Consider the following 113979-nt stretch of genomic DNA (forward strand, 5'->3'; position numbering starts at 1 on the left):
CCCCGGTGTGTCAGGCGTCGCGACGGGCCGGCTGGGGCGCCGGGTAGGCCGGGTCGAGTTCCTCGACGGCCCGCAGTGCTCCGCCGAGCGTCTTCACCAGCAGCTCGCGCATGGTGTCGCGGGACAGCTCGGGGCGGTCGATCCAGTCCAGGGTCGCGCCCTCGACACTGCACACCCAGGAGAGCAGGCCCATCCGGGCGAGCGGGGCGATGTCGCTGCGGCCGTAGGCCCCGTCGGCGATGGTGGCGATGATCGCCTCGCGGACGCCGTCCCGGATGGCGTGGACCTCGGCGTCGAAGCCGACGCCGCCGCTGACGATGGTGCGGTAGGCGGCCTGGTGGTGCTCGGCGTAGCGCAGATAGCCGTCGATGGTGCGGTGGACCCGGTCCACGGCGGGCAACTCGAGACCGTTCGCCGCGAAGGTGACCAGGTCGGCGACGGAGTCCTGGATGATCGCCAGGTAATAGCCGCGCTTGGACTGGAAGTAGTAGTAGATCAGCCCCTTGGCGACATGCGCCTGGCGGGCGATGTCGTCCATGGACAGCGCGTCGTAGGACGTGTCGGCGAACAACTTCCGCCCGATGGCGATGAGTTCGGCGCGACGGGCCATCGAGCGCTCGGTGCCGCGCATCCGGGGACGGACGGCGGCACGCTGATGCGGCATATTCAATGTCGACCCTGTTCCAGGCGGTCGGCGGGACCACCGCAGTATGTCAGAACATGCCGCACACGTGAGCGGGTCGATGCGGAGCGGGCCGGGCCCGGAGGTCAGAGCAGGCCGAGCCGGGTCACGAACATGGCGACGACCGCCACGAGGACCCACCCCATGACGTGCTCGAGGATCTTCGGGCCGTCCTCGCGGGGGCCGCCGGTGCGCGCGCGGGTGGCGGTGGCCAGGTGCGTGGTCATATCCATTTGTCCACCTTGCCACCCGCGACGGCGTCCGCGGCGATGAGCTTGCTCACACGGTCAGTGCACACCCACCGCCGCGAGCGCCATGCGCTGGCTCGGGCTCGGGTGGGCCGGGAAGTAGAGGTAACAGACTCCCCCGGTGCCGGAGACGACCTTGCCCGAGGCGTTGTACCGCTTGGTCCTGAGCCAGATGTTCTCGAACTCCCGGCGCAGATAGACCCGTCGTACCGCCTCGTCGCTCGGCGAGGCCGGGTCGTTGGCGATCACGTCGCCGTCCGCGGTGAAGCCGATCACGGTCATCAGGTGGCCCGAGGTGCCGTAGCCGGCGCCGGTCAGCTCGGTCTTCAGGAACGACTGGGACGTTATGGCCGGGATGCCGGCGGCGATCAGGGTCTCCAGGTCGGTGAGCGAGGCGAGCCGCGTGACCACGCCCTGCAGGCCATCGAACGTGGCCGCGTACGCGGCGTTGAACGGCCAGTTTCCGCAACCCTCGTACTGGGCGTCGTAGGTGAAGCGGGCGGCGTGGTCCACCTGCGGGTCGGCGTACGTCGGGTCGACCCAGGACAGCTGCTCGGGGGTGAGCCGGCCGCCCCAGTACTCGATGATCATCTGCGAGGAGGTGGGGCTGCACCATGCCTCGCCGCCGCCGTCGTACTGCGGGTACTGGCCCTTGTGGATCTCCTGCGAGTAGCGCGGGACGGCCAGTTCCTGGGCGAGGCCGGGGGTGGAGGCGGGGACGGTGAAGCGGTCGGGGATGTCGGACCCCATGGCGCCCAGCCGCCATACGGTCGGCGTCAGATGCGTCCCCGGCCTGCGGTAGAGGGTGAGGCGCAGCCGGTACGACGTCAGGCGCAGGCCGGTGCTCGCGTCGTCGATGGCGAACGTGTCGGTCCAGATGCTGCTCTTGCCGTCGGCCTGGCCGTCCACCGAGGTCCGCTTGATGTCCTGGTCACCGGCCGCCCAGCGGCCCATCACGTACCACGGGGTCTCGGTGCCGTCGGAGTACGTGCCCTGGAGTTCCACCTGGAGCCAGGTGCCCTCGGGGGTGTGGGCGTTCCAGGAGGAGACGACCTCGGTGGCGGGGACGGTGAGCCGGTGGACCGGGGAGGTCCAGGTGGCGTACTCCCAGGTGGCGGTCGTGCCGGTGTGCGGGTCGGTGTAGTCGGTGCGATCGGCCGGGGCGCCGATGAGGACGCCGGGGCGGGCTCCGGCGACGGCCCGGACACCCTGGGCCGCGCCGAGGCGCCACTCGCGGTAGGTGGTCCAGGAGTGGTAGTCGATCGGGCGGGCCGGCGCCTTGCCGGGGTCGTCCGCGGCGGTGGCTCGCTGCGCGGCGGCAGCGGGGACCGTTCCACCGGCCACCGCCACGGCGACGGCTGCGGTGAGGACGGCTCTGCGGGACGGCTGTTGGGCTCTGCTCATGGGCGCGATTACCCCCGGGTGTCCGATGATCCGGTGCGGTGTGTGCGCCAACTATGGAGCAGGAGGCATGCCGCTGCCAGCACTTCTGCACATGCGGCGCCATCAATATTGGTCTCGTCCACTGGAACGGCAGAGCGGAGCCCGCTCGAGACGCCGAGCGGGGAACCGCGCGGCGGCCCGCAGCCGCACAGCTCCCCGCAGCCACCCGGACCGGACGCCTCCTGCCGTGGTGCTCGGCGTCAGACGAGATCCATCGCGGCGACCTCGTCGGGCCGGCCGTAGCTGATCGGTCCCTGGAAGCGGCGGCGGGCGGTGGCGAACCACCACACCGTCGCGACGAGCAGGACGACGGCGAGCGCGATCGGCGCGTAGTTGAAGGTGTCGACGGTGATCGGCGAGGCCTGCGGCAGCATGAACAGCACGCTGCTGAGCACGATCCAGATCACCGCGAGCCAGCCGACCGGCCGGCCCCAGCGGCCCAGGTGCCACGGCCCGGGCTGGAACTCGCCGCCGAGCCGCAGCCGCAGGAAGATCGGCACGGCGTAGGCGAGGAAGAGGCCGACCACGTTGACGCTGACGATCGCGGTGAACGCGGTGTGCGACCACCAGCCGGGCACGACCAGGGCGACCGAGCAGGCCACCGCGAGCCACACCGCCTTCACGGGCGTACGCGTGCGCGGCGAGACCGAGTGCCACCAGCGGGAGCCGGGCATGGCGCCGTCCCGGGAGAAGGCGAAGATCTGCCGGGTGTTGCTGGTGAGGTTGGCGAGACCGCAGAAGAGCATCGCGCCGATGACGCTGAGCAGCATGACCTTGGCGGTGCCGAGACCGAGGCCGTCGATGAGAATCTGGACGGGCGGCGCATCCGAACCGGCCACCTTGGCGTAGTCGCCGATGCTGTAGACGAGCGCGAGCATCAGGATCAGACCGGTGATCGCCGAATAGCCGATGGAGCGGGTGATCCCCTTGGGCGCGTTGATCGTCGCGTGGACCGTTTCCTCGGACATGTGGAAGCTGCCGTCGAACCCGGTGAACGTCCAGCTGGTGACCAGCAGGCCGAGCATGCCGCCGTAAAGTCCGCTCGTGAAGCCGGTGTTGTTCTCGAAATGCGTCACGAAGGACGCCGGCTGGTGGTGATCGGGCATCACTATGAGTGCGCCCACGATCACCACGAGTCCGATCAGCAGCCACCACACGGAAATGCGGTTCAGTACGGCGACGAGTTGCACGGTGTAGGTGTTGGCGAGGCCTTGCACGACGATGATCAGGGCCGTGATCAGCACCGTCTGGTGCGTGGTCGGCTGGTAGGAGGGCCACTGCAGGTGGATGAAGGCCTGGATGAAGGTGGCGGCCGCATAACCGGTGGCGGCGGTGCCGCCGATCTGGCCCACGAAGTTCAGCCAGCCGGTGAACCAGGACCAGGCGCCCTTGTGGCGCTTTGCAAGTTTACCGGCGGAGAAATACAGGGCACCGCTCGTCGGATAGGCCGAGGCGACTTCCGCCATGGCCGCACCGATGAGGAGCACCATGACGCAGACCCCGATCCAGCCGAACACGAGAATGCGCGGGCCGCCCGCGTTCATCCCGAATCCGAAGGACGAGAAAATGCCCGAGAGGATATTGATGATGGTGAAGGAGATCGCGAAATTGTCGAACGCCTGGAAGCGGCGGGTGAGTTTCCGCGGATAACCCATCGCGTGCAGGGTCGCGTCGTCGTCGAGCACGACCGCGTCCTCACCCGCGCGGGCCTTCGCCCGTGGCGTCGATGTCCGTTCCGACACAGTTCGGCCTTTCTCTCGATGGGGTGAAACTCGATGGGGTGAGATGGGGGTGAGATGAGGATGAAAGGGACGAGCAGGGGTCAGTCGGGCCGTGGCACGGGCAGGCCGCAGGCGCGCCGGGCCCGGGAGAGCTGCTCGGCGGGGTCGCCGAAGGCGCTCCAGGGCATGCGTGAGGCGTACGGGCCCATCGCCGTGAACACCGCCCGGGCCTCGAACTCGCGCTGGGCCATGACCAGGGCGTGCGCGAGGTAGGCCAGGTCGAGCACCGGGGTGAAGCGGTAACGGGCCACCGCGGGCAGCCAGTTCCGGTAGATCGCCAGCGCCGTGGCGCGCCACTGCGGCTCTTCCCAGACGCGGTCGGCGAGCAGCTGGGTGGGGTTGTAGCTCTCCACCAGAGCCACCAGCGGCAGTAGCCGGAGGGCGGCGTCGGCGGGCGCCCGCTGGCTGAGGAAAGCGGCCACGTCCCAGGCCGCGTTGACCGAACCGCCGTGCCGCGTGAAGAAGAACGACAGAAAGCGGTGGTGACCCTCGCGGTGCCAGGGGTCCAGCGACAGGATGTGCGCGAACAGCCGCCAGGGCCCGGCCGGGGCGGTGAGCAGGCCGCGCGGCGCCGGGTCGCTCGGCCGGTGCAGCCGGGCCATGGCCAGCTTGGCGACCCAGGGCGTGGGGTCCTCGGGGGCCATGGCGGCGGCGCGGTCGCAGGCGGTCAGCGCGATCCGCTCCAGCGCCTCGGCGCGCTCGTCGCGGGCGTCGGCGGCCCGCAGGGCGCGCTGCACGGCGACCCGGGCCCACATCAGCGTCGCCTCGGGCGTCGGTTCCTCGGCGAGCCAGCGCTCGACCAGATCGGTGCCGGCCGCCTCCGAGGCGAGGACCAGCGAGCGATGGGCGCGCAGGGCGTGGTCGGTACGCGTCTCGGCGAGGGCCTCGCACGCGTATCGATAACGTCCGGCACGCACATCGACGCATACGCTCGCCAGGACACGGTCGTCGGCCGCCGGATGCCACACATAGTGCCCTTCGAATAACTCCGCGACCATGTCCCCCTGCCAGTCCCCGTGCGGCGCACAGCGGTTGCGCTGGAGGCACCCTACTCAGCGACGGGCACACCCGGAACGCCTAATTCGACATATCGGTCAGGGGATTCGCGAATGTTTATCGGGGCCATTGACTGGCTGCCAGCCGATGATTCAAAACGCGACCACTACTACACTGTTTCCGGAAAACCGCCCACACCGACCACAACCGGGGGAACCATCATTCGCGACCTCGCCACCCGGCTGCGCGGGCTCGCCCCCTCCCTGGGGCCGGTCCGGCTGATCGGCGTCGACGGACACGCCGGCTCGGGAAAGTCCACGTTCTCCGGGCACTTGGCCGCCGCGCTCGGCGGGGCTCCGGTGCTGCACCTCGACGACATCGCCAGCCACGAGCAGCTCTTCGAGTGGACCGACCGGCTGATGGCCCAGGTGATCCACCCGCTCGCCCGGGGCGAGAACGCGTCCTACACGCCCTACGACTGGCGCGCCCGCGGCTTCGGCGCGCCGCGCCCGCTGCCGGCCGCGCCCGTGGTCCTCGTCGAAGGGGTCGGTGCCGGCCGCCGGGCACTGCGGCCGCATCTGGCCATGCTGCTGTGGATGGAGCTGCCCCGGGAGGAGTCCTGGACGCGCGGCCGACTGCGGGACGGGGCGGAGCAGCGGGAGTTCTGGGAGGGCTGGGTCGAGGCGGAGCGCGCGCACTTCGCCGCGGACCCAACGCGCCCCCATGCCGACCTCCTGGTACTGCAGAAACCCGAGGGGTACGAGGTACTGCCGGGTCCTGAGACGACCCGTGGACCGGACCAAGGCGTGACCCAGAGTGACGGAGCGTCCGCGTTGTGGTGAACGTGTGAAGACCCTTGCGGGGGAACTTCTCCCAGTGCCTCAACTCCGCTTGACCGGGGGGCCGTACAGGTCTTACGTTCTCAATGAGCGGTCATTCGGGACCGCCCCCAGACGCGAAGCCCCCGGTTGTTCCCCCGTGACCGGGGGCTTCGTTCTGCCCGCGCCGCTCTTTCCGGGCGCCCGGCGCACCGATCCGCTCACCCTCGGTCACCGATCCGTGTGCGCCCCGTCCGCCCCCACCTCGCCAAACGTCCCGTGCGGCACCCTTCGGCGCGCGGTCATGGCGCGGGTACGATGCCCTCGGTGCGACCTTCGAGGCTGATCGCGCACCTGTAACTCCGGTCCGCGGCACGGCGGTTCGACCGCGGCGGCCGTCGGGCGACTGCCCGGTGGTGAACCACGGGGACACGGTCTGTGGGGGGACGGGATGGACTTCGGCACGCAGGGCCCCGAGGCCCCGGCCGACCTGGCCTGGCTGCGGGGTGTGGACGCCTACACGATGGGCGCCTATCCGCAGGCGGAGGAGGAGTTCCGCACCGCGGTGCGGATGGACCCCGGGATGGCCGACGGCTGGCTCGGCCTGCACGCGCTCCGGGTCGACACGACGACCGCGCTGCTCAGGATGTTCCGGCACCGCGACCGCTTCGGCGAACAGCGCGCCCGGCACCGCCGGACCCTCAACTCCTGGTACTGGCTGGGCTGGTGGGTGCAGCCGGTGCTGGAGAGCCCGCGTGATCTGCTGCTCGCGCACGCCTCGCACTGGCTGGACGGCCGGCACGTGCCCGAGCTGGACCGGGCCCTGGCCGGGCTGCCCCCGGTCGACACCGACCCGCAGGTCCGCTTCCTGCACGCCTGCCGCGCCTACCTGGTCAAGGACTGGGAGCAGCTGGTACGGCACACCGACCCGCTGCTGGACGACGCCATGCTCGGCATCGAGGCGGGCCTGTTCGGCGGCATGGCCAGGGTACGGCTGGAAATGTACGGGCAGGCCGAACCCCTGCTGTCGGCGGCGCTGATGCGCTGCCGCAGCGAGCAGCCGCAGCGCAAGGAGCTGCGCTACTGGCTGGCGCGGGCGCACGAGGGCACGGGCCGTTCCGCCGCCGCGCTCCCCCTCTACCGGGCCGTGCACCGCGTCGACCCGGCCTTCATGGACACCTCGGCACGGCTCGCGGCGATCGCCGAGGGCGACGGGTACGACGACACCGCCGACCTGGCCGCGATCACGCTGACCGGTGCCGGGCAGGACAGCGTGGACGGGCCCGACGGATTCGATCCGCTGTTCGGCACCGAGGGCCGTGATCTGCGGCTGCCGGAGCCGGATCTGCCGACGGGGCCCCTGCCCTCGGTGAGCGATCCGGGGGTGCGGGTGAAGACCGGTGTCTCCTCCCCCGTTCCGGCCGGGCCGACCGATCCCGCTCTCCTTGAGGAGGCGCTCGCCGAGCTCGAGCGCATGGTGGGGCTGGACCCGGTGAAACGCCAGGTCAAGGCGTTGTCCGCGCAGTTGAACATGGCCCGGCTGCGGGCCGGGCAGGGGCTGCCGGTGCAGCCGCCGAAGCGGCACTTCGTCTTCTCGGGGCCGTCGGGGACGGGGAAGACCACGGTGGCCCGGATCCTGGGCCGGGTCTTCTACGCCCTGGGCCTGCTCGGCGGGGACCACCTGGTGGAGGCCCAGCGGGCCGATCTGGTCGGCGAGTACCTCGGGCAGACGGCCGTGAAGGCCAACGAGCTGATCGACTCCGCGATCGGCGGGGTGCTGTTCGTGGACGAGGCGTACTCGCTGTCCAACTCCGGGTACGGCAAGGGGGACGCGTACGGCGACGAGGCCCTGCAGGTGCTGCTGAAGCGGGCCGAGGACAACCGGGACCACCTGGTGGTGATCCTCGCCGGCTATCCGGAGGGCATGGACCGGCTGCTGGCCGCGAACCCCGGACTGTCCTCCCGGTTCACCACCCGCGTCGACTTCCCCTCCTACCGGCCGCAGGAACTCACCGAGATCGGGAAGGTGCTGGCCGCGGAGAACGGGGACCAGTGGGACGAGGAAGCGCTGGAGGAACTGCGCTCGATCGCCGGGCACGTGGTCGAGCAGGGGTGGATCGACGAGCTCGGCAACGGACGGTTCCTGCGCACGCTGTACGAGAAGAGCTGCGCGTACCGGGATCTTCGGCTGTCGACGTACGCGGGGTCGCTGTCGCGGGAGGACTTGGCCACGCTTCGGTTGGCCGACTTGATGCAGGCGTACGGGGAAGTGCTCTCGGGGCGGGGGCCGCAGGATCCGTCGGGTATGTGACGCGCCCCGAAGAGGCGCGGGGAACCGCGCGACCAGCCACACCGCACAGGCAGCCGCGCTGCTCCCCGCACCACCCGGGCTAGGAGGCGAGCACCTGCTCGGGCTCCCCGCTCATCCGTGGCTCCGGCATCTCCCGGTGGGCCGGGTCACGGACCTCGCCGACCAGGAGTTCCAGGACGTCCTCCAGAGCGACGAGCCCCAGCACCCTGCCGGAGGCGTCCGCGACCTGGGCCAGGTGCGTGGCCGCCCGTCGCATGACCGTGAGGGCGTCGTCGAGCGGCAGCTCGGCCCGCAGGGTGGTCATGGGACGCCAGACGTGCTGGGGGACGGCGCGGTCGGAGTGCTCCAGATCGAGGACGTCCTTGACGTGGACATAACCCATGAAGGAGCCCTTGTCCGTCGCCGAGACGGGGAAGCGGGAGTAACCCGTGCGGGCCGTCAGCTCGACGATCTCGCCCGGGGTGACCGACGGGTTGACCGTGACCAGCGACTCGCGGCGCAGCAGGACGTCGGTCACCGGGCGGGAGCCCAGTTCCAGGGCGTCCTCCAGGCGTTCCCTCTCCTCGGGGTCGAGCAGGCCGGCCTGGCCGGAGTCCTCCAGCAGGCGGTTGAGCTGCTCGCTGGTGACGACGGCCTCGACCTCGTCCTTGGGCTCGACCCGGAAGAGCCGCAGGATGCCCTGGGCGCAGGCGCCGAGGGTCACGGTGATCGGCTTGCACAGGCGGGCGAAGTAGACCAGGCCGGGGCTCAGCCACAGCGCCGCCTTCTCGGGGGCCGCCATCGCCAGGTTCTTCGGCACCATCTCGCCGATGACCAGGTGGAAGAAGACCACCGCGGCCAGCGCGATGACATAGCCCAGCGGGTGGACCATGCCGTCGGGGAGGTGGACCGCCGCGAACACCGGCTCCAGCAGATGCGCCACCGTCGGCTCGGCCACCGCGCCCAGCGTCAGCGAGCAGACGGTGATGCCGAACTGGGCCGCCGCCATCATCTGGGGCAGGCGTTCGAGACCGTAGAGCACCTGGCGGGCCCGGGCGGTGCCGAGCGGTTCGATCTGGCTGCGGCGCACGGAGACGAGCGCGAACTCGGCACCGACGAAGAAGCCGTTGGCGAGCACGAGCAGCGCGGCGAAGACCAGTTGGAGGACGCTCATCGGACGGCCTCCATCACGTTCACCGCGGGGGCCGTCCTGACCAGCCGGACCCGTTCGGCGCGGTAGTGGCCGACCTGGCGGACCGAGAGGCGCCAGCCGGGCAGTTCGGCCCGGTCACCGGGGACCGGGATACGGCCGAGCAGGTCGGCGACGAGTCCGGCGACCGTCTCGTACGGCCCCTCGGGCACGTCGAGGCCTATGCGCTGGAGGATGTCGACGCGGCAGCTGCCGTCGGCGTCCCAGGCGGGCCGTCCGTCCTCCGGCGGGGCGGGGGCCAGCTCGGGGATGTCCTTGGCGTCGTGCTCGTCGCGGACCTCTCCGACGAGTTCCTCGACGATGTCCTCCAGGGTGACCACGCCCGCCGTGCCGCCGTACTCGTCGACGACGACCGCGATGGGCTGCTCGGAGCGGAGCCGGGCCAGCAGGGGCTGGACCGGCAGGGTCTCCGGGACCAGCAGCGCCCTGCGGGCGATGCGTGCCACCGGGGTGCGCAACCGGTCGTGCACCGGGACGGCGAGGGCGTCCTTCAGATGGGCCATGCCGACGATCTCGTCGATCTTCTCCCGGTAGACGGGGAAGCGGGACAGACCGGTGGCCCGGGTGAGGTTGACGACGTCCTCGGCGGTTGCCGTGTCCTGGAGGGCGCTGACCTTCACGCGGGGGGTCATGACGTGCTGCGCGGTCAGCTCGCCCAGGGCCAGGGTGCGGACGAACAGGTCGGCCGTGTCCTGTTCCAGGGCGCCGGCCTGCGCGGAGTGCCGCGCCAGGGAGACGAGCTCGCCCGGGGTGCGGGCGGAGGCCAGCTCCTCGGCGGGTTCGACGCCGAGGGCCCGCACCAGCCGGTTGGCGACGGTGTTGAGCGCGGCGATCACCGGCCGGAACAGGCGGGCGAAGCGGTGCTGCGGGCCGGCCACGAACCGGGCGACCTGCAGCGGCTTGGACACCGCCCAGTTCTTGGGCACGAGCTCGCCGATCACCATCTGGATCGCGGAGGCCAGCAGCATGCCGACGACCACGGCGACACCGGAGACGGCGCCCTCCGGGACACCGACGGCGGCGAACGGGCCGTGCAGCAGCCGGGCCAGGGCCGGCTCGGCGAGCATGCCGACGACCAGGGAGGTGATGGTGATGCCGAGCTGGGTGCCGGAGAGCTGGAAGGACAGCTCCTTGAGCGACTCGGCCACCCTACGGGCGCGTCGGTCGCCCTCGGCGGCCGCCCGCTCGGCGTCCGTCGCCTCGACGGTCACCAGGCCGAACTCGGCCGCGACGAAGAATCCGTTGGCGAGGATCAGCAGGAAAGCCGCTCCGAGGAGCAGCAGGGAGACGGTCACGCTGCCACCGCCTTCCCGGTATGTCGGGTCGGGGCGGCGCAGGTACTACAGGACGATCCGTCCATCGCTGGAGGGAGTCACTCCTCGGGTAGCAGGAACCCCTGTGCACCGGGTGGTGCGCCAGGGGCGGGGCCGCAGCGAAACGGCCTCCGTCACCAGATTAATCAAGACATGGGCCACTCGGGCAGGGTGAAGGCCCCCGAGTCAGCCCCGATCCGCCCCCGAGTCAGCCCTGATCTTCCACCGGGTGGGCCGTGGAGCGGGCGTCGGCGAGGGCCCGCAGCGCCTGCGCGTCGGCGATGGCGCGCTGCTTGGCCAGGCCCGGCTGGATGCCGAGCGCGGGCAGGCTGGTGCCGTCGCTGAGGTTGAGGAACACCCAGGGATCCCCCGGACGGAGGTTCACCTGGACGATCTCCGCCCACTCCAGGCGCCGCCTGCTGGCGATGTTGACCACGGTGACACCGGACTCGTCGGCGACGACCTTCACCCGGGAGATCTGGGCCAGCACCCAGAAGATCAGCGCCCCGGTGATGAAGAAGCTCGCCCGCTCCCCCGGGCCGAGCTGCTCCAGCAGCATCGAGATCCCGGAGATGGTGAGGAAGATCACGACACCGGCGGTGAGCAGGATCGCCCGGGTGTGGCCCGGCCGGAACGTGACGGGAAGGGTGGGCAGGTCGGACATCGGTCGGCGTACCCCTTACAGGCGGCAGGCGTGGATGGCCGTGGTGAGGATGGCGCGCGCGCCGATGGCGTACAGGTCGTCCATGATCCGCTGCGCCTCCTTGGCGGGGACCATGGCGCGGACCGCGACCCAGCCCTCGTTGTGCAGCGGGGAGACGGTCGGGGACTCCAGGCCGGGGGTGAGCGCGACGGCCTTCTCCAGCTGCTCGACGCGGCAGTCGTAGTCCATCATCACGTAGGTCCGCGCTACCAGGACGCCCTGGAGGCGGCGCAGGAACTGCTGGACCTTCGGCTCCTCGCCGTCGGTGCCGGTGCGGCGGATGACGATCGCCTCGGACTTCATGATCGGCTCGCCGAAGACCTCCAGGCCGGCGTTGCGCAGGCTGGTGCCGGTCTCCACGACGTCGGCGATGACCTCGGCGACGCCCAGCTCGATCGCGGTCTCCACGGCGCCGTCGAGGTGGACGACGGAGGCGTCGACGCCGCTGTCCTCCAGGTGCCCCGCGACGATGCCCTCGTAGGAGGTGGCGACCGTCTTGCCCTTGAGGTCCTCGACGCCGTTCGCGGTGCCCGGCCTGGCGGCGAAGCGGAAGGTGGAGCGGGCGAAGCCGAGCGGCAGGATCTCCTCGGCATCGGCGCCGGAGTCGATCAGCAGGTCACGGCCGGTGATGCCCACGTCGAGGCGGCCGGAGGCCACGTAGATCGCGATGTCGCGGGGGCGGAGGTAGAAGAACTCGACCTCGTTCACCGGGTCGACGATCCGCAGCTCCTTGGACTCGCGGCGCTGCTGGTAGCCGGCCTCATGCAGCATCTCCGCCGCAGGGCCGGACAGTGAACCCTTGTTGGGGACGGCGATGCGCAGCATGAGGTCGGCTTCCTTTGCGTGAAGGGGTTTTCTGCGGCTTGTGCAGCAGGTGGCTTACAGGTGGGCGTAGACGTCGTCCAGGGAGATCCCGCGGGCGACCATCATCACCTGGATGTGGTACAGCAGCTGGGAGATCTCCTCGGCGGCCGCCTCCTTGCCCTCGTACTCGGCGGCCATCCAGACCTCGGCGGCCTCTTCGACGACCTTCTTGCCGATGGCATGGACGCCCTTGCCGACCAGCTCTGCGGTGCGGGAGGTGGCGGGGTCGCCGTGGGCGGCCTTCTGCTGGAGCTCGGTGAAGAGCTCCTCGAACGTCTTCTTGGACATGGTGGTCCTTACCCTACGCGCTCCGGCCGGTGCCTCAGTGCCAGGGTTCGGATACTGAGCGGAGCGTGGCGGCGGTCGCGACCGCCGCGGTCACCGCCTCGTGGCCCTTGTCCTCGTTCGAGCCCTCCAGGCCGGCCCGGTCCAGGGCCTGCTCCTCGGTGTCGCAGGTGAGCACGCCGAAGCCGACGGGCACTCCGGTCTCCACACTGACCTGGGTGAGGCCCTGGGTGACGCCCTGGCACACGTAGTCGAAGTGCGGCGTGCCGCCGCGGATGACGACGCCGAGGGCGACCACGGCGTCGTAGCCGCGCCCGGCCAGCACCTTGGCGGCGACCGGGAGTTCGAAGCTGCCGGGGACCCGGATCAGCGTCGGCTCGTCGATCCCCAGTTCGTGCAGGGCGCGCAGGGCGCCGTTCACCAGACCGTCCATCACCTTCACGTGCCACTGCGCCGCGATGACGGCGACCCTGAGGTCGCTCGCGTTGCGTACGGACAGTTCCGGTGCACCCTTGCCGCTCACGTGTCTCCTAAGTGCTTCTTGCTTACTGGTTGCCACAGCCGGACGCGACCGCGGCCGCGGAAGCGGTCACGGCGGGCGTGTCCAGCCAGGGCAGGTCGTGTCCCATGCGGTCGCGCTTGGTGCGCAGGTAGTGCAGGTTGTGCTCGCCCGCCTGGATGGGCATCGACACGCGGCCGGTGACCCGCAGGCCGTGGCGCAGCAGCGCGTCCGTCTTGTCCGGGTTGTTGGTCATCAGCCGGACGCTGTGCACGCCGAGGTCGGCGAGGATCTGCGCGCCGGCGCCGTAGTCGCGGGCGTCGGCGGGCAGGCCGAGTTCGAGGTTGGCGTCCAGGGTGTCGCGGCCGCGCTCCTGCAGCTCGTACGCCCGGAGCTTGGACAGCAGACCGATGCCGCGCCCCTCGTGGCCGCGCAGGTAGACGACCACGCCCCGGCCCTCGTCCTGGATGCGCTGCAGGGCGGTGTCCAGCTGGGGGCCGCAGTCGCAGCGCAGGGAGCCGAAGACGTCGCCGGTGAGGCATTCGGAGTGGACGCGGACCAGGACGTCCTCGCCGTCGCCGAGGTCGCCGTGGACGAGGGCGACGTGTTCGACGCCGTCGACGGTGGAGCGGTAGCCGTAGGCGGTGAAGGTGCCGTGCTTGGTGGGCAGGCGGGTCTCGGCCTCGCGGCGGACGGTGGGCTCGCTGCCGCGGCGGTAGGCGATCAGGTCCTCGATGGAGATGATCGTCAGGCCGTGCTTGCGGGCGAACGGGATCAGCTCGGGCAGGCGGAGCATGCGGCCGTCCTCGCCGGCGATCTCCACGATGGCGCCGGCCGGGCGCAGACCCGCGAGCCGGGCGAGGTCGACGGCGGCCTCGGTGTGGCCGTTGCGGGTGAGGACGCCGCCGGGCTTGGCGCGCAGCGGGAAGACATGGCCGGGCCGGACGAAGTCCGTCGGCTCGGCCGTGCCGCTCGCGAGGAGCTGGAGCGTCGTGGCGCGGTCGGAGGCCGAGATGCCGGTGCTCACACCGTGAGCGGCCGAGGCGTCCACGGAGATGGTGAACGCGGTCTTCATCGACTCGGTGTTGTCCTGGACCATCTGCGGCAGCCGCAGGCGGTCCAGTTCCTCGCCCTCCATGGGGGCGCAGATGAGTCCCCGGCACTCGCTCATCATGAAGGCGACGATCTCGGGGGTCGCCTTCTCGGCGGCGATGACGAGGTCGCCCTCGTTCTCCCGGTCCTCGTCGTCCACGACCACGACCGGGCGGCCGGCCGCGATGTCGGCGATGGCCTGCTCGACGGGGTCGAGCCCGAAGCTCTCGATGGCGTCCGTGTCGTACAGGGGCGGTGCCGAGGTCATGCCGGGGCTCCTTCCAGGACGGGCTGCGAGCTCCTGCGGGAGCGCAGCCACCAGTCGCGCATGCCCCACAGGACGAGTGCGCCGTAGATGACGTAGACGAAACCGGAGAAGGCGTAGCCGTTGGCGAAGTTGAGGGGTACCCCGACGAGGTCGACCAGCAGCCAGGCGATCCAGAACTCGACCATGCCCTTGGCCTGGGCGTACATGGCGACGACGGTGCCGACGAAAATGTAGGCGTCGGGCCAGGGGTCCCAGGACAGCGACGGGTAGGCCGTGAAGAGCAGGGCCACGGCGACCGTGCCGGCGGCGGCCGCGCCGAGCATCGCCGCGCGCTCGCGCCAGCTGGCGAACCGGGGGGCGATGTGCCCGTCCTCGGCCCGGCCCTGGTTGCGCCGCCACTGCCACCAGCCGTACAGAGCGACGGCCATGACGACGGTCTGCTTGCCGGCGCTGCCGGTCAGATGGCCGTAGAAGGCGGCGAAGAGGACGAGGCCGGAGAGGAACTGCACGGGCCAGGTCCACAGGGAGCGGCGCCAGCCGAGGGCGAGGGTGATCAGGCCGAGGATGTTGCCGACCATGTCCGACCAGATGATGCGCTGGCCGAAGAGGGTGAAGGCCTCGGAGTTCAGCCAGTTCACTTGGCGGCTCCCTGGGCACGGTCGCCGAGGAGCCGCTCGACGTACTTGGCGACGACGTCGACCTCCAGGTTGACCGGGTCGCCGGGCTGCTTCAGGCCGAGGGTGGTCAGGGCGAGGGTGGTCGGGATGAGGCTGACGGTGAAGTGGTCGGGGCCGGCGTCCACGACCGTGAGGCTGATGCCGTCGACGGTGATGGAGCCCTTCTCCACGACGTAGCGGGAGAGGTCCGCCGGGAGGGAGATCTTCACGATCTCCCAGTTCTCCGAGGGCTTGCGCTCCAGCACCTCGCCGGTGCCGTCGACGTGACCCTGCACGATGTGCCCGCCGAGGCGCGCGCCCACGGCCATGGGGCGTTCGAGGTTGACGCGCGAGCCGACGCCGAGCGCGCCGAGGCTGGAACGGTTCAGGGTCTCGGCCATGACGTCGGCGGTGAACTCGTCGCCCTCGTGCTCCACGACGGTGAGACAGACCCCGTTCACGGCGATGGAGTCGCCGTGCTGCGCGCCCTCGGTCACGACGGGGCCACGGAGCCGGAAGCGGGAGGCGTCGCCGAGGTTCTCGACGGCGGTGACCTCACCCAGCTCTTCGACGATTCCGGTGAACACTTCCCGGGTCCTCCTGCCTCTTCGGGCACGGACTCCGGGGCCTGTCGATGACGACAGAATGTACGGGTGAGCACACCGGGCGACGCCGAAAGAGGCCCGTCCGTACGCGGACAAGCCCCAGATACGGCGGCGCGCACGGATACACGTGCCCGCCCGCCGCGCACTGCCTCCCATCCGGACTTTAACCGTCGGTCCAGGAATTTCACCTGGTCAACCGGCCGCTGGAAGCGACCGGGTCGCGGACTGTAACCGCCGGTTCGGACTTTCACCGACCCCGGAGTGCGCTGCTTCTGGTACAGGGCCAGTGTGCCACGCCGGGCGGCGCTCCAGACAGACGGAGGGTGTGGGCTCCCTCACAGCATGTGTCTCCGGCCTTGCGTGCCACGGCCGGCTCGCGCAACTGCCGGACGTGCAGGGCGCTTTGGTCTTGGTCCAGACCTATTGACCACACTGGTCTAGTCCTCTTATCGTGCGGGCGGGTCCGGTGGCGGTGACGACGGCCCTTGCCCGCCGCCGGACCGCCAGGACCTCCGGACGCCGCCGGGGGGTCTGGCAGGCTGAGGCGCATGACGCCTTCGCCGCTCTCCGACGAGTTCGAATCCCACCGGTCGCGGCTGTTCGGTCTGGCCTACCGCCTCCTGGGCTCCGCCCACGAGGCGGAGGACGCGGTGCAGGACGCGTATCTGCGGTTCAGCGGCGCCGACCGGGCGGCGATCGAGCACCCGGGGGCATGGCTCGCCAAGGCCGTCACCAACCTCTGTCTGACCCGGCTGACCTCGGCCCGGGCGCGGCGCGAGGAGTACCCCGGGACCTGGCTGCCCGAGCCGGTGGCCACCTCCGACGGGACGCTCGGCCCGCTGGAGTCGGCGGAGCGGCGCGAGCAGGTCTCCATGGCCCTGCTGGTCCTGCTGGAGCGGCTGACGCCGACCGAGCGGGCCGTGTACGTGCTGCGCGAGGCGTTCGGTTACGCCCACCGGGAGATCGCGGACGTCCTGGCCCTGAGCGAGTCCAACTGCCGCCAGCTGTACCGGCGGGCGGCGGCCCGGGTCGCCGTGCCGGAAGGCCGCTTCGAGCCGGCGCCGGAGCGGCAGGAGGAACTGCTCATGTCCTTCCTCACGGCGGCCCGCGAAGGTGACCTCGCCGGTCTCGAGAAGATGCTCGCGGCGGACGTCACCTACTGGGGCGACGGCGGCGGCAAGGTGTCCGCGGTCAGGCGGCCGGTCGAGGGACGCGAGAAGGTCGTGCGCTTCCTGGTGGGCGGGGCCGAGCGGTTCGCGGGCGGCCTGGACATCGTGGTGGCGGAGGTCAACGGCGCGAGCGCGCTGGTCGCGTGGGCGGGCGACGTACTGGCCGCGGTGGCGTCCTTCGAGCTGCGGGACGGCCTGATCACCCAGGTGCGCACCGTGACGAACCCGGACAAGCTCTCCTACGTGCAGCGGCAGCTGAAGCGGTCGTAACGGGGCCGGTCCGGGGCCTGTCACATTTCCGGGGGGCTGCCTGGTCTGAAGCGGGAGAGGGCGCTCCGACCGGGGCACCCGAGTGCGGAGGGACGGGAACAGCATGACGATCCTGGTGACCGGCGGGACCGGCACGCTCGGCCGGTGCGTGACGGAGCGGCTGCGGACGGAGGGGCAGGAGGTGCGGGTGCTCAGCCGGCACACGCAGCCGTACGCCGTCGATCTGCGCGTGGGCGGCAGTGCGCTCGACGCGGCGCTGGAAGGCGTGGACACCGTGGTGCACTGCGCGACCACCCAGCGGGGCGGGGACGAGGCCTCCGCCGATCATCTGATCGCGGCGGCGCGGCGGGCGGGGGTGGGCCATCTGGTCTACATCTCGATCGTCGGCATCGACCGGGTCCCGCTCGGCTACTACAAGACCAAGCTGGCCGTGGAACGCCGGATCGAGGCGTCGGGCCTCGGCTGGACCATCCTGCGCACGACCCAGTTCCACGACCTGCTGGCCACGCTCCTCGGCGGACTGGCCAAGCCGCCCGTCATGCTGGTCCCGGCCGGGGTCCCGGACCAGCCGGTGGAGGTGACGGAAGTCGCGGACCGCCTGGCCGAGCTGGCACTCGCCGCGCCGGCCGGACGGGTGGCGGAGATGGGCGGCCCCGAAGTGCGGTCCCTGGACTCGCTGGCCCGCGCCTATCTCCGCGCGACCGGGCGGCGCCGGGCGGTGGCACGGGTGCCGCTGTTCGGCCGGGCCTATCGCGCCTGCCGGGAGGGCGGACTGGTGACGCCGGAACAGGCGGTGGGGAAGACGACGTTCGAGGAGTATCTGGGGCGGCGCTTCGGCGGCTGACACGGCGGCCCGGGGCAAAGACGAAGGGGACGCGCAGGCGTTGCCGCTCCAGGAACGGCCGGTGGGCGGTCAGCTGCGGTCCGGGGGCGCGAACAGCTCGTCCTGGGCGCGGTCGCGGGCGGTCAGCAGGGCGCCGCGCAGGACCGCCGTGCCGCCGAGAGTGCTCGGCCGTACCTCCGTGAGCAGGGGGGACATGCGGCGGAGCCGCTCCTCCACCAGCCCCGCGAGCACGGTGCCGCCGGCCTGTCCGGCCTCTCCGCCGAGCACCACGCAGCCGGGGTCGAGCACGGCCACCACCGACGCGGCGCCGACGGCGATCCGGTCGGCGAGGGCGTGCAGAAACCGGCCGGCGGGGCGTTCGGCACCTGAAGCGCCCGAACCGGCAGGGCGTTCGGCGTCCGTATGAGACGCCTCCCCCGTCAGCTCCGCCACGGCCTCCCGGATCACCACCGCCGTACCCGGTCCGTCCATCGTGGCCGGTACCGGCAGGCCGTGCCCCGCCGCCAGGGCGCCGATCGCCGCCGCGCCCGCGAGCGAGTGGAAGCCGCCGTCGCAGTCCCTCGCCGAAGGCAGCGAGTCGGTGCCCGGCACCGGCAGGAAACCGATCTCGCCCGTGCCGCCCGAGGCGCCGCGGCGCAGCGTGCCGTCGAGGACGACCGCCGCGCCCACGCCATGGCCCAGCCAGAGCAGGACGAAGGTGTCCCGGTCCCGGGCCGCGCCCTCGCGCTGTTCGGCGAGAGCGGCGAGGTTGGTCTCGTTCTCCACGGTGACCCGGGCCCCGGGCAGCCGCTCCTGCAGGGCCGCGGCCAGGCTGCGGTGCCACTCGGGCAGTCCGCCGGAGTCGCGCAGGTCGCCGGTGGCCGGGTCGATGAGGCCCGGCGCGCCGATGCCGACGGTGTGCAGCCTCCCCCACGCTCGAACGCCCTCGCGCGGGGGCGCCCCCATCGCCCCAGCTTCCTTCGCGGTCCGCTCCACCGCGGCCACCGCCTGCTCCACGGCGGAACCGGTCCCGGTGTCGCCGCCGATCGGCACGGACGCCTCGGCCAGCACCCGTCCGACCAGGTCGGAGACCAGGACGAAGACCCCGCCCGTGCGCACGTCGAGCGCGGCCAGGTGGGCACGGTCGGCGACGATGCCGTACAGCCGGGCGTTGGGCCCCCGGCGCTGCTCGCCGGACTCGCCGACCACCGTGATCAGCCCTGCGGCGGTCAGCCGTTCCACGAGGTCGGCGACCGTCGGCCGGGACAGGCCCGTCAGCTGCTTCAACTGCCCGGCCGTGAGCGGGCCTTCCTGCTGCAACAGGCGCAGGGCCAGCCGGTCGTTGATGGCCCGGGCGGTGCTGGGTGATGCGGGCATGACGGGAATCCTCCCAGATCGACGCGCCGAGGAACGCCGACGGCGGCCGTAAAACCGTCTATCTATCAGGCAGGGTCCCTGATAGTTTACGGCGCGTGCCACGAGGGCGAGCTGCGGGGAGGGAACGGAACATGAGTGACGTGGGCTTGGCACGCGACGAGGTGAGGCGCGCCCGGTACGCCGTGGCGGCCGTGTTCGCCGTGCACGGCGCCGTGACCGGCACGTTCGCCACCCGGGTGCCGTGGGTCCAGGACCACGCCTCCCTCAGCGCGGGCCAGTTGGGGTTCGCGCTGGCCTTCACGGCGTTCGGCGCCTCGTGCGCGATGCCGCTGGCGGGCCGGATCAGCCACCGCTTCGGCAGCCGTACGGCACTGCGCGGTCTGATCGCGCTGTGGACGCTGTCGCTGGTCCTGCCGTCCCTCGCGCCGAACCTGTACACCCTGTGCCTGGCGATGTTCACCTACGGCGCGAGCGCCGGCATGGCCGACGTGGCGATGAACGCGCTCGGCGTCGAGGTCGAGCGGCTGCTGGACAAGTCGATCATGTCGGGGCTGCACGGCATGTGGAGCGCGGGCGCCCTGACCGGCTCGGCGGCCGGCACGCTCGCCGCGCACCTCGGCTCGGACGCCCGCCTGCACTTCTCGCTCGCCGCGGCCGTGCTGACCGTGCTCGGACTGGTGGCCTGCACCTGGGTGCTGGACCTGCAGCCGGCCGAGGACGAGGAGCCACCACCGCGGTTCGCGCTGCCGCCGCGCTCGGCGCTGCTGATCGGCACGGTCGGCTTCTGCGCGGTGTTCGCGGAGGGCGCGAGCCTGGACTGGTCGGCGGTGTTCCTGCGGGACCGGCTGGACAGCTCCGCCGGCGTGGCCGCGGCCTGCACGACCGGCTTCATGCTGACGATGGCGGTGGCCCGGATCGCCGGGGACGCGGTGGTGAACCGGTTCGGCGCGGTCCGCACCGTCCGGGCCGGCGGCGTCCTGGCCGTGCTGGGCGGACTGCTGATCGTGTTCGCGGGGTATCCGGCGGTGGCGATGGGCGGGTTCGCGCTGATGGGGCTCGGCATCGCGGTGGTCGTGCCGCTGTGCTTCGCGGCGGCCGGGCACGCCGGACCCAATCCCAGCCAGGCCATCGCGGGCGTGGCGACGATCACCTACACCTCGGGCCTGGTCGCGCCGAGCCTCATCGGCGGGGTGGCCCAGGCGACCAGCCTGGTGGTGTCGTTCTGCGTGGTGACGGCGCTGGCGAGCGGGCTCGCGGTGTTCGCGGGAGTCCTGCGCAGCGCCGAGCGCGGCGGCCGGACCGAGGTCAGCCGGCCGGCCGCAGCAGTTCCCGACCCACGGCCCTGAAGGCGTCGGACCAGGGCGCCGGGCGCAGGGTCGTGGCGTCGAGCCGGACCAGCACCCGGGTGCCCTGGGCGTAGGTCCGCGTGCCGTCGGCCGAGCAGAGGCGGAAGCCGTAGGTCAGACCGGTGGTGCCGAGCCGGTCCAGCCAGAGGTGGACGGCGTAGGTGCCGGGGCTGGTCACGGGTGCCTCGTAGCTGATGCGCAGTTCGCGGACCGCGTTGCAGGCGTCGCCGGCCGCGTGCCAGTCGCCGTCGAAGCGGACGCCGTGCGCGGTCCACAGTTCGGTCCAGGCGCGCTCGACCAGCAGCGGGTAGCGGGCGTTGTGCAGCAGGCCGAGCGCGTCGAGGTCGTCGAAGTGCACGGCGACGGGGATCAGCCGGCCGTAGGAGACGACGGGTGCGATCGGGGCTTCGGCGGTCACGGGGGCGGGCTCCTGAACATCGCTGCTGGGACGGATCCATACTAAGCGACCGCTCAGGAGCCCGGGCCGGGGGCCGGTCAGCCCGCGATGGAGTCCAGCTGCTCGGCGGCGGGCCGCAGCGCCCACAGGTCTCCCCCGGGCGGCGCCTCCAGCCTGGTCACGGCCGCCTTCGCCGCGGTGTCCCCGGCGTCGGCGGCCGCGTGCACGACGTCGGTGGCCGCGTACCGGTGGAACTCCAGCTCGGGGTGCGGCCACGCGGCGGCGCCGGTCGCGGTCGGCAGCAGGTAGTCGACCGCCTTGAACAGGCTCTGACCGTCCGGGCCCCGGTACGACCACAGGTTCACGCCCACGTGCCGGCCGATGGCCGCGAGCCGGGTGTAGGCGACCAGGTCGAAGGTGGAGTAGTGCCAGCTGCGGGTGCGGGCGAGCTCCTGCGGCTGGCTGCCGTCGCCCGCGATCTGCGGGTCGATGCGCCTGCCGCGTGCGTCGAGCACGGTCCGCCGGGCCAGGGCGGTGTCACCGGTGGCGTAGGCGAGGGCGGCGAGCTGCATGTCGTAGAAGGTGCCGTGGTTGTTGGCGGCCGCGCCCTCCTGCGCGCCGAAGTCGCTGTTCTTCAGCCAGTTCAGGAAGTCGGCGTTCCACGTGCCCATCGCCGTACGGTCCTCGGCGCTCCAGCCGGGGGCGCCGGCGGCCAGGATCGCCTGGGCGTCGAGGACGCTGGTGTACGACTGGGAGAAGTCGATGATGCCGATGGCCCGGCCGTCGTACTTGCACGGGATGAACTGGGCGTGGTCCAGGTCGGGGTTCATCCGGGTGGCCGGGTCGAGGAACCACGTGCGCAGGATCTGCCCGGCCTTCTCGGCGTAGACGCGCTTGCCGGTGTAGTACCAGGCGAGCGCGAGGTCGTACGTCGAGTCGAAGACCTTCTCGGCGTCCTGCCGGTCCGTTCCGCTGTCGACCTCCGGGTTGCGCTGCCCGTCGCGCTGGACGTACGGGCAGCCCCAGGGGTTGTCGGCGGTGGGGGTGGTCGTGGGCCACCAGTAGGGGGCCTGGCTCAGGTACTCGTGGACGTCACCGCCGGGTGCGGGTCTCGGCTTGTCGACGACCGTCCAGGGGCCCTGGTCCAGCCAGGTGTCGGCGCGGGTGGTCAGGTCCCGCAGCGCGCGCTGGAGTCGGGGGTCGTGGTCCAGGCTGGCGCGGGTCCGCAGGAGGCGGTCGCCGTCGAGGACGGCGGTCCTCGGGGCCCTCGGCGCGAAGGGGGCGGACGCGGCGTGCGCGGACGGGACGAGCGCGGCCCCCAGCGTCACCACCGCGGCCAGCAGCGCGGCCGCACGGGATCTTCCACTCATCGAGCACTCCGATCTGTCTTCGATCAGCGTGGGTCAGATATATGAACTGCATTCATGAGTAGGACCGTGTGAGCGTAGAACCGCTCGTTACCCGTGACAATGGTTCGGACCGTCTTCACGTACGTAAGAAAGCGAAACTGCACCATGGATCTCGGCGTGCGCTGGAAGCTGCACGGTGACGGGCGTACGCCCGCGCCCGGAGCGGTGGTACGCCCCGACGAGCGGCTCTCCTGGCCGCGCACGGTGGGCCTGGGCGCCCAGCACGTGATCGCGATGTTCGGCGCGTCCTTCGTGGCGCCCGTCCTGATGGGCCTCGACCCGAACCTGGCCATCATGATGTCGGGCGTGGCGACCGCGATCTTCCTGCTCGCCACCCGTGGCCGGGTGCCGAGCTATCTGGGCTGTTCCCTGTCGTTCGTGGGTGTGGCCGCCGTCATCCGCGCCCAGGGCGGCACGAGCGCCACGGTGACCGGCGCGGTGTTCGTCGTCGGTGTGGCGCTGTTCCTGGTGGGACTCGCGGTGCAGCGCTTCGGGGCACGGATCATCCACGCGGCCATGCCGCCGGTCGTCACCGGCGCGGTCGTCATGCTGATCGGCTTCAACCTCGCCCCGGTGACCGCCTCCACCTACTGGCCGCAGGACCAGTGGACGGCCCTGCTCGTCATGCTGTTCACGGGACTGGCCGTGGTCTGCCTGCGTGGCTTCTGGTCCCGTATCGCGATCTTCCTCGGTCTGGTCTTCGGCTACGGCATCTCCTGGGCCTTCGACCGGATCTTCGGCAAGATCCACTCCATGAGCCCCGGCGGCAAGGTCACCGACCACTGGCGCCTGGACCTCTCCGGCGTCTCCAAGGCCGACTGGATCGGCCTGCCGCACTTCCACGGGCCGTCCTTCCAGTGGTCGGCGATCCTGGTCGCGCTGCCGGTCGTCATCGCCCTCGTCGCGGAGAACGCGGGTCACGTCAAGGCGGTCGGCGAGATGACCGGCGATCCGCTGGACGACAGGCTCGGTACGGCGATCTCGGCGGACGGCGTCGGGTCCATGCTGTCCACCGCGGTGGGCGGCCCGCCGAACACCACCTACTCGGAGAACATCGGCGTGATGGCGGCGACCCGCGTCTACTCCACCGCCGCCTACTGGGCCGCGGCCGGCTTCGCCCTGCTCTTCGGCGTCTGCCCCAAGTTCGGCGCGGTCGTGGCCGCGGTCCCGGGCGGCGTCCTCGGTGGCATCACCGTGATCCTCTACGGCATGATCGGCCTGCTCGGCGCCCAGATCTGGCTGCACGGCAAGGTGGACCTGCGCAACCCGCTGAACCTGGTGCCGGCCGCCGCGGGCATCATCATCGGCGTCGGCAACGTCAGCCTCAAGTTCACCAGCACCTTCTCGCTCAGCGGCATCGCCCTCGGCACCCTGGTCGTCATCACCGGCTACCACGCGCTGCGCGCCTTCGCCCCGGCCCACCTGAAGACGCAGGAGCCACTACTGGACGAGGGCACCTCCGCCTACGACACGGAGGCCGAAGGCGAGGTGGCTCCGCGCGCCAAGTCGTAGGCGTACGACGGGATGAACGTCCCGGCCGCGCCCCGGCCGGCCGTCGGTCCGGGCCTCGCCGGTGTGCGGGGTCGGCGGCCGGGCCGGGGTCACCACGGCGGTCCGTTACCCCGTTCCAGCGAAGCGCCGGGCCGGTCGGCCCGCCCCTCGGCCCAGGGCTGGGACCCTTCCCCCATGGCGCAGTTGGAACAGCTCACCACTCCCGTCGACGCGATCGTCTCCCGGATGCGCGCCCTCGACGCGACGCTGCCCGAGCGGGACGGCGTCGCCGTGTTCAACCGCGTCTACCTCACCGTCACCGAGGAGATCGACCGGCGCCTGGCCGGCGGGGCCTTCCCTGATCCACGGGCGGCGATCGCGCTGGACGTGCGGTTCGCCGAACGCTATCTGGCGGCGGTCGACGCGGCGGCCGTGGACCGCCGTCCGCCCGCCTGCTGGCGCCCGCTGTTCCAACTGCGCCGCCACCCCGGGGTACGGCCGCTGCAGTTCGCGCTGGCGGGCATCAACGCGCACATCGGGCACGATCTGGCGCTCGCCGTGGTGGACGCCTGCCGCACGCTCGGCTGCGAACCGCCCGAGCTCGAGGACGAGTTCGACCGGGTGGGCGAGCTCCTCGTCGCGCTGGAGGAGCGCATCCGCGAGGATCTGATGCCGGGCCCCGATCTGCTGCAGATCGCCGACCCGCTCACCCATCTGCTGGGCTCCTGGAGCCTGGAGCGGGCCCGCGACGCGGCCTGGGTGGCGGCACGGACCCTGTGGACGCTGCGTCGCTGCGCCGACATGGCCGAGGAGTTCGCCGAACGGCTGGACACGGCGGTGGGGTTCGCGGGGCGGATGCTGCTGACGCCGCTCACCGACTGAACCTGGCCGGATTCCGCCCCTGCGCGAGCCGCCTGCGGAACAGCCCGGTGATCGCCGTACGTTGTCTGCGCGTATCCGATCCCATCACAGAGGAGCAGCGGTATGGCGACCCGCCTCGGCCTGAGTCTTCCCCAGATGCGGCAGTACTCGATCGGCACGGACGTGCCCGCGGTGGCACGCGCCGCCGAACGGATCGGCTACGACAGCCTGTGGGTCTTCGAGCGCGCCCTGTTCCCGGAGCCCGCGACCCAGGGTCTGTACGGCGTCGAGGGCCTGCCCTGGCCCGACCAGTACCGGAACGTGGCGGACCCGCTGGTCACCCTCACCCTGGCCGCCGCGGCCACCGAGCGGGCGGAGCTGGGCTCCAGCGTCCTGGTGGCGCCGCTCCACGTCCCGTTCCAGCTCGCCAAGGCCCTCGCCTCGCTGGACGCGGCGAGCGGGGGCCGGGTCATCGCGGGCCTCGGCACCGGCTGGTCCCTGGACGAGTACGCGGCCTCGGCCGTACGGCCGTTCGAAGAACGGGGCGTGGCCCTGGACGAGACCATCGCGGTGTGCCGGGCGGTGTGGGGTCCGGATCCGGTCGTGTACGAAGGCGAGTCGACCCGGATCGCCTCCGCCGTGGTCGGGCCCAAGCCCGCCCGGCCGATCCCGATTCTGCTCGCCGCGAGCAACCGGCGGGCGTGGCGGCGGCTGGTGGACCACGCCGACGGATGGCTGCCGGTGGGCATGGGCGCCGACCAGGTGGCCGCGCAGTGGCGCCGGCTGCGGGAGCTGGCCGAGGAGCGGGGACGCACCGAGCCGATCCGGACGGTCCTGCGGGTGAACGCCGGCCAACTGCCCAAGGCGTACGAGGGCGCGGACCGCCGGCCCTTCCAGGGCAGCGTGGACCAGATCGTCGAGGACCTGGTGGAGCACGCGCGGATCGGCCTGGACGAGATCCTCATCGACCTCCAGGGCAGCGCGCGGGACGCGCAGGAACTCACGGACGTCGCCGCGGAGGTGTTTGAAAAGGCGCGGGCGGCCGGAGTCTGAGGCCGGCCGCCCGCGCCTTGGTCCTTGCTCGCTCCTCGGGTCAGTCCTCGGGCAGCTCCACCGGGGCGATCTCGTCGTACACGTCACCCGGGCCGGGGTTGGCCGGGTCGGTCTCGCCGCCGAAGTGGTGCATGACGCCCCAGACCGCGTTCAGCGCGGTCTGGACGGCGCCCTCGGCCCAGCCGGCCGTCCAGGAGATGTCGTCGCCGGCGAGGAAGATGCCCCGCTTGTCCTCGGGCAGCCGGTCCTGCATGAAGTGGGTGAACAGGCGCCGCTGGTAGCGGTAGTGACCGGGCAGGTTGGCCTTGAACGCGCCCATGAAGTAGGGCTCGTTCTCCCAGGAGACCGTCACCGGGTTGCCGATGATGTGCTTCCTGATGTCGACCTTCGGGTAGATCTCGCCGAGCGACTTCAGCATGACCTCCATCCGCTCGTTCGCGGACAGCGGCAGCCACTTCAGGCTGTCGTCGCACCAGGTGTAGGACAGGCAGATGACGGCCGGCTGGTCCGGGCCGTTGTCCAGCAGGTAGGTGCCGCGGGTCATGCGGTCGGTCAGTGTCATCGACATGACGTCCCGGCCGGTCTCCTCGTCCTTGTCCAGCCAGAACGGCCGGTCCACGGGCACGAAGAGCTTGCTGGACTCCATGTAGTGGGTGCGCTCGATCGCCGTCCAGTGGTCGATCGGGAACAGCGAGTCGTCACAGGCGATCTTGGACAGCAGCATCCAGGACTGGGCGGTGAAGATCGCCGCCTTGTAGGTGCGGATGTCGCCGTTCGCGTCCGTCACGGTGATCTGGTTGCCCGCGGTGCGGTGCAGCCGGGTCACGGCCGGGCGCGGTTCGCCGTCCACGTGCAGGGACTTCAGCGAGGTGCCGTACGGCCAGTGGACGATCTTCTCCGGCTCGCGCTCCCACAGGCGCAGCGGCAGCTGCTGGGAGCCGCCGACGATACCGCGGTGGTGGTCGTCGGCCTCGGTGTAGACGACGCGCAGGATCTCCAGGATGGAGTTCGGGAAGTCGGTGTCCCAGCCGCCGGTGCCGAAGCCGACCTGGCCGAAGATCTCGCGGTGCCGGAAGGACTTGAAGGCCTCGGAGTCGCAGAGGAAGCCGTAGAAGGTCTGGTTGTCGAGCTTCTCGACGAGCTTGGCCCAGATCTCGCGGATGCGCGGGACGTCCCGCTCGCGCATGGCGCGGTTCATGTCGGAGAAGTCGGCGCCCTCGTCGAGGCACTTGTTCCAGGCCTCGGCGACGTCCCGGTACACCTGGGGCAGGTCGTCGATGGTCTCGGCGTAGTGCGACTCGCCCTTGAGATCGACGACGGTCGAGGGAGTGGCCTCGGCCAGCGGGTTCGGGAAGGGCCTGGTCTCCAGGCCCACCATGTCGATGTAGTGCTGGAGGGCGGTGGAGGACGGCGGGAAGCGCATCGCGCCCATCTCGGCCGTCAGCGACTCGTCACAGCCCTCGAAGCCGACCGTGCGCAGCCGGCCACCGATCTGGTCGGCCTCGTAGACGACGGGCTTGAGGCCCATCTTCATCAGCTCGTAGGCGGCCACGATGCCGGACAGGCCGCCGCCGATGATCGCGACCTCGGTGCCGTGCTCGGTCGCGGGTATCTGTCCGAGGCCCGCCGGGTGGGCGAGGAAGTCGTCGTAGGCGTAGGGGAAGTCCGGGCCGAACATGGTGATCGGCGGCTGCTGCTCGTCGGTGTGCTCGACGGCGTTGGGCACCGTGGACGTCATGGGGTACGGACTCCTTGCGCGTGGTGAAACAGGGGGGAGGCTCTGGGGCGGCGGCTCAGCCGAGCGACCCGTACAGACCGGGGCGGCGGTCCTGCAGATACGGGTTGGCCTCGCGGGAGGCGGCCAGGAAGGCGGGGTCGGCGTCGGCGACCACCAGCTGCTCGGCGCGGCCGGCGCGGGTGCGGGCGACACCGTCGGGACCGGCGAGGACGGAGAGGCCGACGAACTCGAACTCCCCTTCCTGTCCGACCCGGTTGACGTACGCGACGTACATCTGGTTCTCCCAGGCGCGCACCGGCACCAGGGACTCGGCGACGAACTGGAAGGGGTGCATCTGCGCGGTCGGGACGACGAGGAGGTCGGTGCCGGCCAGGGCGTGGGCGCGGACGTTCTCCGGGAACTCGACGTCGTAGCAGATCATCAGGCCGACGGTGAGGCCGTTCAGCTCGGCCTGGACGACCGGCTGCTCGCCCGGCGTGAAGTGGTCGCGCTCGAAGCAGCCGAAGAGGTGGGTCTTGCGGTAGTTCGCGAGCCGGGTGCCGTCGGCGGAGATCAGCTGGGCGGAGTTGTGGACCGTGTCGCCGTCGCGCTCCGGGTAGCCGTAGACGATCGCCAGACCGTGCCGGTGGGCCAGCTCGGCGATCGCGTCCGCGCTGTCGCCGTCGGCGGGCTCGGCGAGGCGGGCGATGTCGTCGCCGATCGCGTACCCGGTCAGGAACATCTCCGGCGCGGCGAGCAGCGCGGCGCCCGCGGCGGCGGCACGCCCCGCGGCCTCGTCGAGGACCTTGAGGTTCTCGGCGACCGAGCCGGGGCGGCCGGAGCTCTGGAGCAGGGCGGTGCGCATGCGGGTCCTCACCGGAAAGTGGCTTTGGGGGCGGGCCTCGACGTTTTTGGGGGCCACGAAGAAGGTACGGTCGGCGCGCTCGGCCGGACAAGAAGGAGCCGTTGCGCGCCCGTGCGCGGTTCATTGCGTGGAATGCGGGTCGGACGGCGATTCGTTGCGCGCCCCCATGTCCGGTTCCCGTCCTCCCGCGGCGCAGGTCACGGCCGGGGGGATGCCCCCGGCCTGCCGGGGGTGAGGGATCTGCCGCCGTGCGTGTCCCCCGCCCCTCGAGAAGGTGAAGCAGGGCACGGGTGACTACAAGGTCGTGCCCTGCGGCCGAGGCTCCAGGTCCGGCTACTTGCCGGTGCCGACCGGGTCGACGGTGACGGCGGGGCCGCTGCCGTCGGAGACCGGCACGTTGATGCTGACGGGCAGCGTGCGGGAGTGGGTCTCGTTCGGCGGGGTCACGACGAGGCCGGTGAAGGTCTCGCCGCTGCCGCCGGAGTTGTTCGGCGGGTAGTGCAGGGTGAAGCGGGTCTCCTCGCCGGGCTTGACGCTGACCAGCGGCGCGGCGAGCTTGCTCCGCTGTGCGCTGACGGTGCCGTCCTTGCTCTTGAGGTCGGCACCGGGGAAGCCCTTGAGGCTGCAGGTGGCGGAGCCGGTGTTCTTCAGGTTGACGATGAGGGTGCCCTCGGCCATGCCACCGGAGGTGCTGAACGCGAGCTGGGACGTGGTGCAGGCGGACGCCATGGCGCCGCCCGTCCGGGACGCGGTGGGGGCGCCCTTGCCGCCGGACGCACCGCTGCCGTCGGAGCCCTGGGAGGTGGAGATCCGCGAGCTCGGCGAGGAGGAGTCGCCCGCGTCGGACGAGCTCGTGTCACCGCCCTGGCAGGCGGTGAGCGACAGGCCTGCGACGGCGGTGACGGCTAGCAGCGAGAGCTTCTGGACGCGCATGGTTCCCCTTCGGCGGTGCGGGTTCGGCGGTGCGGGTGACGTGCTGACCCATGAGACAGCGACCGCGGTGGGCGCGTTCCGATCGACACCGCTCTCGTACGCGGCTGTGACAAACGGCTAGAGCTCCCGCAGCCGTCGCACGATCTCCCGCAGCAGCCCCGGATCGGTGGCCGGGCCGCCGGCCGGGTGACGGCGGGGCTCGTCGATGCGGATCAGACCCGCCTCGGCCAGGTCGCCGAGCAGGACCCGCAGGACGGTCAGGGGCAGGTCGGCATCCGCGGCCAGCTCGACCACGGGACGCGGGCCGCGCCGGATCAGGTCGAGCAGGGCGGCGCGGGCATGGTCGACATCCGGTCCCGGAGCGTCGGCGTCCAGCGCGGTGACCCGGGACATCAGGTCGATGGCGTGCGCGCTCGCGGGCCGGGTGCGGCCCCGGGTCACCGTGTAGGGGCGCACCATCGACCCGGTCTCGTCCTCGTACCAGTGCTCGTCGCTCACCGCTGGATCATTCGGGGGTGCGGGCGGCGGCGTCCAGGTGGCGGCCGAGGCGGCGGACGAGCAGGGCCATCTCGTGGGCGAGCTGGCCGACATCGGTGCCGGCCTCGCTGAGGACGGCCAGCCGGCTGCCGTGCCCGGCCGGGGTGATGAAGAGGTAGGCGTCCTCCAGCATCACCATGGTCTGCCGCACCTCGCCCGCGGCGAACCGCTCCCCGGCGGAGCGGGCCAGGCCGTGGAAGCCGGAACAGACGGCGGCCAGATGCTCGACGTCCCGCCGGCGCATCCCGTCCGAGCTGCTCAGCGGGAGACCGTCGGCGGTCAGCAGCACGGCCTGCCGGACATGGCCGGTGCGTGCCACGAGGTCGTCCAGCAGCCAGCCCAGGTCCGTGCCGGGCGCTCCGGCGGGCGGGTCCTGCGGCTCCGGGGTCTGGTCGTCACCGTTCATGATCGGTGTCGGTCCCTTCGTCGGCGTGGCTGGTCAGGGGGTCGGGGTCGGCGTCGGTGAGCGCGTTGTGGGCGGGTGCGGGGCGGGCGGGTGCCTTCCCCGCGCCCCTCGGGAGCTGCCGCTGCGTCGGCTGCGCGGTACCGGTGCTCCGGGCCGTCGCGTCGGCCGGCGCTTCTTCCGTGGCTGGCAGGCCCTCGCGGCCGCGGTCGAGGCCGCGCTGAAAGGCTCCGAAGATCGTCCGCATCTCCTCGGCGTCGACCTCCCGCCCGGGTGCCGTGTCCGGCGCGGGCGGGTCCTCCCGCAGTTCCCGGGCGAGCGAGGCCTGGCGGACCCGGGTCGGGAGGGCGGGAGCCTCCGGATCGGGAGCCGGGGTGTGTGCCGGTTCCCGTTCCCGCCCGGCGGACGGCTCCGGGGCGACGGCACTCCCCGGTTCGCCGGAAGGCCGGGCCCCGGGCCGCCTCCGCGTGGGCAGCACGTCCGTACCGGGAACGGAATCGGCCGACTTGCCCGAGGGCGGCTCGGCCGCATCCGCCGACGCCTCGGGCCGGCCCCTTGTCGGCAGCTCCCGTACGGTCGCGAGGCCGTCGGCGCGCCCGTGCGCGGGCAGCGTCCGGCCCACCGGGGCGCCCGCCCCAGGCCGGGTGTATCCGGGCCGCGCGTCCTCGGGGGTGGCGGGCTCCACCTCCGCCAGTACCCCCGCCGGCAACAGCACCACCGCCGTCGTGCCCCCGTACGGCGAGTCGCCGAGGCTCACCTCGATGCCGTGGCGGGCGGCGAGGCGGCCGACGACGTAGAGGCCGAGGCGGTCGTGGCGGGTGGGGTCGAAGGCGTCGGGGTCGGTGAGGGTGGCGTGGGCCTGGGCGCGGGCGTCGGCGTCGAGGCCGAGGCCCCGGTCGTCGATCTCCAGCACGAACCCGCTGCCGACCCGGCCGGTGCGCAGCGTGACCTGGGTGTGCGGGGGCGAGAAGACCGTGGCGTTCTCCAGGAGTTCGGCGATGAGATGGACGACGTCGGCGACCGCGTCCGCCGCCACGCCCACCTCCGCCATCGGCGGCACCACCACGCGCGCGTAGTCCTCGATCTCACCGACGGCCGAGGCGACGACGTCCGCGATCGGCACGGGCCGGCGCCAGCGGCGGCCGGGCGCGGCGCCGGAGAGGATGATCAGGCTCTCCGCGTGCCGCCGCATGCGCGTGGTCAGGTGGTCGATGCGGAACAGTTCGCGCAGGACGTCGGGGTCGTCGGTGCGCCGCTCCAGGGTGTCGACCAGCTTCAGCTGGCGGTGCACCAGCGCCTGGTTGCGGCGCGCGATGTTGAGCAGCACCGCGAACAGGCCCCGGCGCAGCCCGGCCTGCCTGACGGCGGCCTCGACGGCGGCGAGCCGCGCGGTGTTGAAGGACCGGCCGACCTGCCCGATCTCGTCGTCGCGCACCTCGTCGGCGGCCAGCGGCGGCGCCTCCGCCACCGCGTCGACCTCCTCGCCGGCGCTCAGCCTCCGCATCACGTCGGGAAGTTGGCGCTGGGTCAGGACGTCGGCCGCGTCCCGCAGGGTCTCCAGGCGCCGCGAGATGCGCCGGGCCCCGCGCACCGCGAACCACAGCGACAGCCCCACGGCGGCGAGCCCCACCACGCCGACGACGGCCGACTTGGTCAGCTCCCGGTAGGCGAAGGCCCGCCCGCGTGCCGCGGAGTTCTCGGCGGACCGCGTGCACAGCTGCATGTACCGCTTCACGGCCCGGTCGGTGGTGGACCGCCAGGTGTCCGCCGCGACGGCCTGCCCGGCGCCCGCGGCGCCGGCCCGCAGCAGCGCGTCCTCGCCGCGCACCAGCGAGCCGTACAGGTCCCCGCGCTGGAAGTCCTCGAACAGCGCGCGCGAGTCGGCGGGCAGGTCCGGTACGTACGTCCGCTGGAACACCCGCCTGTCCTCGATGGTCGCGGTCAGCGTGTCGTACTGCCGGTCGGTCAGCGTGCCGGCCGCCCGCGCCCCGGCGACCAGCGCGTCCTCCCGCGAGACGAACTCCCGCACCCGCACCAGCTCGATGACGACCTGGGCCTCGCGGGCGAGCTGTCCGGCCTGGAGGGCGGTGAGCGTGGACTGCACGTCGAAGCCGGGCTCGACCAGCGCGCTGTACTCCTCCACGGCCCGGTCCCAGGTGATGTGCCGGGCCAGCACCCGCGAGCGCAGCCCGTCCAGCTTTCCGGTCGCCGCGTCCACGGTGTCCAGCGCCTGCCGCTGCCGGGCCGTGAGCCGGTCGCGATCGCCGCCCCGGATCGCCTGCCGCATGGCGTCCACGGCCCGGTCGGTACGGCGTTGCTGTTCGAGCAGCCGACCGGCCGTCGCCGTGTCGAGGCGGGCACCCAGATAGGCGGCGGACATCCGGCGCTCGATCTGGATCTGCCCGATCGCGGTGTCCACGGGGGTGCCGAAGTCCTCGTACACCCCCTGGAGCCGGATCAGCCCCCGCAGTTCCGCGGTGACGGACACCATCGCGAAGCTCCACAGCGCCATCAGCGCGACGGCCGGGGCGAGCGCGAGCGCCACGATCCGCGCACGGACGGTGGTGGGACGGCCGAGGGGCCAGCGCATGGGGTACCTGCCGCGGTTACCAGTCAGTAGGAAGTGCGGCACAACCTACGGGACCGTCACCCCGACCGCAATGGTGACCTGCGGTAACCCCTGGTCACGGCCTGGTCAACGCGAACGTGGTGACGACCGCCGCGTGATCGGAGGGCCAGTCGTTGTCCGCGACGTCCGGCCAGGGCCGCGGGCTGCCGGTGACGAGGGTCCGCGCGTCCCGGACGGTCAGGCCCCGGTGCAGGACGTAGTCGATCCGGTCCTGCGGTTCGGGCCGTCCGCTGCCGTCCTCGTGCACCGGGTGGATCGGCGACCAGGTGTGGCCGGGCTCGGTCGCCGGGTCCGGGTGGGCGTCGCGGTAGGAGTCGGCGAAGCCCGCGTCCTCGGCGGCCCTGGTCACCGGCCAGGCCACGTCCGGCCAGTCCAGGTGCGAGGGGCAGTTGAAGTCGCCCACCAGGACGACCGGGACGCCGTCGGCCGAGGCCTCGCCGATACGCGCCAGCGCGTCCCGCATCTGGGCCAGCCGCAGTTCCTCGTGGGCGATCAGCTCCTGCGCCGGCAGCCCGTCGAAGGCGGCCTCGTAGGGGCCGTACGGCGTGTAGTGCAGATGGGCGGTCCACACGTCCACCTCGCGGCCGGGCGCCACGGCGATCCGGACGCCCGCGGCGCCGTAGAAGCCCACGTCCGGGTCGCCGAAGCGGGCGGTGATGGGGTGGCGGCTGAGGACGCCGAGGTTCTCGCCGGCCCGGTGGTGGTGCCAGCCGAGCGCCTCGGCCAGCTCCTGGGCCGCGGTGCCGCCGGTCTCCTGGAGCCCGACGACGTCGGCGCCGCTCTCCAGGATGACCTTGAGCTGCTTGGCACGGTGGTCGTCGACCTCGCTGCCGCCCAGCCACAGGTTCCAGCTCATGACGCGCAGCTCGGGCGTCACCATGCGCCGCAGGTCCTCGACCGTGACCCCGGTGAGGCTGTCCCGCACGGTCCGGCCGGGCGCGAAGCCGATCGGCGCGAGGGACGGTACGGCGAGGACGGCGCACCCGGCGGCCTCGGCGGAGGCCACGCCGGTCTCGGTGTCCTCGACGGCCACACAGGCGGCGGGGTCGACGCCGAGGGCCCGGCAGGCGGCCCGGTAGGGGTCGGGGGCCGGCTTGGTGCGGGCGGTGTCGTCGGCGGTGACGGAGGCCGCGAACCGGTCGGCGCCGAGGGCGTCGAGGACGACGTCGGCGACCGCGCGCGGGGACGCGGTGACCAGGGCGGCCGGGACGCCGGCGGCGGCCAGCGCGTCCAGCAGGTCCAGCGCGCCGGGCCGGGGGACGATCCCGGTGCGGACGCGGGCGGCGAACTCGTGGTGCAGCTCGGCCGCGATGTCGGCCTCCGGCCGGCCCGTCGCCGTAGCGAGCCAGGCGGCGGTGTGCTCGACCGGGCGGCCGAGCACATCGGGCTGGTCGGCCTCGGTCAGCGGGCGACCGGCGACCTGCTCGACCGCCTCCCACCACAGCCGCTCGGTGTCGACGAGCGTGCCGTCCATGTCGAACAGAACGGCCTGCAGCGGGTGTTGAGGGGTGTGGGGGGTCACGTTCGGGAGATTCCTCACTTCTGGAAACGTTCGGCCACGAGCACCGGTCGCTCGGGCAGCGACACGCCGACGGCGGATCCGGCGCCGAGCCCGGTGGCCTCGTGGGCGGGCAGGTCGGCCTTGACCTCCGTGCCGTCGGCGAGCCGTACGGTGACCCGGACCACCGCGCCGAGGAAGGCGGTGGCGAGGATCCGGGCGGTGCCCTGCTCGTCGGCGCCCACCCGGACGGCCTCCGGCCGCACCAGCACGTCCACCGGGCCGGCCGGGACCTCGCCGTCGGCCGGCAGCCGCTGCCCGAGCACCTCGACGGTGCCGTCCTTCAGCTCGCCCGGGATCCGGCTCATGGTGCCGACGAACTCGGCGACGAAGGCCGTGGCGGGGCGGCCGTACAACTCGGCCGGTTCGGCGCACTGTTCGAGGCGCCCGGCGCGCATCACGGCGACCCGGTCGGCGACCGACAGGGCCTCCTCCTGATCATGTGTGACGAACAGGGTGGTGATGCCGAGTTCCTGCTGGAGGCGGCGGATCTCCTCGCGCAGGGTGAGCCGCACCTTGGCGTCCAGCGCGGACAGCGGCTCGTCGAGCAGCAGCACGCGCGGGCGCAGGGCCAGGGCGCGGGCCAGCGCGATGCGCTGCTGCTGGCCGCCGGAGAGCTGGTGCGGATAGCGCTCGCCCTTGTCGGCGAGGCCGACCAGCTCCAGCAACTCCTTTGCGCGGGCGCGCCGTTCGGCGGTACGGACGCCGCGCATGCGCAGGCCGAAGGCGACGTTGTCGACGGCGTTCAGATGGGGGAAGAGGCTGTACGACTGGAAGACCATGCCGGCGTCGCGGCGGTGGGCCGGGACCTGCGTGATGTCCTCGCCGTCCACCAGGACGGCACCGGAGTCGGGGTGCTCGAACCCGGCGAGCATGCGCAGCGCGGTGGTCTTGCCGCAGCCGGACGGGCCGAGCAGCGCCAGGAACTCCCCCGGGCGGACGGTCAGGTCGAGCCCGTCGAGGGCGACGGTGGCCCCGAACTCCCGGCGCAGCGACCTGAATTCGACGGTGGCCGCCTTTTCTGCGACGGCCTTCTCAAGCGTGGTGGCGGTCATGGTGTGTGTCATCCCCGGGAGTCGGCGGTTCGGTTGCGCCCGCCGCCGGCACCGGCGAGCGCGAGGAGCAGGGCCCAGGTGACGAGCAGGCTGAGCACGGACACGGCGACGGACATCTGGGCCTGCTCGCCGCCGACGTTGTAGATCCACACCGCGAAGGGCGCGTATCCCAGCAGATGGGAGACCGTGAACTCGCCGAGGACCAGGGCCAGCGTGAGGAAGGACGCGTTCAGCAGGGCCCCGCGCAGATTGGGCAGCACGGCCCGGACCAGGGCCTTGGGCCAGGAGGCGCCGCAACTGCGGGCCGCCTCGACGAGGGTCCGTACGTCCATGGCGCGCAGGCCGGCGTCCAGGGCCCGGTAGACGAACGGCAGGGCCATCACGACGTAGGCGAGGACCAGCACGACGGGGAACCGGTCGTTCTGGATCACCACGAACGTCTGGAACAGCGGGGTACGGGACAAATGCTCCGGGCCCCACTTGAGGACGGTGGCGATGCCGGCGACGAACGCGATGGGCGGCACCACCAGCGGCAGCGAGCACACCACCTCCACCACCGGCCGCAGCCGGGGCGAGCCGAGCCGGAGCGCCACCACGGCGGGCACCATCAGCAGCAGGACCACCGCGATGGTGGCGACGGCCAGTTCCAGCGAGAGCAGCAGGCTGGAGAGGAAGCCGTCGGCGGAGAGGATCCTGGTGTAGGCGTCGAAGGTGAGGCCCTGGCCGGGCACGTCGACCGTGAAGATCACGGAGGCGGCGAGCGGCACCAGGAAGTACAGGGCGGCGAGGCCGAGGACGAGCCACCGCCACGGGGTCAGGCGTCGAGCCATCGGGCACTCCGTCGCTGAAGGGGCAGGTACACGGCCATCACCAGGCCCGCCACCAGCACCATGTCGAGGCTGAGGGCGAGGGCGACGTTCTCCTGGCCGACCAGCACGTTGCCGGACAGGGCGTCGGCGATCTGCAGGGTGACCAGCGGGACCGCGCTGCCGACCATGGCGGCGGCGGTGGCGTAGGCGGCGAAGGCGCTGCCGAACAGCAGCACGAGACCGCCGAGCAGCGAGGGCGCGAGCACGGGCAGGGCGACGTGCCGCCAGTACTGCACACCGGTGGCGCCGTTGTTCAGCGCGGCCTCCCGCCACTGCGCGCGCAGGCCGTCCAGCGCCGGGGTGATGGTGAGGACCATGAGCGGGATGAGGAAGTACAGGTAGACGAGGACCAGACCCCAGAAGCTGTAGAGGTCCCAGCCGGCGCCCTTCAGGCCCAGGTGCACCGTGAGCACGCCCGCGTTGCCGAGCGTGGCGACGAAGGCGAAGGCCAGCGGGACACCGCCGAAGTTGGCGAGCACGCCGGAGGCGGTCAGCACGGCCTCGCGCAGCCGGCGCGAGCGGGAGCCGACCACGGCCTGGGCGAGCGGCAGCCCGAGCAGGGCGCCGAGCGCGGCGGAGATCGCGGACAGCTTGACGCTGCCGAGCAGGGCGGTGAGGTACGGGCCCTGCAGCGAGGTCGTCATGTTGGCGCCGGTGTAGGTGGTGGCGCCCGTGGTGGCGTCGTCGGCCGAGAAGGCGCCGTTGACGATGGCCAGCGCGGGCAGGCCGAAGGCGACGGCCGTGAACACCAGCAGCGGCAGGACGGCGAGCCAGCCGGGGGCGCGGCGCCGCCGCTTCTGCGAAGCGACGGGCGCCACGTCCGCGCGCGGGAGGGCGGCGGTCATCCGGAGACGGCCTTCCCCCAGCCCTGGGCGATGACCGTCTTGGCCTTGCTCTGCTGGTCCTCGGTCGGGAAGGACGGCGCCCCGGTGACCTTGGGCAGCTTGGCGGCGGCCGTCTTGTCGAGGGTGCCGGCCTTGTCCATGGCGGTCATCAGGGCCGGGCGGGCGTAGCCTCCCAGCCACAGGTTCTGGCCCTCGGTGCTGTACAGGTACTCCTGCCACAGGCGGGCGGCCGCCGGGTGCGGGGCGTCCTTGTTGATGGCCTGGGAGTAGTACTGGGCGTACTGGCCGTCGCTCGGGATGACGACCTTCCAGTCGAGGCCCTTGGACTTGAACTCGTCGGCGTAGCCGGCGTTCAGGTAGTCCCAGTCGATGGAGATGGGCGTCTCGCCCTTCTCGACGGTGGCCGGGGTGGACTCGACGGGCGTGTAGTTGCCGTTCTTCTTCAGCTTGGCGAAGAAGTCCAGGCCGGGCTGGATGTCGTCGAAGGAGCCGCCGTTCGCCAGCGCCGCCGCGTAGACGCCGCCGAAGGCCGAACCGGACTTGGTGGGGTTGCCGTTGAGGGCGACCTGGCCCTTGTACTCGGGCTTGAGCAGGTCCTTGAAGCTGGTCGGGCAGGTCTTCACGCGCTTGGCGTCGCAGCCGATGGAGACATAGCCGCCGTAGTCGTTGTACCAGCGGGCCTGCGGGTCCTTCTGGGCCCCGGGGATGTCGGCGTAGGAGGCGACCTTGTAGGGCGCGAGCAGGCCCTGCTGGGCGGCGCTCAGCGCGAACGAGGAGCCCAGGTCGAGGACGTCGGGGGTACGGTCCTGGCCCTTGCGGGTGGTGACGGCGTTGATCTCGTCCTGGCTGGAGCCGTCGGGGCTCTCGTCCTGGATCTTGATGCCGTACTTCTTCTGGAATCCGTCGATGATCGCGCCGTAGTTGGCCCAGTCGCGGGGCACCGCGATGATGTGCAGCGTGCCCTCCTTCTTGGCCGCCTTGACCAGGGCGTCCATGCCGCCGAAGTCGGCCGCGGAGGTGGCGGTGGCGGCGTTCTTGCCGTCCTTGGTGGTGGTCGACGCCTTGTCGGGGGCGGCGCCGCAGGCGCTCAGCGCGAGTGCGGCGACGACGGCGATGCAGCCGCCGAGGACGGCGTTTCTCGGCAGGGACACGGTCACGGTCTCTCCAGGGGGCGCACGAGGGTTCGGAGAACTTGTCTGAACAAGTTGCGTCACAGTACGCCCGCTCGCGGTGTCCTGTCTGTAAACGGGAGCGAAACTTTGACCCCTGCTTGGCTGCACAATCCAGACCGTTTCAGATCACGCTCAGGTCTCGATTAGGCTGGTCACGCTGTGCACAGTGACCCGAGCAGAGGGGAAGCATGACCGCGCGACACGAGGAGATCGCCGACGAGCTGCGGCGGGCGATCGACCGCGAGGAGTACACGGTCGGCAGCCGGCTGCCCTCGGAGTCGGAGCTCGCCGCGGCATACGGCGTCTCCCGCGGCACGGTCCGCCAGGCCGTCGCGGCCCTGACCTCCGAGGGGCTCATCGGCTCCCGCCAGGGTGCGCGGCGCGTCGTGCTCGCCAGCCGCCGCAGCCAGAGCTTCGAGGAACTGCGCAGCTTCGCCCAGTGGGCCCGCGCGATGGGCCGCGAGGCCACGGGCCGGGTGGTGTCCCAGGAGTACCGCCCGGCGACCCACGAGGACGCCGTACGCCTCCAACTGCCCCTCGGAACAAAGGTGTTGCACGTGCTCCGGGTGCGCGGCCTGGACGGTGAGCCGGTGCTGCTGGAGCGCACGGTGTACGCCGACTGGATCTCCCCCGCGGTCGAGCCGATCGAGCCGGACTGCCCGTCGGTCACCCAACGCCTCTACGACGACACGGGGTTGGTCTTCGCCTACGGCGAGCACATCATCGACGCCGTCGCGGCGGGCGCGCAGGACGCCGAGCTGCTGGGTGTCCGCCGCACGAGTCCGCTGCTGCGGGTCCGCCGGGTGACGACGACCCGCGAGGGGCGCCCGGTGGAGTGGTCGGACGACCGGTACCGCTCGGACGCGGTGAGCTTCAGCGTGCACAATTCCATCGGGAACAACGCCTTGGCCCGCAAGACCGCGGACTGAGGCCGGTGCGAAGGGGGAGCGCGTGACCCACGTCCGGACCGTGCCGCTGCCGTACGTGGACACGCACACGACCGTCGTGCCGGCGGGTGCCGACGTCGTCTGGCGCACGATCGGCGAGGTCATGGGCCGCTCCTTCGCGGGACGCGGCGGGGCCGCTTACACCCGGCTGGTGGGCGCCGCCGACCGAGCGTCGTCCGGCGCGCACCCGCTCGCCGTGGGCTCCACGGTCCGCGGTTTCCGGGTGACGGCGGCGGATTCCGAGCGGGAGCTGGCCCTCACGGGCCGCCACCGCTTCTCGGCGTACACCCTGACCTTCCGCCTGACACCGGAAGGCCCGGGCCACACGCGCGTGAGCGCGGAGACCCGGGCCGTGTTCCCCGGCCCGGCCGGGAGGCTGTACCGCTTGCTGGTGATCGGCACCGGCGCCCACGCGGCGGTGATGCGCCGCATGCTGACGACGATCAGCAACCGAGCCCCGAAGGGGCGCGAGGCACTGCGCGACAAGCCGTAGATCACCCGCACCCGGCACACGACCATGCGCCCCGAGCTGTGATCCGCCCTGTCCCGGATCCGCCCTAGCCCGGCGCCCCGGAAGAAAACCGTCGCAGCAACGGCGACAGCACCAGCACCGACTTGGTCCGTTCCACGAACGGCTCCCCGGCGATCCGCTCCAGCACCCGCTCGAAGTGCCGCATGTCGGAGGCGAAGACCTGGGCGATCGCGTCCGCGTCCCCGGTGACGGTGGACGCGGCCACGACCTCCTGATACCGCTCCAGCCCCCGCTGGATGGTGTCCGGCGAGGTGTTCCGCCGGCAGTAGATCTCGATGTAGCCCTCGGTCTCCCAGCCGAGCGCCGCCGGATCCACCCGCACGGTGAATCCGGTGATCGCTCCGGTGGCGCGCAGCCGGTCCACGCGCCGCTTCACGGCGGGCGCGGACAGGCCGACCATCTGCCCGATGTCAGCGTAGGAGCGGCGGGCGTCCTCGGCGAGGGCGTGCACGATGCGTTCGTCGAGATCGTTCAGCACAGGGGGTGGTTCACTTCTTCGGTCCGGTCACTTCTCTGCCGTCACCGCGAGGCCGTCACCGGTCGCGAGACGGGAACGGCGATAGCCGTACACGAAGTAGAACACGAGCCCGACGGCCATCCAGACACCGAACACGATCCACGTGACGGTGGACAGACTGCCCATCATCCAGACACAGAAGGCGAAGCCCAGCGCGGGCAGCACCGGCGACAGCGGGACCCGGAAGGAGCGCTGCATGGCCGGGCGGGTCCGGCGCAGCACCACGACGGCCACGTTGACCAGAGCGAACGCGAACAGCGTGCCGATGCTGGTGGCGTCCGCGAGCTGCCCCAGCGGGATCGCGGCGGCGAGGACACCGCAGAACAGCGACACGATGACCGTGTTGGCGCGCGGGGCGCCGGTCTTCGGGTGCACCTTGGCGAAGATCCTGGGCACCAGGCCGTCGCGGGCCATGGCGAACAGGATGCGGGTCTGGCCGTAGAGCACGGTCAGGACGACGCTCGCGATGGCGATGACGGCGCAGAAGGCCAGCAGCGTGCCCCAGAAGCTCTGCCCGGTGACGTCCTTCATGATCTGGGCGAGCGTGGCCTCGGAGTCGTCGAAGGTCCGCCACGGCCTGGCGCCGACGGCGACGGCGGCGACCAGCACGTACAGGGCGGTGACGATCACCAGCGACAGCATGATCGCGCGGGGCAGGTCGCGCTGGGCGTCCTTGGCCTCCTCACCGGCGGTGGAGGCGGCGTCGAAGCCGATGTACGAGAAGAACAGCGTGGCGCCTGCGCCGCTGACGCCCGCCATGCCGAGCGGCATGAAGTGGGAGTAGTTGCCGGACTTGAAGCCCATGAAGCCGATCGAGCAGAACAGGATCAGCGCGGCGATCTTCACGCACACCATGACGGTGTTGGCCCGCGCGGACTCCTTGGCGCCGCCCAGCAGGAACACCATCGCGAGGATCACGACGATCAGGGCGGGCAGGTTGAAGACACCGCCGTCGACACCGGGCGGGTTGGCCAGGGCGTTGGGGATGGTGACGCCGATGGTGCCGCTCAGCAGCTCGTTCAGGTACTCGCCCCAGCCGACGGCGACGGCGGCGACCGAGACGCCGTACTCCAGCAGCAGACACCAGCCGCAGACCCAGGCGATCAGTTCGCCCATCGTTGCGTATGCGTACGAGTACGAGGAGCCGGAGACCGGGATGGTGCCCGCCAGCTCGGCGTAGGACAGGGCCGAGAACAGCGCGGTGAGACCGGCGATCACGAAGGAGAGGACGACGGCCGGGCCCGCCTTCGGCACGGCCTCGCCGAGGACGACGAAGATGCCGGTGCCGAGGGTGGCACCGATGCTGATCATGGTCAGCTGCCACAGGCCGAGGGACCGCCGAAGCGAGCCTCCCTCGCCCTGGCCGCCCTCCGCGACCAGGCGTTCCACGGGCTTGCGCCGCATGAGGCGCGCGGCGAGGCCCTCGGGTGCGGGGGCGGTCGCCGTGCGGTCGTGCGGGGGTGCGCCTTGGTCGAGCACGCGCTGGCTCCTTCATGCTGCCGGTCATTGCGTCCGGGGACCGGGGGGAGCCCTGCGAGGGCAGGAACCCACCGAGCGGGGTCCCCGCCACGTCACGTACAGACGAGCACCCTATGAGGCAGGCCTTCACGGGCGTAATGCGGCAACCTTGCACGCATGCGCAAGATCATTGCGTTCCCGCCTTCGGGGCGCGGATTCGTTGCGCGGTACCCGCCGCGCCCCCGGCGGGGCGCGGGGCTGCCCCCGAGCGGAGGGCCTAGCTCCAGCTGGCGTGCAGCGGCTTGCCCTCGGCGTAGCCGGCGGCGCTCTGGATGCCCACGATGGCCTTCTCTGCGAACTCCTCCAGGGAGGCCGCACCGGCGTAGGTGCAGGAGGAGCGGACACCCGCGATGATCGAGTCGATCAGGTCCTCGACGCCCGGGCGGGCCGGGTCGAGGAACATGCGCGAGGTGGAGATGCCCTCCTCGAACAGCGCCTTGCGGGCGCGGTCGTACGCCGACTCCTCCGACGTACGGTTGGCCACCGCACGCGCGGACGCCATGCCGAAGGACTCCTTGTAGGCGCGTCCGTCGGCGTCGTGCTGGAGGTCGCCCGGCGACTCGTACGTACCGGCGAACCACGAGCCGACCATCACGTTGGAGGCACCGGCGGCGAGGGCCATCGCCACGTCGCGCGGGTGGCGGACGCCGCCGTCGGCCCACACGTGCTTGCCGTACTTCTTCGCCTCGGCGGCGCACTCCAGCACCGCGGAGAACTGCGGCCGGCCCACGCCGGTCATCATGCGGGTGGTGCACATGGCGCCGGGGCCCACACCGACCTTGATGATGTCCGCGCCCGCGTCGATCAGATCCTTCACGCCCTCGGCGGAGACGATGTTGCCCGCGACGATCGGCACCTGCGGGTCGAGGGCCCGCACCAGCTTGATGGCGCTGATCATCGACTCCTGGTGGCCGTGCGCGGTGTCGATGACGAGCGTGTCCACGCCCGCGTCGAGCAGCTGCTTGGCCTTGCCCGCGACGTCGCCGTTGATGCCGACCGCGGCGGCGATGCGCAGCTTGCCGTTCGCGTCGACGGCCGGGGTGTACAGCGTGGCGCGCAGGGCGCCCTTGCGGGTCAGGATGCCGGCGAGCCTGCCGTCCTTGTCGACGGCCGGGGCGTAGCGCCGGTTGTGCGCGTCGAGGGTGTTGAAGGCCTCGCGCGGGTCGATGTCGGCGTCCAGCAGGAGCAGGTCCTTGGACATGACCACTTCGAGCTGGGTGAAGCGGTCGACGCCGGTCAGGTCCGCGTCGGTGACGACGCCGACGGGCCGCTCGTCCTCGTCCACGACCACACCGGCGTTGTGCGCCCGCTTGGGCAGCAGCGCCAGGGCGTCGGCGACGGTCTGGTGCGGGGCCAGCACGATCGGCGTGTCGAGCACCAGGTGCCGGCTCTTCACCCAGGAGATGACGTCGGTGACGACGTCGATCGGGATGTCCTGCGGGATGACCACCAGACCGCCGCGGCGGGCCATCGTCTCGGCCATGCGGCGGCCGGCGATGGCGGTCATGTTGGCCACGACGAGCGGGATGGTGGTGCCCGTGCCGTCCGGCGCGGCGAGGTCCACGCCCTGACGCGAACCGACCGCGGAGCGGCTCGGCACCATGAACACGTCGTCGTACGTCAGGTCGTACGCGGGCTGGATGTCATTGAGGAAACGCACGTGCTGCACATCCCAGTCGATCAGAGGTGACCCCCCGACAGGTGTGCCGGGGGGAAAAGAGCACGTACTTCATTGTCCCATGTCGGGATGGCCGTCACGCCCTCACGGAACATCCAGGGTGAGCGGCGATCACCTAGGAGGATCCTCCAAGGGCCAGCGCGACGGACAGGGCGGGCGTGTGGTCCGCGGCCTGGGCGAACACCTCCTGGGCGATCCGCCACTCGTCGGGCCGGGCCTCGGCGTACGGCCGCCAGCCGCGGACGACGATCAGCAGTCCCTGCTCGACGGCCCCCTCGGGCCACACGGTGTGGTCGGTGAGGGAGTCGGCCAGCGCGTCCCAGTTGCGGCCGAACCAGTCGGGCAGCGTCAGGGCCCGGGCGGTGCGGTCCATCAGTCCGGCCTTGTCGGTGACGCCGTGCAGGTCCAGGGTGACCACGAGCCGCCCTGTCAGGTCGGTCGGGTCTTCGCTCATCTCAGCACCGCCCGGAACGAGTTGTAGTGATCATCGGTGTAGTAGATCTCCCCGCCCCGACCCGTGACGATGCGCCGGGCCCCGCGATCATGCGAACCGGGCGTCGGGACCGTGTACTCGTGGTAATAGCCGCGCGGGTGCTTCGGCAGACGCCCCTCGAAGTTCCCGAACACGACGCCGTCCCTGGCGTACGGGAAGGGCCCGCCCTTGCCGATCAGGTCCAGCGTCCTGCGTGCCTCGGCCGGCAGCCGGGACTCCCTGACCGTGCCCGTTCCGTGCGCCCACGCCGGGACGGACGCACTCGTGCCGGACACCCGCCCACCCGTGCCCGCCCCGGCGCCGGAACCCGGACCCGAACTCGAACCGGACGAGCATCCCGCGAGCAGGACGGCGAGGACGAGGGCCAACAGCCCCACGATCGCCCGGGCGGGCGTCCGGGCCCGCCCAGGGGCCGAGGCCCGGGACCGTCCGGGGATGCGGGCTGGCCTCAGGGGCCGTCTGGTCGTGTGGGGGTCGAGCCGGGGCGACATGCCGACGATGCTGCCACGGCCGCTCCGCTCCTCCGCCGCCGCGACCCGCCGGGGCCCGCCGCAGCGCTCCATGACGCTTCGTGTCGGGCGCTGAGCCGTCGGTGCTCACTCGCCCCTCGCACGGCACACGGGCGCGCAGACGGTCACCGCCCACATGGACGGCATGGACGCCGTACGACCACCCGCCCGGCGACCCACCACCATGAGGCCGGCGCACGCCTGGCGGCCGGCACCCCGCAGACCCCGCCGCGAGGACCGACCGCTGTGTCCCCGCCGCGGAGTCCGTCAGTGCCCGTCGGGGTCCGCGCGGCTGAGCGTCGGCTTCGGGGTGGGCCCGGCCGTCATCAGGTAGTCGGCCGCGGAGGTGTCCGTGACCAGGCTGGTGACCAGCCCGGACCGCAGCACCGCGTCGATCGCGGAGGCCTTGCGCTGACCGCCGGCGATCGCCACGACCTCCGGGATACGGCGCAGCTGGTCGGCCTTGACCGTGATGCACCGCTCCCCCAGGTCCCGCCCGATCCGGCGCCCCTCGGCGTCGAAGAGGTGCGCGGCCATCTCGGCGGCGACACCGAGCGAGGCGTAGTGCGCCCGCTCCTCGTCGCTGAGCATGTCGTGCACCGTCGAGATGCCCGGCTCCCAGGAACCGATGGAGACGCAGGCGACCGTGACCTTGTCGAAGTACTCGAAGGCCCGGGCGATCCCGGTCTGGTTGCGCAGCGCGGCCGCGGTGGCCGCGTCGGGCAGCAGCATCGGCGCGTAGATGGGGTGGGCGTCGCCGCCCGACACCTGGGCGGCACGGCGCACGGCCTCGACCGACCCGCGCTCCGACGTCCCGGCGTCGTACACGCCCGTCAGCTGCACCACCGTGCACGGCGGCAGCCGGTCGAGCGCCGCCGCCATGTGGATCGTGGACCGGCCCCAGGCCAGTCCGAGCACATCCCCCTCGTTGACGAGCTCGCCGAGCAGGTCGGCGGCCACTTCCCCCAGGTTCTCGGGGTCGGGGGTCTCCTCGGCCTCGGCCGGGGACTCGACCACGACGGCGTGCCTCAGGCCGTACCGGGCGCGGAGCGCGTCGGAGCGCTCGGCGTCCAGCTCGGCCGGGACACGGATCTCGATGCGCACGAGATCCCGTTCGAGGGCGGTCTCCAGGACCCGGGCCACCTTGAAGCGGCTGACGCCGAACTCCTCCGCGATCTGGATCTTGGACTTGCCCTCGAGGTAGAAGCGGCGGGCCATGGCCGCCGCCTGCACCAGCTCAGCGGGTCCCATCCGCATGGCTGACCGGCCCGCCGACATACCCGACACGGCGATCTCCTCACTGCTGTTCACACTCTGGATTCGCCGTTCATCCTTGCAGATTCGGCGCTACGGATCCGCCCTGATAAGGGCCGTTGACTTAACCGTTCACGTACCTGTGGCTCAGTGGTCGCATGCCCAGGAGGCCTTGGCGGTTGCGGTCTCGGCCTGCGCGCGCAGGGCCCGGACCGCCTCCGCCGGGTCCTTCGCCCCGTACACGGCCGAGCCTGCCACGAACACGTCCGCTCCCGCCTCCGCGCACCGCTCGATCGTCGAGGCCGAGACACCGCCGTCCACCTGGAGCCACAGCTGCAGGCCGTGCTTGCCGATCAGCTCACGGGTACGGCGGATCTTCGGCAGCATGATGTCGAGGAACGCCTGCCCACCGAAGCCGGGCTCAACCGTCATGATCAGCAGCATGTCGAGTTCCGGGAGAAGGTCCTCGAACGGCTCGATCGGCGTCGCCGGCTTGAGCGCCATGGAGGCGCGGGCGCCCTTGGCGCGGATCTCCCGGGCGAGCCGCACGGGGGCGGCGGCCGCCTCCACGTGGAAGGTGACCGAGGAGGCGCCCGCCTCGACGTACTGGGGCGCCCACCGGTCGGGGTCCTCGATCATCAGGTGGCAGTCCAGCGGGGTGTCCGTCGCACGCGCCAGGGACTCCACGACCGGCACGCCGAGCGTGAGGTTCGGGACGAAGTGGTTGTCCATGACGTCGACATGGAGCCAGTCGGCGCCTTGGACCGCCTTGGCCTCCTCCGCGAGGCGGGCGAAGTCGGCGGACAGGATGCTGGGGTTGATCTGCACGGCCATGCCCCAAGCCTGCCATGCCGCTGCGCTCGGCTGTAACGGCGGTCCGTTGCGGTTGTGGTTCGTCTGCGGGCCGGTGGGGGTTGCTCGCGCCCCGCGGCCGAGCGGCATATCGATACGGCCCCGCCCCTTTCAGGGGCGCCGGCCCCCGCGGCGTTCAGCCGGTCCTGCGGATCAGGGCCAGGTACATCGCGTCCGTGCCGTGTAGATGGGGCCAGAGTTGTACGTCCGGGCCCTCGCCCAGCGCCGGCACCCCCGGCAGCATCGGGCGGGCGTCGATCAGTTCCGCCTCCGGATGCTGCTTGAGGACGTCGGCGACGACCGCGCGGGTCTCGGCCAGGTGCGGCGAGCAGGTGGCGTACCCGACGACGCCGCCGACCCGCACCGAGTCGAGCGCGGTGCGCAGCAGGGCGCGCTGGAGGGGTGCGAAGTTGTCCAGGTCCTCGGGGCGCCGGCGCCAGCGGGCCTCGGGACGCCGGCGCAGCGCGCCGAGCCCGGTGCACGGCACATCCATGAGCACGCGGTCGAAGGTGCCGGGCCGCCACGGCGGCCGGGTGCCGTCGGCGGCGATCACCTGGTACGGCCCCGGGTTGCCGACCAGCGCCTTGGCGACGAGGCCCGCGCGGTGCGGCTGCTTCTCGGAGGCGAGCAGCGTGGCACCGCGCTCGGCGGCGAGGGCGGCCAGCAGGGCGGCCTTCCCGCCGGGCCCGGCGCACCCGTCGAGCCACTTGGTGTCGGGGCCCTCCAGGGGCGCGCCCCCGAGCGCGAGGGCGACCAGCTGGCTGCCCTCGTCCTGGACTCCGGCCCGCCCCTCGCGCACGGCCTGCACCGCGCCGGGCTCACCGCCCTCGGCGAGCCGCACCGCGTACGGTGACCAGCGCCCCGGTACCGCGGCCTCCTCGCCGAGCAGCTCCTCGGCGGTGGCCCGCCCCGGCCGCGCGACCAGGGTCACCTCGGGCCGTTCGTTGTCGGCCGCCAGCAGGTCCTCGATACCGGCGCGCCCGCCGCCGAGGGAGTCCCACAGCGCGGAGACGACCCAGCGCGGATGGGAGTGCACGACGGCGAGGTGCTCCTCGGGGTCCTCGTCGTACGGCGGCGCGACCTTCGCCAGCCACCCGTCGAGGTCGTCCTGGGCCACCTTCCGCAGCACCGCGTTGACGAACTTGGCGCGCCCGTCGCCGAGCACCACCCGCGCCAGCTCCACGGAGGCGGACACGGCGGCGTGCGTCGGGATCCGCGTCCCGAGCAGCTGGTGCACGCCGAGGCTGAGCACGTCGAGCACCGGCGGGTCGACCTCGCGCAGCGGCCGGTCGACGCAGGCGGCGATCACCGCGTCGTACGTCCCCTGCCGGCGCAGCGTGCCGTAGACCAGCTCGGTGGCGAGGGCGGCGTCCCGCGCGTCGAAGTCGCCCTTCTCCCGTGCCTTGCGCAGCAGCGGAGGCAGCACGAGGTTGGCGTACGCGTCCCGCTCGTCGACCGCGCGCAGCGCCTGGAAGGCCAGGATGCGCACGGGGTCCTTCTGGGGACGACGGTAGGGCTTGGCGGGCTTACGAGGCCGCCGGGACTGCTCGCTCACGAAAAAGGTGCTCCGGATGTGAAGAAAGGGCTGCGGTGTCCAGCCTACGTCGGCGCACCGCCGCCCCCGCCGCCCGGGGCTCAGCCACCCAGCGTCTCGCCCTCGGCGATGCGCACGCCGCGCGCCCAGTCGGCCGCCCGCATCGGCTTCTTGCCCTGGGCCTGCACCCAGAGCAGCTCGACGGCGTACGAGCCGGTTCCCACGTGCACGCTGTTCTTGCCGACGGCCATCCGCCCCGGCGCGAGATCGGTGCGCTCGGGCACGGGCGTGACCTGGATGAGCTTGAGCCGCTCGCCGCGGAAGGTGGTCCAGGCGCCGGGCGCCGGGGTGCAACCGCGCACGACCCGGTCGACGCGCAGGGCGGGCGTGGCCCAGTCGACCTTGGCGTCCTCGACGGTGATCTTCGGCGCGAGGGTGACGCCCTCGGCCGGCTGCGGTACGGCCTTCAGGGTGCCGTCCTCGATCCCGTCCATGGTGGCCGCGAGCAGGCCCGCACCGGCGAAGGCGAGCCGGGTGAGCAGGTCGCCGCTGGTGTCGGTGGGCCGGATCTCCTCGGTCACGGTGCCGTAGAGGGGGCCGGAGTCGAGCCCTTCCTCGATGAGGAAGGTCGACGCCCCGGTGATCTCGTCGCCGGCCATGATGGCGTGCTGCACGGGAGCGGCTCCGCGCCAGGCGGGCAGCAGCGAGAAGTGCAGGTTGACCCAGCCGTGGGCGGGGACGTCGAGGGCCACGCGGGGCAGCAGGGCGCCGTAGGCGACGACGGGGCAGCAGTCCGGGGCGATCTCCCTCAGCCGCTCCAGGAACTCCGGGTCGCGCGGCCTGACCGGCTTCAGCACCTCGATCCCGGCCTCCTCCGCCCGCTCGGCCACGGGTGACGCGACCAGCCTGCGCCCACGCCCGGCCGGCGCGTCGGGCCGCGTGACGACGGCGGCCACCTCGTGCCGCCCAGAGGCGATCAGAGCGTCCAGAGCGGGAACGGCGACCTCTGGGGTACCGGCGAAGACGAGCTTCATGGGCGGGATCGGGCCTCTCGGGCGGGGGTTGACCGGGCAGCGCACCAGTCTATGACCAAGGAACGGCACACACCCCATACGCACGAACGGACGCGCGGCCGCCGACGGCGAGGAGCCCCCTCAGGTTGTCCAGCCTCACCACACACGGCGCACATCCGGACGATACCGGCGTACGCATATGCCCGTACGCCCCCAGCCCGTGACCAGCGGAGCGCCCACGCGTTGGTCAAGGAAGAGTTGACCACATAGGGCCGCTTTCGCCGCCCGATTACTTTCAACGCCGGTTCGAGAGGCTTGTTCATGGCCGACCACGCAACCCACGACGCCCAGGCCCGGGCCAGCCTGCACTTGCTGGTGCGGGACATCGAGCGAGTCCGCCGGCAGGTGGACGCCCTGCGCACGCTCACCGCCCAGCTGGGCAACGTCTACCGCCCGCGCCGCTCCGGCCCCTCCACGGGCTTCGTCGTCTACGGACGCGCCCCCGCCCCGACGGTGCGCCTCGCCCAGGAGCTCCGGGACAGTGTCGAAACCCTGGTCACGGCCGCGGTGGACTTCGACCGCTCACTCGGCTTCTCGTGGGACGCGGTGGGCTCGGCGCTCGGCGTCACCAAGCAGGCGGTGCACCGCCGTTACGGCGCCCGCCGCGCCGCGACCCAGGCGGCCGCCGAGGCCGAGCGCACCGCGGAGCCGTCCGGCACCCGCACGCTCAATGTGAACACCGGCATGCCCGCGGTCCCGACGGTCCCCGCGGCCCGCTCGATGCCCACGCAGCCGACCGCGGGCAGCCCGGCCCTGCGCGACCGCGACGAGGCCCGCCCGACGGCCTTCCCCGGCCCGCGCAACGGCTGAGCAACGGCCGACACTTCCGCCCTGCCCTCCCGGACGGACACCCGGGAGGGCAGACACGCGCTCGGACGGACAACCGGCGTGAATGCACCACCACCAGACACCCGGAACGCTGCCGTCACCCGATGTCCGGCGGATCGATCCGCACCCGCACCGCCTCCCCGCTCCCCCGCGCCATACGAGCGGCCTGCGCGGTCTTCAGCGCGGCAGCCAGCGCCGCCCCGCTGCCCGGCGGCACCCGCACCAGCGCCCGGTCCCAGTGCTCGCCCGGCGGCGGCTCTCCGGGTCTACGGGGCCGGCCGGGCGGCGTCGCAGGCATCGGCACCGGTCCCAACACCTCCGCGTCCGGGGGCAGTTCGACCGAGGCCAGGAACTCGGCGACGGCCGCGGGCACCCCGGACACCGCCGCCATCCGCGACACCGGCGGAAAGCCCAGCTCGGCCCGCTCGGCCAGTTCCCGCACCGCGTGCCCGACGGGGTCCCAGCGCACCAGCGCCTGCACCGGCCGCAGGGTCGGCTCGGCCACCACGACCACCGTGCCCCCCTCGCTCTGCGGCCGTACCAGCGCGCCCGCCCCGATCCACCGGCGCAGCGCATCCTCGCCGGCCCTCAGGTCGGGTCGTACGAGCATGGCCCAGCCGTCCAGCAGCAGGGCCGCCGCGTAGCCGCCCTCGGCGACCGGTTCGGCCCCCGGTGTGCTCACGACCAGCGCGGGCGTGCCCGGCACCGTGTCCAGCACATGCTCCCGCCCCGAGGTGCGCACCGGGACGGCGGGGAAGGCGCGCCCCAGCTCCTCGGCCGTCCGCCGCGCCCCGACGACCTGGGCCCGCAGCCGGAAGCCACCGCACTCCGGGCAGTGCCACGCGCTCTCCTCGCGCCCGCACCAGCCGCACCGCAGAACCCCCGCGTCCTGCCCCTGGAGCGGCCCGGAGCAGTGCCGGCACCGGGCGGGCGCCCGGCACCGGTCACAGGCCATGCGGGGCGCGTAGCCGCGCCTCGGCACCTGTACGAGCACCGGTCCGTGCCGCAGCCCCTCGCGGGCCGCCTGCCAGGCGAGCGTGGGCAGCCGGGCGGCGCGGGCGGCCTCGTCGCGCGCGAGGTCGTCGTCCCCGACCGTGCGGACCAGGGGGGCGGCCCGCCGCACCTGCTCCCGCCCGGCGACCAGCGGCCGGGCCCAGCCGCTCTCGACGAGCTGGGCGGCCTCCACGGTGCAGGTCCAGCTCCCCAGCAGGAACCCGCACTTGTCCAGCGCGGCCCGCAGCAGCAGCACATCCCGGGCGTGCGGCTGCGGGGCATGCTGCTCGCTGTGGCTGTCGTCGCCGTCGTCCCAGACGGCGACGAGCCCCAGGTCCTGCACGGGCGCGAACATGGCGGCCCGGGTCCCGACCACAGCCCGCACGGATCCCCGGCGCACCGCGAGCCACTGCGCGTACCGCTTCTCGGGCCCCGCTTCGGCCGTGAGCAGCACGTGCCGGCCGGTGCCCAGCAGCGCGGTGAGCGCGGCGTCGACCCGCGCGGCGGCCCGCCCGTCCGGTACGACGACGAGGGCGCCGCGTCCGGACGCGAGCGTGGCGGCGACGGCGCGGGCCAGTTCCTCGCTCCACAGCGGGCCCGGCAGCGCGCTCCAGACGGCCCTGGGCGACCCGCCGGAGGCCAGGGCGTGGAGGAATGCGTCCCCGTGCTCGTACCGGCCCCAGGAGGCCGCCTCCGGGGCCTTCGGCGGGGGCAGGGGTGCGGGCGAGGGCCGCTGTTCGGCCCGGGCGCTGCGCGGCGGTACGGCCAGCTGGAGCACGTCGGCGAGGCTTCCGGCGTACCGGTCGGCCACGGCCCGCGCGAGCCCCAGCAGCTCCTCGCTCAGCACCGGCTCCGGCGACACGACCTGGGCCAGCGCGGCCAGCGGACCGGAGTAGTCGGACTCGGCCCGCCGCTCGACGAGGAACCCGTCGATGAGCCCGCCGCCCTCCCGGCGCCCTTCCCGCACCCGGCCCCGCCCGGCCCCGAACCGGACCCGGACCCGCACGCCCGGCTGGGCATCGGCGTCCAGCTCGGCGGGCACGGCGTAGTCGAAGTACCGGTCGAGGTGCAGCACACCCTTGTCGACCAGCACCCGGGCGACGGGCAGCTGCGGGGCGAGCGCGGCACCCCGCCAGGTCCGCGGCTTGGCCCGCGGCACCTTCGCCTTGCGCACGCTCTCCCGGATGAGCGCGAGCTGCTCCGGCGGCGCCCCTTCGGCCCCGCCGTCCCCGTCTGCCCGGGGCGCCCCGTTCTCGCTGCTCACGCTTGCATTCTTACCAAACGGCACCGACAACCGACGCCCGCCCGAGATCCGGATCGGCAGCGGCACGGATTCAGCTTCACCGCACGCCCCGAGGGGCGCACTCCACGAAGTAACCGCGGCCTTCGCACCGGGCGGCGTCGACGGCGTCAGCGTAGGTACCGCCCGGCCGGCCCCGCCAGTCAATTCGCTGCCGGCGGCGCGACGGGGGCCTAGGCTCACGGCCATGACCGAGCCGACGCCGAGCCCGCTGGAACGCCTACGACAACGCCTGGCGGCCCGTGGGGAGGTGCGCTCCGGCACAGTGGTCGGTTTCGACGGGGACGACGTGGTCGTACGGCTGGACGACGACCCGGACGTCGCCTCCGCCCGCGTCCCCGGGTACGAGCTGTCCTGGCGTCGGGTGGAGCACCCGTCGGAGATCTGCGGGACGGGGCAACGGATCACGGGTGAGGTGATGGGGTCGGACGGGCAGGGCCGGGTCCTGCTGTCAACGAAGGCCTGCGAGGACGAGCCGCTGCGGCACTTCCTGCTCGGCATCGAGCGCGGCAGCGTGGTCACGGGGACGGTGACCTCGGTGCACGCCTTCGGTGTCTTCGTCCGGATCGACGGCGAGTCCCCGCACCCGGTCCACGACGGAACCGGCTTCGTCCGCATCCCGGAGCTGTCGTGGTCGCGCTTCGGTCATCCGGCGGAGGTGGTGCGGCCGGGGCAGCGGGTCACCGGCGAAGTGCTGGTCGCGGACACCCGGCAGGGCCAGGTCTCGCTCTCCCTCAAGGCCCTCCAGGAGGACCCCTGGGACCGTCTCGGCGCGGGTGTGGGAGACGCCGTGCCGGGTGTCGTGACCAAGCTCGTGCCCTTCGGCGCCTTCGTCCGCGTCGCCCAGGACGTGGAGGGCCTGGTGCACGTCGACGACCTGGGCGGACGGGCCGTCGAGGAGGGGCAGGAGCTCCGGGTCAGGATCGTGGAGATCGACCGTCCACGGCGCCGGATCCGGCTGGCGCCGGCCGGCTGATCCCGGACGCGCCGAGGCCCGGCCCCCGAGAAGGGGAACCGGGCCTCGGTGAGAAGGGTGCTCGGGCCTTACAGGCCCACGGCGGCGCGCAGGGCGTCCACGCGGTCCGTGCGCTCCCAGGTGAAGTCGGGCAGCTCGCGGCCGAAGTGGCCGTAGGCCGCGGTCTGGCCGTAGATCGGGCGGAGCAGGTCGAGGTCGCGGATGATCGCGGCCGGGCGCAGGTCGAAGACCTCGTCGATCGCCTTCTCGATCTTCTCCGCGTCGACCTTGGCGGTGCCGAAGGTCTCCACGAACAGGCCCACCGGCTCGGCCTTGCCGATCGCGTAGGCGACCTGGACCTCGCAGCGGGAGGCCAGGCCCGCCGCCACGACGTTCTTGGCGACCCAGCGCATCGCGTACGCGGCCGAGCGGTCCACCTTGGACGGGTCCTTGCCGGAGAAGGCGCCGCCGCCGTGGCGGGCCATGCCGCCGTAGGTGTCGATGATGATCTTGCGGCCGGTCAGGCCGGCGTCGCCCATCGGGCCGCCGATCTCGAAACGGCCGGTCGGGTTGACCAGCAGGCGGTAGCCGTCGGTGTCCAGCTTGATGCCCTCGTCCAGGAGCGCCTTCAGCTCCGGCTCCACGACGAACTCGCGGATGTCGGGCGCCAGCAGCGACTCCAGGTCGATGTCGGAGGCGTGCTGCGAGGAGACGACCACCGTGTCCAGGCGGACGGCCTTGTCGCCGTCGTACTCGATGGTGACCTGCGTCTTGCCGTCGGGGCGCAGGTAGGGGATCGTGCCGTTCTTGCGGACCTCGGACAGGCGCTTGGACAGGCGGTGCGCCAGGAAGATCGGCAGCGGCATCAGGGTCGGCGTCTCGTCGGACGCGTAGCCGAACATCAGGCCCTGGTCGCCCGCGCCCTGCTTGTCCAGCTCGTCGTCGTCGCCCTCGACCCGGCTCTCGTACGCCGTGTCCACACCCTGCGCGATGTCCGGGGACTGGGCGCCGATGGACACCGACACACCGCAGGAGGCGCCGTCGAAGCCCTTCTTGGAGGAGTCGTAGCCGATGTCGAGGATCTTGTTGCGGACCAGGGTCGCGATGTCCGCGTAGGCCTTGGTCGTCACCTCGCCGGCCACGTGCACCAGGCCGGTGGTGATCAGCGTCTCGACGGCGACCCGGGAGGTCGGGTCCTCGCGCAGAAGCGCGTCGAGAATGGTGTCGCTGATCTGGTCAGCGATCTTGTCGGGGTGACCCTCGGTCACGGACTCCGAGGTGAACAGGCGACGGGACACAACGCTCCCTGTGGTTGCAGCGGCTGCTGGCTGATCATTTGCGGCGACGCGCGGGGCTGCGCCCGGCGTCGACCGTGAACAGTTTATCGGTCGCACTCGGCCGATGGGCCACCCGTCTCGCCTCTCGGGAGCGCTGTGACCAGCGGCACGGGCATTCTGCACAATGCCGGGCGGCCTTGGCCAGGGTCGCCACACCAGATTTGATCGGTCCGTGGGGCCCGCCGTCAACGGGCCCTCGCGAACGGGCCGGGGTGCGCCGGGTCAGCCCAGCCGCCGTACGACCAGGTCCCAGACGGTGTCGGCCAGGGCTTCCTTGGGGCCGTGCGGCACGGGGGTCTCGCTGCCGTCGGCGCCCAGCACCAGGGCTTCGTTCTCCTCGGAGCCGAAGGTCTTGCGCTCCCCCACCTCGTTGACGACGAGCAGGTCACAGCCCTTGCGGGCGAGCTTGGTGCGGCCGTTGGCGAGGACGTCGTCGGTCTCGGCGGCGAAGCCGACGATCACCTGACCGGGGCGGGCGCGCTCGGCCGAGATCTCCGCGAGGATGTCCGGATTGCGGACCAGGACGATCGGGTCGGGGTCCTGGCCGTCCTTCTTCTTGATCTTGCCGGTGGCGTAGGCCGCCGGACGGAAGTCGGCGACGGCCGCGGCCATGACGACCGCGTCGGCGTCCGCCGCCGCCTTCAGGACGGCCTCGCGCAGCTGGACGGCCGTGCCGACCGGGACGACGTCCACCCCCGCCGGGTCGGGCAGCCCGGTGTTGGCCGCGATCAGCGTGACCCGGGCACCGCGGGCGGCGGCGGTGCGCGCGAGGGCGTAGCCCTGCTTGCCGGAGGAGCGGTTGCCCAGGAAGCGGACCGGGTCCAGGGGCTCGCGGGTGCCGCCGGCGGAGACGACGACGTGCCGCCCCTGGAGGTCGGGCTCGGTGACGCCGCGGGCCAGCACCCGGCGGCAGACCTCGAAGATCTCCGCCGGGTCGGGCAGCCGGCCCTTGCCGGTGTCGACGCCGGTGAGCCGGCCGACCGCGGGCTCGATGACGACGGCGCCGCGGCGGCGCAGCGTGGCCACGTTCTCCTGGGTGGCCGGGTGCTCCCACATCTCGGTGTGCATGGCGGGCGCGAAGACGACCGGGCAGCGGGCGGTCAGGAGGGTGTTGGTCAGCAGGTCGTCGGCGAGGCCGTGGGCGGCCTTGGCGAGTATGTCGGCGGTGGCGGGTGCGACCACCACCAGGTCGGCGTGCTGGCCGATGCGGACGTGCGGGACCTCGTGGACGTCGTCCCAGACCTCCGTCGAGACGGGGTTGCCGGACAGGGCGGACCAGGTGGGAGCGCCGACGAAGTGCAGTGCGGAGGCGGTGGGCACCACGCGGACGTCATGGCCCGACTCCGTGAACCTTCTCAGCAGCTCACAGGCCTTGTAGGCGGCGATGCCGCCGCTGACCCCCAGAACGACCCTCGGCTTGTCCACGTTCACTCCCCGGACTCGGAACCCTGCACACCCAATGACACACCACAGGCCCGGCAGTCGGACTGCCGGGCCTGTGGATAAGTCGTTCGCAGTCTGAAAGTACTCCTGCGCGGTACTCCGCGGTCCTACTGGGCGGGGCCCTCGACGGCCTCGGACGTCAGCAGACCCGCGTTGATCTCACGCAGGGCGATCGAGAGCGGCTTCTCGTGAACGTGGGTGTCGACGAGCGGACCGACGTACTCGAGGAGGCCCTCGCCGAGCTGCGAGTAGTACGCGTTGATCTGGCGGGCACGCTTGGCCGCGTAGATCACGAGGCTGTACTTCGAGTCGGTGGCCTCGAGAAGCTCGTCGATCGGCGGGTTGATGATGCCCTCGGGCGCGGTGATGGAAGAGGACACGCTCTACCTTCCGATGGGTGGGAAAAGATCAGTCGCGATCACACACTCGTGATCACACAACATCCATCAAGGCTAGCAGCTCGCGCGCCACATCCTCGACGGAGGTGTTGACCAAGGTCGTATCGAACTCCGGCTCGGCCGCCAGCTCGGTCCTGGCCGCCTCGAGACGGCGCTCGATGACCTCCGGCGGCTCGGTGCCCCGGCCGGTCAGCCTGCGCACCAGCTCCTCCCAGGAGGGCGGAGCCAGGAACACCAGCCGAGCGTCGGACATCGACTCCCGGACCTGCCTGGCGCCCTGCAGATCGATCTCCAGCAGGACCGGCTCGCCCTTCTCCAGCCGCTCCAGCACGGCCGCGCGGGGCGTGCCGTAGCGGTTGCCGGCGAACTCGGCCCACTCCAGCAGCTCGCCGTTGGCGATCAGCTTGTCCATCTCGTCGTCGGTGACGAAGAAGTAGTGGACTCCGTGCTTCTCGCCGGGGCGCGGCTTGCGGGTGGTGGCCGACACCGAGAGCCAGACCTCGGGGTGTTTCTTGCGCATATGGGCGACGACCGTGCTCTTGCCGACCCCCGAGGGGCCGGAGAGCACGGTCAGCCGCGGACGTTCACTCATGCAGCGATTATTCCAGCAATCCCGGAGTGCCCGGGACTCCCGGTCCGGCTGCGCCCGGACTCAGGAGCCGGTGCTGCCGAACTCACGCTCCAGGGAAGCGATCTGGTTGGAACCGAGACCGCGCACCCGGCGGCTCTCGGAGATACCCAGACGCTCCATGATCTGCTTGGCGCGGACCTTGCCCACGCCCGGCAGCGACTCGAGCAGCGCGGAGACCTTCATCTTGCCGATGACGTCGTTCTCCTGGCCCTGCTTGATGACCTCGTGCAGGGAGGCGCCGGAGTGCTTGAGTCGATTCTTGACCTCGGCCCGCTCCCGGCGAGCCGCGGCGGCCTTTTCGAGCGCGGCTGCGCGCTGTTCGGGGGTAAGGGGCGGAAGAGCCACGCCTACGTCACCTCGGATGTCGAACTGTCGGATACGGACCGGTGAGGAACCTAGTCGCCCCACACCTGGGGAGCTACGAGCAACACGCTTCGCCCGTTCTCCCCCACTACCTGATGGGTGTGGGGGTGTCCCCACAGCTCGGAGACTAGCGGTCAAGTCCGCCAGAGTCAGCGAGAACAGCGGAAAAGTCCTGGTCAGCCTCCGCCAGGCCGGACATTTCAGACATAATGCCCCCGATTTGAGAATGTATTCATGCTCAAGTCGCCGCCCCGCCGCACTACGAAGCCCCTTCGGAGGACTCAGGCGCCCGCGACGGCGGCCTGGATCTCCTCCACGAAGCGCTCCGCGGACGCGCGCAGGGCCGCCACGTCGGGCCCGTGCCGCAGCACACCCCGGCTGACGTTCGGCACGACGTTGCGCACGGCCGACCCGAACACCCGGGGAAGGTCGGCCGCCGTCGCCCCCTGTGCCCCGACGCCGGGCGCGAGGAGCGGGCCGTTGATCGCCAGGTCGTACGACGACAGGTCGCCGACGGTGGCGCCGACCACGGCACCGAAGGAGCCCAGCGGCTCCTCCCCCGCGTTCTCGACGGCCAGGTGGGCCAGCATGGTCGCGCCCACGGTGCGGCCGTCGGCGCGGATGGCGTGCTGGACCTCGGGGCCCTCGGGGTTGGAGGTCAGCGCCAGCACGAACAGGCCGGCGCCGCTCTCCCGGGCCAGCGCGACGGCCGGGCTGAGGGAGCCGTAGCCCAGGTAGGGCGAGACGGTCAGGGCGTCGCAGAACAGCGGGGCGTCCTTGTGCAGGTAGGCCTCGGCGTACCCGGCCATGGTCGAGCCGATGTCGCCGCGCTTGGCGTCCATCACGACCAGCGTGCCGGCCGCGCGGGCCTCCTGGACGACCCTTTCCAGGACGGCGACGCCCCGGGAGCCGAAGCGCTCGAAGAAGGCGCTCTGCGGCTTCATCACGGCGACCCGGTCGGCCACCGCCTCGACGACCGTGCGGCTGAACCGCTCCAGCCCGGCCACGTCGTCGTTCAGGCCCCACTCGGCGAGCAGGGAGGCGTGCGGGTCGATGCCGACGCACAGCGGGCCGCGCTCGTCCATGGCGCGGCGCAGCCGGGCGCCGAAGGGCTCGTACGAGGTCATGCGGGCTTCCTCACATCGGCGCCGACCGCGTCGGCGAGGGTGGCGTACGGGCTGGTGCGCAGGCGCGCGGCGAGGCCCTTGTGGATCGCTCGGGACCAGAAGGGGCCCTCGTAGATGAAGGCGCTGTAGCCCTGGACCAGGGTGGCACCGGCCAGAATGCGCTGCCAGGCGTCTTCGGCCGTCTCGATGCCGCCGACACCCACGAGGGTGATCCGGTCGCCCACGCGCGCGTACAGGCGGCGCAGGACCTCCAGGGAGCGCGCCTTGAGCGGGGCGCCGGACAGCCCGCCGGTCTCCTTCACCAGCGAGGGTTGGGATTTCAGACCGAGTCCCTCGCGCGCGATGGTGGTGTTGGTGGCGATGATGCCGTCCAGGCCCAGTTCCACGGCCAGGTCGGCCACGGCGTCGATGTCCTCGTCGGCGAGGTCCGGGGCGATCTTCACCAGCAGCGGGACGCGCCGGTTCGCCACCGTGCGGTCGGCGGCCTCGCGGACGGCGGTCAGCAGCGGGCGCAGATGGTCCACCGCCTGGAGGTTGCGCAGGCCGGGGGTGTTCGGCGACGAGACGTTGACGACCAGGTAGTCCGCGTACGGCGCGAGGCGCTCGGCCGACTTCACGTAGTCGCCGACGGCCTCCGCCTCCGGGACGACCTTGGTCTTGCCGATGTTGACCCCGACGACCGTCCTGAAGACCGGCTCCCGGGTGGCGAGGCGGGCCGCGACGGCCAGCGAGCCGTCGTTGTTGAAGCCCATGCGGTTGATCAGCGCGCGGTCCGCGACCAGGCGGAACAGCCGCTTCCTGGGGTTGCCGGGCTGCGGCTCGCCGGTGACCGTGCCGATCTCGACGTGGTCGAAGCCCAGCATGGACATGCCGTCGATCGCGACGGCGTTCTTGTCGAAGCCGGCGGCGAGCCCGAAGGGGCCGTGCATGCGCAGCCCGAAGGCCTGAGTGCGCAGCTCCTTGTGGCGGGGCGCGAGGGCGGCCGCGACGAAGGTGCGCAGCACCGGGATGCGGACTGCGAGGCGGATCCAGCGGAAGGCCAGGTGGTGGGCCTTCTCGGGGTCCATGCGCTTGAAGACCAGATTGAAAAAGATCTTGTACATGGTGTCCTCATGAAGAGGGGGACACCGTTTCCGGTGTCCCCCTCGGGGCTGCTAGTCGCGGGCCGCGGTCAGGTGTTCCGCGTGTTCCTGGAGCGAGCGGACGCCCACGTCACCGTGGTTGAGGGCGTCGATGCCCTGGACCGCCGCGGCGAGCGCCTGGACCGTGGTCAGGCACGGCACCGAGCGGGCCACCGCGGCCGTACGGATGTCGTAGCCGTCGAGGCGGCCGCCGGTGCCGTACGGGGTGTTGACGATGAGGTCGACCTCGCCGTCGTGGATCAGTTGGACGATCGTCTTCTCGCCGTTCGGGCCGGTGCCCTCGGACTGCTTGCGCACGACGGTGGCGTTGATGCCGTTGCGCTTGAGGACCTCGGCGGTGCCGGAGGTGGCGAGCAGCTCGAAGCCGTGCGCGACCAGCTCGCGCGCTGGGAAGATCATCGAGCGCTTGTCGCGGTTGGCGACCGAGATGAACGCCCGGCCCTTGGTGGGCAGCGGGCCGTAGGCACCCGCCTGCGACTTGGCGTACGCCGTGCCGAAGACCGAGTCGATGCCCATGACCTCGCCGGTGGAGCGCATCTCCGGGCCGAGGACGGTGTCGACGCCGCGGCCGTGGATGTCGCGGAAGCGCGACCACGGCATGACGGCCTCCTTGACCGAGATCGGCGCGTCCAGCGGCAGCTCGCCGCCGTCGCCCGCCTTCGGCAGCAGGCCCTCGGCGCGCAGCTCGGCGACGGTCGCGCCCAGCGAGATCCGGGCGGCGGCCTTGGCGAGCGGCACCGCGGTCGCCTTCGAGGTGAAGGGGACCGTACGGGAGGCGCGCGGGTTGGCCTCCAGGACGTAGAGGATGTCCCCGGCCATGGCGAACTGGATGTTGATCAGGCCGCGCACGCCGACGCCCTTGGCGATGGCCTCGGTGGAGGCGCGCAGCCGCTTGATGTCGAAGCCGCCGAGGGTGATCGGAGGCAGGGCGCACGCCGAGTCGCCGGAGTGGATGCCGGCCTCCTCGATGTGCTCCATCACGCCGCCGAGGTACAGCTCCTCGCCGTCGTAGAGCGCGTCGACGTCGATCTCGATCGCGTCGTCCAGGAACCGGTCGACCAGGACCGGCCGGGACGGGCTGATCTCGGTCGACTCGGCGATGTAGGCGGCGAGGCGGGTCTCGTCGTAGACGATCTCCATGCCGCGCCCGCCGAGGACGTACGACGGCCGGACCAGGACCGGGTAGCCGATCTCGTCGGCGATGGCCTTGGCCTCGTCGAAGGTGGTGGCCGTGCCGTGCTTCGGGGCCGGCAGGCCCGCCTCGGCGAGGACGCGGCCGAAGGCGCCGCGGTCCTCGGCGGCGTGGATCGCCTCGGGCGAGGTGCCCACGATCGGCACGCCGTTGTCCTTCAGGGCCTGCGACAGACCGAGCGGGGTCTGGCCGCCCAGCTGCACGATCACGCCCGCGACCGGTCCGGCCTGCTGCTCGGCGTGGACGATCTCCAGCACGTCCTCCAGCGTCAGCGGCTCGAAGTACAGCCGGTCGGAGGTGTCGTAGTCGGTGGAGACGGTCTCCGGGTTGCAGTTGACCATCACGGTCTCGTAGCCCGCGTCGCTCAGCGCGAAGGAGGCGTGGACACAGGAGTAGTCGAACTCGATGCCCTGGCCGATGCGGTTGGGACCGGAGCCGAGGATGATGACGGCCGGCTTCTCGCGGGTCGCGACCTCGGACTCCTCGTCGTACGCGGAGTAGAAGTACGGCGTCTTCGCGGCGAACTCGGCGGCGCAGGTGTCGACCGTCTTGTAGACCGGGCGGATGCCGAGCGCGTGCCGGACCTCGCGGACGACGTCCTCGCGCAGGCCGCGGATCTCACCGATCTGCTGGTCGGAGAAGCCGTGCCGCTTGGCCTCGGCGAGCAGCTCGCGGGTCAGCTCGGGGGCCTCGGCCAGCTCGTCCGCGATCTCCTTGATCAGGAAGAGCTGGTCCACGAACCAGGGGTCGATCTTCGTGTACTCGAAGACCTCCTCGGGCGTGGCGCCCGCGCGGATGGCCTGCATGACCGTGTTGATCCGGCCGTCGGTGGGACGCCGGGACTCCTCAAGGAGCAGCGACTTGTCCCCGGGCACACCGGTGAAGGCGAACTGGCTGCCCTTCTTCTCCAGCGAGCGCAGCGCCTTCTGGAAGGCCTCGGGGAAGTTGCGGCCGATGGCCATGGCCTCGCCGACCGACTTCATGGTGGTGGTCAGCGTGGAGTCGGCCTGCGGGAACTTCTCGAAGGCGAAGCGCGGGGCCTTGACGACCACGTAGTCGAGCGTGGGCTCGAAGGAGGCCGGGGTCTCCTGCGTGATGTCGTTCGGGATCTCGTCCAGCGTGTAGCCGACGGCCAGCTTGGCGGCGATCTTGGCGATCGGGAAGCCGGTGGCCTTGGAGGCGAGGGCGGAGGACCGCGACACGCGCGGGTTCATCTCGATGACGATCACACGACCGTCCTCGGGGTTCACCGCGAACTGGATGTTGCAGCCGCCGGTGTCGACGCCGACCTCGCGGATGACGGCGATGCCGATGTCGCGCAGGATCTGGTACTCGCGGTCGGTCAGCGTCATCGCGGGCGCGACGGTGATCGAGTCACCGGTGTGCACGCCCATGGGGTCGAAGTTCTCGATGGAGCAGACGACCACGACGTTGTCGTGCTTGTCGCGCATCAGCTCCAGCTCGTACTCCTTCCAGCCGAGGATGGACTCCTCCAGGAGCACCTCGGTGGTCGGGGAGAGCGTGAGGCCCTGGCCGGCGATACGGCGCAGCTCCTCCTCGTCGTGTGCGAAGCCGGAGCCGGCGCCGCCCATGGTGAAGGAGGGCCGGACGACGACCGGGTAGCCGCCGAGCTGCTCGACGCCCTTGAGGACGTCGTCCATGGAGTGGCAGATCACCGAGCGGGCGGACTCGCCGTGCCCGATCTTGGCGTGGACGGCCTCCACGACGGCCTTGAACTGGTCGCGGTCCTCGCCCTTGTGGATCGCCTCGGGCTTGGCGCCGATCAGCTCCACGCCGTACTTGGCCAGGACACCGTTCTCGTGCAGCGAGATGGCGGTGTTCAGGGCCGTCTGGCCGCCCAGGGTGGGCAGCAGGGCGTCGGGACGCTCCTTGGCGATGATCTTCTCGACGAACTCCGGGGTGATCGGCTCGACGTAGGTGGCGTCGGCGATCTCCGGGTCGGTCATGATCGTCGCCGGGTTGGAGTTGACGAGGACGACGCGCAGGCCCTCGGCCTTGAGCACGCGGCACGCCTGCGTGCCGGAGTAGTCGAACTCGGCGGCCTGGCCGATGACGATCGGGCCGGAGCCGATGACCAGGACGGACTGGATATCGGTGCGCTTAGGCACGCTGGCCCTCCATCAGGGAAACGAAGCGGTCGAACAGGTAGGCGGCGTCGTGCGGACCCGCTGCCGCTTCGGGGTGGTACTGGACGGAGAAGGCCGGCTGGTCGAGCAGCTGCAGCCCCTCCACGACGTCGTCGTTCAGGCAGACGTGCGAGACCTCGGCGCGGCCGAACTTGGTCTCGCTGACCTTGTCGAGCGGCGCGTCCACGGCGAAGCCGTGGTTGTGCGCGGTGACCTCGACCTTGCCGGTCGTACGGTCCTGGACCGGCTGGTTGATGCCCCGGTGGCCGTACTTCAGCTTGTAGGTGCCGAAGCCGAGGGCGCGGCCGAGGATCTGGTTGCCGAAGCAGATGCCGAACAGCGGCGTCTTCCGCTCGAGGACGGCGCTCATCAGCGCGACCGGGCCGTCGGCGGTCGCCGGGTCGCCGGGGCCGTTGGAGAAGAACACGCCGTCCGGGCCGACCGCGTAGACCTCGTCGGCCGTGGCGGTGGCGGGCAGCACGTGCACCTCGATGCCGCGCTCGGCCATCCGCTGCGGGGTCATGCCCTTGATGCCGAGGTCGATGGCGGCGACGGTGAAGCGCTTCTCGCCGATCGCCGGGACGACGTACGCCTCCTTGGTCGCGACCTCCTCGTAGAGGCTCGCGCCCTTCATGTGCGGCTGGGCCAGCACGCGCGCGAGGAGCTCGGACTCGGCGGCGATCGCCTCGCCGGAGAAGATGCCGGCGCGCATCGAGCCGCGCTCGCGCAGGTGGCGGGTGAGGGCGCGGGTGTCGATGCCGGAGATGCCGACCACGCCCTGCCGCTCCAGCTCGTCGTCCAGGGAGCGCTTGGCGCGCCAGTTGGACGGCACGCGCGCGGGGTCGCGCACGACATAGCCGGAGACCCAGATGCGGCTCGACTCGTCGTCCTCGTCGTTCCAGCCCGTGTTGCCGATCTGCGGCGCGGTCGCGACGACGATCTGCCGGTCGTACGACGGGTCGGTCAGGGTCTCCTGGTAGCCGGTCATACCGGTGGAGAACACGGCCTCGCCGAAGGTCTCCCCCACGGCCCCGTAGGCACGGCCGCGGAAGATGCGGCCGTCCTCCAGGACGAGTACGGCGGGAACCCTGGCAGCTCCCCTTGTGGAGGTCGTCATCGTGCGCCTTCCGTGTCGTTGATCATGTGGTTCAGGGTGTCGACCCACTCGGTGTGCTCGGCCGAGCGGTCCGAGCGGAAACCGGAGTCGATCAGCTTGTCGCCGAGCTCCCAGGTCACCACCAGCAGTCCGCCCTCGGTGAGGACCTTGCCGGCGATGCCCTTGTCCAGCCGGGCTCCGCGCAGCGCGGCGGTGGGGATGAAGAAGTCGCTCGCTCCGGGACGCTCGACCTCCAGCCCTTGGTCGGTCAGGGTGAGCTCGGCCCGGCTGCGGGTGCCCAGGCCGTGGGCCACGATGCGGTCCAGCCACTGGCCGGCCGTGGTTGAGCCGTGGTAGCGGCCGCTCATGCTCAGTCTGGCCGGGCCGGTCTCCTCCGGCGCGCCGGGCGGCGCGGGCAGGTCGCTCTGGAGGGTGCCGCGCCACTTCCAGCCCTCGCGCATCAGCCAGTAGACGAGCGCGATGAAGAGCGCGAGTCCGACGAGCCAGCCGATGCGGGCCGGCCAGTCGGTGACCTCGGCCGACCTCTTGGCTTCGGCCAGCAGGATTACAGGTGTCACGTGAGCTTCCCGTCGACGAGCGTGGCCTTGCCCCGCAGCCACGTGTGCGTCACACGGCCCGGCAGCTCACGCCCCTCGTAGGGGGTGTTGCGGCTGCGCGAGGCGAAGCCCGCGGGGTCCACCTGGCCACGGTATTCCGTGTCGACGAGGGTGAGGTTGGCGGGCTCACCAGCCGAGACGGGACGGCCGTGCCCGGTGGCCTGTCCGATCTGCGCGGGCTTGACGGACATCCGGTCGGCGACGCCGGCCCAGTCCAGCAGGCCCGTGTCGACCATGGTCTCCTGGACCACTGACAACGCGGTCTCCAGGCCCACCATCCCCATGGCGGCCGCGGCCCACTCGCAGTCCTTGTCCTCGTGCGGGTGCGGGGCGTGGTCGGTGGCGACGATGTCGATCGTGCCGTCCGCCAGCGCCTCGCGCAGGGCGTGCACGTCCCGCTCGGTGCGCAGCGGCGGGTTGACCTTGTAGACCGGGTTGTACGTGCGCACCAGTTCGTCGGTGAGGAGCAGGTGGTGCGGGGTGACCTCGGCGGTGACCTGGATGCCGCGGGACTTGGCCCAGCGGACGATCTCCACGGACCCGGCGGTCGACAGGTGGCAGATGTGGACGCGGGAACCGACGTGCTCGGCGAGCAGCACGTCCCGCGCGATGATCGACTCCTCGGCGACGGCCGGCCAGCCGCCCAGGCCCAGCTCGGCGGAGACGACGCCCTCGTTCATCTGGGCGCCCTCGGTGAGGCGCGGCTCCTGCGCGTGCTGGGCGACGACACCGCCGAAGGCCTTCACGTACTCCAGCGCGCGGCGCATGATCACCGCGTCGTCCACGCACTTGCCGTCGTCGGAGAAGACGGTGACCCCGGCGGCGGACTCGTGCATGGCGCCCAGCTCGGCGAGCTTCCTGCCCTCCAGGCCGACGGTGACGGCGCCGATGGGCTGCACATCGCAGTAGCCGTGCTCCCGGCCGAGCCGCCAGACCTGCTCGACGACACCGGCGGTGTCGGCGACGGGGAAGGTGTTGGCCATGGCGAAGACGGCGGTGTAGCCGCCGGAGGCGGCGGCGCGGGTGCCGGTCAGGACCGTCTCGGAGTCCTCGCGGCCCGGCTCGCGCAGGTGGGTGTGCAGGTCGACCAGGCCCGGCAGAAGCACCTTGCCGCCGGCCTCCACGACCTCGGCGCCCTCGGCGGACAGCCCGGTGCCGCTCCAGTCGATTTCGCCCTGCCGGGCGGTGGCGGCGATGGTCTCGCCGTCGATCAGCACGTCCTGCGGCTCGCCGCCGAGCACCTTCGCACCACGGATCAGGATCTTGCTCATGGGTCTTACTTCTCCTCGGTACGAGAGTGGGTGACGGCGGGCTCGTTGCCACCGAGCAGCAGGTACAGCACGGCCATCCGGATGGAGACGCCGTTGGCGACCTGCTCGACGGCGGTGCAGCGGTCGGAGTCGGCGACCTCGGCGGTGATCTCCATGCCGCGCACCATCGGGCCGGGGTGCATCACGATCGCGTGCTCGGGCAGCTTGGCCATGCGGTCGCCGTCGAGACCGTAGCGGCGGGAGTACTCGCGCTCGGTCGGGAAGAAGGCGGCGTTCATCCGCTCGCGCTGGACGCGGAGCATCATCACCGCGTCGCACTTGGGCAGCGTGCTGTCGAGGTCGTACGACACCTCGCACGGCCAGGTCTCGACGCCGACCGGCACCAGGGTGGGCGGCGCGACCAGGGTGACCTCGGCGCCGAGGGTGTGCAGCAGGTCCACGTTGGAGCGGGCGACCCGGCTGTGCAGGACGTCGCCGACGATGGTGATCCGCCTGCCGGCCAGGTCCTGGCCGAGCCCCGCGTCCCGGCCGATCAGCCGGCGGCGCATGGTGAAGGCGTCCAGGAGGGCCTGGGTGGGGTGCTGGTGGGTGCCGTCGCCGGCGTTGATGACCGCCGCGTCGATCCAGCCGGAGTTCGCCAGGCGGTACGGGGCCCCCGAGGCGCCGTGCCGGATGACGACGGCGTCGACGCCCATGGCCTCCAGGGTCTGGGCGGTGTCCTTCAGGGACTCGCCCTTGGAGACGCTCGACCCCTTGGCGGAGAAGTTGATGACGTCGGCGGACAGGCGCTTCTCTGCGGCCTCGAAGGAGATCCGCGTGCGCGTGGAGTCCTCGAAGAAGAGGTTGACGACGGTGCGGCCGCGCAGGGTCGGCAGCTTCTTGATCGGCCGGTCGGCGACCCGGGCCATCTCCTCGGCGGTGTCGAGGATCAGGACGGCGTCGTCGCGGGTGAGGTCGGCGGCCGAGATGAGATGGCGCTGCATCTGTCAGGCTCCGTAAGGCAGTTCAATCGGGAGAATTCAGGCAATCCGCTACGCATGTGGGCACGCCGGAGCGGCCCTGCGCCGGATCTGCTACTGGCCGGTCTGCTTCACACCGAGCAGCACGGTGTCGCGACCGTCCTCCTCGGCGAGCTGGACCTTGACCGTCTCCCGCAGCGACGTGGGGAGGTTCTTGCCGACGTAGTCGGCGCGGATGGGCAGTTCACGATGGCCGCGGTCGACCAGGACCGCGAGCTGGACCGCACGGGGGCGCCCGATGTCGTTCAGGGCGTCGAGGGCGGCGCGGATGGTGCGGCCGGAGAAGAGCACGTCGTCGACGAGGACGACCAGCTTGCGATCGATGCCGTCACCGGGGATCTCGGTGCGGGCCAGCGCACGCGGCGGGTGCATGCGCAGGTCGTCGCGGTACATGGTGATGTCGAGCGAACCGACCGGCATCTTGCGGTCGGTGATCTGCTCCAGCTTGACGGCGAGCCGCTGGGCGAGGAACACGCCCCGGGTCGGGATGCCGAGGAGCACGACGTCGTCGGCGCCCTTGGCACGCTCGACGATCTCGTGGGCGATGCGGGTCAGCACCCGCGCGATGTCGGGGCCCTCGAGAACGGGCCGCGCATCGGACGCATGCGGAGTGGCGTGCGAGTCCTGCTTGTCCATACGAAAAGGACCTCCTTCTCCGCCTCACGGGACGGACCTTAAAGGACGTCTGATTTGCGCCATCCAGCCTAGCAGGTCATGAGGAGGCCCCCGTTCACCCCCCTGGCCCAGCGGGCCGTCACTACCACGGAAGAGTCGGTGTGGACCATTCGGCTTGACGCAGGAGAGTCACGCTGCGTAACCTCACAGTGAGTTACCAGCCGCGCGGCGGGAAGCCAGTCCGGCCGCGTCGACACAGTGTCCGGGGAGCTATATGTCCAGCGAATACGCCAAACAGCTCGGGGCCAAGCTCCGGGCCATCCGCACCCAGCAGGGCCTTTCCCTCCACGGTGTCGAGGAGAAGTCCCAGGGTCGCTGGAAGGCCGTGGTGGTCGGGTCCTACGAGCGTGGCGACCGTGCGGTGACCGTGCAGCGGCTCGCCGAGCTGGCCGATTTCTATGGCGTTCCGGTGCAGGAGCTGCTGCCGGGCACCACGCCGGGCGGCGCCGCCGAGCCGCCGCCGAAGCTGGTCCTGGACCTGGAGCGGCTGGCCAGCGTGCCGGCCGAGAAGGCGGGCCCCCTCCAGCGCTATGCGGCCACGATCCAGTCCCAGCGCGGTGACTACAACGGCAAGGTGCTCTCCATCCGCCAGGACGACCTGCGCACACTCGCCGTCATCTACGACCAGTCCCCCTCGGTCCTCACCGAGCAGCTGATCAGCTGGGGTGTCCTGGACGCGGACGCGCGCCGCGCGGTGGCCACGCACGAAGAGGCCTGAGCCGCTCGACACCTGAGCAGAAACGTGCCGCCGGGGTGGCCGGAACCGCAAGGTCCGGCCACCCCGGCGGCGTTTTCGCGGTCGTCGGAAGAACGCCTGAGGGCCCGCAGCACAAGCGTGCTGCGGGCCCTCAGGCGCTGGCGTGCCGGGCGGTTACGCCTGGTCCCGGCGCAGGGACGGCTTGAGTTCCTTCAAGCGGCCCAGCAGGCCGTTCACGAACGACGGCGACTCGTCGGTGGAGAACTCCTTCGCCAGCTGCACCATCTCGTCCAGGACGACGGCGTCCGGGGTCTCGTCGACCCAGATCAGCTCGTACGCGCCCAGCCGCAGGATGTTGCGGTCCACGACCGGCATCCGGTCGAGCGTCCAGCCGACCGCGTACTGGGCGATCAGCTCGTCGATCCGCTTCGCGTGCTCGGCGTATCCCTCGACCAGCTGCATGGTGTACTCGCTGACCGGCGGCTGCCGGGTGTCGGACCGGGACAGCCGGATCCAGTCCGCGAGGACCGTCAGGACGTCGGCGCCGCGCTGGTCGCCCTCGAAGAGGATCTGGAAGGCGCGCTTGCGGGCCGTGTTGCGGGCAGCCACGGTTAGCTGTTCACCCGGCCGAGGTAGTCGCTCGTACGGGTGTCGACCTTGATCTTCTCACCGGTGGTGATGAAGAGCGGGACCTGGATCTGGTGACCGGTCTCCAGGGTGGCGGGCTTGGTGCCACCGGTGGAACGGTCGCCCTGGACGCCCGGCTCGGTCTCGGCGATGGTCAGCTCGACCGCGGCGGGCAGCTCGACGAAGAGAACCTCGCCCTCGTGCTGCGCGACGGTGGCGGTGAAGCCCTCGACGAGGAAGTTCGCGGCGTCGCCGACGGCCTTCCGGTCGATGTGCAGCTGGTCGTAGGTCTCCATGTCCATGAAGACGAAGTACTCGCCGTCCATGTACGAGAACTGCATGTCGCGCTTGTCGACAGTGGCGGTCTCGACCTTGACGCCGGCGTTGAAGGTCTTGTCGACCACCTTGCCGGACAGCACGTTCTTCAGCTTGGTGCGCACGAAGGCCGGGCCCTTGCCGGGCTTGACGTGCTGGAACTCGACGACGGACCAGAGCTGGCCGCCTTCGAGCTTGAGCACCATGCCGTTCTTGAGGTCGTTCGTGGAAGCCACGGTTGCGGAATCTCCTGGACTGACGTACGACCCCGGCGCACGCCACTGCCTAGAGGGCGAGCAGCTCCTTGGTCGTGATGGTGAGTAGCTCGGGTCCGCCGTCCGCCTCGGGGCGTACGACGAGCGTGTCATCGATCCGGACACCGCCCCGGCCCGGGAGGTGGACCCCGGGTTCGACGGTTACCGGCACGCAAGCGTCCAGTTTACCCATGGCGGCGGGGGCCAACTGCGGGTCCTCGTCGATTTCGAGTCCGACGCCGTGTCCGGTCAGCGGTGGCAGTGCCTCCGCATAGCCGGCGGAGTCCAGTACGTGGCGGGCCGCCCGGTCCACGTCGCGGTAGGCGGCGCCGGGTGCCAGGGACTCGCGTCCGGCGCGCTGGGCGGCGAAGACGAGGTCGTACAGCTCGATCTGCCACTCGGCGGGCGAGGTGCCGATGACGAAGGTACGGCCGATCTCGCAGCGGTAGCCGCGGTAGGTCGCGCCCAGGCACACCGAGAGGAAGTCGCCCTCCTCCACCCGCCGGTCGGTGGGGCGGTGCCCGCGGCGGCCGGAGTTCGGGCCGGTCGCGACGGAGGTGGGGAAGGCCGGCCCGTCGGCGCCGTGGTCGACCAGGCGGCGCTCCAGCTCCAGGGCGAGGTGCCGTTCGGTGCGGCCGACCAGGATGGACTCCAGCAGCTCGCCGAGGGCCTGGTCGGCGATCTCGGCGCCGATGCGGAGGCAGGAGATCTCCTCCTCGTCCTTGACCACCCTGAGCTGCTCCACGGCTCCGCCGAGGTCGCCGAGGCGGAGCGTCGGAGCGGCCGAGGCGATCGCTCGGTGCCGGGTGACCGTGAGGTGGTGTTCCTCGACGGCCAGGGAGTCGGCCTCCTGGGCCACGGCCAGGCCCGCCGCGACGACCGCGGCGTCGCCGCCGATGCCGCTGCCGGCGCCGACGCCGTTCGGCGAAAGGACATGGAGGCGCAGGTTCTCGTCCGGGCGGCCCTCGGCGGGGCGGTCATCGGGCTGGCCGATGCATACGAGGAGGTCCTCGCGTTTGCCGAGCAGCAGCGCGGAGCCCTGCGGGGCTGCGGCGGCGAGGTAGCGCACGTTGGCTGGGCGGGTGACGAGCGCTGCCGCGGTGCCGGCCGCGGTGAAGTGGTCTCTCAGCCGGGATCGGCGGGTCGCGTACACCTCTGACATGAGATGAGCGTAGGAGTTTTATGGCGGTTATGCCGATTTGTGGGGGCCGAGTGGGGCTGCGGGGCAGGTGGGGGGTGGTGCCGTTGCCGGGTACCGGCGCGCTCCTCACGCCACCGCGGTTCCCCTGTTCACCAGCTCGGCGGGCTCGCTATCGCCCTGGCCAGGACCTCGTCCAGAACGCGGGCCGTCCCAGGGATGTCCAGCTGGGAGTTGTCGACGATCGGCAGGCCCGAGCCGTACCAGCCGGCCATGCGGCCGTGGATGCGGGCCACCTCCTCGTCGGTGAGGCGGCGGTTGCCGGTGCGTTCGGCGTTGCGCTCCAGGACGATGTCCAGGCCGGGGAGGAGGACGACGGGCAGCAGGCCGGGGCCCACGTGGCGTTTCCAGCCGCCGAGGCCGACGACCGGCCGGTCCGGGAAGACCGCGTCGTCCAGGATGCAGGAGATGCCGTTGGCGAGGAAGTTGCGGGCGGCGAAACCGCAGGTCCGGCGGGCCAGGCGGTACTGGGCCTCGGAGTTGTCGTTCCAGCCGGACTGGGGGTCGGCGAAGCCCGAGCGGACCCATTCGCGGACGTCGTCCAGGCTGATGTGAGCGGTGGGCACGCGGCGGTGGTCCGCCCAGTACTTGGCCACGCTGGTCTTGCCGGCGCCCGCCGGGCCGATCAGCAGGACGGCGAGGGTGGTGGTCCCCGGGTCCGGGGCGGCGGCGGGAGCCGGGGGCGCGGTGGGCACGCCGACGGGGCCGCCGGGCGGCAGCGGGACGTGGCCGGTGGTGTCGGGGGGCGGCGGGGCGGCGGGCTGGGGGGTTGGTGGCTGGGGCGCCGGGGGTTGCGGGGGCGTCGGCGGGACGGCGCCGGTGGGGGTGGGGAAGCCCGGTGGCGGGGGCACGGGGACGGGCCCCTGGGAGGCGCCCGGGTGCGGGCCCGGGTGGTGTGCGGCCGACGCCCAGCCGGCGTGCGGCACCTGCCCCGGCCGGTGGGGCGGCGGCAGCGGAGACCCCACTGCGTGCTGCATCCGTTGCCACTCCGTCTCGTACAGGCAATTCGTGCCGGCAGCGGGCCGGAACCCGCTGCCTACCGAACGGTACCGTCCCCCGCCGTCGTTTGGTGAAACGGTCGGGGGCGGCCCGAAGTGCCCGGTCCGGGAAGGGAATCGGACGGACGGAACAGTCGGGGACTTACTGCCCGACCTCGCCGTACGCGGCGAGCAGGACGGCCGGGTCGGGGCCCTCCAGGACGGTCGGCTTGGCGAGTCCGTCGAGGACGATGAAGCGCAGCAGGTCGCCGCGGGACTTCTTGTCGATCTTCATCGTCTCCAGCAGCTTGGGCCACTGGTCGTAGCGGTAGTGCAGCGGGAGGCCGACCGCCTCCAGGACCGTGCGGTGGCGGTCCGCCGTCGCGTCGTCCAACCGGCCCGCCAGTCGGCCGAGTTCGGCGGCGAAGTGCATGCCGACCGCGACCGCCGCGCCGTGCCGCCACGTGTAGCGCTCGTTCTTCTCGATGGCGTGGCCCAGCGTGTGGCCGTAGTTGAGGATCTCGCGCAGGCCGGACTCCTTCAGGTCCGAGGAGACGACCTCGGCCTTCACCCGGATGGAGCGCTCGATCAGCTCGGCCGTGTGCGGGCCCTCGGGGGTCCGGGCGGCCTCGGGGTCGGACTCGATCAGGTCCAGAATGACCGGGTCGGCGATGAAGCCGGCCTTGATGACCTCGGCGAGCCCGGAGACGTAGTCGTTGACCGGGAGGGAGTCCAGCGCGGCCAGGTCGCACAGCACACCGGCCGGCGGGTGGAAGGCGCCCACCAGGTTCTTGCCCTCGGCGGTGTTGATCCCGGTCTTGCCGCCCACCGCCGCATCCACCATCGCCAGCACCGTGGTCGGGATCGCGATCCAGCGCACCCCGCGCAGCCAGGTCGCGGCCACGAACCCGGCGAGGTCCGTGGTCGCGCCGCCGCCCACGCCGACGACGACGTCGGAACGCGTGAAGCCGGACTGGCCCAGGGCCTTCCAGCAGTAGGCGGCGACCTCGGCGGTCTTGGCCTCCTCGGCGTTGGGCACCTGGATGGCGATCGCCTCGAAGCCCTGCCCGGCCAGGTCGGCGCGCAGCGCGTCACCGGTCTCGGCCAGCGCCTCGGGGTGGATCACCGCGACCCGCTTGGCCTTGGGACCGATCAACCCGGCCAGCTCGCCGAGCAGTTGGCGCCCGACCAGCACCTCATAGGGGTCGGTGCCCGCCGTGCCGGCGACCTGGATCCGGGTGACTGCCTCGCTCATGCTTCCTTCAACTCCAGTGCGTCCAGCGCTGCTCGGGTGACCTCTTCGGGACTGCGGCCGTCCGTCGCCACGACGACGGTGGCGACCTCCTCGTACAGGTGCCGCCGCGCCTCCATCAGCTCGCGCCACTGCTTGCGCGGGTTGACCGCGAGCAGCGGACGGGCCACGTTCAGCCCGGTGCGCTTGACGGCCTCCTCCACGTCCATCGAGAGGTAGACCACCCGCCGCCCGGCCAGCAGGGCGCGCGTGTCGGCGTCGAGGATCGCCCCGCCGCCGAGCGCGAGGACGCCCTCGTGCTCGGCGAGCGCGGCGTCGACGGCCCGCTTCTCGATCGCGCGGAAGGCGGGCTCGCCCTCGTCCACGAAGATCTCGGCGATGGTGCGCCCCTCGGCGGCGACGATGTCCTCGTCGGTGTCCCGGTAGCCCAGCCCCAAACGCTCGGCCAGCAGACGGCCGACGGTGGACTTGCCCACCCCCATCGGGCCGACCAGGACGACCGCGGGCACGGCGCTCACCGGATCGCCAGGTTGTCGAGGAACGACCGCACGTTGCGGCGGGTCTCGGCCACCGAGTCGCCGCCGAACTTCTCCGCCACCGCGTCCGCCAGCACCAGCGCCACCATCGCCTCGGCGACGATGCCCGCGGCCGGCACCGCGGAGACATCCGAGCGCTGGTGGTGGGCCTGGGCCTCCTCGCCGGTGGTGACGTCCACCGTCCTCAGCGCGCGCGGCACCGTCGCGATCGGCTTCATCGCGGCCCGCACCCGCAGCAGCTCGCCGGTGCTCAGGCCGCCCTCGGTGCCGCCGGCCCGGCCGGAGACACGCCGGATGCCCTCCGGCGTCCCGACGATCTCGTCGTGCGCCTTGGAACCGGGCACCCGGGCCAGCTCGAAACCGTCACCGATCTCCACGCCCTTGATCGCCTGGATGCCCATCAGGGCACCGGCGAGCCGGGCGTCCAGCTTGCGGTCCCAGTGCACGTGCGAGCCCAGACCCACCGGGACGCCGTAGGCCAGCACCTCCACCACACCGCCGAGCGTGTCGCCGTCCTTGTGGGCCTGGTCGACCTCCGCGACCATCGCCTTCGAGGCGTCCGCGTCCAGACAGCGCAGCGGGTCGGCGTCCAGCCTCTCGACATCGGCGGGCGTGGGGTACACCCCCCGCGGAGCCTTCACCGAGCACAGCTCGACGACGTGCGAGACGATCTCGATGCCGGTCGTCTCCTTCAGGTACGACCGCGCCACCGCGCCCAGCGCCACCCGGGCCGCCGTCTCGCGGGCGGAGGCGCGCTCCAGGATCGGGCGGGCCTCGTCGAAGCCGTACTTCTGCATCCCCGCGAGGTCGGCGTGACCGGGGCGGGGGCGGGTCAGCGGCGCGTTACGGGCCAGACCCGCCAGGATCTCCGGATCCACCGGGTCGGCCGCCATGACCTGCTCCCACTTCGGCCACTCGGTGTTCCCCACCATGATCGCGACCGGAGAGCCGAGCGTGAGACCGTGCCGGACACCGCCCAGGAAGGTGACCTCGTCCCGCTCGAACTTCATCCGCGCACCGCGGCCATAGCCGAGCCGCCGCCGCGCCAGGTGATCCGCCACCATCTCCGTGGTGATCGGCACGCCGGCGGGAAGCCCCTCCAGCGTCGCGACAAGTGCGGGACCATGGGACTCCCCCGCGGTCAGCCAACGCAGCCTGCTCAACGGTGCTCCTGTCGTGTTCGCGCCCGGTACTGCCTGCCCTGCGTACGCACGTCCTCGCGTACGGCGACGGCGCGACCGGGTGCGCGACCCCGGTCCGCCACCTCCGATCCTCCCACGTCCGGGGCCGGAAACCGGCCACAGGTCCATAAGGCGGACGCGTACGGAGCGATCAGCGGGCGGCGAGCGCCTTCTCGCCGGCGCGGCGCATGGCGTCCAGGGGTGCCGGGGAGCGGCCGGTCATCCGCTCGACCTGCAGCACGGCCTGGTGCACCAGCAGGTCGAGGCCGCTGACCACGGCACCGCCGAACATGGACCAGCGGGCCGCCAGCTCGGTGGGCCACGGCTCGTAGAGCACGTCGAAGAGGGTGGCGGGGCGCTCGGGCACGGCGGCGGCGAGGGCGTCGGTGGTGCCGGCGGGCGTGGTGGCGATGACCAGGGGGGCGCGCAGCGCCTGCTCGGCGTCCGCCCAGTCCGCCGTACGCACCTCCACGTCGAGCCGCTCGCCCCACTGCCGCATCTCGGCGGCGCGGGCCTCGCTGCGGACGTAGGCGACGACCTCGCCGGTGCAGATCCGGGCGAGGGCGGCGAGCGCGGAGGACGCGGTGGCGCCGGCGCCGAGAATCGCGGCGGAGCCGACCTGCTCGATGCCGTGCTCACGCAGGGCGGCCACCATGCCCGGGATATCCGTGTTGTCGCCGATCCGGCGGCCGTCCTCGGCGAAGACGACCGTGTTGACCGCGTCGACGGAGGCGGCCGTCTCGCTGATCTCGTCCACCAGCGGGATGACCGCACGCTTCAGCGGCATGGTCAGCGACAGCCCCGCCCACTCCGGCCCGAGCTTCTCGAAGAAGCTCGGCAGTCCGGCCTCGTCGACCTCGAAGCGCTCGTACGACCAGTCGGTGAGCCCGAGTTCGTCGTACGCGGCCCGGTGCAGCACCGGGGAGAGGGAGTGGGCGATGGGCTTACCGAGCACGGCGGCGCGGCGGGCGTCAGTTGCCCGAGCTGGCATTGAACTTGTCCTTGAGTCGCTGGAATTCGGCGAGGGTCTTGGCGAATTCGGTGTTGTTCACTCCGTCGGTCGCCACGAAATACATCCAGCCGTCGTGGGTCGGATTCAGTGCCGCCTTCAGCGCGTCCTCGCCGGGGTTGCCGATCGGACCGGGCGGGAGTCCCTTGTGCCGGTAGGTGTTGTACGCGCTGGTGTTGCTCTGGATCTCCTTGAGGGAGATATGGATGTTGCTGGTGCCCTTGAGGTAGTTGTACGTCGAGTCGAACTGCAGCAGCTGGTTCGTCTCGGTGTTGGTGGGCTTCAGGCGGTTGTAGACCACTTCCGCCATCTTGCGGAAGTCGTCGTGCGTCTTGCCCTCCGCCTGCACCAGGCTCGCGACGGTGACGAGCTCGAACGCGTTTTCAAGGCCCAGGGCCCGGGCCTTCGCCGTGAGGCCGTAGGCGTCGTACTTGGACTTGGCCTGCGCGACCATCTGCTTCAGGATCGCGTCCGGCTTCATGCCCTTGGCGGCCGGATAGGTGCCCGGGAAGAAGAAGCCCTCCAGCGGGTCCTTTATCTCGCCGGCGTACTGCGTGTTCTGGGCCCAGGTGGGCAGGCCGAGGCTCTTGTATTCCTTGTCGGCGAGCTTCTCGGTGGTACCGCCGGCGAGTTCGAGTTTCTTGTCGATCGCCTCGTAGACGCCCGCGTTCCGCTCGCCCGGTCGCACGATGACATAACTCTGGCTCTTCGGGTCGAGCATCATTTTCACGGCGCTGGCGGCGGACATCTCCTTCTTCAGGACATACGCGCCTGCCTGGATTCCATCGGCCCCCGGAACGCCGTTCTGCGCATGGACGAAGGCCTCGGCGCTCTTGACGACCCCGGCCTCCTTCAGACGGTTGCCGATGTCCCAGCCGCCCGCGCCCTTGGGAATCTCGACCGTCACGGTCTGGTCGATGCCGTCGCCCGTGTAGTCGGGCGCCGGGGCGAAACGATTTTGGTAGAACCGGTACCCGTAGTAACCCGCCCCGGCGAGGCCGCCGCCGAGGACCAGGACGACGACCATGCAGGCACAGCCGTTCCGTCGCTTCTGACCCTTCTTGCCGGGTTTCTTCCCTTTGCCGCGCCGGTCGCTGCGGCTCTGGAGCTCGTGCTCCTCGTCGTCATCGTCATCGCCGCCGCCCGTGAAGAAGGGGTGCTGCTCCTCCTCGGGGGCGTCCTCGGGATCGGGTTCCGCCTCGGGGCGCCTGCGGCCGGGCGGCACCGGCGGCGGGTAGGCGTCCTCGGTGCCGTAGAAGTCGGGCTGCTGCCCGCCGTAGGCCATGGGCTGCTGACCGTACGGGTCATTGGGGTCGGCGCCGTACGGCACCTGACCGTGGCCGCCTGTCGCGTCCCAGCCGCCCTGCTGCTGGTACTGCTGCGGGGTGTGGCCGACGTACTGCTGATGGCCCTGTTCGTCGTAGTACGGGTACTGCTCGTGGCCGTACCCGGGGTGCTGCTGCTGGTTCCAGTCGCCGTACTGCGGCTGCTGCGGGTAGTGCTGCTGCGGCTGGCCGCCGTAGGCAGGCTGCTGGCCCGTGTGGGCCTGCTGCCCTTCCCATCCGCCGTCCCCGTACAACGGGTCCTGCGGATGCCACGGTTCGGAGCCCGGGCCCCGGCCATACTCAGTCATCGATCCCCTAGAGCCGCGAGGCCGACCGGTCACGCGGCCGGCGGGCCCGCTTCCGTTCCGCCTCTTGCTGTGTGCCGGCTGTTCGAACACCGGCACATCGCGCGGAACGTTACCGTATCGCGATCAGATGACCACTTCGACGTCCTCGCCGGGTGGTTTACCTGACACTCGTTCGGATTCCAGGGCCTGTTGCAGGATGATGACGGCGGCGGCCTGGTCGATGACCGAGCGTCCCTTCTTCGACTTGACCCCCGAGGCGCGCAGTCCCTGACTGGCCGTCACGGTCGTCATCCGCTCGTCCACCAGGCGCACCGGCACCGGCTTGATGCCCTTGGCCAGCTCCTGCGCGAAGGCGCGGACCTTGACGGCGGCCGGGCCCTCGCCCCCCTTGAGGGAGCGAGGGAGTCCGACGACGACCTCGATCGGCTCGTACTCCTCCACCAGTTGCCTGAGCCGGCGGTGGGCGGCGGGGACGTCCCGGCCGGGGACGGTCTCCACCGGGGTGGCGAGGATCCCGTCCGGGTCGCACGAGGCGACCCCGATCCGGGCGTCCCCGACGTCGATCGCGAGTCGACGTCCTCTGCGCATTTCCGACCGTTTCCTTACTTTGCCGTCGGCTTCGCCGTCACTTGGCGGTGTCGGCGACGAGACGCTCGACGGCGTCGACGGCCTCACCGACGGCGGCCGGGTTCTGACCGCCGCCCTGGGCCACGTCCGGCTTGCCGCCACCGCCGCCGCCGAGGGTCTTGGCGGCGGCGCGCACCAGGTCACCGGCCTTGAGGCCGCGCTCGCGGGCGGCCTCGTTGGTGGCGATGACCGTCAGCGGCTTGCCGTTGTTGACCGTGAAGAGGGCGACCACGGCGGCACGTGCGCCCTGGATCCGGCCGCGCACGTCGAGGACCAGCTTGCGCAGGTCGTCGGGGGTCGTGCCGTCCGGGACCTGGCCGGTGACGACGGCCACGCCGCGGACGTCCTTGGCGGACTCGGCGAGACCGGCGGCGGCCTGCAGGACCTTCTCGGCGCGGAACTTCTCGATCTCCTTCTCGGCGTCCTTCAGCTTGCCGAGCATCGAGGAGACCTTCTCCGGCAGCTCCTCCGGGCGGCCCTTGAGCAGCTCGGTCAGCTGGTTGACGACCGTGTGCTCACGGGCGAGGAAGGTGTAGGCGTCCACGCCGACCAGGGCCTCGATACGACGGACACCCGAGCCGATCGAGGACTCGCCGAGCAGCTTCACCAGGCCCAGCTGGGCGGTGTTGTGCACGTGCGTGCCGCCGCACAGCTCCTTGGAGAAGTCGCCGATGGTCACCACGCGGACCCGCTCGCCGTACTTCTCGCCGAACTCGGCGATGGCGCCCTGCTTCTTGGCCTCGTCGATGCCCATGATCTCGGCGTGCACGTCGAGGTCGCGGGCGAGCACCTCGTTGATCTTCTGCTCGACGTCGGTCATCACGGCCGTCGGCACGGCGGACGGGGAGCCGAAGTCGAAGCGGAAGCGGCCGGGCTGGTTCTCGGAACCGGCCTGGGCGGCCGTCGGGCCGAGGGCGTCGCGCAGCGCCTGGTGGGTCAGGTGCGTGGCCGAGTGGGCGCGGGCGATGGCCTTGCGGCGGCGGTGGTCGATGGAGGCGTGGGCCTTGGCGCCCACGGTGACCTCGCCGACCTGGACGACGCCCTTGTGGACGTACACGCCCGGGACCGGCTTCTGGCAGTCGCGGACCTCGATGACGGCACCCGAGTCGACCTTGATGCGGCCGGTGTCGCCGATCTGGCCGCCGCCCTCGGCGTAGAACGGGGTGCGGTCGAGGACGACCTCGACCTCGTCGCCCTCGGTGGCGGCCGGAGAGGACACGCCGTCCACCAGGATGCCGACGATCGTGGACTCGCCCTCGGTGTCGGTGTAGCCGATGAAGTCGGTCTCGCCGGCGGTGTCGGCGATCTCGCGGTAGGCGCCCATGTCGGCGTGGCCGGTCTTCTTGGCCTGGGCGTCGGCCTTGGCGCGCTCCCGCTGCTCCTTCATCAGGCGGCGGAAGCCCTCCTCGTCCACGGCGAGGCCCTGCTCGGCGGCCATCTCCAGGGTGAGGTCGATCGGGAAGCCCCAGGTGTCGTGGAGCAGGAAGGCCTTATCGCCGGGGAGGACCGTGCCACCGGCCTGCTTGGTCTCGGTGACGGCGGTGTCGAGGATGTTGGTGCCGGCCTTCAGCGTCTTGAGGAAGGCGTTCTCCTCGGCGACGGCGACCTTCTCGATGCGCTCGCGGTCGGTGACCAGCTCGGGGTACTGCTGGCCCATCATCCGGATCACGGTGTCGAGGAGGTCCTTGACGACCGGACCGGTGGCGCCCAGCAGCCGCATGTTGCGGATGGCGCGGCGCATGATGCGGCGCAGGACGTAGCCGCGGCCCTCGTTGCCGGGCGTGACGCCGTCGCCGATGAGCATGGTGGCGGTGCGCATGTGGTCGGTGACCACGCGCAGGGAGACGTCCGAGTGGTGGGCGTCGCCGTAGCGGACGCCGGTCAGCTCCGTGGCCTTGTCGATGACGGCCATGGAGGTGTCGATCTCGTACATGTTCTGCACGCCCTGCAGAATCATGGCGAGGCGCTCCATGCCGAGGCCCGTGTCGATGTTCTTGCTCGGCAGCTCGCCGAGGATCTCGAAGTTGTCCTTGCCGGTGCCCTCGCCGCGCTCGTACTGCATGAAGACGAGGTTCCAGATCTCCACGTACCGCTCGTCGTTGACGGCGGGGCCGCCCTCGACGCCGAACTCGGGGCCGCGGTCGTAGTTGATCTCGGAGCAGGGGCCGCACGGGCCGGGCACGCCCATGGACCAGTAGTTGTCCTTCATGCCCAGGCGCTGGATGCGCTCCTTGGGGACGCCGACGACCTCGTGCCAGATGCGCTCGGCCTCGTCGTCGTCCTTGTAGACGGTGATCCACAGACGCTCGGGGTCGAGGCCGTAACCGCCCTTGTCCTGGGGCGTGGTGAGCAGCTCCCAGGCGAGCTTGATGGCGCCTTCCTTGAAGTAGTCGCCGAAGGAGAAGTTGCCGCACATCTGGAAGAACGTGCCGTGGCGCGTGGTCTTGCCGACCTCTTCGATGTCGGGCGTGCGCACGCACTTCTGCACGCTGGTGGCGCGCGGGAACGGCGGCTTGACCTCACCCAGGAAGTAGGGCTTGAAGGGCACCATGCCGGCGGGGACGAGGAGCAGAGTCGGGTCGTCCGCGATGAGCGACGCCGAAGGGACGACGGTGTGCCCGCGCTCCTCGAAGAAGCTCAGCCAGCGGCGGCGAATCTCGGCCGACTCCATCAGTGGTCCTCATTCCGGTTGTACGAGTACATCGGGGCTTCGATGTACTTCGGTGTGCTGCTGTCGTTCCTGTGCTTGGTCTCGATGGCGGCCTGCCGCCTCGGTGCGGGGAGTTCGGGGTTCTCGTGGATCCCGAGTGCCTCCTCCAGCTCGGACTCCCGCTGGGCCATGTTGTCGCGGACGTCGAGCGCGAAGCCCACCGCGCGGTCCTTCAGGCGCTGACCGGTCTCCAGGGCCTTGTTCGCCGCGGTGGCGGCGAGGCTCTCCGGGGTCAGCTGCTTGAGCTTGCGGTTGACCTTGGTGGTCGCCCACACACCGGCGGCGACACCGGTGGTGAACCAGAACGTACGGCGGAACATCGCTCGGCCTCAGTCCTTACTTCCGCTTGCGTCGTGCGGCAGGGACCGTGCGGCCCACGATCACGGTACGCCGGGGCGTCTTCGCGGGCACGTCCTCCTTGCGGCCGCCGAGCGCCCGCCGGACGCCGTAGCCGAACGCCGCGACCTTGACCAGCGGGCCGCCGAAGGTGGAGGCGACCGTGGTGGACAGCGCGGAGGCGTTCGACGTGACCTCCTGGACGTCGGAGGCGATCGCGTCGACGCGGTCGATCTGGGTCTGCGCGGACCGCACCGCCTGGGAGGCGTCGGCGAGCAGCGGGACGGCCTGGTCGGTCACGTCCGCCACCAGCTTGGTGGTCGCCTTGAGCGTCTGGGCCAGCCTCGCGAGAGCCACCGCGAGGAAGGAGACCAGGATCGCCCAGAAGACGGCCACCAGGATCCCGGCCACCTCTCCACCGGACACTGTGCGCACCCGCTCCCTGAAACGTGCCTCACCATCGAAAAAGTCGTGTCCGAGCCTATCGCGCCGTGGCCAGGGCTCCGTACCGGATTACCGGGCGACGGGGACGGAGTTGCGGGAAGCGATTGTACGCACTGAACACGCTTCAGTACGCTCCGTGTCCCATGCGAGGTCCTCAGCGCCCAGATCCCCTCTCCCCCGGCGATCCGCCCCTGGAGCTGACCACGTTCGTCGGGCGCCGGGCCGAGCTCGCCGGGTTGGCGGACGCGCTCGGCGCGGCGCGGCTGGTGACCGTGACCGGTGCCGGCGGTGTCGGCAAGTCCCGGCTGGCCGCGCGGCTCGCCGCCGGATGGGCCGGCGGGGCCGGGCGGGTGGAGCTGGCGCCGGTGCGCGATGCGCAGTTCGTGGAGTACGCGGTGGCGGAGGCACTGGGTCTGACCGACCACACCGCCCGGCCGCCCCGCCAGACGCTGCTGGAGCATCTCGCCGGCCGTCCGGTCCTGCTGGTGCTGGACGGGTTCGAGCATCTGGTGGAGGCCTGCGCCGAGTTGACGGCGGAGCTGCTGCGGAAACTGCCTCGGCTGCGGGTGCTGGCCGTGGGCCGGCGTCCGCTGGGGCTGGCGGGCGAGCGGCTGTGGCCGCTGGCGCCGCTCGGCGAGGAGGAGGCGGTGGAGCTGTTCACCGACCGGGCCCGGGAGCAGGGCCTGGAGGTGTCCGACGGCCCCGAGGTGCGCGAGCTGTGCCGGCGGCTGGAGGGCATCCCGCTGGCGCTGGAACTGGCGGCCGGGCGGCTGCGGGCGCTGTCCCCGGCGCAGCTGCTGCAGCGGCTGGACGACCGGTTCCGGCTGCTCGCCGCGAGCGGCTGGGAGGGTGCCCCGCGCCCGGTCCCCGGCGGCCCTCCCGCCCGCCACCGGACGCTGCGCACGGCGATCGGCTGGAGCCACGAGCTGTGCAGGCCCGCCGAGCGGCTGTTGTGGGCGCGGCTGTCGGTGTTCGCGCAGACCTTCGATCTGGACGCGGCCGAATACGTGTGCAGCGGGGACGGGTTGCCCGCCGAGGACGTCCTGGACGTGCTGTCGGAGCTGTTGGCCCAGTCGGTCGTGACCCGCGAGGAGAGCCCGGCCGGTCCCCGCTACCGGATGCTGGACACGGTCCGGGCCTACGGCGCCGACTGGCTGGAGCAGATCGGGGACGCGGGCCGGCTGCGCAGGCGGCACCGGGACTGGTACCTGGGCCTGGCGACCTGGTGCGAGCTGGACTGGTTCTCGCCCCGGCAGGGCGAGGTCGCCGCGCGGGTCGAGGCGGAGCTGCCCAATCTGCGGGCGGCGCTGGAGTTCTGCCTGACCGAGCCGGAGGAGGCCCATCTCGGCCAGTACCTCGCGGGGTCGCTGTGGTTCTTCTGGGTCGGCTGCGGGCGGCTCGCGGAGGGCCGCCGCTGGCTGGCGCGCAGCGTGGAGCTGGAGTCGGAGTACGACCAGTCACGGCTGAAGGCGCTGTGGGTGCTCGGCTATGTGGCGATCCTCCAGGGCGACACCGTGCCGGCGTTGGCGGCGCTGCGGGAGTGCCGGGAGCAGGCCGAGCGGGTCGCGGATCCGGCGGCGGTGGCCTACGCCGAGCACCGCACCGGCTGTCTGGCGCTGGTCACCGATGACATGGCCCGTGCAGAAACGCTGCTGCGGTCGGCGCTGGACCGCTATCAGGAGATCGGCGAACTCAACAGCAACGTGCTGATGGGCCAGGTGGAGCTGGCGATGGCGCGCGCCTTCCAGGGGGACCTGCCGGACGCGGTACGGCTGTGCGAGGACGTGCGCCGGGTGTGCGAGGACCACGGGGAGCGCTGGGCCCGCTCGTACGCGCTCTATGTGCTGGCGTACGCGGCCTGGCGGGAAGGCGCCCAGGACACGGCGCGCGAGCTGCTCTCGGACTGTCTGCGCAACGCCCACGCCTTCCACGACCTGCTCGGTTCGGTGCTGTCGATGGAGCTGCTGGCCCTGGTGACGGCGGCCCAGGGCGATCCGGCCGAGGCGGCGCTGCTGCAGGGGGCGGCGGCCCGGATGTGGCCCTCCGTGGGGCTGCCCCTGTTCGGCTCGGCGTACTACAACGCACCGCACGAGCAGTGCGAGGCGATCGCGCGACAGGCACTGGGGGACGCCCGGTACGAGGAGTGTGTGGCAGAAGGGGCCCGGCTGGACCGCGCGGCGGCGGTGGACCGGGCGCTGGGCCGGGGCCCGGTAGCGCCGCTGGACGGGCTGCCGACTCCACGGGGACCGGTGCTTCGGGGCGGCGGAGGCGCGAGCCGCCCTGCGACCACCGAGCGCGCCGCCGACGCCACGCGGGGCTCACGCGCCCCGTAGGGCGCCCGGGCCGTCCGACCCACTCCGACCTGCGCCGTGACGAGGCCGGGAAACGCGAACCCGCCGCCTCGCCCGCCCGGCAGGACCGGGCGGGGAGACGGCGGGCCGAAGTATTACGCCGTGGCTGGGGTCAGCGGGCGTAGTACTCGACGACGAGCTGCTCGTCGCAGATGACCGGAACTTCCTTGCGGTTCGGCTCGCGGTCCAGGCGGAACGCCAGGGCCTTGAGGTTCACCTGCAGGTAGCGCGGGGTCTCACCCTCGGGGGCGAAGCCACCCTCGCGGGCGATCTGGAAGAGCGTCTTGTCCTTGGAGCGGTCGCGGACCTGCACGACGTCGTCCGGACGGACACGGAAGGACGGCTTGTCGACCTTCTGGCCGTTGACCTGGATGTGGCCGTGGACGACCATCTGACGGGCCTGGTAGATGGTGCGGGCGATGCCCGAACGCAGGACCAGGGCGTCGAGACGGCGCTCGAGCTCCACGATCAGGGCCTCACCGGTCTTGCCCTGGACCTTGGACGCGCGCTCGTACGCGCGGACCAGCTGGCGCTCGGAGATGTCGTACTGCGCGCGCAGACGCTGCTTCTCCAGCAGACGGACCTTGTAGTCCGAGTTCTGCTTGCGGCCACGGCCGTGCTCACCCGGCGGGTAGGGGCGGGCCTCGAAGTACTTGACGGCCTTCGGGGTCAGCGCGATGCCGAGGGCACGCGACTTCTTGACCTTGGGGCGGGACTGATTCGCCACTGTCTCAATCTCTTTCGTAGATTTCGGCTCGTCAGGGTTAGGGAGGTCGCATCCGCAGCCGGGAAAACCCGCCGGGTCCTTGCCGGACCTGCCGGGCAGCCGCTTCCCTGGTCTGGGCACATACGTGCAGCACGCGAGTGGCCCACCGACCGTCCCGGGAATCCGGGTGGTGGTGGGCTGCCCGCGACACCGTTCGACGGTGCGCGACGCTCCTGGAACGTCACGGCCTCGCGGCCGTGGGTTCCGGCTGGGTGTCCCGCTCTGACTGCACAGGACTCAGCGCTTCGGGCAAGTCTACAGGGCGCTCACGACCGCCTGCGACCAAGGTGCTTCCGGGTCCACTCCACCGCGTCCGCGTACCGCGCCTCGGCGCCGTGCCGCCCCGGGGTGTAGTACTCGCGGTCCTTGAGGGCGTCCGGCGCGTACTGCTGCTGGGCGATGCCCTCGGGCAGGTCGTGCGGGTACACATAGCCCTGGGCGTGACCCAGCTTGGCGGCGCCCTTGTAGTGCCCGTCGCGCAGGTGCGGCGGGACCGGGCCGGCCAGGCCCTTGCGGACGTCCTCCATGGCGGCGCCGATGGCGGTGGTCGCCGAGTTGGACTTGGGGGCGAGCGCGAGCGCGATGGTGGCGTGGCTGAGGGTGAGGGCGGCCTCGGGGAAGCCGATCATGGCGACGGCCTGGGCCGCGGCGACGGCGATGGGCAGGGCGTTCGGGTCGGCCAGGCCGATGTCCTCGCTGGCGGAGATCATCAGGCGGCGGGCGATGAAGCGGGGGTCCTCGCCGGCCTCGATCATGCGGGCCAGGTAGTGCAGGGCGGCGTCGACGTCGGAGCCGCGGATGGACTTGATGAGGGCGCTGGCGACGTCGTAGTGCTGGTCGCCGTCGCGGTCGTACTTCACCGCCGCCCGGTCGACCGTCTGCTCCAGCGTCTCCAGGCCGATCTCGCCCTCGCCCTGGTCCAGGGCGGCTCCGGCGGCGGCCTCCAGGGCGGTCAGGGCCCGGCGGGCGTCGCCGCCGGCGATGCGCACCAGGTGCTCCTCGGTGTCCTCGGGGAGGCCGACGGAGTCCTTCAGGCCGCGCTCGTCGGTCAGGGCGCGCCTCAGCAGGCCGCGGATGTCGTCGTCGGTGAGCGGTTCGAGCGTCAGCAGGAGCGAACGGGACAGCAGGGGCGAGATCACCGAGAAGTACGGGTTCTCCGTGGTCGCCGCGATCAGGGTCACCCAGCGGTTCTCGACCGCCGGGAGCAGGGAGTCCTGCTGGGCCTTGCTGAAGCGGTGGATCTCGTCCAGGAAGAGGACGGTCTCCTTGCCGAAGCCGCCGGTGGCGCGCCGGGCGCCGTCGATGACCGCGCGGACCTCCTTGACGCCCGCGGTGATCGCGGACAGCTCCACGAACCGCTTGTTCGTCGCCTTGGAGACGACGTACGCCAGGGTGGTCTTGCCGGTGCCGGGCGGGCCCCAGAGGATCACCGAGGACGGCCCGGCCGGGCCGCCGGAGCCCTCGCCGACCAGTCGGCGCAGCGGGGAGCCGGGCTTCAGCAGATGCTGCTGGCCCACGACCTCGTCGAGGCTGCGCGGGCGCATCCGCACCGCCAGGGGGCTGGCTGCCGGGTCCTTCTCCTGGCGTTCTTCTGCTGCGGCGGTGAAGAGGTCGGGTTCCACGTCCGAAACCCTAAATCACCGCACTGACAATGCGGCCGGGCCCGGGGTCAGGCCCAGAGCTGGCTGCCCCAGCGGGTCAGGATCAGCATGGCGATGATGCCGCAGTGCGTGAGGGGTACCACCCAGGTGAACTCGCCGAAGAAGGACTTCAGCCAGCGCGGGGCCGGCAGGAAGTCGTTGCGGACGTTGAACGAGGTCACGTACCAGAACATGGTGATCGTGGCGACCCAGGCCAGCGAGCACCACAGGCACAGCGCGTTGATCCGGTACAGGGACTGGAACTGCAGCCAGGTGACGAAGCAGACGCCGAAGAGCGTGCCGAAGTTGAAGGTCAGCCAGTACCAGCGCGGGAAGCGGGCGCGGGCCAGCAGGCTCATGCCGACGCAGATCACGATGCCGTAGCAGACCAGGCCGAGCATGGGGTTCGGGAAGCCGAAGACGGCCGCCTGCTTGCTCTCCATGACGCTGCCGCAGGAGACGACCGGGTTCACGCTGCAGCCGGGCGTGAAGGTCTTGCCCGCGACCTTGGCCTCGAGGATCTTGAACTTGTCGATCGTGATGACCCAGGCGGCCAGCAGTCCGGCCGCCCCGGTGATCACGAGCAGGAGGGCGAAGGCACGGCTGCCGCCCACCGCGCGCGAGGCGTCGGCGGCAGGCTCGGGACCCGACTCCGTGGAGACGTCGTTGACTGTCGTCTTGCTCATCACGCCGATTCCGTCACTGAGAGTTGGACCATCTTCGGGCACGGTTCATTGTGCCGCACGCACGTGTGTGTCCACCGTTCGATGGACATAAGGAGGTACGCACGGTGGTCACGGATCGTTCGGTTCCGGCCGATGCTCGGGGGCATGACAACACACGCGAACGAACTCGCGGTGGACGTCCGGGGGCTGCGCAAGCGGTACGGGGACGTGACCGCGGTGGACGGGCTCGACCTCGGCATCCGGCGCGGTGAGGTGTTCGGCCTGCTCGGGCCCAACGGCGCCGGCAAGAGCACCACGGTGGAGATCCTCCAGGGCAACCGGGAACGGGACGGTGGCGAGGTGTCCGTCCTCGGCGCGGACCCGGCGACGGGCACGCGCGCGTGGAGGTCCCGTGTCGGAATCGTCTGGCAGGACGAATCCGCGCCCGCGGAGTTGACGGTCCGCGAGACGGTGGGGCACTTCGCCCGCTACTACCCGCGCCCGCGCCACCCCGAGGAGGTCATCCGCCTGGTCGGCCTGGAGGCGAAGGCGAACAGCCGGATCAAGGCCCTCTCCGGCGGCCAGCGACGCCGCCTCGACGTGGCGCTCGGAGTGATCGGCGACCCCGAGCTGCTGCTCCTGGACGAGCCGACCACCGGCTTCGACCCGGCCGCCCGGCGGCAGTTCTGGGACCTGATCCGGCTGCTCGCCGACGAGGGCACGACGATCCTGCTCACCACGCACTACCTGGAGGAGGCCGAGGCCCTCGCGGACCGGCTCGCCGTGGTCGCCAGGGGCCGGGTGGTCGCCGTGGGCCGGCCCGGTGAGCTGCGCGAGCGGTACGGCAGCGAAGCCACCGTCACGTGGACGGAACGCGACGGCTCCCCGCGCACGGAACTCACCGGCACACCGACGAGGACGATCACGCGGCTGCTGGACCGCTTCGACGGCGAGATACCGGGACTGACCGTGACCCGCCCCACCCTGGAGGACGTCTACCTCCGGCTGACCGGCCAGGAGGCCGCCCGATGACCACGACCGCCGTGCGGGCCACCGCCCGCGGGTCCGCCGGAGCCGTCCCCGGCCCCTGGACGCTCGGGCTGCTGCGGGGCGCCCTGGAGATCAAGCAGTTCTTCCGGCTGCGGGACCAGGTGGTGTTCACCTTCTCCTTCCCGGTGGTGTTCCTGTTCCTGTTCGCGTCGATCTTCCGCGACCACGTCGGGCACACCGGCGTCACCGCCTCCCAGCTGTATGTTCCCGCGATGATGGCCTCCGGGATCATGTCGACGAGCTTCCAGTCGCTCGGCATCTCCATCGCCGTGGAACGGGACGAGAAGGTGCTGCGGCGGCTGCGGGGCACGCCGATGCCGCCCGCGGCCTACTTCCTGGGCAAGATCTGGCTGGTGCTGTTCACCGGTGCCCTGGAGACCGCGATCCTGCTGGCCGTCGGCACGGTGTGCTACGGCGTCCGCCTGCCGTCCGACCCGGGCCGCTGGTTCCACTTCGCCTGGATCTTCGCGCTGGGCCTGACCGCGTGCGCGCTGCTCGGCATCGCCGTCAGCTCGGTGCCGAAGTCGGCGAAGAGCGCCGGCTCCGTCGTCGTACTCCCCTTCCTGGTCCTGCAGTTCGTCTCCGGCGTCTACATCGCCGTCGACACCATCCCCGGCTGGATGCTCGACTTCGGCGCCCTCTTCCCGCTGAAGTGGATGTGCCAGGGGCTGCGGGGTGTGTTCCTGCCGGACTCGGCGAAGGTCCTGGAGCAGGCGCACGCCTGGGAGTTCGGGCGGATCGCGCTGGTGCTGGCCGCCTGGTGCGTCGGAGGATTGGTGCTGTGCTTGCTGACCTTCCGGTGGAAGAACCGGCGCGACGGGTGAGGGGTGACAGGGCTCGCGGAGTCCACGCCTGGGACCGTTCGATCCTGCTCTGGGACGTGTACTTCGCGGTGGCCTGGCTGGCCACGCAGACCATGCTGCTGGGCGCGGAGCATCCGGTGTGGTCGGGCCGGGCCGTCGCGGCCGGGCTTCTGGTGCCGCTGGTGCCCTGGTACGCGGTCGTGGGGCGCCGGCTCCTCGGCGAGGACCCGCCGGACGAGCGCCGCTCCCGGTACTACCTGGCCGGCGCGCTGGCCCTGTTCCTGCCGTCCGCGGTGCTGGCCGGCGAGACCCGGATCCTGGCCTTCGCCCTGATCCCCCAGTGCTTCATGACCCTGCGCATGCGCGACGCGCTGATCGCGGTGACCGCGACCAACGTGGTCCCTGTCGCGGGCTGGGCCCTGCTGTGGCGGCCGGGCGACGAGGATCTGCTGGTCAACACGCTGTCCGCCCTGGTGACCCTGGTGTTCTCGGCGGTCGTCGGAGGCTGGATCATCCGGATCATCGAGCAGAGCCTGGAACGGGCCGAGCTGATCGCCGAGTTGGACGCCAGTCGGCACGAGATCTCCCGGCTGTCGGCCGCGCACGGCGCCCTCGCCGAACGCGAGCGGCTGGCCCGGGAGATCCACGACACCCTCGCCCAGGGCTTCACCAGCCTGCTGATGCTGGTCCAGGCCGTGGACGCCGAACTCGACACGGACCCCGCGCAGGCCCGCCGCCACCTGGCCCTGATGGACGAGACGGCCCGCCGGAACCTCGCCGAGGCCCGTGCCCTGGTCGCCGGCGGCGCCCCCGCCGACCTGGCGGGAGCCTCGCTGCCGGACGCGCTGGACCGCCTGGCCGCGCGGCACGAGGCGACGCTGGAGGTGACCGGCCCGGTGCGCGTACTGCCCGCGGGCGTGGAGGTGGTGGCCCTGCGCGCCTGCCAGGAGGCCCTGACCAACTCCCGCAAGCACGCCGGGAGTTCAGCCAGGGCCGAGGTCCGGCTCGACTACGCCGGCGAGACGCTGACCGTGTCCGTCCGCGACGACGGCCGCGGTTTCGACCCGGCCGCCGTGTCGAGGGGATACGGTCTGGCGGGGCTGCGCGCCCGCGCCGCCGAGGTGGGCGGCACGGCGTCGGTGCGCAGCGCACCCGGCGGCGGTACGACGGTGACCGTACGCCTGCCCGTCCCCGCCGCCGTGGCCGCCGCCGTGAGGAGTCCGACCCCGTGATCCGGATCGTCCTGGCCGACGACCACCCCGTCGTACGGGAGGGACTGCGCGCCATGCTGAGCGCCGAGCCGGACCTCGAGGTGGTCGGCGACGCGGCGAGCGGGCCGCAGGCGGAGGCGCTGGCGGCCGAACTGCGGCCCGACGTCGTGCTGATGGACCTGCGGATGCCCGGCGGCGGAGGCGTGGACTCGATCGTGCGGATGACCGCGGCCGGGCTGCCGTCCCGGGTGATCGTGCTGACGACCTACGAGACGGACCGGGACATCCTGCGCGCCGTGGAGGCGGGCGCCGCGGGCTATCTGCTCAAGGACCTGCCCCGGCGGCAACTGGCGGACGCGGTACGGGCCGCAGCCCGCGGCGAGACCGTGCTGGCCCCCTCGGTGGCGGCCCGCCTGGTCGACCGGCTGCGCACCAGGCCGGAACGCCCGCGGCTGTCCGACCGTGAGACGGCGGTCCTCCGCCTGGTGGCCGACGGCTGCACCAACGCCGAGATCGGGCGCCGGTTGTTCATCGGCGAGTCGACCGTGAAGACCCATCTGCTGCGGATCTTCGGGAAGCTGGGCGTGGACGACCGCACGGCGGCGGTGACGAGCGCGATGCGCCACGGCCTGCTGGAAGAGTGAGAGGGCGCCGGGGGTGCCCGGCGCCCTCCTGCCGTCGTCGCGCGGCTCAGCCGAGCCGGGCCTCCAGTTCCGCCACGATCTCGTTGACACCGATCGCCGTCTGCTCGCCGGAGTCCATGTCCTTGAGCTGGACGACGCCCTCGGCGAGGTCGCGTTCGCCGGCCACGAGCGTGTAGCGGGCGCCGCTGCGGTTGGCGTTCTTCATGGCACCCTTCAGGCCCTTGCCGCCGTACGCGAAGTCCGCCGAGATGCCGACCTTGCGCAGCTCGGTGACCTTCGCGAACAGCAGCCGGCGGGCCTCCTCGCCGAGCGGGACGGCGTACACCGACGTCGTGGACGGGAGGTCCAGCTCCACGCCCTCCGCCTCCAGGGCGAGGACCGTGCGGTCGACACCGAGAGCCCAGCCGACCGACGGCAGCGCGGGGCCGCCGATCATCTCGGACAGTCCGTCGTAGCGGCCGCCGCCGCCCACCGCGGACTGCGAGCCGAGGCCGTCGTGCACGAACTCGAAGGTGGTGCGGGTGTAGTAGTCCAGGCCGCGCACCAGCTTCGGGTCGTCCTCGAAGGAGACGCCCGCGGCGGTGATCAGCTCACGGACCTCCTCGTGGTACGCCTTGCAGGCGTCGCACAGGTAGTCGCGCAGCAGCGGGGCGCCGGTCAGCTGCTTCTGTACCGACTCGCGCTTGTCGTCGAGCACCCGGAGCGGGTTGATGTCCACACGGCGGCGGGTGTCCTCGTCCAGGTCCAGGCCGCGCAGGAAGTCCTGCAGCGCGGCCCGGTACACCGGGCGGCACTCCTTGTCGCCCAGGCTGTTCAGCAGGATCCGGAAGTCGCGCAGGCCCAGCGAGCGGTACGCCTGGTCCGCGAGGATGATCAGCTCCGCGTCCAGCGCCGGATCCTCCGCGCCGATCGCCTCGGCGCCGACCTGGGAGAAGTGCCGGTAGCGGCCCTTCTGCGGGCGCTCGTAGCGGTACTGCGAACCCGAGTACCAGACCTTCACCGGGAGGTTGCCCGTCTTGTACAGGTTGGCCTCGAGGACCGCGCGCAGCACGGGTGCGGTCGTCTCCGGGCGCAGGGCCAGCCTGTCGCCGCCCTTCGTCTCGAAGACGTACATCTCCTTCGTCACGATGTCGGTGGACTCACCGACGCCGCGCGCGAACAGCTCCACGTTCTCGAAACCGGGCGTCTCGATGTAGCCGTAGCCGGAGCTCCGCAGCGGCGCGGCGATCGCCTCGCGCACGGCGAGGAACTTGGCGCTGTCCGGCGGGATCAGGTCGTACGTGCCCTTGGGGGCCTTGAAAGTGCTCACGGAAGTCTCTCGTCACATTCCTCGTCGGGGAGCCGGGGAGGCTCCCTGGCCGGCCGCCAACTGCCGCAGATAGGGGTTGGTGGCGCGCTCCTGGCCGATGGTCGTCTGGGGGCCGTGGCCGGACAGCACCACGGTGGAGTCGTCGAGCGGCAGGCACACGCGGGCCAGCGACTCGAGCATCTCCTCCATGGATCCGCCCGGCAGGTCGGTGCGTCCGATGGAGCCGGCGAACAGCAGATCCCCGGAGAAGAACACCGACGGGATGTCGGCGGTCTCGGGCATCCGGAAGGTCACCGACCCCTTGGTATGGCCCGGCGCGTGCGCGACGGAGAACTCCAGACCGGCCAGTTCGAGGGTGGTGCCGTTCGCGAGCTCGCGGACGTCGTCCGGCTCCCCCACGGTCAGCTCGCCCATCAGGGGCATTCCGATGGACCGGCCGAGCGACTTCTCGGGGTCGCTCATCATGTACCGGTCCTCGGGGTGGATCCAGGCCGGCACGTCGTGCGCCCCGCAGACCGGGACGACCGAGGCCACGTGATCGATGTGCCCGTGGGTGAGGACGACGGCGACGGGCTTGAGCCGATGCTTCTGCAGTGCTTCCTCGACGCCTTCGGCGGCCTGGTGGCCGGGGTCGATGATCACGCACTCCTCACCGGCGGCGGGGGCGACGAGATAACAGTTCGTCCCCCAGGCCCCGGCGGGGAACCCGGCAATGAGCACGATCGTCCTTCGTTGTGTCGATACGGGTGACCACAAGCTGTGGTCCAGAGCCTACCGGCGCTGCCGTTTCCTCAGCCAACCCATATACGGTACGGGGCTACACACAGCGGTCGGCTCACGAGCATGCACGCGTACCGGTCGGCACACGACACGCATCGACACCCATGAGGAGAGAACCCGGTGGTCAGCCAGGAGCAGCGGCGGCGTCAGCTCGCCCGGGAGAAGTTCTTGCGGCAGCAGCAGCGGCGTACCCAGGCGCGCCGCAAGGCCAATGTGCGCAACTCCGTGATCGCGTCCGTACTGGGCGTGATCGTGATCGGGAGTGTCACGCTCTACACGACCGGGGTGCTGAAGGGCGACGACAAGAAGGCCAACGCCGCCGCGGACGTCACGCCCAGCGCCACGCCGACCAGCAAGGCCCCGGACCCGTGCGGCAAGCCGGCGGCCGGCTCGGTCGAGAAGATGAGCTGGAAGAAGGAGCCGGCGATGACGATCGACACGTCGGCGAAGTACTCGATGAAGCTCGCCACGACGTGCGGTGACATCGACGTCGCGCTGAAGACGGCGGCGGCCCCGCACACGGTGAACTCGTTCAACTTCCTGGCGGGCAAGGGCTACTTCGACCACACCAAGTGCCACCGCCTGACCACGACGGGCATCTACGTGCTCCAGTGCGGCGACCCGCAGGGCACCGGCATGGGCGGGCCGGGCTACACGCTTCCGGACGAGAACCTGAAGGACAAGAGCCTGAAGAGCAACACGTACCCGGCCGGCACGGTGGCGATGGCCAACACCGGTCAGAAGCACACCGGCGGCAGCCAGTTCTTCCTGGTCTACAAGGACAGCCCGTTGCCGCCCAGCTACACACCGTTCGGCACGGTGTCGGAAGCGGGCATGAAGGTGCTGCAGAAGATCGCCGCCGCGGGCGCCCAGGCGGCCGATCCGACCTCCGGCAACACCGCTCCCAACGCGACCGTGGTGATCAACAAGGCGACGGTGACGAAGTCCTGACGCCGTCCGAAGACCAAGACGGCCAACTGCGGAATTTCGGTCGCGCTGGATGCGGACAGGCAACCCGCTGGTCGCCTATGTTGGCCGTGACGAAACTGTGGACGATGCCCGGGGGTGCTGAGGCCCCCCGCAGGCATCATGTGGAGGAGGCGCTGTGAGCAGCGACCCGTGGGGCCGCGTCGACGAGACGGGGACCGTGTACGTGCGTACGGCCGACGGCGAGAAGGTCGTCGGCTCCTGGGCGGCCGGCTCCCCTGACGAGGCGCTGGCCTACTTCGAGCGCAAGTACGAGGGCCTGGTTGTCGAGATCGGCCTCCTCGAGAAGCGAGTACAGACCACCGACCTGTCGGCGAAGGACGCCCAGACCGCGATCGCCCACCTGCGCGAGCAGGTGGACGCCCACCACGCGGTCGGCGACCTGGACGCGCTGCGGAAGCGGCTGGACAAGCTGGTGGCGACCGTCGAGGCCCGCCGTGAGGAGCGCAAGCAGCAGCGGGCCAAGCAGTCCGACGAGGCCCGCAAGGCCAAGGAGGACCTGGTCACCGAGGCGGAGCAGCTGGCGCAGTCCGACCAGTGGCGGGCCGCCGGGGAGCGGCTGCGGGCGCTGGTGGACACCTGGAAGGGGCTGCCGCGTCTGGACCGCAAGTCCGACGACGAGCTGTGGCACCGCTTCTCGCACGCCCGGTCGGCGTTCTCCAAGCGGCGCAAGGCGCACTTCGCGCAGCTGGACGCGCAGCGCGAGGAGGCCCGCCGGACCAAGGAGCGGCTGGTCGCGGAGGCCGAGGCGCTGTCGGGTTCGACGGACTGGGGTCCGACGGCGGCCCGTTACCGCGAGCTGATGGCGGAGTGGAAGGCCGCGGGCCGCGCCCAGCGCGAGCACGAGGACGACCTGTGGAACCGCTTCCGGGGCGCCCAGGACGTGTTCTTCGCCGCCCGCAGCTCGGTGTTCGCCGAGCGGGACGCGGAGCAGGCGGAGAACCTGAAGCTGAAGGAGGAGCTGGCCGAGGAGGCCGAGAAGCTCCTGCCGATCGGCGACCTGAAGTCCGCGCGGGCCGCCTTCCGCTCGATCAACGAGCGCTGGGAGGCCATCGGCCATGTCCCGCGGGACGCGCGGCCGAAGGTCGAGGGCCGGATGCACGCGGTCGAGCGGGCGATCCAGGACGCCGAGGAGGCCGAGTGGCGCCGGACGAACCCGGAGGCACGCGCGCGTGCCGAGGGTCTGACCGGTCAGCTGCAGGCCGCCGTCGACAAGCTGAGGGTGCAGATCGACCAGGCGCGCGCCCAGGGCAACAACTCCAAGGCCGACAAGCTGGAGCGCGAGCTGGAGGGCCGCCAGGCGCTCCTGGACCAGGCTCTGAAGGGCCTGCAGGAGTTCGGCGGCTGATCCCCCCGTTGCACATGGGAAAGGCCCCGTACGGCGCGTACGGGGCCTTTCCCATGCTGCGTGGGACCGGGGCCTACGACCGGGTGCGTCCCGAGGTCACGCGGTACACGTCGTACACGCCCTCCACGCCCCGTACGGCCTTCAGGACGTGGCCGAGGTGCTTGGGGTCGCCCATCTCGAAGGTGAACCGGGAGGTGGCCACCCGGTCGCGGGAGGTCTGGACGGCCGCCGAGAGGATGTTGACGTGCTGGTCGGACAGGACGCGGGTGACGTCCGACAGCAGGCGGGAGCGGTCCAGCGCCTCGACCTGGATGGCGACCAGGAAGACCGAGGACTGGGTGGGCGCCCACTCGACGTCGAGGATGCGCTCGGGCTCGCGGGAGAGCGACTCGACGTTGACGCAGTCGCTGCGGTGAACCGATACGCCGCTGCCCCGCGTGACGAACCCGATGATCGGGTCGCCGGGGACGGGCGTGCAGCAGCGGGCCAGCTTGACCCACACGTCGTCGACGCCCTTCACCACGACGCCCGGGTCGGCGCTGGAGCGGCGCTTGCGGCCACGGCTGCGGGACGGCGGTACCGCCTCGTCGATCTCCTCGGTGGCGGCCTCCTCGCCGCCGAGGGCCTGCACGAGCTTCTGCACGATGTGCTGTGCGGAGACATGGCCCTCGCCGATCGCGGCGTACAGAGCGGAGATGTCCGAGTAGCGCATCTCGTGCGCGAGCGTGACGAGGGAGTCGCCGGTGAGGATCCGCTGGATCGGCAGGTTCTGCTTGCGCATCGCCCGTACGATCGCGTCCTTGCCCTGCTCGATCGCCTCGTCCCGGCGCTCCTTGGAGAACCAGGCCCGGATCTTGTTGCGCGCCCGGGGCGACTTGACGAAGCCGAGCCAGTCGCGGGACGGTCCGGCGCCGGGCGCCTTGGAGGTGAAGACCTCCACCAAGTCGCCGTTGTCCAGGGTCGATTCGAGTGGTACGAGCCTGCCGTTGACCCGCGCCCCTATGGTGCGGTGGCCGACCTCGGTGTGGACGGCGTACGCGAAGTCGACGGGCGTGGCACCTGCGGGCAGCGCGATGACATCGCCCTTGGGGGTGAAGACGAAGACCTCGTTGCGGGACAGGTCGAAGCGCAGGGACTCCAGGAACTCGCCCGGGTCCTCGGTCTCCTTCTGCCAGTCCAGCAGCTGCCGCAGCCACGCCATGTCGTTGATGGCGTCCTTGTCCTTGCCGGAGGCCTTGGGCACGTCCGTACGCACCTTGGAGGCGCCGGCGACGGCCTCCTGCTTGTACTTCCAGTGCGCGGCGATGCCGTACTCGGCGCGGCGGTGCATGTCGAAGGTGCGGATCTGCAGCTCGACCGGCTTGCCGTTGGGCCCGATGACCGTCGTGTGCAGCGACTGGTACATGTTGAACTTGGGCATCGCGATGTAGTCCTTGAACCGGCCGGGGACCGGGTTCCATCGAGCGTGCACGGTGCCGAGGGCGGCGTAACAGTCGCGGACCGTGTCGACGAGTACACGAATGCCCACCAGGTCGTAGATCTCGGCGAAGTCGCGACCCCGCACGATCATCTTCTGGTAGACGCTGTAGTAGTGCTTCGGGCGGCCGGTGACGGTCGCCTTGATGCGGGCGGCGCGCAGGTCGGCCTGGACCTCGTCGGTCACTATGGCGAGGTACTCGTCCCGCTTGGGCGCGCGCTCGGCGACGAGCCGGACGATCTCGTCGTACATCTTGGGGTAGAGAATCGCGAACGCGAGGTCCTCCAGCTCCCACTTGATGGTGTTCATGCCCAGCCGGTGGGCGAGCGGCGCGTAGATCTCCAGCGTCTCCCGCGCCTTCTTCTCCTGCTTCTCGCGCTTCAGGTAGCGCATGGTGCGCATGTTGTGCAGGCGGTCGGCGAGCTTGATGACCAGGACGCGCGGGTCCTTGGCCATCGCCACGACCATCTTGCGCACGGTCTCGGCCTGCGCGGCCTCGCCGAACTTGACCTTGTCCAGCTTGGTGACGCCGTCGACGAGCAGCGCGACGGTGTCGCCGAAGTCGCGGCGCAGCTGGTCCAGGCCGTACTCGGTGTCCTCGACGGTGTCGTGCAGCAGTCCCGCCATGAGCGTGGCGGGGTCCATGCCCAGCTCCGCGAGGATGGTGGTCACGGCGAGCGGATGCGTGATGTACGGGTCGCCGCTCTTGCGCTTCTGCCCGCGGTGCCAGCGCTCGGCGACCTGGTAGGCACGCTCGATCTGCCGCAGAGTCGAGTTCTCGATCTTCGGATCATTGCTGCGCACTATCCGCAGCAGCGGTTCGAGAACCGGGTTGTAGGGGTTCGCGCGCTGCACACCGAGGCGGGCCAGACGGGCGCGGACCCGGTTGGAGGAGCCGGTGCGGCCGGGCTGGACGACGGGCGGGCGCACCACGGGCGGCTGGGCCGGACGCTCGGGCGGGGCCGGCTTGGGACGCGAGGCCTCGGCAGCCTTCTCGACGGGCGCGGACTGGGCGTGCTCGATCGGCCCGCGGGTGTCGTTCTTCGCGTTGGACACGTTCGGCGCGGGCTTCGCCGCGGCGGCCGAGGCGGACTCGGGCTTTGCGGCGGTCAGGTGCTGGGCCTCGTCTGGCAAGAGGGCTCCTCGTGCGCGATCCGGGTCCCCCGGTCAGGCTCCGGAGACCCCATGGTAGCGATCCTGCGGCTGGTCATCGCCTTCAGACGGAAGTGAGGACCGTCCACCTGTTCAACGCGGGGGGCTTCGGCCGGATTCCGGGAGGTGGATTCCGGGTGATTCGGGGGCGTGCGGGAGGTGTCATGGGGGTGGCCTCGGCCGCAGGTGGTTCCGGCCTTCGGCGGCCGGCACCCCCGCGGTCCGAGGGGGAAACACAAAGCGGCCTACGGCGAAGCCGAGGCCGCTTGTGCGACAACCCGCTCAGACCTGGAGCAGCGCCTCCAGCGGCGCCCCGTCCAGCGCCGGCTCCAGCCGGGCACGGCCGCCCAGGAAGCCCAGCTCCATCAGCACCGCGAGGCCGGAGACATCCGCGCCGGCGCGCTGGATCAGCTGGATCGCGGCCTCCGCCGTGCCGCCCGTGGCGAGGACGTCGTCCACGATCAGCACCCGGTCGCCGGAGGCCAGGTCCTCGGCGTGGACCTCGATCTCGGCCGAGCCGTACTCCAAGTCGTAGGCCTGGCGCAGCGTCGCTCCGGGCAGCTTGCCCGCCTTGCGGACCGGGATGAAGCCGAGGCCCGCGCGGACGGCGACCGGGGCGCCCAGGATGAAGCCCCGGGCCTCCAGACCGACGATCTTGGTCGCGCCGGTGTTCGTGGCGATCTCGGCCAGCGTGTCCGTCAGCGCCGTGAACGCGGCCGGGTCCGCCAGGAGCGGGGTGATGTCCTTGAACATCACGCCCGGCTCGGGGTGGTCGGCGACGTCACGGATGCGGCTGAGCAGCAACTCCTTGATGTCGGTCATCGGCGCTTCCCGGAGGGTCGGCCGCGGCCCCGGCCACGGGACGCGGGCTGGTTGCGGGGGCCCACGACGGCGGGGGCTGCATCGGAGTCGTCGTCGGCGCGGTCCGCGGCGAGGTCCTCCTCGGCGGCGGCCTGGGCACGCTTGGCCAGGACCCGCTTGGTGAGGGCCTTCATCGCCGGCTCGCGCTCCTTGAGGTCGGCGACGAGCGGCGTGGCGATGAAGATCGACGAGTAGGCACCGGCCGCGAGGCCGACGAACAGCGACAGCGAGATGTCGTTCAGCGTGCCGGCGCCGAGGAAGCCACCGCCGATGAACAGCAGGCCCGCGACCGGCAGCAGGGCGACGACCGTGGTGTTGATGGAACGGACCAGGGTGCCGTTGATCGACCGGTTGGCGATGTCGCTGTACGTCCAGCGGGTCTGCCTGGTGATGTCCTTCGTCTGCTCCTTGAGGCTGTCGAAGACGACGACCGTGTCGTAGAGCGAGTAACCGAGGATCGTCAGCAGACCGATGACCGTACCGGGCGTGACCTCGAAACCGACGAGGGCGTAGATACCGGTCGTGATCGTGATGTCGTGGATCAGCGCGACCAGGGCCGCGACGGCCATGCGCCACTCGAAGGCGATGGCCAGGTAGATCACCACGAGCACCATGAAGATCGCCAGGCCCTCCCAGGCCTTGTTGGCGATCTGCTCGCCCCAGCTCGGTCCGACCAGGTCGGCGGCGAGCTTCTCGGGGTTGAGGTTCAGGTCCTTGGCCAGCTCCTGCTTGATCTGGTCGGACTTGTCGGTGTCGATGCCGGCGATCTGGATGCGCAGGCTGCCGTTGCCGAGCTTCTGCACGATCGCCTCGTGGCCGGAGGCGTCCTTGGCGTAGGTCTCCGCCTGGGCCACCGAGGTGCTCATGTGGGTCGGCGTGGTGAAGACCGCGCCGCCCTGGAACTCGATGCCCATGTTCAGGCCGCGCACCGCCAGGCCGACGATGGCCGTGATGGTGATCAGGATGGAGACGCCGTACCAGATCTTGCGCTTGCCGACGAAGTCGTACGCGATCTCGCCGCGGTGCAGTCGAGCGCCGAGGTTACCGAGTTTCGACATCGCTCAGGCCTCCTTCGGGTCGACAGAGCCGGTGGCGGGACCGGCGGGACGGCGGGTGCGGCGCAGCGGCGGCTTGGCACCCAGGCTCTTCGGGTCGAGACCGGACCACTTGTGGCCGTTCGCGAAGAACTTGCGGCGGGCGAGGAGGGTCATCAGCGGCTTGGTGAACAGGAAGACGACGACGACGTCGAGCAGGGTGGTCAGGCCGAGCGTGAACGCGAAGCCCTGGACCTTGCCGACGGTCACGATGAACAGGACGGCCGCGGCGAGGAACGACACGAAGTCGGAGACCAGGATGGTGCGCCGGGCGCGCGGCCAGGCCCGCTCGACGGCAGGGCGCAGCGAGCGACCCTCGCGGATCTCGTCCCGGATGCGTTCGAAGTACACGATGAACGAGTCCGCGGTGATACCGATGGCGACGATGGCACCACAGACGGCCGGCAGGTTCAGCGCGAAGCCGATGGCCGGGCCGAGCAGCGACATGATCACGTAGGTGAGGATCGCGGACACCAGCAGCGAGGCCATGGCGACGACCGACAGGCCCCGGTAGTAGGCGACCAGGTAGATCACGACCAGGGCGAGGCCGATCGCGCCTGCGAGCAGACCGGCGTGCAGCTGCTCACCGCCGAGCGCGGCGGTGACGGTGGTGACGGACTGCTCCTGGAAGGACAGCGGCAGGGCGCCGTACGACAGCATGTTGGCGAGGCTCTGCGCGTCCTGCTGCGTGAAGCTGCCGGAGATCTCCGCCTGACCGCCGGTGATGGCCCCCTGCACGAACGGGCTGGAGACGACCTCGCCGTCCAGGACGATGCCGAACTCGTTCTGCGGGGACTGGTTCTTCGCCAGCTGGCCCGTGATGTCGGCGAACTTCTTGGCGCCGCTGCTGCTGAAGGTCATCTGGACCTGCCAGCCGGAGGCGCCCTGGGTGTCGAAGACGGCCTGCGCCTTCTTCACCTCGGTGCCGTCGACGGCGGCCGGGCCGAGCACGTACTTGTACCAGACCTTGTGGATCTGGCCGCAGGCCACCGTGGGCTCACTGGGCTTGGAGGCGCCTCCCACCTTGGCCCGCTCGGCGGGCTTGGAGCAGTCCAGGGCGGCGTACTGGGCCTGGAGCTTGGCGGCGGCCGTGCCGGCGCTGGAGGAGGCCGAGGGGGTCGCCGACGGGGTCGACGACGGCTTGGTGCTGCCGGAGGCGGACGGGCTCGGCGTGGGGGTGGAGCCGGCCTTCAGCGCGTCGGTGACGGGGCGGCCCTGGGAGGTCGCGGAGGCCGTGGGGGACGCGGTGGAGGACGAGGACGCCTTCTCGCTGGAGGAGGAAGAGGCGGAGGGGCTCGTGCTCGGCTGGGGCGAGGAGCTGCCGCTGGGGGTCGCGCTCGGCGACGGGCTCTGCGCGGCGCCACCGCTGGGCTCGCTGGCCAGGACCGGGCGGAAGTACAGCTTGGCGGTGGTGCCGACCTGCTGCTGGGCCTCCTTGGAATTGGTGCCCTTGGGGATGTTGACGATGATGTTGTCGGTCCCCTGGGTCTGCACCTCCGCCTCGGAGACGCCGAGGCCGTTGACACGGCGGTTCATGATGTCGACCGCGGTGTCCATGTTGGCCTTGTTGACCGCGGACCCCTGGTCGGCCTTCGCCTTGAGCGTGATGCTCGTGCCACCGGCGAGGTCGATGCCGAGACGCGGAGTCTTGTTCCCGGACAGGAACATGCCTCCGGTGAGCGCCACGATGGCGATCAGGATGAGGGCCAGCGAGCGCCCTGGCTTGCTCTGGGCGCTCGCGCTCCGGCCCCTCTTAGGTGCTGCCACCTTCTCGTACTCCCTCTCGGGCCGCCCCACGCGGTCGGCGCGGTCGGCCATGACATGGTGTCGGGCTGTTCCGTACGGGAAACAGACGCCCGGTGGTGCGCGGGGCGCGATCATTCCGCGCAGCGCACCACCGGGGCGTGACTACTTCGCGTCGGTGTCGCCGTCGGTCTTCTTCGGCTCGTCCTCCGCCTTGGCCTCGGCGGCCACGGCCGTGTCGGTGCCGTCCTCGTCGGCGTCCTTCTTACCGAGGTCGACGGCCTTGTCGTCGGAGGCGGCGGCAGCGGGCGAGTCGGACTCGTCGGTCTCGGTGAGGGAGGAGGCGTCGTCCGGGACGATGTCGGCGTCGGACTTCAGGTCGTGCTCGATGCCGTGGACGATGCGGTTGTACTCGTCGTCGGTGAGAACGGCGCCGATCGCGTTCTTGGCGAAGAGGAGCTCGACGCCCGGGCCGGCGTCGAGGAGGACGGTGTCCTCGTTGACCTCCTTGACCGTCGCGTACATTCCCCCGATCGTGCGGACACCGGAGCCGGGCTGCATCTCGTTCCGCATGGTGGCGGCCTGCTGCTGCTTCTTCTTGGCCGAGCGCGTCATCAGGAACATGGCCGCGATGAGCACGATGAAGGGGAGAAGGGTAAAGGCATTCACGGGACGGGGTTTCCTTCGCGCGACCGCGACGGAGAGCGGCCTGTTGATGGGGGTGTGGGTCGGCGCCGCCCACAAAGGCGGCATCGGCGGAGTCTAAGCGAGTCCGCGTGCATGGAACAACGCTCAGCATGGCACCTGAGTTCCTGACCGGGCCAATGTGCTCGCCGCCACGAGGACATCATCGCGCCGTCAGGTACCGAACAAGTCCTGTTGTCCGTTTCCGCCGGTCGCTCCCCCGCTCGCCGAGCTGGGCGGGGTCAGACCGAGGTGCGCCCAGGCGGCCGGGGTGCCGACCCGGCCGCGCGGGGTGCGGGCGAGCAGTCCCTCCCGGACCAGGAAGGGTTCGGCGACCTCCTCGACGGTCTCCCGCTCCTCCCCCACCGCGACGGCGAGCGTGGATAGGCCGACCGGGCCGCCGCCGAAGAGCTTCAGCAGGGCCTCCAGGACGGCGCGGTCGAGCCGGTCGAGGCCGCGCGCGTCGACCTCGTAGACGGCGAGGGCGGCCGCGGCGATCTCACGGGTGATCACACCGTCCGCCTTGACCTGCGCGTAGTCGCGGACGCGGCGCAGCAGGCGGTTGGCGATGCGGGGGGTGCCGCGGGAGCGGCCGGCGATCTCGGCGGCGCCGTCCGGCTGGATCTCGACGTCCAGCAGGTTCGCCGAGCGGTGCACGACACGCTCCAGCTCGTGGGGCTCGTAGAACTCCATGTGCGCGGTGAAGCCGAAGCGGTCGCGCAGCGGGGGCGGCAGCAGGCCCGCGCGGGTGGTGGCGCCGACCAGGGTGAACGGGGGCAGGTCGAGCGGGATCGCGGTGGCGCCGGGGCCCTTGCCGACGATGACGTCGACGCGGAAGTCCTCCATCGCCATGTACAGCATCTCCTCGGCGGGCCGGGACATGCGGTGGATCTCGTCCAGGAAGAGGACCTCGCCCTCCTGGAGGGAGGAGAGGATCGCGGCGAGGTCGCCGGCGTGCTGGATGGCGGGGCCGGAGGTGATGCGGATGGGGGCGCCCATCTCGGCGGCGATGATCATCGACAGCGTGGTCTTGCCGAGGCCGGGCGCGCCGGACAGCAGCACATGGTCGGCGGTGGCGCCACGCGCGCGTGCGGCCCGCAGGACGAGGTCGAGCTGTTCGCGGACCTTCTCCTGGCCGATGAACTCGCCGAGGTCCTTGGGGCGCAGCGCGGCCTCGACGGCCTGGTCCTCCCGGTCGGCGGACGCACCGACGAGCCGCTCGGGGGCGGGGGTGTCGGTGGTGTCGTCCCAGTTCATATACGTGTGCCTCGATCGTCGTGGGGTCAGCGGGCGCGGTTCAGGGTCTGCAGGGCGGCCCTCAGCAGCTGTCCGACCTGCGGGGTGCCGTCGGCGGCCTCGGCCTGGGGTGCCACCGCGGCGACGGCCTCGTCGGCCTCGCGGGTGGCGTAGCCGAGGCCGATGAGGGCCGCGTGCAGCTGGTCGCGCCAGCCCTGGGTGACCGGAGCGCCGATCGCGGGGGCGCCGAGGGGCTCGCCGAGCCGGTCCTTCAGCTCCAGCAGCAGCTTCTGCGCGCCCTTCTTGCCGATGCCGGGGACGGCGGTGAGGGCCTTCTCGTCGCCGGTGGCGACGGCGCGGCGCAGCGCGTCCGGGGTGTGCACGGCGAGCATGGCCTGGGCCAGGCGCGGGCCGACGCCGCTCGCGGTCTGCAGCAGCTCGAAGACCTGCCGCTCGTCGTCGTCGGCGAAGCCGTACAGGGTCAGCGAGTCCTCGCGGACGACGAGCGAGGTGTGCAGCTTGGCGGGCTGGCCCATGCGGAGCGTGGACAGCGTGTTCGGCGTGCACTGGACGGCCATGCCGACGCCGCCGACCTCGACGACCGCGGCGTCGGGGGCGAGCGCGGCGACCGTGCCGCTGACGAAGGCGATCATGCCGTACGGCCTTTCGTTGCGTTGACTGTGTGGCGGGCGACCGCCTGCTGGAGCCGGGTCTGGGCGGGTGCGCGCCAGATGTGGCAGATGGCGAGCGCGAGGGCGTCGGCGGCGTCGGCCGGCTTCGGTGGCGCGGAGAGCCGGAGCAGCCGGGTGACCATGGCGCCGACCTGTGCCTTGTCGGCGCGTCCGGAGCCGGTGACGGCCGCCTTGACCTCGCTCGGGGTGTGCAGGGCGACGGGGATGCCGCGCCGGGCGGCGCACAGCATGGCCACGGCGCTGGCCTGGGCGGTGCCCATCACCGTGCGCACGTTGTGCTGGCTGAAGACGCGCTCTACGGCGACGAACTCGGGCCGGTGCTCGTCCAGCCACTGCTCGATGCCCTGCTCGACGGCGAGGAGGCGGTGGCTGAGATCGGCGTCCACGGGCGTGCGCACGACACCGACGCCGAGCATGGTGAGCGGGCGGCCCGCGACCCCCTCGACGACGCCGACACCGCAGCGCGTCAGCCCCGGGTCCACCCCCAGTACCCGCACCGGGCCCCTCCCTTCGCCGGCTCGATCACCTGTTTGTGCAGGCTATCGGGTGCCGCTGACAATGACGGCGGGCCGGTGGGACGTGTCCCACCGGCCCGCCGGGAATCCGCTGAACCCGCGGCGCGTTACGCGTCGACCTTCTCCATGATCTCGTCGCTGACGTCGAAGTTGGCGAAGACGTTCTGCACGTCGTCGCTGTCCTCGAGCGCGTCGATCAGCTTGAAGATCTTCTTGGCGCCCTCCTCGTCCAGCTCGACCTGCATGGTCGGGACGAAGTTGGCCTCGGCGGACTCGTAGTCGATGCCCGCCTCCTGGAGGGCGGTGCGGACCGCGACCAGGTCGGTGGCCTCGCTGATGACCTCGAAGTTCTCGCCGAGGTCGTTGACTTCCTCGGCACCGGCGTCCAGGACGGCGCCGAGCACGTCGTCCTCGGTCAGCTCGCCCTTGGGGACGATGACGACGCCCTTGCGGTTGAACAGGTACGACACCGAGCCCGGGTCGGCCATGGAGCCGCCGTTGCGGGTCATGGCCACGCGGACGTCGGAGGCGGCGCGGTTGCGGTTGTCGGTGAGGCACTCGATGAGCACCGCGACGCCGTTGGGGCCGTAGCCCTCGTACATGATCGTCTCGTAGTCGGCGCCGCCGGCCTCGAGGCCGCCGCCTCGCTTGATCGCCGAGTCGATGTTCTTGTTCGGCACCGACTGCTTCTTGGCCTTCTGGACGGCGTCGTAGAGCGTCGGGTTGCCGTCGAGGTCGACGCCGCCCATGCGCGCCGCGACCTCGATGTTCTTGATCAGCTTCGCGAAGAGCTTGCCGCGCTTGGCATCGATCACGGCCTTCTTGTGCTTCGTCGTGGCCCATTTAGAGTGGCCGGACATCTGCCTGTCTCCTTCGCGTAACCAATCTCTGTACGAACGTCAGAGATCCTACAAGGACTCCGGCGCACGGTTGGCGCGCACCATGTCGACGAACAGGGAGTGCACGCGGTGGTCGCCGGTCAGTTCCGGGTGGAACGACGTGGCGAGCGCGTTGCCCTGGCGGACGGCGACGATGTGGCCGTCGTGCTCGGCGAGCACCTCGGCCCCGGCGCCCACGGACTCCACCCAGGGGGCGCGGATGAAGACGCCCTCCACAGGATCGCCCGTGACGCCCTTCACGTCGACCGCGGCCTCGAACGACTCGTTCTGCCGGCCGAAGGCGTTGCGGCGCACGATCATGTCGATGCCGCCGATGGTCTCCTGGCCCGAGCGCGGGTCGAGGATCTTGTCGGCGAGCATGATCATGCCGGCGCAGGTGCCGTAGACGGGCATGCCCTCGGCCACGCGCGCGCGGAGCGGCTCCATCACGCCGAAGAGGACGGCCAGCTTGGAGATGGTGGTGGACTCGCCGCCGGGCAGGACGAGGCCGTCCACCTCGGCGAGTTCCTCGGGGCGCCGCACCGGCCTGGCCACGGCGTCGGCCGCGGCCAGGGCGATGAGGTGCTCCCGTACGTCGCCCTGGAGGGCCAGGACGCCTATGACGGGGGTGTTCATGTGATCCAGTGCCTTACCAGCCGCGGTTGGCGTAGCGCTCGGTCTCGGGGAGGGTGTCGCAGTTGATGCCGACCATGGCCTCGCCAAGGTTGCGGGACGCGTCCGCGATGATCTTGGGGTCGTCGTAGAAGGTGGTCGCCTTCACGATGGCGGCGGCGCGCTTGGCCGGGTCGCCGGACTTGAAGATGCCGGAGCCGACGAAGACGCCCTCGGCGCCGAGCTGACGCATCAGGGCCGCGTCGGCCGGGGTGGCGACGCCACCGGCGGAGAAGAGGACCACCGGGAGCTTGCCCAGCTCGGCGACCTCCTTGACCAGCTCGTAGGGGGCGCGCAGCTCCTTGGCGGCGGCGTACAGCTCGTGGTTGTCGAAGCCGCGCAGCTTGGCGATCTCGTTCTTGATCTGGCGCAGGTGGCGGACGGCCTCGACGACGTTGCCGGTGCCGGCCTCGCCCTTGGAGCGGATCATGGCAGCGCCCTCGGCGATGCGGCGCAGGGCCTCGCCCAGGTTGGTGGCGCCGCACACGAACGGGGTGGTGAAGGCCCACTTGTCGGAGTGGTTGACCTCGTCGGCCGGGGTGAGGACCTCGGACTCGTCGATGTAGTCGACGCCGAGGGACTGCAGCACCTGGGCCTCGACGAAGTGGCCGATACGGGACTTGGCCATGACCGGGATCGAGACGGCGTCGATGATGCCCTCGATCATGTCCGGGTCGGACATACGGGCCACGCCGCCGTCCTTGCGGATGTCGGCCGGGACCCGCTCCAGGGCCATGACGGCGACGGCGCCCGCGTCCTCGGCGATCTTCGCCTGCTCCGGCGTGACGACGTCCATGATCACGCCGCCCTTGAGCTGCTCGGCCATACCGCGCTTCACGCGGGCGGTGCCGGTCTCGGGAGCCTGGTTCTCGATGGTGGACACGGGTGACCTCACTGAAGTGAAAGGTGGTTGATGCTTCACCGAGGAAACGCGAGTGGACCAGGCCACAGCAAGGGCCAATGGCAAGCCGGTGGATCCTTTTCGTCCAGAGAGGGTTCCCGCGGGGTTCAGGAGACGCGTTCCACCAGGGCCGCGGGGGGCTCGTCGTCCATCTCGAACGCCAGCGGGAACGGGGCGTGGCCGGCCAGCCGGAACCAGCGGACCTTGCGGTGTTCGCGGAGCCTGCGTGCGGCTCCCACGGCGTCGTTGTGGAAGCGGCGGGCCATCGGGACGCGGCGCACCGCCTCGGCCAGCTCACGCGCCGCCTCCTCCCCTCCCGGGGCGTCCCTGACGGCCTCCACCTGCGCCGGATCCTCGAAGACCGCGCGCAGTGCCTGGCTCAGCTCGCTCTCGGCGACCTCCCGCTGCTCCTCCTCGGCCTGCCGGGCGGCGTGCGCGGCCTCGTACAGCACGATCGAGGCGGCCGGGTCCAGCACGCCCGAGGTGGCCAGTTCCTGCGCGACGGAGGCCCGCCGCAGCAACTGCGCGTCGAGCGCGGCGCGCGCGGCGTCCATCCGCACATGCAGCCGGTCCAGCCGCCCGGCCGTCCAGCTCAGGTACACGCCGATCGCGACGAGCGCGACGAGGATCCAGATGAGGGTTGCGGTCACGGCCGAAGGCTATCGGCCGCGCACACGCACCTCACACGGCGATCCCACACCGCATCCGGCCACTCTGCGAGGGGCGCACCGCCCCAGCCCGGCCGGGTGCGCGGCTACGCGGCTCAGCGTGGCCGGCACAGCCAGGATGCGGACGGGACAAGGCCGAACCGGGGCCAGGCGCCCGGCAGAACAGCCGGGGCAGAGGCTCTGCCCAGCTCACCATGGCCAGCGCGGCCATGGCCCGGACGGGACAAGGCCCGGCCGGGAGCAGACGCCTGGCAGACCGGCCAAGGCAGGGACTCAGCGCAGCTCACCAAGGCCGGCACAACGATCACTCGGACGACACAAGACTCGACCGGTACCAGACGCTCGGTAGACCAGCCGCAGCACGGACACTGCACGACCCACCAAGGCCGGCGCAGCCAACGCCCGGACGACACACGACCCGACCGGCACCACACGCCCGGCAGACCAGCCGCAGCACGGACACTGCACGACCCACCAAGGCCGGCGCAGCCAACGCCCGGACGACACACGACCCGACCGGCACCACACGCCCGGCAGACCAGCCGCAGCACGGACACTGCACGACCCACCAAGGCCGGCGCAGCCAACGCCCGGACGACACACGACCCGACCGGCACCACACGCCCGGCAGACCAGCCGCAGCACGGACACTGCACGACCCACCAAGGCCGGCGCAGCCAACGCCCGGACGACACACGACCCGACCGGCACCACACGCCCGGCAGACCAGCCAAGGCAGGGACTCTGCACGGCCCACCAAGGCCGGGGCCCGTGGTTGGGGTCCGGCTTGTGTCGGCCCGGTGCTCCCCCCGCCACCCCACGCCGCGGCCCCGAGCCCGCCGGCCACCACCCGCAGCCCGATCCGTGTCCGCGGGCTCAGTCCCGGGCCAGGCCGAAGCGTGCCCGGAGTCCTGTGGTGCGTTCGTCGGCCGCGACCGCTGCCGCGCCTGCCGTCACCGTCTCGTAGACGGACAGGATGTCCGCGCCGACCGTCGACCAGTCGAAGCGCCGTACATGGGCGCTGCCGCGTTCGCGCAGTTCCGTGCGGCGGGCCGGGTTCTCCAGGAGACGTATGGCAGCCTCGGCGAGCGCGTCGGCGTTCTCGTTGGCGAACAGCTCGCCCGCCTCGCCCTGGTCCAGGACCTGGACGAAGGCGTCCAGGTCGGAGGCGAGTACGGGGGCGCCCGCCGACATCGCCTCGACGAGGATGATGCCGAAGCTCTCGCCGCCGGTGTTGGGCGCCACGTACACGTCGACGCTGCGCAGAAAGCGCGCCTTGTCCTCGTCGCTGATCATGCCGAGGAACTCCACACGCGCGCGTAGCTCCTTCGGGAGGTCCTCCACGGCCGCCTCCTCGTCTCCCCGGCCGGCGACCAGGAGGCGGGTCTGCGGGCGGGCGGCCAGGATCTTCGGCAGCGCCCTCATGAGGACCGGCAGGCCCTTGCGGGGCTCGTCGATACGGCCGATGAAGCCGATGGTGTCGCCCTGCCACGCGGGGTTCGGGTCGGCCTTGGCGAAGAAGTCCACGTCGACGCCGTTGGGGATGACCACCGCGTCCCCGCCCAGGTGCTCGACCAGCGTCCGGCGGGCGTACTCGCTGACCGCTATCCGCGCGCTGATCTTCTCCAGGGCCGCCTGCAGGATGGCGTACGCGGCGATCATCGCGCGCGAGCGGGGGTTGGAGGTGTGGAAGGTGGCCACGATCGGGCCGGAGGCCGCCCAGCAGGTCAGCAGGCCCAGCGAGGGCGAGGTCGGCTCGTGGATGTGGACCACGTCGAAGGCGCCCTCGTGCAGCCAGCGCCGCACCCGCGCGGCCGACAGGAAGCCGAAGTTGAGCCGGGCCACCGAGCCGTTGTACGGCACCGGGACGGCACGGCCGGCGGAGACGACGTACGGCGGCAGCGGGGTGTCGTCGTCGGCCGGGGCGAGCACGGAGACGTCGTGGCCGAGACGGATGAAGTACTCGGCGAGGTCACGGATGTGGAACTGGACGCCACCGGGCACGTCCCAGGAGTACGGGCAGACGATCCCGATTCTCACGAGGGTCCCTTCGCGGGGTCGAGGTCGGCGAGCCACAGCCGCTGCAGCATGTGCCAGTCCTCCGGATGGTCGGCGATCCCGGTGGCGAAGGCGTCGGCCAGCGCCTGTGTCATGACAGACGTCTTCTCGCCCCGGCTGCCTGACTCGGGTACCTCGACCGGGGGGTGGACCCGGCCCTGCATGACGGGTGAGTCGTCGTACCAGAGCGTGACCGGGAGCAGCAGCGCGCCGGTCTGCTGGGCGAGCAGGGCCGGGCCCGCGGGCATCCGGGTCTTCTCGCCGAAGAAGTCGACCTCGACGCCGGAGGCGGACAGGTCCCGGTCGGCGACCAGGCAGACCAGGCCGCCGTCGCGCAGCCTGCGGGCCAGGGTGCCGAAGGCGGCGCCGCCGCTGTGCGGCAGGACCTCCATGCCGAGGCCCTCGCGGTAGGCGACGAAACGGTCGTACAGGGTCTCGGGCTTGAGCCGCTCGGCGACCGTCGTGAACGGCGTCTCCAGCTTGGTGGTGACCCAGGCGCCGGCCAGGTCGTAGTTGGCCATGTGCGGCAGGGCCAGGATCACGCCGCCGCCGGCGGCCAGCCCGTCGGTCAGGAAATGTATGTCCTTGGGGTCGAAGCCCGACTTCACGCGCTCCCGCCTCCAGGCCGGCAGCCGGAAGGACTCCATCCAGTAGCGCAGGTACGAGCGCATCCCCGCGCGCGACAGCTCACGCAGCCGCTCCGGGCCGGCGCCGGGCACCACGCGCGCGTAGTTGCTCTCCAGCCGCTGCACGCCCTTGCCGCGCTGTTTCCAGGCGAGGTCGGCGATGGTCTGCCCGAGCCGGACCGCGACGGGTTCGGGAAGCTTCTTGACGGTGCTCCAGCCGAGCCCGTAGAGACCGTCGGTGAACCGTTCGGCGGCGCTCATTTCGCGGCCTCGCTGGGGCTCTGCCGGGCCGCGGCGGCCTCGGCCTCGGCGGACTCGCGGCGGACGGTGACGACCCGCTGGATCAGCGTGACGAGGCTGCCGACGGCGACGATCCACAGGGCGATCGGCAGCAGCCACTGGATGCCCGGCACGCCGAACTTGTGCAGGCCCGCGAAACCGGCCGCGACCAGGGAGATGACCAGGCGCTCGGCGCGTTCGACCAGCCCGTTGACGGCGACCGGCAGCCCGATCGACTCGCCGCGCGCCTTGGTGTACGACACCACCTGGCCGCTGGCCAGGCAGAAGATCGCCACGGCGCACAGGACGTTGTCGTCTCCGTTGCCCGCGTACCAGAGCGCGAAGCCGCCGAAGATCGCGCCGTCGGCGACCCGGTCGAGGGTGGAGTCCAGGAAGGCGCCCCAGCGGCTGGAGCGGCCCAGCTGGCGGGCCATGTTGCCGTCGACCAGGTCGGAGAAGACGAACAGGGTGATCACGACCGTGCCCCAGAAGAACTCGCCCCGGGGGTAGAAGACCAGCGCGCCCGCGACCACTCCGGCCGTGCCGATGAGCGTGACCGTGTCGGGGCTCACGCCCCGGCGGATGAGAAACGCGGCGAACGGTGTGAGGACACGCGTGAAGAATGCACGCGCGTACTTGTTCAGCATGGCCTTCCCGAGGGTCGGTGTCGCCGCGGCCCCTGGTGGCCACCGGCTGGCCCATCGTAGCCACGCGCGCGTGCGCGCGGCGGGCGGGCCACCCGCGGCCCGTCGCGCGAACCGGTGCGCGCCGCCGTGGGCGGGGCGCGCGTGGCGCGTTCGGCATGCGCGGTTGTCGTTCGTATGGACGCAGCGTGACGGGAGTGGAAAGCTCGAATAACCGCGGGCGACGCCGGAGCCGCCAGTGCACGCGGGTCCCGCGTGTCCGCGCCCACAGTGACCTCACCGTGCACGGGAGGCAGGATCATGGGCGACAAGACTCAGACGCACCACCCCGGGGCCGCCGGCAGGGCTTTGGAGGCCGACCAGCCCGCATCCGTACGGAACGTGGTGCTGGTCGGCCACTCCGGTTCGGGCAAGACGACCCTGGTGGAGGCCCTCGCGCTGACCGCGGGGGCGGTGAACCGGGCGGGCCGCAAGGAAGACGGCGGCACCGTCTCGGACTACGACGAGATCGAGCACCGGCAGCAGCGCTCGGTGCAGCTCTCCCTGGTGCCGGTCGAATGGGACGGCATCAAGATCAACCTGCTCGACACACCCGGATACGCCGACTTCGTCGGGGAGCTCAGGGCCGGTCTGCGCGCCGCGGACGCGGCTCTCTTCGTCGTCTCGGCCTCGGACGGGGTGGACGGCTCCACCCGGATGGTCTGGGAGGAGTGCGCGGCCGTCGGCATGCCGCGCGCGATCGTGGTCACGCACCTGGAGGCGGCCCGCGCCGACTTCGAGGAGATGACCCGGATCTGCGCGGAGGCCTTCGGCGGCGACGATCCCGATGCCGTGCTGCCGCTGTACCTGCCGCTGCGCGGCCCCGAGGGCCCGGACGGGCACGCGCCGGTGACCGGGCTGGTCGGGCTGCTGTCACAGAAGCTGTTCGACTACTCGACCGGGGAGCGCAAGGAGTCCGAACCCGGCGAGGACCAGTTGCCGAACCTGGAGGAGGCCCGCAACCGGCTCATCGAGGGGATCATCGCCGAGAGCGAGGACGAGACCCTCATGGACCGCTATCTCGGCGGGGAGCAGGTCGACGTCAAGACGCTGATCCAGGACCTGGAGCGGGCCGTCGCCCGCGGCTCGTTCTTCCCCGTCCTGGCGGCCGCCCCCGCCGCCGAAGGCGCCAAACAGGGCCTCGGCACGGTGGAGGTGCTGGAGCTGATCACCGGCGGGTTCCCGACCCCGTTCGAGCACCCGATGCCCGAGGTCACCACCATCGACGGCAAGGCGCGCGAGCTGAAGCCGTGCGACACCGGCGGCCCGCTGGTCGCCGAGGTCGTCAAGACCTCCTCCGACCCCTACGTCGGCCGGGTCTCCCTGGTGCGCGTCTTCTCCGGCACCCTGCGCCCCGACCAGACGGTGCACGTCTCCGGGCACGGGCTTTCCGACCGCGGCCACGAGGACCACGACGTCGACGAGAAGGTCGGCGCGCTGTCCATGCCCTTCGGCAAGCAGCAGCGCCCGGTGACGCACGCCGTCGCCGGCGACCTGGTGTGCGTGGCCAAGCTCGGCCGGGCCGAGACCGGGGACACGCTCTCCGCGAAGGACGACCCGCTCCTGATGGAGCCCTGGCGGATGCCCGACCCGCTGCTGCCGCTCGCCATCCAGGCGCACAGCAAGGCCGACGAGGACAAGCTCTCGCAGGGCCTGTCCCGGCTGGTGGCCGAGGATCCGACCATGCGGCTGGAGCAGAACCAGGACACCCACCAGGTGGTCCTGTGGTGCCTGGGCGAGGCCCACGCGGACGTCGCCCTGGAACGGCTGCGCAGCCGCTACGGCGTCCAGGTCGACGTCGTCCCGCACAAGGTCTCCCTGCGGGAGACGTTCGCGAACAAGGCCACCGGGCGCGGGCGGCATGTGAAGCAGTCCGGCGGGCACGGGCAGTACGCCATCTGCGAGATCGAGGTGGAGCCGCTGCCGGGCGGCTCGGGCATCGAGTTCGTGGACAAGGTGGTCGGCGGCGCCGTACCGCGCCAGTTCATCCCGTCCGTGGAGAAGGGCGTACGGGCGCAGGCCGCCAAGGGGGTCGCCGCCGGTTATCCGCTGGTGGACGTGCGGGTCACGCTGCTGGACGGCAAGGCGCACTCGGTGGACTCCTCCGACGCCGCCTTCCAGACCGCGGGCGCGCTCGCGCTGCGCGAGGCCGCGGCCGACGCGCGGATCCATCTGCTGGAGCCGGTGGCGGAGGTGTCCGTGCTGGTCGGCGACGACTTCGTGGGCGCCGTCATGAGCGATCTGTCCAGCCGGCGCGGCCGGGTGCTCGGCACCGAGCAGGTGGGTTCCGGGCGGACCGTGATCAAGGCCGAGGTGCCCGAGTTCGAGATCGGCCGGTACGCCGTCGATCTGCGCTCGCTATCGCACGGCACGGCACGGTTCGACCGCTCCTACGCCCGGCACGAGCCGATGCCGCCGCAGATCGCCGAACGGATCC

The 113979-nt window shown here is 71.6% G+C and carries 105 protein-coding genes and 1 riboswitch (1 of these 106 running past the window's edge); of the genes, 21 read left to right on the plus strand and 84 right to left on the minus strand.

Going from position 1 to position 113979, the window contains the following annotated elements:
* Positions 1 to 10: 10 nt before the first annotated feature.
* From ACQPXS_RS10960 to ACQPXS_RS10980, 5 genes are all read right to left on the minus strand, one after another.
* A complete protein-coding gene (locus tag ACQPXS_RS10960) occupies positions 11 to 664 on the minus strand; it encodes a TetR/AcrR family transcriptional regulator (RefSeq protein WP_433449081.1) in 654 nt (217 codons plus the stop codon).
* A 104-nt stretch (positions 665 to 768) separates the two neighbouring features.
* Positions 769 to 915, minus strand: coding sequence for an SCO1431 family membrane protein (locus ACQPXS_RS10965; protein ID WP_433449082.1), 147 nt, complete (start codon positions 913 to 915; stop codon positions 769 to 771).
* A gap of 54 nt (positions 916 to 969) precedes the next feature.
* Positions 970 to 2334: a peptidase C39 family protein gene (locus ACQPXS_RS10970; protein WP_433449083.1), complete on the minus strand. Its 1365-nt coding sequence runs from the start codon at positions 2332 to 2334 to the stop codon at positions 970 to 972.
* A 239-nt stretch (positions 2335 to 2573) separates the two neighbouring features.
* The gene (locus tag ACQPXS_RS10975) at positions 2574 to 4115 is read right to left on the minus strand and encodes an amino acid permease (RefSeq protein ID WP_433449084.1); all 1542 of its coding nucleotides are present in this window, start codon (positions 4113 to 4115) and stop codon (positions 2574 to 2576) included.
* Between the two features lie 80 nt (positions 4116 to 4195).
* A complete protein-coding gene (locus ACQPXS_RS10980) occupies positions 4196 to 5152 on the minus strand; it encodes a hypothetical protein (RefSeq protein WP_433449085.1) in 957 nt (318 codons plus the stop codon).
* A gap of 219 nt (positions 5153 to 5371) precedes the next feature.
* Here ACQPXS_RS10980 and ACQPXS_RS10985 point away from each other — a divergent pair, with 219 nt between their 5' ends.
* Together ACQPXS_RS10985 and ACQPXS_RS10990 are read left to right on the plus strand one after the other, a co-directional pair.
* On the plus strand, positions 5372 to 5992 hold the full coding sequence (locus ACQPXS_RS10985; protein ID WP_433455787.1) for a uridine kinase family protein: 621 nt from the start codon (positions 5372 to 5374) through the stop codon (positions 5990 to 5992).
* A gap of 427 nt (positions 5993 to 6419) precedes the next feature.
* Positions 6420 to 8279 carry an AAA family ATPase gene (locus ACQPXS_RS10990; RefSeq protein WP_433449086.1) on the plus strand — a complete coding sequence of 620 codons (1860 nt, stop codon included), beginning with the start codon at positions 6420 to 6422 and terminating at the stop codon, positions 8277 to 8279.
* 79 nt (positions 8280 to 8358) lie between these two features.
* On the opposite strand, the gene ACQPXS_RS10995 is transcribed toward ACQPXS_RS10990, so the two are convergent.
* The 9 genes from ACQPXS_RS10995 to ACQPXS_RS11035 form a co-directional block, all read right to left on the minus strand.
* Positions 8359 to 9432, minus strand: coding sequence for a hemolysin family protein (locus ACQPXS_RS10995; RefSeq protein WP_433449087.1), 1074 nt, complete (start codon positions 9430 to 9432; stop codon positions 8359 to 8361).
* The gene (locus ACQPXS_RS11000; RefSeq protein ID WP_433449088.1) at positions 9429 to 10763 is read right to left on the minus strand and encodes a hemolysin family protein; all 1335 of its coding nucleotides are present in this window, start codon (positions 10761 to 10763) and stop codon (positions 9429 to 9431) included. Before ACQPXS_RS11000 ends, ACQPXS_RS10995 begins: the two co-directional genes overlap by 4 nt.
* Before the next feature lie 226 nt (positions 10764 to 10989).
* Positions 10990 to 11445 carry a PH domain-containing protein gene (locus ACQPXS_RS11005; protein WP_351809551.1) on the minus strand — a complete coding sequence of 152 codons (456 nt, stop codon included), beginning with the start codon at positions 11443 to 11445 and terminating at the stop codon, positions 10990 to 10992.
* 15 nt (positions 11446 to 11460) lie between these two features.
* Positions 11461 to 12309: an ATP phosphoribosyltransferase gene (hisG, locus tag ACQPXS_RS11010; RefSeq protein ID WP_433449089.1), complete on the minus strand. Its 849-nt coding sequence runs from the start codon at positions 12307 to 12309 to the stop codon at positions 11461 to 11463.
* A gap of 54 nt (positions 12310 to 12363) precedes the next feature.
* Entirely contained in the window at positions 12364 to 12636 is a 273-nt protein-coding gene (locus ACQPXS_RS11015; protein ID WP_351809542.1) for a phosphoribosyl-ATP diphosphatase, read from the minus strand.
* Positions 12637 to 12670: 34 nt separating this feature from the next.
* Positions 12671 to 13156 carry a 6,7-dimethyl-8-ribityllumazine synthase gene (ribH, locus tag ACQPXS_RS11020; RefSeq protein WP_351809540.1) on the minus strand — a complete coding sequence of 162 codons (486 nt, stop codon included), beginning with the start codon at positions 13154 to 13156 and terminating at the stop codon, positions 12671 to 12673.
* A gap of 22 nt (positions 13157 to 13178) precedes the next feature.
* Complete coding sequence (locus tag ACQPXS_RS11025) at positions 13179 to 14492, minus strand: bifunctional 3,4-dihydroxy-2-butanone-4-phosphate synthase/GTP cyclohydrolase II (RefSeq protein ID WP_433449090.1); 1314 nt, start codon at positions 14490 to 14492, stop codon at positions 13179 to 13181.
* The gene (locus ACQPXS_RS11030; protein ID WP_433449091.1) at positions 14489 to 15130 is read right to left on the minus strand and encodes a nicotinamide mononucleotide transporter family protein; all 642 of its coding nucleotides are present in this window, start codon (positions 15128 to 15130) and stop codon (positions 14489 to 14491) included. Before ACQPXS_RS11030 ends, ACQPXS_RS11025 begins: the two co-directional genes overlap by 4 nt.
* Positions 15127 to 15735: a riboflavin synthase gene (locus ACQPXS_RS11035; RefSeq protein WP_351809532.1), complete on the minus strand. Its 609-nt coding sequence runs from the start codon at positions 15733 to 15735 to the stop codon at positions 15127 to 15129. Before ACQPXS_RS11035 ends, ACQPXS_RS11030 begins: the two co-directional genes overlap by 4 nt.
* A 156-nt stretch (positions 15736 to 15891) precedes the next feature.
* Positions 15892 to 16022: riboswitch (FMN riboswitch) on the minus strand.
* A 279-nt stretch (positions 16023 to 16301) separates the two neighbouring features.
* Between ACQPXS_RS11035 and ACQPXS_RS11040 the strand changes: the two genes are divergently transcribed.
* The gene (locus ACQPXS_RS11040) at positions 16302 to 17192 is read left to right on the plus strand and encodes an RNA polymerase sigma-70 factor (protein ID WP_433449092.1); all 891 of its coding nucleotides are present in this window, start codon (positions 16302 to 16304) and stop codon (positions 17190 to 17192) included.
* A gap of 103 nt (positions 17193 to 17295) precedes the next feature.
* Positions 17296 to 18036, plus strand: a complete 741-nt coding sequence (locus ACQPXS_RS11045) for an SDR family oxidoreductase (RefSeq protein WP_433449093.1) — start codon at positions 17296 to 17298, stop codon at positions 18034 to 18036.
* Between the two features lie 69 nt (positions 18037 to 18105).
* On the opposite strand, the gene ACQPXS_RS11050 is transcribed toward ACQPXS_RS11045, so the two are convergent.
* A complete protein-coding gene (locus ACQPXS_RS11050) occupies positions 18106 to 19392 on the minus strand; it encodes an ROK family transcriptional regulator (protein WP_433449094.1) in 1287 nt (428 codons plus the stop codon).
* A 131-nt stretch (positions 19393 to 19523) separates the two neighbouring features.
* Between ACQPXS_RS11050 and ACQPXS_RS11055 the strand changes: the two genes are divergently transcribed.
* Positions 19524 to 20738 (plus strand): MFS transporter, encoded by a 1215-nt coding sequence (locus ACQPXS_RS11055; RefSeq protein ID WP_433449095.1) that lies wholly within the window; start codon positions 19524 to 19526, stop codon positions 20736 to 20738.
* On the opposite strand, the gene ACQPXS_RS11060 is transcribed toward ACQPXS_RS11055, so the two are convergent.
* A complete protein-coding gene (locus tag ACQPXS_RS11060) occupies positions 20698 to 21156 on the minus strand; it encodes an acyl-CoA thioesterase (RefSeq protein WP_433449096.1) in 459 nt (152 codons plus the stop codon). The two genes, ACQPXS_RS11055 and ACQPXS_RS11060, sit on opposite strands and share 41 nt — an antisense overlap.
* A gap of 77 nt (positions 21157 to 21233) precedes the next feature.
* Positions 21234 to 22505 carry an alginate lyase family protein gene (locus ACQPXS_RS11065; protein WP_433449097.1) on the minus strand — a complete coding sequence of 424 codons (1272 nt, stop codon included), beginning with the start codon at positions 22503 to 22505 and terminating at the stop codon, positions 21234 to 21236.
* 144 nt (positions 22506 to 22649) lie between these two features.
* On the opposite strand from ACQPXS_RS11065, the gene ACQPXS_RS11070 reads away from it, so the two are divergent.
* The 3 genes from ACQPXS_RS11070 to ACQPXS_RS11080 all read left to right on the plus strand — a co-directional run bounded on the left by ACQPXS_RS11070 (position 22650) and on the right by ACQPXS_RS11080 (position 25949).
* On the plus strand, positions 22650 to 24056 hold the full coding sequence (locus ACQPXS_RS11070) for a uracil-xanthine permease family protein (RefSeq protein WP_433449098.1): 1407 nt from the start codon (positions 22650 to 22652) through the stop codon (positions 24054 to 24056).
* 174 nt (positions 24057 to 24230) lie between these two features.
* Positions 24231 to 24917, plus strand: a complete 687-nt coding sequence (locus ACQPXS_RS11075; RefSeq protein ID WP_433449099.1) for a DUF5995 family protein — start codon at positions 24231 to 24233, stop codon at positions 24915 to 24917.
* A 102-nt stretch (positions 24918 to 25019) separates the two neighbouring features.
* Entirely contained in the window at positions 25020 to 25949 is a 930-nt protein-coding gene (locus ACQPXS_RS11080) for an LLM class F420-dependent oxidoreductase (RefSeq protein ID WP_433449100.1), read from the plus strand.
* Positions 25950 to 25989: 40 nt separating this feature from the next.
* Here ACQPXS_RS11080 and ACQPXS_RS11085 read toward each other — a convergent pair whose 3' ends face one another.
* From ACQPXS_RS11085 to ACQPXS_RS11135, 11 genes are all read right to left on the minus strand, one after another.
* The gene (locus tag ACQPXS_RS11085) at positions 25990 to 27687 is read right to left on the minus strand and encodes a flavin monoamine oxidase family protein (protein WP_356307482.1); all 1698 of its coding nucleotides are present in this window, start codon (positions 27685 to 27687) and stop codon (positions 25990 to 25992) included.
* A 55-nt stretch (positions 27688 to 27742) separates the two neighbouring features.
* Positions 27743 to 28531, minus strand: coding sequence for a carbon-nitrogen hydrolase family protein (locus ACQPXS_RS11090; protein WP_351809502.1), 789 nt, complete (start codon positions 28529 to 28531; stop codon positions 27743 to 27745).
* A 333-nt stretch (positions 28532 to 28864) separates the two neighbouring features.
* Positions 28865 to 29464, minus strand: a complete 600-nt coding sequence (locus tag ACQPXS_RS11095) for a DUF4232 domain-containing protein (RefSeq protein WP_433449101.1) — start codon at positions 29462 to 29464, stop codon at positions 28865 to 28867.
* A 117-nt stretch (positions 29465 to 29581) separates the two neighbouring features.
* Positions 29582 to 29962: a DUF742 domain-containing protein gene (locus ACQPXS_RS11100; protein ID WP_433449102.1), complete on the minus strand. Its 381-nt coding sequence runs from the start codon at positions 29960 to 29962 to the stop codon at positions 29582 to 29584.
* 7 nt (positions 29963 to 29969) lie between these two features.
* Positions 29970 to 30407 (minus strand): roadblock/LC7 domain-containing protein, encoded by a 438-nt coding sequence (locus ACQPXS_RS11105; RefSeq protein ID WP_433449103.1) that lies wholly within the window; start codon positions 30405 to 30407, stop codon positions 29970 to 29972.
* Positions 30397 to 32994: a nitrate- and nitrite sensing domain-containing protein gene (locus tag ACQPXS_RS11110; RefSeq protein WP_433449104.1), complete on the minus strand. Its 2598-nt coding sequence runs from the start codon at positions 32992 to 32994 to the stop codon at positions 30397 to 30399. The genes ACQPXS_RS11105 and ACQPXS_RS11110 overlap by 11 nt, the downstream gene beginning before the upstream one ends.
* A 94-nt stretch (positions 32995 to 33088) precedes the next feature.
* A complete protein-coding gene (locus ACQPXS_RS11115; protein ID WP_433449105.1) occupies positions 33089 to 34555 on the minus strand; it encodes an HAD-IA family hydrolase in 1467 nt (488 codons plus the stop codon).
* 14 nt (positions 34556 to 34569) lie between these two features.
* Positions 34570 to 35646, minus strand: a complete 1077-nt coding sequence (locus tag ACQPXS_RS11120) for an ABC transporter ATP-binding protein (protein ID WP_433449106.1) — start codon at positions 35644 to 35646, stop codon at positions 34570 to 34572.
* Positions 35647 to 35654: 8 nt separating this feature from the next.
* On the minus strand, positions 35655 to 36476 hold the full coding sequence (locus tag ACQPXS_RS11125; RefSeq protein ID WP_433449107.1) for an ABC transporter permease: 822 nt from the start codon (positions 36474 to 36476) through the stop codon (positions 35655 to 35657).
* A complete protein-coding gene (locus ACQPXS_RS11130; RefSeq protein ID WP_351809479.1) occupies positions 36461 to 37360 on the minus strand; it encodes an ABC transporter permease in 900 nt (299 codons plus the stop codon). The genes ACQPXS_RS11125 and ACQPXS_RS11130 overlap by 16 nt, the downstream gene beginning before the upstream one ends.
* Entirely contained in the window at positions 37357 to 38517 is a 1161-nt protein-coding gene (locus ACQPXS_RS11135; RefSeq protein WP_433449108.1) for an ABC transporter substrate-binding protein, read from the minus strand. Before ACQPXS_RS11135 ends, ACQPXS_RS11130 begins: the two co-directional genes overlap by 4 nt.
* A gap of 203 nt (positions 38518 to 38720) precedes the next feature.
* Here ACQPXS_RS11135 and ACQPXS_RS11140 point away from each other — a divergent pair, with 203 nt between their 5' ends.
* Together ACQPXS_RS11140 and ACQPXS_RS11145 are read left to right on the plus strand one after the other, a co-directional pair.
* Positions 38721 to 39461 carry a GntR family transcriptional regulator gene (locus tag ACQPXS_RS11140; protein ID WP_351809474.1) on the plus strand — a complete coding sequence of 247 codons (741 nt, stop codon included), beginning with the start codon at positions 38721 to 38723 and terminating at the stop codon, positions 39459 to 39461.
* Between the two features lie 22 nt (positions 39462 to 39483).
* On the plus strand, positions 39484 to 39972 hold the full coding sequence (locus ACQPXS_RS11145) for a hypothetical protein (protein ID WP_433449109.1): 489 nt from the start codon (positions 39484 to 39486) through the stop codon (positions 39970 to 39972).
* Positions 39973 to 40036: 64 nt separating this feature from the next.
* Here the strand turns inward: ACQPXS_RS11145 and ACQPXS_RS11150 are convergent, their stop codons facing one another.
* From ACQPXS_RS11150 to fmt, 9 genes are all read right to left on the minus strand, one after another.
* Complete coding sequence (locus tag ACQPXS_RS11150) at positions 40037 to 40489, minus strand: Lrp/AsnC family transcriptional regulator (RefSeq protein ID WP_031174468.1); 453 nt, start codon at positions 40487 to 40489, stop codon at positions 40037 to 40039.
* Positions 40490 to 40516: 27 nt separating this feature from the next.
* Positions 40517 to 42007 carry an amino acid permease gene (locus ACQPXS_RS11155; RefSeq protein WP_433449110.1) on the minus strand — a complete coding sequence of 497 codons (1491 nt, stop codon included), beginning with the start codon at positions 42005 to 42007 and terminating at the stop codon, positions 40517 to 40519.
* 256 nt (positions 42008 to 42263) lie between these two features.
* On the minus strand, positions 42264 to 43706 hold the full coding sequence (locus ACQPXS_RS11160) for a GuaB1 family IMP dehydrogenase-related protein (RefSeq protein ID WP_351809465.1): 1443 nt from the start codon (positions 43704 to 43706) through the stop codon (positions 42264 to 42266).
* A 133-nt stretch (positions 43707 to 43839) separates the two neighbouring features.
* The gene (locus tag ACQPXS_RS11165) at positions 43840 to 44178 is read right to left on the minus strand and encodes a barstar family protein (protein ID WP_351809463.1); all 339 of its coding nucleotides are present in this window, start codon (positions 44176 to 44178) and stop codon (positions 43840 to 43842) included.
* Entirely contained in the window at positions 44175 to 44585 is a 411-nt protein-coding gene (locus ACQPXS_RS11170) for a ribonuclease domain-containing protein (protein ID WP_433449111.1), read from the minus strand. Before ACQPXS_RS11170 ends, ACQPXS_RS11165 begins: the two co-directional genes overlap by 4 nt.
* A 408-nt stretch (positions 44586 to 44993) precedes the next feature.
* Positions 44994 to 46037 carry a sugar-binding transcriptional regulator gene (locus ACQPXS_RS11175; protein ID WP_174266495.1) on the minus strand — a complete coding sequence of 348 codons (1044 nt, stop codon included), beginning with the start codon at positions 46035 to 46037 and terminating at the stop codon, positions 44994 to 44996.
* A gap of 90 nt (positions 46038 to 46127) precedes the next feature.
* The gene (gene rpe, locus ACQPXS_RS11180; RefSeq protein ID WP_356307453.1) at positions 46128 to 46814 is read right to left on the minus strand and encodes a ribulose-phosphate 3-epimerase; all 687 of its coding nucleotides are present in this window, start codon (positions 46812 to 46814) and stop codon (positions 46128 to 46130) included.
* 154 nt (positions 46815 to 46968) lie between these two features.
* Positions 46969 to 48387: an RsmB/NOP family class I SAM-dependent RNA methyltransferase gene (locus ACQPXS_RS11185; RefSeq protein WP_433449112.1), complete on the minus strand. Its 1419-nt coding sequence runs from the start codon at positions 48385 to 48387 to the stop codon at positions 46969 to 46971.
* Positions 48388 to 48467: 80 nt separating this feature from the next.
* Positions 48468 to 49400 carry a methionyl-tRNA formyltransferase gene (gene fmt, locus ACQPXS_RS11190; RefSeq protein ID WP_433449113.1) on the minus strand — a complete coding sequence of 311 codons (933 nt, stop codon included), beginning with the start codon at positions 49398 to 49400 and terminating at the stop codon, positions 48468 to 48470.
* A 300-nt stretch (positions 49401 to 49700) separates the two neighbouring features.
* On the opposite strand from fmt, the gene ACQPXS_RS11195 reads away from it, so the two are divergent.
* A complete protein-coding gene (locus ACQPXS_RS11195) occupies positions 49701 to 50249 on the plus strand; it encodes a hypothetical protein (protein ID WP_351809450.1) in 549 nt (182 codons plus the stop codon).
* A gap of 115 nt (positions 50250 to 50364) precedes the next feature.
* Here the strand turns inward: ACQPXS_RS11195 and ACQPXS_RS11200 are convergent, their stop codons facing one another.
* Complete coding sequence (locus ACQPXS_RS11200; protein WP_433449114.1) at positions 50365 to 52524, minus strand: primosomal protein N'; 2160 nt, start codon at positions 52522 to 52524, stop codon at positions 50365 to 50367.
* Positions 52525 to 52747: 223 nt separating this feature from the next.
* Between ACQPXS_RS11200 and ACQPXS_RS11205 the strand changes: the two genes are divergently transcribed.
* Positions 52748 to 53536 (plus strand): S1 RNA-binding domain-containing protein, encoded by a 789-nt coding sequence (locus tag ACQPXS_RS11205; RefSeq protein ID WP_433449115.1) that lies wholly within the window; start codon positions 52748 to 52750, stop codon positions 53534 to 53536.
* Positions 53537 to 53604: 68 nt separating this feature from the next.
* Here ACQPXS_RS11205 and metK read toward each other — a convergent pair whose 3' ends face one another.
* The 13 genes from metK to pyrR all read right to left on the minus strand — a co-directional run bounded on the left by metK (position 53605) and on the right by pyrR (position 67934).
* Entirely contained in the window at positions 53605 to 54813 is a 1209-nt protein-coding gene (metK, locus tag ACQPXS_RS11210) for a methionine adenosyltransferase (RefSeq protein WP_351809442.1), read from the minus strand.
* 261 nt (positions 54814 to 55074) lie between these two features.
* Positions 55075 to 56277 carry a bifunctional phosphopantothenoylcysteine decarboxylase/phosphopantothenate--cysteine ligase CoaBC gene (gene coaBC, locus ACQPXS_RS11215; RefSeq protein WP_433449116.1) on the minus strand — a complete coding sequence of 401 codons (1203 nt, stop codon included), beginning with the start codon at positions 56275 to 56277 and terminating at the stop codon, positions 55075 to 55077.
* A 125-nt stretch (positions 56278 to 56402) separates the two neighbouring features.
* Positions 56403 to 56675 carry a DNA-directed RNA polymerase subunit omega gene (gene rpoZ, locus ACQPXS_RS11220; RefSeq protein ID WP_003982715.1) on the minus strand — a complete coding sequence of 91 codons (273 nt, stop codon included), beginning with the start codon at positions 56673 to 56675 and terminating at the stop codon, positions 56403 to 56405.
* Positions 56676 to 56727: 52 nt separating this feature from the next.
* The gene (gmk, locus tag ACQPXS_RS11225; protein WP_433449117.1) at positions 56728 to 57285 is read right to left on the minus strand and encodes a guanylate kinase; all 558 of its coding nucleotides are present in this window, start codon (positions 57283 to 57285) and stop codon (positions 56728 to 56730) included.
* Between the two features lie 60 nt (positions 57286 to 57345).
* Positions 57346 to 57669, minus strand: coding sequence for an integration host factor (locus ACQPXS_RS11230; protein WP_003977346.1), 324 nt, complete (start codon positions 57667 to 57669; stop codon positions 57346 to 57348).
* A gap of 299 nt (positions 57670 to 57968) precedes the next feature.
* A complete protein-coding gene (pyrF, locus tag ACQPXS_RS11235; protein ID WP_433449118.1) occupies positions 57969 to 58814 on the minus strand; it encodes an orotidine-5'-phosphate decarboxylase in 846 nt (281 codons plus the stop codon).
* Positions 58811 to 59917, minus strand: coding sequence for a quinone-dependent dihydroorotate dehydrogenase (locus ACQPXS_RS11240; protein WP_433449119.1), 1107 nt, complete (start codon positions 59915 to 59917; stop codon positions 58811 to 58813). Before ACQPXS_RS11240 ends, pyrF begins: the two co-directional genes overlap by 4 nt.
* A gap of 51 nt (positions 59918 to 59968) precedes the next feature.
* Positions 59969 to 63277, minus strand: coding sequence for a carbamoyl-phosphate synthase large subunit (gene carB / locus ACQPXS_RS11245; RefSeq protein ID WP_433449120.1), 3309 nt, complete (start codon positions 63275 to 63277; stop codon positions 59969 to 59971).
* Positions 63270 to 64412 (minus strand): glutamine-hydrolyzing carbamoyl-phosphate synthase small subunit, encoded by a 1143-nt coding sequence (gene carA / locus ACQPXS_RS11250; RefSeq protein ID WP_365332703.1) that lies wholly within the window; start codon positions 64410 to 64412, stop codon positions 63270 to 63272. Before carA ends, carB begins: the two co-directional genes overlap by 8 nt.
* On the minus strand, positions 64409 to 64969 hold the full coding sequence (locus tag ACQPXS_RS11255; protein WP_365332701.1) for a hypothetical protein: 561 nt from the start codon (positions 64967 to 64969) through the stop codon (positions 64409 to 64411). Before ACQPXS_RS11255 ends, carA begins: the two co-directional genes overlap by 4 nt.
* A complete protein-coding gene (locus tag ACQPXS_RS11260) occupies positions 64966 to 66279 on the minus strand; it encodes a dihydroorotase (protein ID WP_433449121.1) in 1314 nt (437 codons plus the stop codon). Before ACQPXS_RS11260 ends, ACQPXS_RS11255 begins: the two co-directional genes overlap by 4 nt.
* Positions 66280 to 66284: 5 nt before the next feature.
* Entirely contained in the window at positions 66285 to 67262 is a 978-nt protein-coding gene (locus ACQPXS_RS11265) for an aspartate carbamoyltransferase catalytic subunit (RefSeq protein WP_351809416.1), read from the minus strand.
* A 90-nt stretch (positions 67263 to 67352) separates the two neighbouring features.
* A complete protein-coding gene (pyrR, locus tag ACQPXS_RS11270; protein WP_356307426.1) occupies positions 67353 to 67934 on the minus strand; it encodes a bifunctional pyr operon transcriptional regulator/uracil phosphoribosyltransferase PyrR in 582 nt (193 codons plus the stop codon).
* A 253-nt stretch (positions 67935 to 68187) separates the two neighbouring features.
* On the opposite strand from pyrR, the gene bldD reads away from it, so the two are divergent.
* Positions 68188 to 68691 carry a transcriptional regulator BldD gene (gene bldD / locus ACQPXS_RS11275; RefSeq protein ID WP_250401224.1) on the plus strand — a complete coding sequence of 168 codons (504 nt, stop codon included), beginning with the start codon at positions 68188 to 68190 and terminating at the stop codon, positions 68689 to 68691.
* Between the two features lie 153 nt (positions 68692 to 68844).
* Here the strand turns inward: bldD and nusB are convergent, their stop codons facing one another.
* From nusB to ACQPXS_RS11340, 13 genes are all read right to left on the minus strand, one after another.
* Complete coding sequence (gene nusB / locus ACQPXS_RS11280; protein WP_189814907.1) at positions 68845 to 69279, minus strand: transcription antitermination factor NusB; 435 nt, start codon at positions 69277 to 69279, stop codon at positions 68845 to 68847.
* Between the two features lie 2 nt (positions 69280 to 69281).
* On the minus strand, positions 69282 to 69848 hold the full coding sequence (gene efp / locus ACQPXS_RS11285) for an elongation factor P (RefSeq protein WP_014671526.1): 567 nt from the start codon (positions 69846 to 69848) through the stop codon (positions 69282 to 69284).
* 49 nt (positions 69849 to 69897) lie between these two features.
* Complete coding sequence (locus tag ACQPXS_RS11290) at positions 69898 to 71028, minus strand: aminopeptidase P family protein (RefSeq protein WP_356307423.1); 1131 nt, start codon at positions 71026 to 71028, stop codon at positions 69898 to 69900.
* A gap of 128 nt (positions 71029 to 71156) precedes the next feature.
* A complete protein-coding gene (locus tag ACQPXS_RS11295) occupies positions 71157 to 72041 on the minus strand; it encodes a Pro-rich N-terminal domain-containing protein (RefSeq protein WP_433449122.1) in 885 nt (294 codons plus the stop codon).
* A 163-nt stretch (positions 72042 to 72204) separates the two neighbouring features.
* Positions 72205 to 73296: a 3-dehydroquinate synthase gene (gene aroB / locus ACQPXS_RS11300; protein WP_365332301.1), complete on the minus strand. Its 1092-nt coding sequence runs from the start codon at positions 73294 to 73296 to the stop codon at positions 72205 to 72207.
* On the minus strand, positions 73293 to 73775 hold the full coding sequence (locus ACQPXS_RS11305; RefSeq protein ID WP_433455789.1) for a shikimate kinase: 483 nt from the start codon (positions 73773 to 73775) through the stop codon (positions 73293 to 73295). The genes aroB and ACQPXS_RS11305 overlap by 4 nt, the downstream gene beginning before the upstream one ends.
* A 32-nt stretch (positions 73776 to 73807) precedes the next feature.
* A complete protein-coding gene (aroC, locus tag ACQPXS_RS11310) occupies positions 73808 to 74992 on the minus strand; it encodes a chorismate synthase (RefSeq protein WP_433449123.1) in 1185 nt (394 codons plus the stop codon).
* 169 nt (positions 74993 to 75161) lie between these two features.
* The gene (locus ACQPXS_RS11315) at positions 75162 to 76001 is read right to left on the minus strand and encodes a shikimate dehydrogenase (protein ID WP_433449124.1); all 840 of its coding nucleotides are present in this window, start codon (positions 75999 to 76001) and stop codon (positions 75162 to 75164) included.
* On the minus strand, positions 75982 to 77652 hold the full coding sequence (mltG, locus tag ACQPXS_RS11320) for an endolytic transglycosylase MltG (protein WP_433449125.1): 1671 nt from the start codon (positions 77650 to 77652) through the stop codon (positions 75982 to 75984). The genes ACQPXS_RS11315 and mltG overlap by 20 nt, the downstream gene beginning before the upstream one ends.
* Positions 77653 to 77775: 123 nt before the next feature.
* On the minus strand, positions 77776 to 78240 hold the full coding sequence (gene ruvX, locus ACQPXS_RS11325) for a Holliday junction resolvase RuvX (protein WP_356307411.1): 465 nt from the start codon (positions 78238 to 78240) through the stop codon (positions 77776 to 77778).
* Positions 78241 to 78277: 37 nt separating this feature from the next.
* Positions 78278 to 80950 (minus strand): alanine--tRNA ligase, encoded by a 2673-nt coding sequence (gene alaS, locus ACQPXS_RS11330; protein ID WP_433449126.1) that lies wholly within the window; start codon positions 80948 to 80950, stop codon positions 78278 to 78280.
* A complete protein-coding gene (locus ACQPXS_RS11335; protein ID WP_351812391.1) occupies positions 80950 to 81309 on the minus strand; it encodes a hypothetical protein in 360 nt (119 codons plus the stop codon). The genes alaS and ACQPXS_RS11335 overlap by 1 nt, the downstream gene beginning before the upstream one ends.
* 16 nt (positions 81310 to 81325) lie before the next feature.
* Positions 81326 to 81760 (minus strand): DUF948 domain-containing protein, encoded by a 435-nt coding sequence (locus tag ACQPXS_RS11340; RefSeq protein WP_351812388.1) that lies wholly within the window; start codon positions 81758 to 81760, stop codon positions 81326 to 81328.
* Positions 81761 to 81912: 152 nt separating this feature from the next.
* Between ACQPXS_RS11340 and ACQPXS_RS11345 the strand changes: the two genes are divergently transcribed.
* Positions 81913 to 84102 (plus strand): ATP-binding protein, encoded by a 2190-nt coding sequence (locus tag ACQPXS_RS11345; RefSeq protein WP_433449127.1) that lies wholly within the window; start codon positions 81913 to 81915, stop codon positions 84100 to 84102.
* 130 nt (positions 84103 to 84232) lie between these two features.
* Here the strand turns inward: ACQPXS_RS11345 and rpsD are convergent, their stop codons facing one another.
* The 3 genes from rpsD to ACQPXS_RS11360 form a co-directional block, all read right to left on the minus strand.
* The gene (gene rpsD, locus ACQPXS_RS11350) at positions 84233 to 84847 is read right to left on the minus strand and encodes a 30S ribosomal protein S4 (RefSeq protein ID WP_228618885.1); all 615 of its coding nucleotides are present in this window, start codon (positions 84845 to 84847) and stop codon (positions 84233 to 84235) included.
* Positions 84848 to 85152: 305 nt separating this feature from the next.
* Entirely contained in the window at positions 85153 to 86508 is a 1356-nt protein-coding gene (locus tag ACQPXS_RS11355) for a replication-associated recombination protein A (protein ID WP_365332287.1), read from the minus strand.
* A gap of 47 nt (positions 86509 to 86555) precedes the next feature.
* Complete coding sequence (locus ACQPXS_RS11360; protein WP_433449128.1) at positions 86556 to 87212, minus strand: vitamin K epoxide reductase family protein; 657 nt, start codon at positions 87210 to 87212, stop codon at positions 86556 to 86558.
* A 144-nt stretch (positions 87213 to 87356) separates the two neighbouring features.
* On the opposite strand from ACQPXS_RS11360, the gene ACQPXS_RS11365 reads away from it, so the two are divergent.
* From ACQPXS_RS11365 to ACQPXS_RS11380, 4 genes are read left to right on the plus strand one after another with little or no spacing between them, the layout of a single operon-like run.
* Positions 87357 to 88223 carry an ABC transporter ATP-binding protein gene (locus tag ACQPXS_RS11365; protein ID WP_433449129.1) on the plus strand — a complete coding sequence of 289 codons (867 nt, stop codon included), beginning with the start codon at positions 87357 to 87359 and terminating at the stop codon, positions 88221 to 88223.
* The gene (locus ACQPXS_RS11370; protein WP_433449130.1) at positions 88220 to 89065 is read left to right on the plus strand and encodes an ABC transporter permease; all 846 of its coding nucleotides are present in this window, start codon (positions 88220 to 88222) and stop codon (positions 89063 to 89065) included. The genes ACQPXS_RS11365 and ACQPXS_RS11370 overlap by 4 nt, the downstream gene beginning before the upstream one ends.
* Positions 89062 to 90276, plus strand: a complete 1215-nt coding sequence (locus tag ACQPXS_RS11375) for a sensor histidine kinase (RefSeq protein ID WP_433449131.1) — start codon at positions 89062 to 89064, stop codon at positions 90274 to 90276. The genes ACQPXS_RS11370 and ACQPXS_RS11375 overlap by 4 nt, the downstream gene beginning before the upstream one ends.
* Positions 90273 to 90899, plus strand: coding sequence for a response regulator (locus ACQPXS_RS11380; protein ID WP_433449132.1), 627 nt, complete (start codon positions 90273 to 90275; stop codon positions 90897 to 90899). The genes ACQPXS_RS11375 and ACQPXS_RS11380 overlap by 4 nt, the downstream gene beginning before the upstream one ends.
* A gap of 46 nt (positions 90900 to 90945) precedes the next feature.
* On the opposite strand, the gene hisS is transcribed toward ACQPXS_RS11380, so the two are convergent.
* Both hisS and ACQPXS_RS11390 read right to left on the minus strand, forming a co-directional pair.
* A complete protein-coding gene (gene hisS, locus ACQPXS_RS11385; protein ID WP_356307392.1) occupies positions 90946 to 92208 on the minus strand; it encodes a histidine--tRNA ligase in 1263 nt (420 codons plus the stop codon).
* Positions 92209 to 92220: 12 nt separating this feature from the next.
* Positions 92221 to 92928: an MBL fold metallo-hydrolase gene (locus ACQPXS_RS11390; protein WP_433449133.1), complete on the minus strand. Its 708-nt coding sequence runs from the start codon at positions 92926 to 92928 to the stop codon at positions 92221 to 92223.
* Between the two features lie 180 nt (positions 92929 to 93108).
* On the opposite strand from ACQPXS_RS11390, the gene ACQPXS_RS11395 reads away from it, so the two are divergent.
* Entirely contained in the window at positions 93109 to 93939 is an 831-nt protein-coding gene (locus ACQPXS_RS11395; RefSeq protein WP_356307388.1) for a peptidylprolyl isomerase, read from the plus strand.
* Between the two features lie 154 nt (positions 93940 to 94093).
* Positions 94094 to 95323: a DUF349 domain-containing protein gene (locus ACQPXS_RS11400; RefSeq protein ID WP_433449134.1), complete on the plus strand. Its 1230-nt coding sequence runs from the start codon at positions 94094 to 94096 to the stop codon at positions 95321 to 95323.
* Between the two features lie 73 nt (positions 95324 to 95396).
* On the opposite strand, the gene ACQPXS_RS11405 is transcribed toward ACQPXS_RS11400, so the two are convergent.
* The 15 genes from ACQPXS_RS11405 to pgsA all read right to left on the minus strand — a co-directional run bounded on the left by ACQPXS_RS11405 (position 95397) and on the right by pgsA (position 111506).
* On the minus strand, positions 95397 to 97934 hold the full coding sequence (locus tag ACQPXS_RS11405) for a RelA/SpoT family protein (RefSeq protein ID WP_351812352.1): 2538 nt from the start codon (positions 97932 to 97934) through the stop codon (positions 95397 to 95399).
* A gap of 300 nt (positions 97935 to 98234) precedes the next feature.
* Positions 98235 to 98774 carry an adenine phosphoribosyltransferase gene (locus ACQPXS_RS11410; protein WP_433449135.1) on the minus strand — a complete coding sequence of 180 codons (540 nt, stop codon included), beginning with the start codon at positions 98772 to 98774 and terminating at the stop codon, positions 98235 to 98237.
* Positions 98771 to 99871 carry a protein translocase subunit SecF gene (gene secF / locus ACQPXS_RS11415; protein ID WP_351812347.1) on the minus strand — a complete coding sequence of 367 codons (1101 nt, stop codon included), beginning with the start codon at positions 99869 to 99871 and terminating at the stop codon, positions 98771 to 98773. The genes ACQPXS_RS11410 and secF overlap by 4 nt, the downstream gene beginning before the upstream one ends.
* 3 nt (positions 99872 to 99874) lie before the next feature.
* A complete protein-coding gene (secD, locus tag ACQPXS_RS11420) occupies positions 99875 to 101674 on the minus strand; it encodes a protein translocase subunit SecD (RefSeq protein ID WP_433449136.1) in 1800 nt (599 codons plus the stop codon).
* Between the two features lie 141 nt (positions 101675 to 101815).
* On the minus strand, positions 101816 to 102319 hold the full coding sequence (gene yajC / locus ACQPXS_RS11425; RefSeq protein ID WP_351812344.1) for a preprotein translocase subunit YajC: 504 nt from the start codon (positions 102317 to 102319) through the stop codon (positions 101816 to 101818).
* Positions 102320 to 102508: 189 nt separating this feature from the next.
* Positions 102509 to 103591, minus strand: a complete 1083-nt coding sequence (ruvB, locus tag ACQPXS_RS11430) for a Holliday junction branch migration DNA helicase RuvB (RefSeq protein WP_351812341.1) — start codon at positions 103589 to 103591, stop codon at positions 102509 to 102511.
* A gap of 26 nt (positions 103592 to 103617) precedes the next feature.
* Positions 103618 to 104223, minus strand: a complete 606-nt coding sequence (gene ruvA / locus ACQPXS_RS11435) for a Holliday junction branch migration protein RuvA (protein WP_433449137.1) — start codon at positions 104221 to 104223, stop codon at positions 103618 to 103620.
* On the minus strand, positions 104220 to 104759 hold the full coding sequence (ruvC, locus tag ACQPXS_RS11440; RefSeq protein ID WP_356307377.1) for a crossover junction endodeoxyribonuclease RuvC: 540 nt from the start codon (positions 104757 to 104759) through the stop codon (positions 104220 to 104222). The genes ruvA and ruvC overlap by 4 nt, the downstream gene beginning before the upstream one ends.
* Before the next feature lie 125 nt (positions 104760 to 104884).
* On the minus strand, positions 104885 to 105637 hold the full coding sequence (locus ACQPXS_RS11445) for a YebC/PmpR family DNA-binding transcriptional regulator (RefSeq protein WP_228618861.1): 753 nt from the start codon (positions 105635 to 105637) through the stop codon (positions 104885 to 104887).
* Between the two features lie 48 nt (positions 105638 to 105685).
* Positions 105686 to 106291, minus strand: coding sequence for a pyridoxal 5'-phosphate synthase glutaminase subunit PdxT (pdxT, locus tag ACQPXS_RS11450; RefSeq protein ID WP_356307375.1), 606 nt, complete (start codon positions 106289 to 106291; stop codon positions 105686 to 105688).
* 13 nt (positions 106292 to 106304) lie between these two features.
* A complete protein-coding gene (pdxS, locus tag ACQPXS_RS11455; RefSeq protein ID WP_069781943.1) occupies positions 106305 to 107210 on the minus strand; it encodes a pyridoxal 5'-phosphate synthase lyase subunit PdxS in 906 nt (301 codons plus the stop codon).
* Between the two features lie 125 nt (positions 107211 to 107335).
* A complete protein-coding gene (locus ACQPXS_RS11460; protein WP_351804466.1) occupies positions 107336 to 107878 on the minus strand; it encodes a hypothetical protein in 543 nt (180 codons plus the stop codon).
* A gap of 894 nt (positions 107879 to 108772) precedes the next feature.
* Complete coding sequence (locus ACQPXS_RS11465; protein ID WP_365332262.1) at positions 108773 to 109936, minus strand: glycosyltransferase family 4 protein; 1164 nt, start codon at positions 109934 to 109936, stop codon at positions 108773 to 108775.
* Positions 109933 to 110841 (minus strand): phosphatidylinositol mannoside acyltransferase, encoded by a 909-nt coding sequence (locus ACQPXS_RS11470; RefSeq protein WP_433449138.1) that lies wholly within the window; start codon positions 110839 to 110841, stop codon positions 109933 to 109935. Before ACQPXS_RS11470 ends, ACQPXS_RS11465 begins: the two co-directional genes overlap by 4 nt.
* Positions 110838 to 111506: a phosphatidylinositol phosphate synthase gene (gene pgsA, locus ACQPXS_RS11475; protein ID WP_390681817.1), complete on the minus strand. Its 669-nt coding sequence runs from the start codon at positions 111504 to 111506 to the stop codon at positions 110838 to 110840. The genes ACQPXS_RS11470 and pgsA overlap by 4 nt, the downstream gene beginning before the upstream one ends.
* Positions 111507 to 111803: 297 nt before the next feature.
* Here pgsA and ACQPXS_RS11480 point away from each other — a divergent pair, with 297 nt between their 5' ends.
* Positions 111804 to 113979, plus strand: the 5' portion of a protein-coding gene (locus ACQPXS_RS11480) for an elongation factor G-like protein EF-G2 (protein ID WP_433449139.1). The gene runs 26 nt beyond the window's last position; only the first 2176 of its 2202 coding nucleotides appear in the window; the start codon lies at positions 111804 to 111806; the stop codon falls past the right edge of the window.

It is taken from the genome of Streptomyces sp. CA-142005 (genome assembly GCF_050942335.1).
Taxonomy (GTDB): Bacteria; Actinomycetota; Actinomycetes; order Streptomycetales; family Streptomycetaceae; genus Streptomyces.

Excerpts from the sequence above, each read along its gene's own strand:
- fmt (WP_433449113.1), bottom strand. The coding sequence starts at position 49,400 with ATGAAGCTCGTCTTCGCCGGTACCCCAGAGGTCGCCGTTCCCGCTCTG.
- ACQPXS_RS11305 (WP_433455789.1), bottom strand. The coding sequence starts at position 73,775 with ATGGGGGTGGGCAAGTCCACCGTCGGCCGTCTGCTGGCCGAGCGTTTG.
- pyrR (WP_356307426.1), bottom strand. The coding sequence starts at position 67,934 with ATGGACAAGCAGGACTCGCACGCCACTCCGCATGCGTCCGATGCGCGG.
- secF (WP_351812347.1), bottom strand. The coding sequence starts at position 99,871 with ATGTCGAAACTCGGTAACCTCGGCGCTCGACTGCACCGCGGCGAGATC.
- ACQPXS_RS10970 (WP_433449083.1), bottom strand. The coding sequence starts at position 2,334 with ATGAGCAGAGCCCAACAGCCGTCCCGCAGAGCCGTCCTCACCGCAGCC.
- ACQPXS_RS11070 (WP_433449098.1), top strand. The coding sequence starts at position 22,650 with ATGGATCTCGGCGTGCGCTGGAAGCTGCACGGTGACGGGCGTACGCCC.
- ACQPXS_RS11105 (WP_433449103.1), bottom strand. The coding sequence starts at position 30,407 with ATGAACGGTGACGACCAGACCCCGGAGCCGCAGGACCCGCCCGCCGGA.
- ACQPXS_RS11445 (WP_228618861.1), bottom strand. The coding sequence starts at position 105,637 with ATGTCCGGCCACTCTAAATGGGCCACGACGAAGCACAAGAAGGCCGTG.
- ACQPXS_RS11005 (WP_351809551.1), bottom strand. The coding sequence starts at position 11,445 with ATGTCCGACCTGCCCACCCTTCCCGTCACGTTCCGGCCGGGCCACACC.
- ACQPXS_RS11040 (WP_433449092.1), top strand. The coding sequence starts at position 16,302 with ATGACGCCTTCGCCGCTCTCCGACGAGTTCGAATCCCACCGGTCGCGG.
- hisG (WP_433449089.1), bottom strand. The coding sequence starts at position 12,309 with ATGCTGCGCATCGCCGTCCCCAACAAGGGTTCACTGTCCGGCCCTGCG.
- ACQPXS_RS11120 (WP_433449106.1), bottom strand. The coding sequence starts at position 35,646 with ATGACCGCCACCACGCTTGAGAAGGCCGTCGCAGAAAAGGCGGCCACC.
- ACQPXS_RS10990 (WP_433449086.1), top strand. The coding sequence starts at position 6,420 with ATGGACTTCGGCACGCAGGGCCCCGAGGCCCCGGCCGACCTGGCCTGG.
- ACQPXS_RS11085 (WP_356307482.1), bottom strand. The coding sequence starts at position 27,687 with ATGACGTCCACGGTGCCCAACGCCGTCGAGCACACCGACGAGCAGCAG.
- ACQPXS_RS11365 (WP_433449129.1), top strand. The coding sequence starts at position 87,357 with ATGACAACACACGCGAACGAACTCGCGGTGGACGTCCGGGGGCTGCGC.
- pyrF (WP_433449118.1), bottom strand. The coding sequence starts at position 58,814 with ATGACCTCGTACGAGCCCTTCGGCGCCCGGCTGCGCCGCGCCATGGAC.
- ACQPXS_RS11015 (WP_351809542.1), bottom strand. The coding sequence starts at position 12,636 with ATGTCCAAGAAGACGTTCGAGGAGCTCTTCACCGAGCTCCAGCAGAAG.
- rpe (WP_356307453.1), bottom strand. The coding sequence starts at position 46,814 with ATGGCCGTGCAGATCAACCCCAGCATCCTGTCCGCCGACTTCGCCCGC.
- ACQPXS_RS11110 (WP_433449104.1), bottom strand. The coding sequence starts at position 32,994 with ATGCGCTGGCCCCTCGGCCGTCCCACCACCGTCCGTGCGCGGATCGTG.
- mltG (WP_433449125.1), bottom strand. The coding sequence starts at position 77,652 with ATGACTGAGTATGGCCGGGGCCCGGGCTCCGAACCGTGGCATCCGCAG.
- alaS (WP_433449126.1), bottom strand. The coding sequence starts at position 80,950 with ATGGAGTCGGCCGAGATTCGCCGCCGCTGGCTGAGCTTCTTCGAGGAG.
- ACQPXS_RS11265 (WP_351809416.1), bottom strand. The coding sequence starts at position 67,262 with ATGCAGCGCCATCTCATCTCGGCCGCCGACCTCACCCGCGACGACGCC.
- ACQPXS_RS10960 (WP_433449081.1), bottom strand. The coding sequence starts at position 664 with ATGCCGCATCAGCGTGCCGCCGTCCGTCCCCGGATGCGCGGCACCGAG.
- ACQPXS_RS11065 (WP_433449097.1), bottom strand. The coding sequence starts at position 22,505 with ATGAGTGGAAGATCCCGTGCGGCCGCGCTGCTGGCCGCGGTGGTGACG.
- ruvA (WP_433449137.1), bottom strand. The coding sequence starts at position 104,223 with ATGATCGCCTTCGTCAGCGGCACGGTCGCCGCGCTCGCCCCCGACGCC.
- ACQPXS_RS11335 (WP_351812391.1), bottom strand. The coding sequence starts at position 81,309 with ATGTTCCGCCGTACGTTCTGGTTCACCACCGGTGTCGCCGCCGGTGTG.
- ACQPXS_RS11260 (WP_433449121.1), bottom strand. The coding sequence starts at position 66,279 with ATGAGCAAGATCCTGATCCGTGGTGCGAAGGTGCTCGGCGGCGAGCCG.
- ACQPXS_RS11195 (WP_351809450.1), top strand. The coding sequence starts at position 49,701 with ATGGCCGACCACGCAACCCACGACGCCCAGGCCCGGGCCAGCCTGCAC.
- ACQPXS_RS11240 (WP_433449119.1), bottom strand. The coding sequence starts at position 59,917 with ATGTACAAGATCTTTTTCAATCTGGTCTTCAAGCGCATGGACCCCGAG.
- ACQPXS_RS11075 (WP_433449099.1), top strand. The coding sequence starts at position 24,231 with ATGGCGCAGTTGGAACAGCTCACCACTCCCGTCGACGCGATCGTCTCC.
- carA (WP_365332703.1), bottom strand. The coding sequence starts at position 64,412 with ATGACGACCTCCACAAGGGGAGCTGCCAGGGTTCCCGCCGTACTCGTC.
- ACQPXS_RS11410 (WP_433449135.1), bottom strand. The coding sequence starts at position 98,774 with ATGACCGACATCAAGGAGTTGCTGCTCAGCCGCATCCGTGACGTCGCC.
- ACQPXS_RS11345 (WP_433449127.1), top strand. The coding sequence starts at position 81,913 with ATGCGAGGTCCTCAGCGCCCAGATCCCCTCTCCCCCGGCGATCCGCCC.
- ruvB (WP_351812341.1), bottom strand. The coding sequence starts at position 103,591 with ATGAACTGGGACGACACCACCGACACCCCCGCCCCCGAGCGGCTCGTC.
- ACQPXS_RS11315 (WP_433449124.1), bottom strand. The coding sequence starts at position 76,001 with ATGCCAGCTCGGGCAACTGACGCCCGCCGCGCCGCCGTGCTCGGTAAG.
- ACQPXS_RS10980 (WP_433449085.1), bottom strand. The coding sequence starts at position 5,152 with ATGGTCGCGGAGTTATTCGAAGGGCACTATGTGTGGCATCCGGCGGCC.
- ACQPXS_RS11130 (WP_351809479.1), bottom strand. The coding sequence starts at position 37,360 with ATGACCGCCGCCCTCCCGCGCGCGGACGTGGCGCCCGTCGCTTCGCAG.
- ACQPXS_RS11370 (WP_433449130.1), top strand. The coding sequence starts at position 88,220 with ATGACCACGACCGCCGTGCGGGCCACCGCCCGCGGGTCCGCCGGAGCC.
- ACQPXS_RS11125 (WP_433449107.1), bottom strand. The coding sequence starts at position 36,476 with ATGGCTCGACGCCTGACCCCGTGGCGGTGGCTCGTCCTCGGCCTCGCC.
- bldD (WP_250401224.1), top strand. The coding sequence starts at position 68,188 with ATGTCCAGCGAATACGCCAAACAGCTCGGGGCCAAGCTCCGGGCCATC.
- ACQPXS_RS11045 (WP_433449093.1), top strand. The coding sequence starts at position 17,296 with ATGACGATCCTGGTGACCGGCGGGACCGGCACGCTCGGCCGGTGCGTG.
- ACQPXS_RS11290 (WP_356307423.1), bottom strand. The coding sequence starts at position 71,028 with ATGTCAGAGGTGTACGCGACCCGCCGATCCCGGCTGAGAGACCACTTC.
- ACQPXS_RS11360 (WP_433449128.1), bottom strand. The coding sequence starts at position 87,212 with ATGAGCAAGACGACAGTCAACGACGTCTCCACGGAGTCGGGTCCCGAG.
- ACQPXS_RS11470 (WP_433449138.1), bottom strand. The coding sequence starts at position 110,841 with ATGAGCGCCGCCGAACGGTTCACCGACGGTCTCTACGGGCTCGGCTGG.
- pgsA (WP_390681817.1), bottom strand. The coding sequence starts at position 111,506 with ATGCTGAACAAGTACGCGCGTGCATTCTTCACGCGTGTCCTCACACCG.
- gmk (WP_433449117.1), bottom strand. The coding sequence starts at position 57,285 with ATGAGTGAACGTCCGCGGCTGACCGTGCTCTCCGGCCCCTCGGGGGTC.
- pdxT (WP_356307375.1), bottom strand. The coding sequence starts at position 106,291 with ATGAACACCCCCGTCATAGGCGTCCTGGCCCTCCAGGGCGACGTACGG.
- ruvX (WP_356307411.1), bottom strand. The coding sequence starts at position 78,240 with ATGCGCAGAGGACGTCGACTCGCGATCGACGTCGGGGACGCCCGGATC.
- ACQPXS_RS11165 (WP_351809463.1), bottom strand. The coding sequence starts at position 44,178 with ATGAGCGAAGACCCGACCGACCTGACAGGGCGGCTCGTGGTCACCCTG.
- ACQPXS_RS11205 (WP_433449115.1), top strand. The coding sequence starts at position 52,748 with ATGACCGAGCCGACGCCGAGCCCGCTGGAACGCCTACGACAACGCCTG.
- ACQPXS_RS11090 (WP_351809502.1), bottom strand. The coding sequence starts at position 28,531 with ATGCGCACCGCCCTGCTCCAGAGCTCCGGCCGCCCCGGCTCGGTCGCC.
- aroB (WP_365332301.1), bottom strand. The coding sequence starts at position 73,296 with ATGAGCGAGGCAGTCACCCGGATCCAGGTCGCCGGCACGGCGGGCACC.
- ACQPXS_RS11295 (WP_433449122.1), bottom strand. The coding sequence starts at position 72,041 with ATGCAGCACGCAGTGGGGTCTCCGCTGCCGCCGCCCCACCGGCCGGGG.
- ACQPXS_RS11095 (WP_433449101.1), bottom strand. The coding sequence starts at position 29,464 with ATGCGCGTCCAGAAGCTCTCGCTGCTAGCCGTCACCGCCGTCGCAGGC.
- ACQPXS_RS11055 (WP_433449095.1), top strand. The coding sequence starts at position 19,524 with ATGAGTGACGTGGGCTTGGCACGCGACGAGGTGAGGCGCGCCCGGTAC.
- ACQPXS_RS11140 (WP_351809474.1), top strand. The coding sequence starts at position 38,721 with ATGACCGCGCGACACGAGGAGATCGCCGACGAGCTGCGGCGGGCGATC.
- ACQPXS_RS11050 (WP_433449094.1), bottom strand. The coding sequence starts at position 19,392 with ATGCCCGCATCACCCAGCACCGCCCGGGCCATCAACGACCGGCTGGCC.
- ACQPXS_RS10995 (WP_433449087.1), bottom strand. The coding sequence starts at position 9,432 with ATGAGCGTCCTCCAACTGGTCTTCGCCGCGCTGCTCGTGCTCGCCAAC.
- ACQPXS_RS11080 (WP_433449100.1), top strand. The coding sequence starts at position 25,020 with ATGGCGACCCGCCTCGGCCTGAGTCTTCCCCAGATGCGGCAGTACTCG.
- ACQPXS_RS11025 (WP_433449090.1), bottom strand. The coding sequence starts at position 14,492 with ATGACCTCGGCACCGCCCCTGTACGACACGGACGCCATCGAGAGCTTC.
- ACQPXS_RS10965 (WP_433449082.1), bottom strand. The coding sequence starts at position 915 with ATGGATATGACCACGCACCTGGCCACCGCCACCCGCGCGCGCACCGGC.